This window comes from Proteiniclasticum sp. C24MP (assembly GCF_043951855.1).
Lineage (GTDB): Bacteria > Bacillota > Clostridia > Clostridiales > Clostridiaceae > Proteiniclasticum.
In genome coordinates this window covers 461372-576714 of the sequence record NZ_JBINJW010000001.1, presented here as the reverse complement: position 1 = coordinate 576714, position 115343 = coordinate 461372, and the positions used below count along the sequence as shown (strand labels likewise).

120 protein-coding genes and 1 pseudogene (2 of these 121 running past the window's edge) are annotated in these 115343 nt (G+C 44.4%); 84 read left to right on the top strand and 37 right to left on the bottom strand.

All coding sequences use genetic code 11. The features are described 5' to 3' along the window. The 8 genes from ACHAL6_RS02920 to ACHAL6_RS02885 all read left to right on the top strand — a co-directional run. A protein-coding gene (locus tag ACHAL6_RS02920) for a GNAT family N-acetyltransferase (protein ID WP_395268754.1) crosses the window boundary here: on the top strand, positions 1–171 show its 3' end. 270 nt of this gene lie to the left of the window's left edge; only the last 171 of its 441 coding nucleotides appear in the window; the start codon falls outside the window, past its left edge; its stop codon occupies positions 169–171. 435 nt (positions 172–606) lie between these two features. After that, positions 607–1371, top strand: coding sequence for a nucleoside phosphorylase (locus ACHAL6_RS02915; RefSeq protein WP_395268753.1), 765 nt, complete (start codon positions 607–609; stop codon positions 1369–1371). A gap of 311 nt (positions 1372–1682) precedes the next feature. Next, complete coding sequence (locus ACHAL6_RS02910) at positions 1683–1922, top strand: hypothetical protein (RefSeq protein WP_395268752.1); 240 nt, start codon at positions 1683–1685, stop codon at positions 1920–1922. A gap of 723 nt (positions 1923–2645) precedes the next feature. Continuing rightward, entirely contained in the window at positions 2646–3104 is a 459-nt protein-coding gene (locus ACHAL6_RS02905) for a DUF3788 family protein (protein ID WP_395268751.1), read from the top strand. Between the two features lie 111 nt (positions 3105–3215). After that, the gene (locus tag ACHAL6_RS02900; RefSeq protein WP_395268750.1) at positions 3216–3866 is read left to right on the top strand and encodes a hypothetical protein; all 651 of its coding nucleotides are present in this window, start codon (positions 3216–3218) and stop codon (positions 3864–3866) included. A 74-nt stretch (positions 3867–3940) separates the two neighbouring features. Continuing rightward, the gene (locus tag ACHAL6_RS02895) at positions 3941–4357 is read left to right on the top strand and encodes a hypothetical protein (RefSeq protein WP_395268749.1); all 417 of its coding nucleotides are present in this window, start codon (positions 3941–3943) and stop codon (positions 4355–4357) included. Positions 4358–4436: 79 nt separating this feature from the next. Beyond that, the gene (locus tag ACHAL6_RS02890) at positions 4437–4841 is read left to right on the top strand and encodes a hypothetical protein (protein WP_395268748.1); all 405 of its coding nucleotides are present in this window, start codon (positions 4437–4439) and stop codon (positions 4839–4841) included. Continuing rightward, a complete protein-coding gene (locus ACHAL6_RS02885) occupies positions 4838–5212 on the top strand; it encodes a hypothetical protein (RefSeq protein WP_395268747.1) in 375 nt (124 codons plus the stop codon). Before ACHAL6_RS02890 ends, ACHAL6_RS02885 begins: the two co-directional genes overlap by 4 nt. A gap of 161 nt (positions 5213–5373) precedes the next feature. Here ACHAL6_RS02885 and ACHAL6_RS02880 read toward each other — a convergent pair whose 3' ends face one another. Both ACHAL6_RS02880 and ACHAL6_RS02875 read right to left on the bottom strand, forming a co-directional pair. Next, positions 5374–6138 (bottom strand): hypothetical protein, encoded by a 765-nt coding sequence (locus tag ACHAL6_RS02880; RefSeq protein ID WP_395268746.1) that lies wholly within the window; start codon positions 6136–6138, stop codon positions 5374–5376. Beyond that, the gene (locus ACHAL6_RS02875; protein ID WP_395268745.1) at positions 6123–7097 is read right to left on the bottom strand and encodes a MarR family transcriptional regulator; all 975 of its coding nucleotides are present in this window, start codon (positions 7095–7097) and stop codon (positions 6123–6125) included. The genes ACHAL6_RS02880 and ACHAL6_RS02875 overlap by 16 nt, the downstream gene beginning before the upstream one ends. A gap of 188 nt (positions 7098–7285) precedes the next feature. Here ACHAL6_RS02875 and ACHAL6_RS02870 point away from each other — a divergent pair, with 188 nt between their 5' ends. Next, entirely contained in the window at positions 7286–7441 is a 156-nt protein-coding gene (locus tag ACHAL6_RS02870; RefSeq protein WP_395268744.1) for an ATP-binding protein, read from the top strand. Between the two features lie 374 nt (positions 7442–7815). Here ACHAL6_RS02870 and ACHAL6_RS02865 read toward each other — a convergent pair whose 3' ends face one another. Continuing rightward, complete coding sequence (locus ACHAL6_RS02865) at positions 7816–8316, bottom strand: GNAT family N-acetyltransferase (RefSeq protein WP_395268743.1); 501 nt, start codon at positions 8314–8316, stop codon at positions 7816–7818. A gap of 533 nt (positions 8317–8849) precedes the next feature. On the opposite strand from ACHAL6_RS02865, the gene ACHAL6_RS02860 reads away from it, so the two are divergent. Beyond that, a complete protein-coding gene (locus ACHAL6_RS02860; protein WP_395268742.1) occupies positions 8850–9692 on the top strand; it encodes a hypothetical protein in 843 nt (280 codons plus the stop codon). A gap of 224 nt (positions 9693–9916) precedes the next feature. Here the strand turns inward: ACHAL6_RS02860 and ACHAL6_RS02855 are convergent, their stop codons facing one another. Both ACHAL6_RS02855 and ACHAL6_RS02850 read right to left on the bottom strand, forming a co-directional pair. Then, a complete protein-coding gene (locus ACHAL6_RS02855) occupies positions 9917–10621 on the bottom strand; it encodes a hypothetical protein (protein WP_395268741.1) in 705 nt (234 codons plus the stop codon). Positions 10622–10642: 21 nt separating this feature from the next. Continuing rightward, positions 10643–11230 carry a TetR/AcrR family transcriptional regulator gene (locus ACHAL6_RS02850; protein WP_395268740.1) on the bottom strand — a complete coding sequence of 196 codons (588 nt, stop codon included), beginning with the start codon at positions 11228–11230 and terminating at the stop codon, positions 10643–10645. Positions 11231–11656: 426 nt separating this feature from the next. Between ACHAL6_RS02850 and ACHAL6_RS02845 the strand changes: the two genes are divergently transcribed. The 5 genes from ACHAL6_RS02845 to ACHAL6_RS02825 all read left to right on the top strand — a co-directional run bounded on the left by ACHAL6_RS02845 (position 11657) and on the right by ACHAL6_RS02825 (position 16344). Beyond that, positions 11657–12031: a DUF5655 domain-containing protein gene (locus ACHAL6_RS02845; protein WP_395268739.1), complete on the top strand. Its 375-nt coding sequence runs from the start codon at positions 11657–11659 to the stop codon at positions 12029–12031. Between the two features lie 316 nt (positions 12032–12347). After that, positions 12348–13073, top strand: a complete 726-nt coding sequence (locus ACHAL6_RS02840; protein ID WP_395268738.1) for a helix-turn-helix domain-containing protein — start codon at positions 12348–12350, stop codon at positions 13071–13073. 87 nt (positions 13074–13160) lie between these two features. Next, complete coding sequence (locus ACHAL6_RS02835; protein WP_395268737.1) at positions 13161–14285, top strand: Gfo/Idh/MocA family protein; 1125 nt, start codon at positions 13161–13163, stop codon at positions 14283–14285. Positions 14286–14693: 408 nt separating this feature from the next. Next, on the top strand, positions 14694–15170 hold the full coding sequence (locus ACHAL6_RS02830) for an RNA polymerase sigma factor (protein ID WP_395268736.1): 477 nt from the start codon (positions 14694–14696) through the stop codon (positions 15168–15170). Continuing rightward, a complete protein-coding gene (locus tag ACHAL6_RS02825) occupies positions 15160–16344 on the top strand; it encodes an anti sigma factor C-terminal domain-containing protein (protein ID WP_395268735.1) in 1185 nt (394 codons plus the stop codon). The genes ACHAL6_RS02830 and ACHAL6_RS02825 overlap by 11 nt, the downstream gene beginning before the upstream one ends. A gap of 115 nt (positions 16345–16459) precedes the next feature. Here the strand turns inward: ACHAL6_RS02825 and ACHAL6_RS02820 are convergent, their stop codons facing one another. After that, entirely contained in the window at positions 16460–16783 is a 324-nt protein-coding gene (locus tag ACHAL6_RS02820; protein ID WP_395268734.1) for a helix-turn-helix domain-containing protein, read from the bottom strand. Positions 16784–16984: 201 nt separating this feature from the next. Between ACHAL6_RS02820 and ACHAL6_RS02815 the strand changes: the two genes are divergently transcribed. The 3 genes from ACHAL6_RS02815 to ACHAL6_RS02805 all read left to right on the top strand — a co-directional run bounded on the left by ACHAL6_RS02815 (position 16985) and on the right by ACHAL6_RS02805 (position 21497). Continuing rightward, positions 16985–18403: an MFS transporter gene (locus tag ACHAL6_RS02815; protein WP_395268733.1), complete on the top strand. Its 1419-nt coding sequence runs from the start codon at positions 16985–16987 to the stop codon at positions 18401–18403. Positions 18404–18510: 107 nt separating this feature from the next. Then, entirely contained in the window at positions 18511–20742 is a 2232-nt protein-coding gene (locus ACHAL6_RS02810) for a glycoside hydrolase family 2 TIM barrel-domain containing protein (RefSeq protein ID WP_395268732.1), read from the top strand. A gap of 245 nt (positions 20743–20987) precedes the next feature. Then, positions 20988–21497: a GNAT family N-acetyltransferase gene (locus ACHAL6_RS02805; RefSeq protein WP_395268731.1), complete on the top strand. Its 510-nt coding sequence runs from the start codon at positions 20988–20990 to the stop codon at positions 21495–21497. Positions 21498–21612: 115 nt separating this feature from the next. Here the strand turns inward: ACHAL6_RS02805 and ACHAL6_RS02800 are convergent, their stop codons facing one another. Next, positions 21613–22809 carry an OFA family MFS transporter gene (locus ACHAL6_RS02800; RefSeq protein ID WP_395268730.1) on the bottom strand — a complete coding sequence of 399 codons (1197 nt, stop codon included), beginning with the start codon at positions 22807–22809 and terminating at the stop codon, positions 21613–21615. A gap of 501 nt (positions 22810–23310) precedes the next feature. Between ACHAL6_RS02800 and ACHAL6_RS02795 the strand changes: the two genes are divergently transcribed. The 9 genes from ACHAL6_RS02795 (at position 23311) to ACHAL6_RS02755 (ending at position 32514) form a co-directional block, all read left to right on the top strand. Continuing rightward, entirely contained in the window at positions 23311–24021 is a 711-nt protein-coding gene (locus ACHAL6_RS02795) for a hypothetical protein (RefSeq protein ID WP_395268729.1), read from the top strand. Positions 24022–24743: 722 nt separating this feature from the next. After that, entirely contained in the window at positions 24744–25865 is a 1122-nt protein-coding gene (locus ACHAL6_RS02790) for a GGDEF domain-containing protein (RefSeq protein WP_395268786.1), read from the top strand. Positions 25866–25934: 69 nt separating this feature from the next. Next, the gene (locus ACHAL6_RS02785) at positions 25935–26843 is read left to right on the top strand and encodes a carbon-nitrogen hydrolase family protein (RefSeq protein ID WP_395268728.1); all 909 of its coding nucleotides are present in this window, start codon (positions 25935–25937) and stop codon (positions 26841–26843) included. Positions 26844–26919: 76 nt separating this feature from the next. Then, complete coding sequence (locus ACHAL6_RS02780) at positions 26920–27042, top strand: hypothetical protein (RefSeq protein ID WP_395268727.1); 123 nt, start codon at positions 26920–26922, stop codon at positions 27040–27042. Between the two features lie 91 nt (positions 27043–27133). Further along, the gene (locus ACHAL6_RS02775) at positions 27134–27919 is read left to right on the top strand and encodes a class I SAM-dependent methyltransferase (RefSeq protein ID WP_395268726.1); all 786 of its coding nucleotides are present in this window, start codon (positions 27134–27136) and stop codon (positions 27917–27919) included. A gap of 57 nt (positions 27920–27976) precedes the next feature. Beyond that, positions 27977–28504 (top strand): DUF7010 family protein, encoded by a 528-nt coding sequence (locus tag ACHAL6_RS02770; RefSeq protein WP_395268725.1) that lies wholly within the window; start codon positions 27977–27979, stop codon positions 28502–28504. 15 nt (positions 28505–28519) lie between these two features. After that, positions 28520–29401: an SDR family NAD(P)-dependent oxidoreductase gene (locus ACHAL6_RS02765; RefSeq protein ID WP_395268724.1), complete on the top strand. Its 882-nt coding sequence runs from the start codon at positions 28520–28522 to the stop codon at positions 29399–29401. 275 nt (positions 29402–29676) lie between these two features. Next, positions 29677–31539, top strand: coding sequence for a glutamate synthase-related protein (locus ACHAL6_RS02760; RefSeq protein WP_395268723.1), 1863 nt, complete (start codon positions 29677–29679; stop codon positions 31537–31539). A gap of 129 nt (positions 31540–31668) precedes the next feature. Further along, complete coding sequence (locus ACHAL6_RS02755; protein WP_395268722.1) at positions 31669–32514, top strand: CPBP family intramembrane glutamic endopeptidase; 846 nt, start codon at positions 31669–31671, stop codon at positions 32512–32514. A gap of 115 nt (positions 32515–32629) precedes the next feature. Here the strand turns inward: ACHAL6_RS02755 and ACHAL6_RS02750 are convergent, their stop codons facing one another. Then, positions 32630–33355, bottom strand: a complete 726-nt coding sequence (locus ACHAL6_RS02750; protein WP_395268720.1) for a sugar nucleotide-binding protein — start codon at positions 33353–33355, stop codon at positions 32630–32632. A 286-nt stretch (positions 33356–33641) separates the two neighbouring features. Here ACHAL6_RS02750 and ACHAL6_RS02745 point away from each other — a divergent pair, with 286 nt between their 5' ends. The 11 genes and pseudogenes from ACHAL6_RS02745 (at position 33642) to ACHAL6_RS02695 (ending at position 43720) form a co-directional block, all read left to right on the top strand. Further along, positions 33642–34133, top strand: coding sequence for an RNA polymerase sigma factor (locus ACHAL6_RS02745; RefSeq protein ID WP_395268718.1), 492 nt, complete (start codon positions 33642–33644; stop codon positions 34131–34133). Continuing rightward, entirely contained in the window at positions 34130–35089 is a 960-nt protein-coding gene (locus tag ACHAL6_RS02740; RefSeq protein ID WP_395268716.1) for a zf-HC2 domain-containing protein, read from the top strand. Before ACHAL6_RS02745 ends, ACHAL6_RS02740 begins: the two co-directional genes overlap by 4 nt. Positions 35090–35391: 302 nt before the next feature. Further along, a complete protein-coding gene (locus tag ACHAL6_RS02735) occupies positions 35392–35724 on the top strand; it encodes a hypothetical protein (RefSeq protein WP_395268714.1) in 333 nt (110 codons plus the stop codon). 239 nt (positions 35725–35963) lie between these two features. After that, positions 35964–36401, top strand: coding sequence for a GNAT family N-acetyltransferase (locus ACHAL6_RS02730; RefSeq protein WP_395268712.1), 438 nt, complete (start codon positions 35964–35966; stop codon positions 36399–36401). A gap of 455 nt (positions 36402–36856) precedes the next feature. Further along, positions 36857–38554, top strand: coding sequence for an FAD-dependent oxidoreductase (locus ACHAL6_RS02725; RefSeq protein WP_395268710.1), 1698 nt, complete (start codon positions 36857–36859; stop codon positions 38552–38554). 695 nt (positions 38555–39249) lie between these two features. Continuing rightward, positions 39250–39672: pseudogene (locus ACHAL6_RS02720) on the top strand (cupin domain-containing protein); the annotation flags it as partial. Between the two features lie 235 nt (positions 39673–39907). Continuing rightward, positions 39908–40423, top strand: a complete 516-nt coding sequence (locus ACHAL6_RS02715; protein WP_395268708.1) for a GNAT family N-acetyltransferase — start codon at positions 39908–39910, stop codon at positions 40421–40423. A 342-nt stretch (positions 40424–40765) separates the two neighbouring features. After that, positions 40766–41146 (top strand): metal-dependent transcriptional regulator, encoded by a 381-nt coding sequence (locus ACHAL6_RS02710; protein WP_395268706.1) that lies wholly within the window; start codon positions 40766–40768, stop codon positions 41144–41146. 20 nt (positions 41147–41166) lie between these two features. Next, positions 41167–41451, top strand: a complete 285-nt coding sequence (locus ACHAL6_RS02705; RefSeq protein ID WP_395268704.1) for a ferrous iron transport protein A — start codon at positions 41167–41169, stop codon at positions 41449–41451. 84 nt (positions 41452–41535) lie between these two features. Then, complete coding sequence (locus ACHAL6_RS02700) at positions 41536–43527, top strand: ferrous iron transporter B (protein WP_395268702.1); 1992 nt, start codon at positions 41536–41538, stop codon at positions 43525–43527. Between the two features lies 1 nt (position 43528). Further along, complete coding sequence (locus tag ACHAL6_RS02695; protein ID WP_395268700.1) at positions 43529–43720, top strand: FeoB-associated Cys-rich membrane protein; 192 nt, start codon at positions 43529–43531, stop codon at positions 43718–43720. Positions 43721–43862: 142 nt separating this feature from the next. Here ACHAL6_RS02695 and ACHAL6_RS02690 read toward each other — a convergent pair whose 3' ends face one another. Beyond that, positions 43863–44687 carry a TerB family tellurite resistance protein gene (locus tag ACHAL6_RS02690; protein WP_395268698.1) on the bottom strand — a complete coding sequence of 275 codons (825 nt, stop codon included), beginning with the start codon at positions 44685–44687 and terminating at the stop codon, positions 43863–43865. Between the two features lie 182 nt (positions 44688–44869). On the opposite strand from ACHAL6_RS02690, the gene ACHAL6_RS02685 reads away from it, so the two are divergent. Together ACHAL6_RS02685 and ACHAL6_RS02680 are read left to right on the top strand one after the other, a co-directional pair. Continuing rightward, positions 44870–45418 (top strand): GNAT family N-acetyltransferase, encoded by a 549-nt coding sequence (locus tag ACHAL6_RS02685; RefSeq protein ID WP_395268696.1) that lies wholly within the window; start codon positions 44870–44872, stop codon positions 45416–45418. Between the two features lie 43 nt (positions 45419–45461). After that, positions 45462–45794, top strand: a complete 333-nt coding sequence (locus ACHAL6_RS02680) for a nitrous oxide-stimulated promoter family protein (RefSeq protein ID WP_395268694.1) — start codon at positions 45462–45464, stop codon at positions 45792–45794. Between the two features lie 50 nt (positions 45795–45844). Here the strand turns inward: ACHAL6_RS02680 and ACHAL6_RS02675 are convergent, their stop codons facing one another. After that, positions 45845–46453 (bottom strand): hypothetical protein, encoded by a 609-nt coding sequence (locus tag ACHAL6_RS02675; protein ID WP_395268692.1) that lies wholly within the window; start codon positions 46451–46453, stop codon positions 45845–45847. A 281-nt stretch (positions 46454–46734) separates the two neighbouring features. Here ACHAL6_RS02675 and ACHAL6_RS02670 point away from each other — a divergent pair, with 281 nt between their 5' ends. The 15 genes from ACHAL6_RS02670 (at position 46735) to ACHAL6_RS02600 (ending at position 60733) form a co-directional block, all read left to right on the top strand. After that, entirely contained in the window at positions 46735–47679 is a 945-nt protein-coding gene (locus ACHAL6_RS02670; protein ID WP_395268690.1) for an AAA family ATPase, read from the top strand. Further along, positions 47679–48776, top strand: coding sequence for a DUF58 domain-containing protein (locus ACHAL6_RS02665; RefSeq protein ID WP_395268688.1), 1098 nt, complete (start codon positions 47679–47681; stop codon positions 48774–48776). The genes ACHAL6_RS02670 and ACHAL6_RS02665 overlap by 1 nt, the downstream gene beginning before the upstream one ends. Next, complete coding sequence (locus tag ACHAL6_RS02660; protein ID WP_395268686.1) at positions 48757–49944, top strand: hypothetical protein; 1188 nt, start codon at positions 48757–48759, stop codon at positions 49942–49944. Before ACHAL6_RS02665 ends, ACHAL6_RS02660 begins: the two co-directional genes overlap by 20 nt. A gap of 47 nt (positions 49945–49991) precedes the next feature. Further along, positions 49992–50525: a GNAT family N-acetyltransferase gene (locus ACHAL6_RS02655; RefSeq protein WP_395268785.1), complete on the top strand. Its 534-nt coding sequence runs from the start codon at positions 49992–49994 to the stop codon at positions 50523–50525. A 35-nt stretch (positions 50526–50560) separates the two neighbouring features. Beyond that, entirely contained in the window at positions 50561–51403 is an 843-nt protein-coding gene (locus tag ACHAL6_RS02650; protein ID WP_395268684.1) for a nitroreductase family protein, read from the top strand. Positions 51404–51513: 110 nt separating this feature from the next. After that, positions 51514–52524 (top strand): potassium channel family protein, encoded by a 1011-nt coding sequence (locus tag ACHAL6_RS02645; protein WP_395268682.1) that lies wholly within the window; start codon positions 51514–51516, stop codon positions 52522–52524. A gap of 22 nt (positions 52525–52546) precedes the next feature. Further along, on the top strand, positions 52547–53878 hold the full coding sequence (locus tag ACHAL6_RS02640) for a DUF2254 domain-containing protein (RefSeq protein ID WP_395268680.1): 1332 nt from the start codon (positions 52547–52549) through the stop codon (positions 53876–53878). Between the two features lie 101 nt (positions 53879–53979). After that, on the top strand, positions 53980–54993 hold the full coding sequence (locus tag ACHAL6_RS02635) for a DUF523 domain-containing protein (RefSeq protein WP_395268678.1): 1014 nt from the start codon (positions 53980–53982) through the stop codon (positions 54991–54993). A gap of 274 nt (positions 54994–55267) precedes the next feature. After that, positions 55268–55897 carry an ATP-binding cassette domain-containing protein gene (locus ACHAL6_RS02630; protein ID WP_395268676.1) on the top strand — a complete coding sequence of 210 codons (630 nt, stop codon included), beginning with the start codon at positions 55268–55270 and terminating at the stop codon, positions 55895–55897. Further along, positions 55897–56667: an ABC transporter permease gene (locus ACHAL6_RS02625; RefSeq protein ID WP_395268674.1), complete on the top strand. Its 771-nt coding sequence runs from the start codon at positions 55897–55899 to the stop codon at positions 56665–56667. Before ACHAL6_RS02630 ends, ACHAL6_RS02625 begins: the two co-directional genes overlap by 1 nt. Before the next feature lie 73 nt (positions 56668–56740). Further along, complete coding sequence (locus tag ACHAL6_RS02620; protein WP_395268672.1) at positions 56741–57130, top strand: DUF134 domain-containing protein; 390 nt, start codon at positions 56741–56743, stop codon at positions 57128–57130. Further along, entirely contained in the window at positions 57123–57923 is an 801-nt protein-coding gene (locus ACHAL6_RS02615) for a P-loop NTPase (protein ID WP_395268670.1), read from the top strand. The genes ACHAL6_RS02620 and ACHAL6_RS02615 overlap by 8 nt, the downstream gene beginning before the upstream one ends. Positions 57924–57938: 15 nt before the next feature. Next, positions 57939–58340 (top strand): NifB/NifX family molybdenum-iron cluster-binding protein, encoded by a 402-nt coding sequence (locus ACHAL6_RS02610; RefSeq protein WP_395268668.1) that lies wholly within the window; start codon positions 57939–57941, stop codon positions 58338–58340. Between the two features lie 214 nt (positions 58341–58554). Further along, the gene (locus ACHAL6_RS02605; RefSeq protein ID WP_395268666.1) at positions 58555–59172 is read left to right on the top strand and encodes a class I SAM-dependent methyltransferase; all 618 of its coding nucleotides are present in this window, start codon (positions 58555–58557) and stop codon (positions 59170–59172) included. 262 nt (positions 59173–59434) lie between these two features. Beyond that, positions 59435–60733 carry a DEAD/DEAH box helicase gene (locus ACHAL6_RS02600; protein WP_395268664.1) on the top strand — a complete coding sequence of 433 codons (1299 nt, stop codon included), beginning with the start codon at positions 59435–59437 and terminating at the stop codon, positions 60731–60733. A gap of 55 nt (positions 60734–60788) precedes the next feature. Here the strand turns inward: ACHAL6_RS02600 and ACHAL6_RS02595 are convergent, their stop codons facing one another. Continuing rightward, complete coding sequence (locus tag ACHAL6_RS02595; RefSeq protein WP_395268662.1) at positions 60789–60962, bottom strand: hypothetical protein; 174 nt, start codon at positions 60960–60962, stop codon at positions 60789–60791. A 145-nt stretch (positions 60963–61107) separates the two neighbouring features. Here ACHAL6_RS02595 and ACHAL6_RS02590 point away from each other — a divergent pair, with 145 nt between their 5' ends. Beyond that, positions 61108–61701: a protein-L-isoaspartate(D-aspartate) O-methyltransferase gene (locus ACHAL6_RS02590; protein WP_395268660.1), complete on the top strand. Its 594-nt coding sequence runs from the start codon at positions 61108–61110 to the stop codon at positions 61699–61701. Positions 61702–61794: 93 nt separating this feature from the next. On the opposite strand, the gene ACHAL6_RS02585 is transcribed toward ACHAL6_RS02590, so the two are convergent. Beyond that, entirely contained in the window at positions 61795–62121 is a 327-nt protein-coding gene (locus ACHAL6_RS02585; protein WP_395268658.1) for a cupin domain-containing protein, read from the bottom strand. Positions 62122–62296: 175 nt separating this feature from the next. Here ACHAL6_RS02585 and ACHAL6_RS02580 point away from each other — a divergent pair, with 175 nt between their 5' ends. From ACHAL6_RS02580 to ACHAL6_RS02545, 8 genes are all read left to right on the top strand, one after another. Further along, positions 62297–62851: a GNAT family N-acetyltransferase gene (locus tag ACHAL6_RS02580; RefSeq protein ID WP_395268656.1), complete on the top strand. Its 555-nt coding sequence runs from the start codon at positions 62297–62299 to the stop codon at positions 62849–62851. 121 nt (positions 62852–62972) lie between these two features. Next, positions 62973–63665 carry a molybdopterin-dependent oxidoreductase gene (locus ACHAL6_RS02575; protein WP_395268654.1) on the top strand — a complete coding sequence of 231 codons (693 nt, stop codon included), beginning with the start codon at positions 62973–62975 and terminating at the stop codon, positions 63663–63665. A gap of 5 nt (positions 63666–63670) precedes the next feature. Then, a complete protein-coding gene (locus ACHAL6_RS02570; RefSeq protein WP_395268652.1) occupies positions 63671–66064 on the top strand; it encodes an AAA family ATPase in 2394 nt (797 codons plus the stop codon). 295 nt (positions 66065–66359) lie between these two features. Then, a complete protein-coding gene (locus ACHAL6_RS02565) occupies positions 66360–67487 on the top strand; it encodes a betaine/proline/choline family ABC transporter ATP-binding protein (RefSeq protein ID WP_395268650.1) in 1128 nt (375 codons plus the stop codon). After that, positions 67487–68122 carry an ABC transporter permease gene (locus ACHAL6_RS02560; RefSeq protein ID WP_395268648.1) on the top strand — a complete coding sequence of 212 codons (636 nt, stop codon included), beginning with the start codon at positions 67487–67489 and terminating at the stop codon, positions 68120–68122. The genes ACHAL6_RS02565 and ACHAL6_RS02560 overlap by 1 nt, the downstream gene beginning before the upstream one ends. Position 68123: 1 nt before the next feature. Next, positions 68124–68768 (top strand): ABC transporter permease, encoded by a 645-nt coding sequence (locus ACHAL6_RS02555; protein WP_395268646.1) that lies wholly within the window; start codon positions 68124–68126, stop codon positions 68766–68768. Positions 68769–68816: 48 nt separating this feature from the next. After that, a complete protein-coding gene (locus ACHAL6_RS02550; RefSeq protein ID WP_395268644.1) occupies positions 68817–69737 on the top strand; it encodes a glycine betaine ABC transporter substrate-binding protein in 921 nt (306 codons plus the stop codon). Between the two features lie 9 nt (positions 69738–69746). Beyond that, positions 69747–70718 carry an alpha/beta hydrolase fold domain-containing protein gene (locus ACHAL6_RS02545; RefSeq protein WP_395268642.1) on the top strand — a complete coding sequence of 324 codons (972 nt, stop codon included), beginning with the start codon at positions 69747–69749 and terminating at the stop codon, positions 70716–70718. A 93-nt stretch (positions 70719–70811) separates the two neighbouring features. Here the strand turns inward: ACHAL6_RS02545 and ACHAL6_RS02540 are convergent, their stop codons facing one another. Beyond that, positions 70812–71447, bottom strand: coding sequence for a TrkA C-terminal domain-containing protein (locus tag ACHAL6_RS02540; RefSeq protein ID WP_395268640.1), 636 nt, complete (start codon positions 71445–71447; stop codon positions 70812–70814). A 138-nt stretch (positions 71448–71585) separates the two neighbouring features. Between ACHAL6_RS02540 and ACHAL6_RS02535 the strand changes: the two genes are divergently transcribed. Together ACHAL6_RS02535 and ACHAL6_RS02530 are read left to right on the top strand one after the other, a co-directional pair. Next, a complete protein-coding gene (locus ACHAL6_RS02535; RefSeq protein WP_395268638.1) occupies positions 71586–71969 on the top strand; it encodes an ArsR/SmtB family transcription factor in 384 nt (127 codons plus the stop codon). Beyond that, positions 71970–74321, top strand: coding sequence for a heavy metal translocating P-type ATPase (locus ACHAL6_RS02530; protein ID WP_395268636.1), 2352 nt, complete (start codon positions 71970–71972; stop codon positions 74319–74321). A gap of 76 nt (positions 74322–74397) precedes the next feature. Here ACHAL6_RS02530 and ACHAL6_RS02525 read toward each other — a convergent pair whose 3' ends face one another. Continuing rightward, entirely contained in the window at positions 74398–75612 is a 1215-nt protein-coding gene (locus ACHAL6_RS02525; RefSeq protein WP_395268634.1) for a 6-phosphofructokinase, read from the bottom strand. Between the two features lie 188 nt (positions 75613–75800). Here ACHAL6_RS02525 and ACHAL6_RS02520 point away from each other — a divergent pair, with 188 nt between their 5' ends. Together ACHAL6_RS02520 and ACHAL6_RS02515 are read left to right on the top strand one after the other, a co-directional pair. Further along, a complete protein-coding gene (locus ACHAL6_RS02520; RefSeq protein ID WP_395268632.1) occupies positions 75801–76226 on the top strand; it encodes a hypothetical protein in 426 nt (141 codons plus the stop codon). A 308-nt stretch (positions 76227–76534) separates the two neighbouring features. Then, positions 76535–77803 carry an SLC13 family permease gene (locus ACHAL6_RS02515; protein WP_395268630.1) on the top strand — a complete coding sequence of 423 codons (1269 nt, stop codon included), beginning with the start codon at positions 76535–76537 and terminating at the stop codon, positions 77801–77803. A gap of 110 nt (positions 77804–77913) precedes the next feature. On the opposite strand, the gene ACHAL6_RS02510 is transcribed toward ACHAL6_RS02515, so the two are convergent. Together ACHAL6_RS02510 and ACHAL6_RS02505 are read right to left on the bottom strand one after the other, a co-directional pair. Beyond that, positions 77914–78858 (bottom strand): hypothetical protein, encoded by a 945-nt coding sequence (locus tag ACHAL6_RS02510; RefSeq protein ID WP_395268628.1) that lies wholly within the window; start codon positions 78856–78858, stop codon positions 77914–77916. 3 nt (positions 78859–78861) lie between these two features. Further along, positions 78862–80118: a PQQ-dependent sugar dehydrogenase gene (locus ACHAL6_RS02505; protein WP_395268626.1), complete on the bottom strand. Its 1257-nt coding sequence runs from the start codon at positions 80116–80118 to the stop codon at positions 78862–78864. A gap of 271 nt (positions 80119–80389) precedes the next feature. Here ACHAL6_RS02505 and ACHAL6_RS02500 point away from each other — a divergent pair, with 271 nt between their 5' ends. Together ACHAL6_RS02500 and ACHAL6_RS02495 are read left to right on the top strand one after the other, a co-directional pair. Next, complete coding sequence (locus ACHAL6_RS02500) at positions 80390–81841, top strand: YfcC family protein (protein ID WP_395268624.1); 1452 nt, start codon at positions 80390–80392, stop codon at positions 81839–81841. 11 nt (positions 81842–81852) lie between these two features. Then, complete coding sequence (locus ACHAL6_RS02495) at positions 81853–83196, top strand: M20/M25/M40 family metallo-hydrolase (protein ID WP_395268622.1); 1344 nt, start codon at positions 81853–81855, stop codon at positions 83194–83196. Positions 83197–83300: 104 nt separating this feature from the next. Here the strand turns inward: ACHAL6_RS02495 and ACHAL6_RS02490 are convergent, their stop codons facing one another. Continuing rightward, positions 83301–84251, bottom strand: coding sequence for a DegV family protein (locus tag ACHAL6_RS02490; protein ID WP_395268620.1), 951 nt, complete (start codon positions 84249–84251; stop codon positions 83301–83303). A 210-nt stretch (positions 84252–84461) separates the two neighbouring features. Then, on the bottom strand, positions 84462–85265 hold the full coding sequence (locus ACHAL6_RS02485) for a hypothetical protein (protein ID WP_395268618.1): 804 nt from the start codon (positions 85263–85265) through the stop codon (positions 84462–84464). 256 nt (positions 85266–85521) lie between these two features. Between ACHAL6_RS02485 and ACHAL6_RS02480 the strand changes: the two genes are divergently transcribed. Then, the gene (locus ACHAL6_RS02480; RefSeq protein WP_395268616.1) at positions 85522–86433 is read left to right on the top strand and encodes an SMR family transporter; all 912 of its coding nucleotides are present in this window, start codon (positions 85522–85524) and stop codon (positions 86431–86433) included. 89 nt (positions 86434–86522) lie between these two features. Here ACHAL6_RS02480 and msrA read toward each other — a convergent pair whose 3' ends face one another. Further along, positions 86523–87203 carry a peptide-methionine (S)-S-oxide reductase MsrA gene (gene msrA, locus ACHAL6_RS02475; protein WP_395268614.1) on the bottom strand — a complete coding sequence of 227 codons (681 nt, stop codon included), beginning with the start codon at positions 87201–87203 and terminating at the stop codon, positions 86523–86525. 305 nt (positions 87204–87508) lie between these two features. Between msrA and ACHAL6_RS02470 the strand changes: the two genes are divergently transcribed. Beyond that, on the top strand, positions 87509–87850 hold the full coding sequence (locus ACHAL6_RS02470; protein WP_395268612.1) for an iron chaperone: 342 nt from the start codon (positions 87509–87511) through the stop codon (positions 87848–87850). 177 nt (positions 87851–88027) lie between these two features. Beyond that, positions 88028–88594, top strand: coding sequence for a signal peptidase I (gene lepB, locus ACHAL6_RS02465; protein WP_395268610.1), 567 nt, complete (start codon positions 88028–88030; stop codon positions 88592–88594). A gap of 174 nt (positions 88595–88768) precedes the next feature. Here the strand turns inward: lepB and ACHAL6_RS02460 are convergent, their stop codons facing one another. Continuing rightward, positions 88769–88924, bottom strand: a complete 156-nt coding sequence (locus ACHAL6_RS02460; RefSeq protein WP_395268608.1) for a zinc-ribbon domain-containing protein — start codon at positions 88922–88924, stop codon at positions 88769–88771. Between the two features lie 197 nt (positions 88925–89121). Further along, positions 89122–89280 carry a zinc-ribbon domain-containing protein gene (locus ACHAL6_RS02455; RefSeq protein ID WP_031574354.1) on the bottom strand — a complete coding sequence of 53 codons (159 nt, stop codon included), beginning with the start codon at positions 89278–89280 and terminating at the stop codon, positions 89122–89124. Between the two features lie 428 nt (positions 89281–89708). Between ACHAL6_RS02455 and rsgA the strand changes: the two genes are divergently transcribed. From rsgA to ACHAL6_RS02440, 3 genes are all read left to right on the top strand, one after another. After that, entirely contained in the window at positions 89709–90779 is a 1071-nt protein-coding gene (gene rsgA / locus ACHAL6_RS02450; RefSeq protein ID WP_395268605.1) for a ribosome small subunit-dependent GTPase A, read from the top strand. 226 nt (positions 90780–91005) lie between these two features. Next, complete coding sequence (locus ACHAL6_RS02445; RefSeq protein WP_395268603.1) at positions 91006–93159, top strand: DNA topoisomerase III; 2154 nt, start codon at positions 91006–91008, stop codon at positions 93157–93159. Between the two features lie 116 nt (positions 93160–93275). Further along, positions 93276–93713: a hypothetical protein gene (locus tag ACHAL6_RS02440; RefSeq protein WP_395268601.1), complete on the top strand. Its 438-nt coding sequence runs from the start codon at positions 93276–93278 to the stop codon at positions 93711–93713. Between the two features lie 96 nt (positions 93714–93809). On the opposite strand, the gene ACHAL6_RS02435 is transcribed toward ACHAL6_RS02440, so the two are convergent. Beyond that, positions 93810–94991, bottom strand: a complete 1182-nt coding sequence (locus ACHAL6_RS02435) for an amidohydrolase (RefSeq protein WP_395268599.1) — start codon at positions 94989–94991, stop codon at positions 93810–93812. A gap of 183 nt (positions 94992–95174) precedes the next feature. On the opposite strand from ACHAL6_RS02435, the gene ACHAL6_RS02430 reads away from it, so the two are divergent. Next, positions 95175–95558: a DUF302 domain-containing protein gene (locus ACHAL6_RS02430; RefSeq protein ID WP_207599826.1), complete on the top strand. Its 384-nt coding sequence runs from the start codon at positions 95175–95177 to the stop codon at positions 95556–95558. A 114-nt stretch (positions 95559–95672) separates the two neighbouring features. On the opposite strand, the gene ACHAL6_RS02425 is transcribed toward ACHAL6_RS02430, so the two are convergent. The 6 genes from ACHAL6_RS02425 to ACHAL6_RS02400 all read right to left on the bottom strand — a co-directional run bounded on the left by ACHAL6_RS02425 (position 95673) and on the right by ACHAL6_RS02400 (position 100671). Beyond that, positions 95673–96275, bottom strand: coding sequence for a 4Fe-4S binding protein (locus ACHAL6_RS02425; protein WP_395268597.1), 603 nt, complete (start codon positions 96273–96275; stop codon positions 95673–95675). A 54-nt stretch (positions 96276–96329) separates the two neighbouring features. Beyond that, positions 96330–96533, bottom strand: a complete 204-nt coding sequence (locus ACHAL6_RS02420; RefSeq protein ID WP_395268595.1) for a DUF6132 family protein — start codon at positions 96531–96533, stop codon at positions 96330–96332. A gap of 163 nt (positions 96534–96696) precedes the next feature. Further along, positions 96697–97866, bottom strand: coding sequence for an RNA-guided endonuclease InsQ/TnpB family protein (locus ACHAL6_RS02415; protein ID WP_395268594.1), 1170 nt, complete (start codon positions 97864–97866; stop codon positions 96697–96699). A gap of 313 nt (positions 97867–98179) precedes the next feature. Next, on the bottom strand, positions 98180–98824 hold the full coding sequence (locus ACHAL6_RS02410) for a thioredoxin family protein (protein WP_395268592.1): 645 nt from the start codon (positions 98822–98824) through the stop codon (positions 98180–98182). A gap of 55 nt (positions 98825–98879) precedes the next feature. Continuing rightward, positions 98880–99872, bottom strand: coding sequence for an NAD(P)/FAD-dependent oxidoreductase (locus tag ACHAL6_RS02405; RefSeq protein WP_395268590.1), 993 nt, complete (start codon positions 99870–99872; stop codon positions 98880–98882). A 91-nt stretch (positions 99873–99963) separates the two neighbouring features. Next, the gene (locus tag ACHAL6_RS02400) at positions 99964–100671 is read right to left on the bottom strand and encodes a transposase (protein ID WP_395268588.1); all 708 of its coding nucleotides are present in this window, start codon (positions 100669–100671) and stop codon (positions 99964–99966) included. Positions 100672–100825: 154 nt separating this feature from the next. Here ACHAL6_RS02400 and ACHAL6_RS02395 point away from each other — a divergent pair, with 154 nt between their 5' ends. Then, positions 100826–101572 (top strand): N-acetylmuramoyl-L-alanine amidase, encoded by a 747-nt coding sequence (locus ACHAL6_RS02395; RefSeq protein ID WP_395268586.1) that lies wholly within the window; start codon positions 100826–100828, stop codon positions 101570–101572. A 20-nt stretch (positions 101573–101592) separates the two neighbouring features. On the opposite strand, the gene ACHAL6_RS02390 is transcribed toward ACHAL6_RS02395, so the two are convergent. Both ACHAL6_RS02390 and ACHAL6_RS02385 read right to left on the bottom strand, forming a co-directional pair. After that, a complete protein-coding gene (locus ACHAL6_RS02390; protein WP_207599830.1) occupies positions 101593–101772 on the bottom strand; it encodes a DUF4177 domain-containing protein in 180 nt (59 codons plus the stop codon). An 89-nt stretch (positions 101773–101861) separates the two neighbouring features. Further along, a complete protein-coding gene (locus tag ACHAL6_RS02385; protein ID WP_207599831.1) occupies positions 101862–101999 on the bottom strand; it encodes a hypothetical protein in 138 nt (45 codons plus the stop codon). 488 nt (positions 102000–102487) lie between these two features. Between ACHAL6_RS02385 and ACHAL6_RS02380 the strand changes: the two genes are divergently transcribed. Next, complete coding sequence (locus ACHAL6_RS02380; RefSeq protein WP_395268583.1) at positions 102488–104527, top strand: thioredoxin domain-containing protein; 2040 nt, start codon at positions 102488–102490, stop codon at positions 104525–104527. 117 nt (positions 104528–104644) lie between these two features. Here the strand turns inward: ACHAL6_RS02380 and ACHAL6_RS02375 are convergent, their stop codons facing one another. From ACHAL6_RS02375 to ACHAL6_RS02350, 6 genes are all read right to left on the bottom strand, one after another. Further along, the gene (locus ACHAL6_RS02375; protein ID WP_395268582.1) at positions 104645–105985 is read right to left on the bottom strand and encodes a DUF4179 domain-containing protein; all 1341 of its coding nucleotides are present in this window, start codon (positions 105983–105985) and stop codon (positions 104645–104647) included. Continuing rightward, complete coding sequence (locus tag ACHAL6_RS02370; protein ID WP_395268581.1) at positions 105969–106490, bottom strand: sigma-70 family RNA polymerase sigma factor; 522 nt, start codon at positions 106488–106490, stop codon at positions 105969–105971. Before ACHAL6_RS02370 ends, ACHAL6_RS02375 begins: the two co-directional genes overlap by 17 nt. A 111-nt stretch (positions 106491–106601) precedes the next feature. Beyond that, positions 106602–107165: a hypothetical protein gene (locus ACHAL6_RS02365; RefSeq protein WP_395268580.1), complete on the bottom strand. Its 564-nt coding sequence runs from the start codon at positions 107163–107165 to the stop codon at positions 106602–106604. A gap of 93 nt (positions 107166–107258) precedes the next feature. Beyond that, entirely contained in the window at positions 107259–107504 is a 246-nt protein-coding gene (locus ACHAL6_RS02360; protein WP_395268578.1) for a hypothetical protein, read from the bottom strand. A 22-nt stretch (positions 107505–107526) separates the two neighbouring features. Beyond that, complete coding sequence (locus tag ACHAL6_RS02355) at positions 107527–108900, bottom strand: DUF4179 domain-containing protein (protein ID WP_395268576.1); 1374 nt, start codon at positions 108898–108900, stop codon at positions 107527–107529. After that, entirely contained in the window at positions 108887–109411 is a 525-nt protein-coding gene (locus ACHAL6_RS02350) for a sigma-70 family RNA polymerase sigma factor (protein ID WP_395268574.1), read from the bottom strand. The genes ACHAL6_RS02355 and ACHAL6_RS02350 overlap by 14 nt, the downstream gene beginning before the upstream one ends. A 387-nt stretch (positions 109412–109798) precedes the next feature. On the opposite strand from ACHAL6_RS02350, the gene ACHAL6_RS02345 reads away from it, so the two are divergent. Next, positions 109799–111628 (top strand): LTA synthase family protein, encoded by a 1830-nt coding sequence (locus ACHAL6_RS02345; protein ID WP_395268572.1) that lies wholly within the window; start codon positions 109799–109801, stop codon positions 111626–111628. A gap of 86 nt (positions 111629–111714) precedes the next feature. On the opposite strand, the gene ACHAL6_RS02340 is transcribed toward ACHAL6_RS02345, so the two are convergent. After that, positions 111715–112680: a helix-turn-helix domain-containing protein gene (locus ACHAL6_RS02340; RefSeq protein WP_395268570.1), complete on the bottom strand. Its 966-nt coding sequence runs from the start codon at positions 112678–112680 to the stop codon at positions 111715–111717. Positions 112681–113106: 426 nt separating this feature from the next. On the opposite strand from ACHAL6_RS02340, the gene ACHAL6_RS02335 reads away from it, so the two are divergent. From ACHAL6_RS02335 to kduI, 4 genes are all read left to right on the top strand, one after another. Then, on the top strand, positions 113107–113256 hold the full coding sequence (locus ACHAL6_RS02335) for a hypothetical protein (RefSeq protein ID WP_395268568.1): 150 nt from the start codon (positions 113107–113109) through the stop codon (positions 113254–113256). Positions 113257–113315: 59 nt separating this feature from the next. Beyond that, the gene (locus ACHAL6_RS02330) at positions 113316–114176 is read left to right on the top strand and encodes an ATP-binding cassette domain-containing protein (RefSeq protein WP_395268566.1); all 861 of its coding nucleotides are present in this window, start codon (positions 113316–113318) and stop codon (positions 114174–114176) included. Positions 114177–114524: 348 nt separating this feature from the next. Next, positions 114525–115280, top strand: a complete 756-nt coding sequence (gene kduD / locus ACHAL6_RS02325) for a 2-dehydro-3-deoxy-D-gluconate 5-dehydrogenase KduD (RefSeq protein ID WP_395268564.1) — start codon at positions 114525–114527, stop codon at positions 115278–115280. Positions 115281–115298: 18 nt separating this feature from the next. Further along, positions 115299–115343: the beginning of a 5-dehydro-4-deoxy-D-glucuronate isomerase gene (kduI, locus tag ACHAL6_RS02320; RefSeq protein ID WP_395268562.1), read on the top strand. It continues 792 nt past the right edge of the window; only the first 45 of its 837 coding nucleotides appear in the window; it begins with the start codon at positions 115299–115301; its stop codon lies off the right edge, out of view.

Below are 115343 nucleotides of genomic sequence, written 5' to 3'. Positions count from 1 at the left end.
AGGATGCTTGTCGGAACGGGGGGTGTACCTTCAGTGCTGAGATTTTACAAGGAATGCGGATTTGAAGAATCACATCGAATAGAAAATTTCTTCACGGACAATTATGACCATCCGATGTTCGAGGACGGAACGCAGCTAGTAGATATGGTCTATCTGAAATGGGAGCGATAATTTCTGTCTGCTTGTGAATGCTCAGTAAGGTGGGATTGGCGTGACAGAGAATAAAACAATTCATTGTTTTCTAAGAATAACTGTTGGTCTCCTGGAAACATATTAAGTTAGAATTACCCTGGAATAAGCTATAGTAGCTGTTTCCAGGGTTTATTCATGTAGAGTTTCTCCAATCTTTTGAGATGATTGCTGAGGATTTTGGAATGAATCATATTAAAAAATACTGAAACTAAATAGTAATTGTATCAGAGTTTGTCCAGATATATTATAATGTGAATATATCTACAACATAGTTGAATCTGTTACTTCTGCGGGTTATGATGTGATATTTCAAGACAAATACTGTTTCATCAGAAAGCGATCTGGATTTACCCAAATGAGAACAGCCTATTCTACTGATTCTGCGCGAAGAACACCTAGTTGATGGAGGGAAACATGATAAAACACAGCTCTTTTCCGATATTGGAATTTGATACTGATGAAGATGCAAAACTGAATCCAACTCATTTTGTGAGAGAAAAATTCAAAACAGATCAAATGATCATCACCTTTTTCCCAGAGGTCATTGAACGGCTGATCAGCGAGAAAGTTATTCTGCTTGAAAGGACGATTGGCGGTGAAAATCCGGTATATGTGTATCATTTCGCTGAAGATGCTTCCACTCTGATCACATTGGGGCAGGTGGGGTGTCCTGCCTGTGCAGGAAACCTGGATCTGTTTCATGCAATGGGAATCAATAAGGTAATGTTTTGTGGAGGCGGAGGTGTCCTGGATAAGGATATTGCCGTCGGCGAGCTCCTTGTTGTGGATGGTGCAATCCGGGATGAAGGCTTTTCCTACCACTATATCGAAGCGTCAAGATACATTTATACCGATAGGGTTGTGAAAGAAAAAATAGTCCGGTACCTGAATGATCATAATGTACCTCATATTCAAGGATTGACATGGACCACAGATGCCATATTCCGGGAGACAAGGGATAGAATCGAGCTGAGAAAGAGGGAAGGTGCCAAAATTGTAGAAATGGAGCAGGCAGGATGTATAGCAGTGGCTCAGTTCAGAGGCTTTTCCTATGGTGCGATTATATATGGCGGAGATGATGTGTCGCAGGAGGAATGGTCAAACAGAAACTGGAGAAGCCGCAATGGCATTCGCTATGATCTTGTGATGGTATGTAAGGAACTGGTGAAAAGGATATAAAATGAATTCCTGTTTCTTTGTTTAATTGTCAATCCTCTTTCAGACAGAATAACGTGTAGTATGTCCTTCTTAGGAATGATTTCGTGACGGTAAGCATCGCTGCAACTGGAAATACAACTCAAAATGGAAACAGGATCATTAGAATCTGGAAGAGATGTCCAAATTCTAATGAAGAAATGGAAACAGGAATGGTCAGGAGTCTCGGTGGAAAATGAGCATGTAGAAATGTAAGTAGATAAGGAAATTTGGTGTATTATTTAGTAGATGAAAGTTTTTCAAAGTATTAATAATATTATTAGAGGTAAGTGCATATGAAGATTTATAACAAATCATACTTTTTCATGGGTTTATTCTGTCTAGGTGCAATTCCGCTTTTTGTTTCTGATATTGTGCCAGTTGATTGGTGGCAATATGGCATCACCATTGCATTTTCATCATTATTTCTATATCGAGGGCTTTCCAGAGAAGGAAGTGAACGAGATCGTGTTTTCAGAGAATATTTTAAAGAAACAGCACTTCTATGTATGGTCCATTATATTCTATTAAAGTGAATTTACCTTGGATTCTCATTTTCATCTTCTTCCCTTCTGCGCTCTTTTTGCGCCTAGTATTTCTTATCTGGATTCCAACAGGGGTAGCTCTTGCATTTGTTCTCATACTTGCGATTTCTGCTGTTTATAGTATTGGAATAATAAATGACGTTAAAGGCGAAATTGAGAAATTAAAATGAAGCATGCTGAACAAATAGTCGATGATATCTGGACTATGCAGAAGGATATGTTGAAAGGCAGCTCGAAAAAGGCTTCGTAGTATGCTACGCAGATTATCATTCAAACACCAGAAAATAAGAAGGAGGTAAGTTGTCAAAGAAGGTAATAGTATAAAAATCTGAAATCAGAACTGATCACTTCACAGAAGAACAGCGAACCTATGAAGTAACTATACGCACCAGGCAACGAAAAGGAACATGAAAACCACATCATCAAGACTTGGAGTGAGTGTGTACGTGTAAAACCAAAGCTTCCATTATCGGAAACGATCCATATCTGTGAAGAATGCGATTGTGTACTAGAAAGAAACTTCAATTCTAGCATCTGTCTATCCAGATATGAAGCAGTAGTGTGATCACCAGTAAGATACTGCTCCAATGCGCCATCGTAGTATGGGAATGTAAGCGCTCGGAGGTGAGATCAGATACTTCAAAATCGGACTCGTGGAACAGGAAGGAACAAGGCTGATAGATTTTTATATGTTTTTGACACGATTATTGCAATATGGAATCAAAGTCGGAACAAATGCTCAGAAATCCTGAAATAGAGCCATCCTATGATGTAATTGCAACTGCGCTGGGAGAAGCGAACAACGCCTATATTGAATTTATTAGTACACTTGCCAGTCACGATATTCATATAGACTGGCGATACTACAACGATGGCAAGGCGTGGTTGGCAAAAGGACTTTTCAACTGGATAGGTACCCGAGGCGCTCAACATGAAACAACTGTTTTTTGGTTATCGATCTGGGACGGTTTTTTCAAGGTGACTATTTATGTTCCCGAAAAATTCCGTTCAGATTTGATGAATCTTCCAATTAATCATGAAGTCAAGCTTATGATTGACGGTACACCACAAATGGGGAAACTCAAATACGTTCCTGTCGTTTTCGACATGCGTTCAAATGAACAGTTTGAAGCTGTTTTCCTGCTTGCTGATTTCAGGAAAAACATAAAATGATCGGGAAAGCATTGCTGCGCGAGTAAGGACTCAAGAGATGATTTCTGCATGCAGCTCAATCTACGACTCCAGCATAGAAGCATGATATGAATTTGAAGGAGGGAAAGTATCTTGGATAAAGAAATACTGATGAATCATCTGAAATCAAAATCGGATTTGAATCTGATAATCGATGAAGCCATTAAAGATCCAGCTATCCTCAACTCTTTGATGAGCATTGTTCCAACAGAAACATCCAGTCTCAAGTATGCCTGTACGAAAATTATTCGCAAGGTGAGTGAGCAGAAGCCAGAACTGGTCTATCCATACTTTGAGAATATAGCCAAATGGCTCCATCATAAAAACAGTTTCATCAAATGGGATGGAATCCTGACCTTGTCTAATCTCTCATCAGTCGACCATGAAGATAAGTTTAAGGTGGTCTATGAGGAGTACTTTGCACTGATTCAAGATCCACAGATGATCACAGCAGCCAATGTTGCGGGTAATGCATGGAAAATTGTCCTCGCCAAGCCTGAGTTGGAAGGTGAGATCACCAGGAGATTGCTGGAAGTGCCAAATATTACTTATTATCACAAAGGAGAACCTTCACCTGAGTGCAATCGAATTGTATGTGGTCGGGTACTGGAATGTTTTGACCGTTATTATGACTACTCGAAGAATCAATCTGCCATGCTCCAGTTTGCGGAAGAACAACAATACAGTCATCGAAGGTCTGTAGTAATAATCGCTGAGAAGTTTCTGAAGAAGCATACATGTTGACTTTAGCAATTTTGAGACGATGTGATGGCTGTTGAGTATAGGAAAGGTTGAAATAGATAAAAGGAGAATTCTTAATGGAAAAGCTGCAGATTCATGTAGATAAAGAAGCTACCAAGGCTTATCGTTTAAAGTATGAACAGCAATGCAGCTGTGCATACTGCAGAAACTACTATAAGACCTTCACAATAAAATATCCTCAAACATCAAAGTTGTTGACTGAACTGGGTTTAGATACCGCTTATCCGCTGGAAATCATGCCATTTCAGTTTGAACACCGGAGTAGTGAGATGGAGTATATGTCCTTCTATCCAGTGCAAGGAACCATGGATGAACATGAAATAAACCTCGACAGTGAAGAGCTTGCCATCCATATCTTTAAGGGGTCTCATGAAAAAAATCCTTGCCCGAATCCTAAGATGGAAGAACCCTACATACTGATCGGTATTTCTGGAATCAGGCTGCCATGGGTGCTGGATGAAGATCCGGAATAGAAAGAATGATTCAGATGCAGGGCACCTCATTCTTTTCAGAAAGTGAGATCGGATGACATTACGAGGAGGAAGGAGTCAGATGAAAAAGGATTTAATGAAAACTGAAATTATGGTTCACTGTGGAAACGCACCCAAGATGGAGAGCGTCATTGAACTGACCATTGCCATGGCGAAAATAGATCTTGACTCGGTGAAGCAGCATGTACGTGATGATTTTGTCTGGAAGATTGTTGGCGAGGATGATGTAGTTGCACTAAATGAATTAGCTCATGTGCTGGGGGAGAAACCTGAAATCATGACATTGAATATTGAAAACGCACTTAGTCATGGCAACGGTGCCATGTGCGAAGGGACAGTATCACTCAAAGATGGAAGCCTACTGTATTTCTGCACTGTTGTGAAGTTTGTCAATACCGCAAAAAATGCACTGGTAAAAGAAGCGCATACTTATTTTGTTGAGAACTCAAGGAATCGTGATGAATGATTAAAAAGAAAGTCAAGGTTATTCTTGTTGCTATAATTCTGATTACCGGAATTCTTACGGGAATCTTGGTAACCAGAAATCCTCTTAAACAGGATCCTGTGAAAGTAATGATTAAAAATGGATCCACAGGAGAAGAAACTGTTCTTGAAGGCGAAAATGCAGAAGAAATGATGCAAAGATTATCAGATGTGCATTCAAAACTATCGGGTATTCATCTCTGGACGAGTGGATATGGGTACATAATCCAATTCCAGGATAATGGTGATTCCGATGAAGTTACAGTGCGTGGATCCGATACCTATGTATCTGGATTATTGAAATATAAAACAGATGCTGATCTTTTGAAAATCATTGAAGAATTTGAAGAATGAATCTACTGACTGATCAGGATGAATGAGATTCTATCATGTTTTTAAAGTGAGATTTTCTGGGATTCAGACACAATAATGATTTCAACCCCGGTTCTAATATCTTTGGGCATGAAAAAGACACCTCGATTGAAGTGTCTTCTGATTGCAATTTATGATTTTGTTCAAGCTTCTGCTTTTCCTAAGAATATGGTCCCCAAAATCTCCAGCATTTCATCTAAACTTGTGCTTCTAATATCTAAGTTTTTCAAGTCAGGTTTATCTTCCTTGACTTGTTCAATAAACTGCATGACATCATTTTGAATTCCCGCTGAAAGTTGAATCCTAATTGTAGGAGATACATTAGCTAAAAGTCTGAATACGTCATTTTTATGTTTCTTAATGTTTTTCGAATCGATGTCATACCCAGCTTCTTTTCGTTCTTTCATATCCAGCCATGCTTTAATCTTATACAGGATAATTGTTTCGATTTCGATGAGTGAGTAACCATCCACCGTTAGTTTCCTTTTTAATAACAGGTCGTAATATTCATCGTTTAATAATATTGCAGAGAGACTGACGACGCTTTCATGAATGTGAATGGGAGTCAGCCCCCTATCAAAGCTAATCTCAAACTTAGGAACCTTACTGAACAGTTCGATCATTTTAGGAAAAGATGTATCCTTTGGCTCAGAAAAACGATAGAATTGTTTCTCATCCGACCCCTTCTCACGATGTTCATAACCCCCATCTTCTATAAACTGCCAGAAGGTTTCCGCAAAAGAGGCGTCGAGGGCTTCAATGATCAGCACCATATCCAGATCCTTGGTTGATCGAAATGGTGCTCCAAGTTCATTCAATAGAATATCGCAAGCCGTCCCTCCAATAAATACATATTGATTTGTATGATTTTCAAAATACTCTTTAAATTTCATTAGTCCGTGTACCATGGCTCACCTCGCAGGACTTCTTCTAACGCTTGCTCAACCCTTTCATTCGTGTCATCTTTCAAAGATGCATACAAAGATAGGAGATCTACATGGTGATTATTAGAAAACAGGTGCGGATCGTAGTCCCAAAGTTCTAACGCTACCAGTTTTGTGTCTTTGATTAGGTCCTTGTTTGTGACAAATTCGACCTGTTCTTTATTTAGCTTATTTCTATCTATCGCCATAATTGGATGCTCCGGTGGATTGATCATGGATAGTTCTGCCAATGCATCCATTCCAGCAGTCAAAGCCCCTAAGGGCCTTGTCTTTGTATAAATGATTTTTCCAACTGGAGTCTTTAGATAATCACGTCCCCTGATTAAGTAATCCGGATCTGGAATTCTTTTGTACTCCTTACTTCGACCAGTCATTCCTCCAATTTCATAGGTGATGAGATTTGCATGGTATAGATCATTTAAAGCTCTTGAAGCTGTCATTTTGTTAAAGCCCAGCTTTTTCGCAAACTCAGTCGTGTTAATAACAACCTGTTTATGGTACAAGAAGTACAAATAAGCAGTCTGCGCAGGTGTTGTGAATCGTTTCACTTCTACGACGTGTTCTTTAGTCTTCTTCAAATCAAGCCCCAAAAAGGGCAAATACATCTGTCCATCTTCAATCACAAAGGCAATCCTGTTTTCAATAAGACTTTTTCTTCTATACCTTGTGATATCCTTGTAGAATAGAACAACTTGTCGCTTCGTTAGATCGCTGATTTGCTTAATATGCTTTTGTAGCTGAACAATATTTGGCATCTCATTAACGGCTTCAAGCATGACACACTGTGTTCCAAGTATAGTCATCTCATAGAAGTTGTAACTATCCCTTAAAAAAACCGAAAAGACATTCTTTTCAATCCATGGTTTTATTGAAAGCTGCGCATCAATATTTTCTTTCAGGTAAAGCTCTGCTGTCACAACCAATTAGATCACCCCACAATGTAACATTTAATTATACAAACATAACACCAATTACGTTATATTGCAAGGTTTTTTGTTACATTAAGTCAATTTAGCCTTTTTCCATCAAACAGAACACTTCTAAAGTTGCAGTTTATTAATATAAAGCAATCTGCTCATCAAAGTCCTATCGGACAGAGTGGAAGCAGAGTGTGATTATCTCTGCCAACTTGAAATTCTGCCACTGGACGTCTATGTTAGAAAATCAGATTATTGTTTCTTCCCTGATCTACAGAATGATATTTCGATCCCATGTACTTAACATGAATGACCGTTCCTACAAAGGCGATTATTCAGAGAAGACATAGGGTTACCTTCGGGAGAGGCTTCCGACATCTCCCTTTAGTCCAGCTATCCTGTTCAATAGATTCATGATCAGGTGGTCATCTAATTCATTATCACTGCTGGTCAACTAGTTCATGAGAAAGTAGGGGGAATTCAGTGACGTCTAGTAAAACCTTCTTCAATAAATTTTGCAAGCTTATTACATTTTTATTCTAATAAAAGAGGGACTTACTCCGTGCATTGTCGGACTTCATCATGATATTAAATATCTGTTAAGTGGACTTACTCAAAAGTACAGGTGGACTTTAAAGAGGTTTCAGTGGAATTTAATCTATGGAATAATCACATAAGCGAAGAATCTATGAGAAAGCAAAAAAAGACTCATGACGAGTCTTTTTTAGTCGAGAATTCTATGATAGATCAGATCATCAACGTATGAACCGGTGGAAGGATCCTTGTGATGCCTGAGCACGGTACCGGCATGGATGAAATCCAGTTTCCTGATGGCATTTACGGAAGATTTGTTGTTGCTGTATACATAGATCCGAGCAATGGTGACGCCTTCTTTCTTCATTTCTTCCAGTGCGTACGCTGTCAGTTTCGCAACAAGTCCCAAGCCTCTGACCTTCGGATGGGTTGCAGCAGAAAGAAATGCCGAATGTCTTTTTTCAGTCGTCAGTTCTCTTCGCCCTTTCACAAGGCAAAGCACCTCATTAGGGTTTTCTTCTGAAACAGCCCCATAGGTCAGCTGGGCTGGATTGTCTATAAAATTCCGGATTTCTTCTTTATCTTTCACTTCAGCAAAGGACATGTCAATCTTTTCCTCTTTTAGCCCTTGGAATAAAGTCCAGATGCTTTCCGTATCTTCTTTCTGTATCTTTCTGAAAATATAATTCATCTCATCACCTCAATACTTGCTCTTCTTATTATAGGACAGGAAGGGAGGGATGCAAAGTAGGTGACATCATATAGTGGAAGAACAGAGGGGAATATCTTTTGTTTCAAGACAAGAACTGATTTTAAGAAGTTCCATTGGTTATCCGTGAGATGAATCCTTTTAGTCAGAGAAAGCTCCTATTGGACAGGCAGATTTAAATTGATTGACAAGTATCAAGCTGAAAGATAAGATATAGTTTGATAACACAATTATATGGAGAGTTCATCAACCGAAAAAGCAGAGAATCACAGTGTGAGTTTTCGGAATATTCTTGATGATCCTTCTCTTCAAGGTAGAATAATTAAGGAAGATGGTGGGATAACCAATCAAGTTTCGCGAGGAGATAATCGTTGGGGTTTAAATCAAAATTGAAGAGATTGAGGACTTTAAGCTCGCTCATTATGATGACTGAGTCGCAAATTGATGATGTATAGAATCAGATAGATAAAACAAGTCAATGAAAATGAGAATACAAAAAGATGAGGGGTTTTATAATGATACGCGAAACAAAAACAAGTGCAGACCATGGATCATTTAGAACAATCACTATTTCTGCTCTGCTGATGATGCTACTTTCAGTTCTAGCCTTATTTGCCTCTGTCTATGGCATTTTTAACGAAGCTGTCTATCATGAATTACTGATAACCGGGGCAATCACTGAATCTCTGATTTTGGGTTCAATTGTTCAGGACATGATTTCTATTCCGGCCTCATTGTTCCTCATCGCAGCATCAGTTATCTATATCAGAAAGAATGACAGAAAAATGCTGATTATTATGTTGGGACTTACAGCGTATATTTTTTATGGTTATGCCCTGTATACTATACAGGGTCAATACACCAGTATATATCTGGTGTATCTGGTGATTCTGAGCTTATCTGTATATAGTATGATCTTTGGAATGGTCGAACTGCTGTCTGATATAGAGCACATTTTTTTGCCTAAGCCTGTTCGGTATTTTATTACTGTCTTTACATTCTTAATACTTCTGGTACTAATCCCAGCCTGGATTGGAATCATGACTCCAGACATAATACGAAGATCTCCAGGTGAAATATATGGGGTGTTTGTACTAGACTTGGCTATAATTTTTCCAGCCTTGGCTATTATTGCATTTAAAGTATTGAAAGGTGATGGTAAAGGATACTTGCTTTCTGGTGTGGCAATCGTTAAGATCTTTACTCTTTGCCTATCAGTCGCTTTAGGAGAATGGCTGAAACCGATCTATGGTTTTCCGAAGGATTGGAGCATGATTCTGGTATTTTCAGTTCTTACAGCTGTTAGTGCAATGATAGGTGTTTTGTATTTTGCTAGGATTGATATCAAACGCAGCTGATGGGGTGAATGGGCTAATGATTTCCCAGCTTAGCTGATGCTGAAAAGCCCATATAAACTGGAGATGATTTTGCATACATTTGTAATGAATGAGGGCGAAAACCAGTTGTTTTCATTCATAACATTTTCAGAAAGATGAAAATAAGCGGTCAGTAAAGCAGGGATCAATAAGTGAATCCACGCAATACGAACCGCTCCTTTTATTGAGGATTATAGGGCTGGAAGTTATTTAGTCCTCTCTCTGTAATTCGAAGTCTCCTCTGTAAATCTCTTGAATTTAATAACGAGTAATGCAACGAATACCACCCATGGGATAAGTGAAAGGAACGAGAAGATCATGCCGAGCTTACCTGCTGATGAAGGTATAATCATGAAGAATCCAGAAGCGAGTCCCCACATGCCAATGGACTTATTGAACTGGGGGCTCTTGAAGATTGCATAGGCGAACAGAAGCAGGCATAGGGTGCTTAGAACATAATATGCATCAAAAGAGGTTCCCGTATATCCAGCCATTACAGCTTCTCCGGCAGCCAGATAGATCATATTCTGCTCAGGCAGCGCCTGAAAATACTGTTTACTAAGCGTAAGCATTTCAAACGATGGATTGGAAGGATAGTAGCACGCAACCCCGATTAAGCCAAGTACCAAAGCAGGAAGCACGACAGAAGCTCTTTCCGGGAATAGTCGCACAAAAAGCGCTAAATAGATAAGGACGATTAATAGATTATTGAACAGATAGAGAAAATCCAGACTCAATAATCCTAGAATAGGGCTTTGCTGATAGAGCTCAAAGAATCCCTTTACGGTATCGGGTGGTGGGGATATGACATAGACTAGGATCTGAACTGGAATAAGAAGAAGCATTACGATGGCTGAAAGCTGGCCAATGCGATAAAGAGGCTGAAAGTTCATTTCTGATTCCTGGTTCATGGGGAGACCTCCTAAAATTTACTATTCGCTTTTTTTCAATAAATAGTTGATAAGTTTTATTATTTCCTTATGGACCTCTTCTCTCGTGCGGGGTCCATTGGATGAAAAACGCAGCATGATCATCCCCTGCAAGGCATAAATAATGGATTTTGCTGTGATTTCCACATCTTCGGGTTTTATGATCCCTTCCTGAACTAGTCTGGAGAAGGAAGTCTGCCAGATATTCTGAAACTGTTGCTCCAGCTTCTGATACCTGTTATCTTCCTCCGGCTGAACAAAAGGATAGAAGTAGAAGAAACGAAATACATTCGGATGATTGAGGAAATAGTCCGTATAAGTAAGAAATGCCGCTTGGATTTCATCCAAAGGGTCATCTTTTTTTATAGGTACGGGTGTAAGTTCATTTATCATATCCTCGATCATATTGATACGGAGTGCCCAAAGAAGAGCATTCATGTCTTTGAAATAGTAATACAGATTTGTATGGGCATATCCTGTCACTTTTGCCAGAGAACGAACTGTAATGGCTTCGTGTCCCTTATCATGAATAATATTCTTTGCTGCTTCCATGATTTCGTTATATGTACGTTCTTTCTTTGTACTTTTCATAGATCCTCCAGTGGGATGAATTTAACTTAGGTAAAATAATTTAACTAAGTTAAATTATAGCTGTTGCGAATTGGGATGTCTATAGCATTCCTAGATATTTTGAGATTTCTTATCTTAACTATCGGATTCATGCACATCTTTGCAGGAAGTGTATGAAGAAAAGAATACGATGATGTTTTGCCTCTGTAAAGAGAGTAATCGAAAGTCCTGAAGAAGAAAGAAAGTAGCTGACTTAGGCTTGATCTATGATTAACACCTAGAAGAATCAAATTGAGAAGTAATAGTACTACTAAGTATCGGATCTAAGTTTAGAAAAAAGAAAATGATACCCTGCAGATAAGGATGAGCGAGCAGTATAATGTATAGTAAGAAGAAGTGGATAAAGAGTGAACAGCCTTGGAAGTAGAGGATTAGGAGGTGAAGATATTGGATAAAAGGATAGTTCAGTTTTTTGAAAGAATGCCTCAAGCTCAACCATTGTATGAAAAGCTCAGGGATAATATAATCAAGAAATTTCCAGACGTTGCAGTGAAAATCCAGAAATCGCAGATTTCTTTTTCCAACAGACATCAGTTTGCATTTGTATGGTTACCAGTCAGAAAAATGAAGAATCGACCTGAGCGATACATTGTTGTGTCGTTCGGATTACCTTATCGTATAGAATCTTCAAGAATAATTGAAGCTGTAGAACCATATCCAAGCCGATGGACACATCATCTGATAATCGCCGATCCTCTGGAAATTGATGGAGAGCTCATGAAGTGGATAGAAGAAGCATACAATTTTGCCCTAACTAAGTGATTTAAGTAAGTCGGGTTTCTCCAGACAATCCCAGATATTAGTAAAAGGGTAGTGCAGTTGCATGAAAAGAAAGCATGAGGAATCGTTCTTAAGGAATGCTAAGTGCGTTCAACTGGATACAAAGTTCTCATAACGCCTTTGATCTTTACAATACTGTCATGATGGTCGTATATAAAGAAAAATGAAGTATTTACCATATCTTTAATAAATATTGGAAAATGCAACCACCAGTTGCTAACAATTCAAGGAAAGTTGGTTGGCATATGTTTTGTGAATAGGTATGATTGATGTAAGAAGAATGGAATGGAGGGATCTCATGGAACTAGGAGAAAAGTTGCAGTCAATCAGGAAAAGTCATAATCTGTCACAAAGCGACCTGGCTGAAAAGCTGGATGTTTCCCGCCAGTCTGTGTCCAAATGGGAAACCGGCACTGCCACGCCGGAATTATCAAAGCTGATCCAGATTTCAGAGTTGTTTAATATATCCCTGGATGAGATGACTGGTAGAAAAGAACACACTGACCCAGAAGAGAGAAGAAGTGATGTGGCAGAGAGTTGGCCGCAGACGAAGGTAAGAAGTAATAGTATAGTGGGGCTAATCGGCAAGACTTATAACAGCACACTCCTCAGTTTCATCGATACATCGGTTCTCTTATTTGTTTTTGTTCCAGTCCATGTGTTTCTTTATGAGAATGGATACTACGGTCCGCTGTCCTTCAGTTTCATTGAACAGTTTGATCTTGTGGGAAAAAGCTTACTGCAGGATGTACCGTTTATTCTGCTTCTGCTTGGGTTCTATTTCAGAAGGGTGATCCGGAAAGACTATAAATACAGAAAAGTCACTCGGATGGATTTGGGCTTATCCGTACTGATTTTTAGTCTTTCCATCATATTACCGATTTATTTGTGGCTTCAGAACAGCTTCTGGACATCTTTTGTTATTCTGGCAGGACAAATTGGCTTGCTAGTGGTGATGCTCAATATCAGTCTTCTATTTATCTTCACTGGGAATAGAAAAACGATGGATGAAAGTCTGGAATGAATTGAAAAGGAGCTTATGATGAATTTCGTGAACAATCCATCTCTTCCCGTGATACCATAAGAGTAATAACAAGAGGATGTGAGATATATGATCAGAGTAGGTATAGTGGGAGTCGGACACATTGCAGAAGACTACATCTCCATGTTTTCCAAAGGGCTCATTAGAGATGCAAGGCTTTCAGCACTGACTTCAAGAAACAGAGACAATCTGGAAAGAATCAGTAAGGAATATGGTCTGGGCAAGACGGCGCTATTCTCCAGTCTGGATGAGATGCTCCATGAAGATGTGGTGGATGCGGTGATCATCACGGCACCCAATCTCTATCATCCGGAAATGGCTGTGAAGCTTCTTCGAAGTGGAAAACATGTACTGGTTGAAAAACCAGTGGGCATAAGGATCAGAGAAGTGGAGGAGCTGAAAAGAGAAGCGGATACCATGCCTCACCTTAAAGTGGCTGTCATGTTCAATAACAGAAGCAGCGACATCTACAATTTCGTCAGAAACAGAATCGTGAATGGAGAGATGGGGGAGCTTAGGCGCGTCATCTGGCAGATCACCAATCAGTACAGAACCTATGATTACTACAATCAGACCATCTGGAGAGGAAGCTACAAGTCTGAAGGTGGAGGAGTGCTCATGAATCAGGCCATTCATCAGCTGGATACACTCCTTTGGATGACAGGCATACCGGAAAAGGTCATGGCCTTCACCAAAGAAGGATTCCATAGACCCATCATGGCAGAAAATGATGTGATGATCCAGATGTTCTATGAAAGTGGTGCATCAGGACAGTTTCTCACAAGCACCCATGAAAGTCCGGGAACAAATCGATTTGAACTATCCTTCAGCAAGGGGCAGATTGTCATCGAAAATGACAGCCTTGTGAAGATTACGACCCTTTCCATGGAAGAAGAAGATTTTGCGAAAACCACCAGGGAATCCTTTCCTCAAGTACCCAGTGCGGTGGAAGCGCATAACTTCGAGAGGCTGCCTAACAAGATTCTTCAGGCAAGGCTCATCAATAACTTTGTGCAGTCCATACTGGGAAAAGAAGAAATCATCTGTCCACTGAGTGAAGGAATCAAAAGTGTACGCATGATCAATGCCACCTATCTGTCTGCCTGGGAAGAAATGCCTGTTTCACTGGACTTTGATCCTATGGAGTATGAGAAGGCGTTGCAGGAAAAGGTTCAGAAGGAATTGAGAGAATAAGAAACGAAGTCATTACTAGTAAAATACACAGAGTGTTGAAGCATCTCGAGAGTTTTCTCTTTGAGGTGCTTTTCTTGTGGTGTTTCTGGAACAAAAGTCCAAAAGATTTATACTGAAAATATACTATGATGAAGTATATAGAATAGAATAGATACATGAGGATCAAGCTGGATAGTTCATAGTAATGAGAAGTGGATTTGAATTCTATTTTCACTTCTGATTCGGCATGGACATAATTGATCAAGATAGACCATCAGGAATGGTTTGTTTGTTTATCTTTACCAGCAGATTTCACTAATGGACTCAGCATAGCAATTAAACTGAAAGAAATTTTTACAAGTTCGTGTAACGAAATTCATTTTCATACGTATATATAGTGAAAGGGGTGTTGGAGTGCTTACTAATCAAATGGAAGAATTATACCGAAAGTACCATAAAGAAGTCTACCTCTATGCCTATTCACTGTGTAAAGACCATCATCGTGCACAGGATCTGACCAGTGACACCTTTTTCAAAGCATATCTTTCCATTGATGAGGTCAGTTATATCAAATACTGGCTGTTTAGAGTGTGCAGGAATCTGTATGTGGATTCTATTAGAAAGCAAAGGGAATACAGCAGAGAGGATATTTCAGATAAAGTACAGTCCCCCGAGGTGGATATTTTGGATCAGATTATCGAAACAGAGGAGAAGAGGCAGATCTATGATCTGGTGATCAGGCTTAGTGATTCCTACAGAGAGATTCTGATTCTCTATTATTACTGCGGATTTTCCGTCAAGGATATCAGCAGTAATCACAGTATTTCAGTGAGTTCTGTAAAGACGACACTATATAGAGCCAGAAAGAAACTCAGAAGAGAATTGGAGGAAGGAAATGGATTATAAAGACTTACTAGAACGTTATAGGGAAGGTAATGTAAGCAAAGAAGAAGAGGAGATGATCCGAAAGGATATTGAAAAAGCTCAGGCGATCGAAGCATTTATGGGAGAAGAGCTGGAGAGAGAGCTGGATCTTTCACTCGAAGTGGCCGACAGTGAAAACCATGAGGAGGAAACCAGTAAGCTTAAAAAGAGCGTTAATAAACGACTGAGGAAAGTGGTGCTTAGTTCAGTACTGCTGGTTGTCGCACTGTACATTACGATCTTTTTCGGAATATCTCCATTGGTTGACTCGCTGTACTCTAATCCGATGAAAACTTCTGTAGGGCAATCTGATCATGACATCAGTTTTGATGTGTATGCTATAACGGAGCTGAACAAACCAGGCCTGAGTCCGAGCACAGTCTATGTGGATCAGGAAGGATTCGGGAAGTATAATGTGATGTATTCCTATAGAGATGTGTTCACGGATGAAAACTATGACGTCAATCAGGTTTTGCATCGAGGAGAGATTGAGTATTCTTACAGTGATCCGATATCGCAATCTTCTATGTTCATGGGAATCATGTATCCGAGTAATGACAATGACGCAGCGGTTAGCAAGGAGAAAGTGATTACTCATCTGATGCAGCTGAATCCCATTACTTATGTCTCGATGAGTATTCTATTTGAAAAGGATCTGAGTATGGAGGAACTTTACAGGCTGGAAGAGAGCTATCCGGAGATTGAATTTGAATGGGCTGGAATAAGAACAGCATCCTCTGATCTGAGCAATGAGCTCATCGGGATAAGTCTCTTGAACAGTAAGGTGAGTTCACCACTTCTCGGTGATGAGAAAATATCCGAGAAATATCCTGCATTTTTCATGCTGGATTGGCTGGTTCATCCTGTGAACAGAAAGGAAGATACTCCCCTTATCGCACAGGTTTATGAAGAGCATTATAGAAGCCTTCTGCAGTATGTTGTTGAAAGGAGAGAGGCCATAGGTGTTATGGAATACAGAGAGGAAAAAACTGATTTCTATGAATCTGCATTGGATTATGCTGATCATCATGGCATAGAAACCTATGGTGTCCTTGTTTATGGAGAAGCGGAAGATCTGCTGCTGCTTGTAGAAGATGAATCTGTAAGAAGCCTGGAATTTCATCAGGCATCGGTTTCCAGAAAGAATATAAAATAAATGTTGGAAAATTTGGCAGTGATTCAATAACATGCAGATACCCAGTACTGAGCATAGAGAACTGGGTATCTGCATGTTTATAAGGATAATCCATGTTGTTGATCGGTGAAGTTTCCTAGGAGGGCATCCCGTCTGCATCATGCTGCCGGCTGCGTCTGTATTCAAGAGGTGTGGTGCCGGAATACCGCTTGAAGGTCTTTGTGAAATAGTTTGCGTCGGGAAATCCGCAGAACTGGGCTATGGTCTGAATCTGAAGTGCGGTGCTTCGAAGAAGGTATTCCGCCTGAAGGCTGAAGAATCTTCGCACGCCAAAGTCGATCTGCCGATCTGGAGCTTTGTCTTTTTCGAGTTCCAGGACCTGCAGATTCATTTTTTCCAGTATGGTTCTGCAAAACTTTAATTCCTTTTCATACCACATGCCGATCTCCTTATGATTCATTGAAAGCTTACTCTTCCAGATTATTCTAGTTCCATCTTAACGTAATCGTCTGCATCTCTTCAAGCGATAATATAAAAATCATACTAAAAGACCTTAATATTGTACTCACAGAAATCGTTTACTCTTGGTAGAATGTAAGAGAAGTGCAGATATACCGGTGACATGCTCTAATTAATATTTTGGAGAATTGGGGGAATTATTATGAAAAAGGAAGTCCAGCTCGATGAAAGAGGCCATCGCAGATTCGGAATACGAGACAGCCTGGCATACGCAGCAGGAGATTTCGGCTGCAACATGAGCTTTGCCTTGAAGGGCACCATGGCTCTGTTCTGGACACAGTTCATGCAGATGGATTCCATACTGTATGCCACGCTTCTGATCATTGTGCAGATCTGGGACGCCATCAACGATCCGCTCATCGGGTCCATCATTGATGCGGATCAGCGCAAGTATAAACGGAATAAATTCATGTCCTATATCTTTTTCGGATCCATCGGACTGATAGTGGGAGGCGCACTGGTCTTCATTCCATGGTCAGGGGCACCGAAAGCCGCGAAAATCATCATTTTCGTCTGTGGGTATGTTCTTTGGGATGCGTTTTATACCATTGCCAATGTGCCTTATGGTTCCTTACTTTCCCTTATATCCAAAGAACCCGCGGATCGCGCATCGCTGTCCGCATGGCGCTCTGTGGGATCGCTTCTAGGAAATATGCTGCCAATGGTCATCCTGCCATTTCTGATCTTCGACAGCAGCAACAACATCATCGGCGAGAGAGTTTTCCTTGTTGCACTGTTTATGGGCGTACTTGGATTCGCCGCATTCCAGTTCATGATCAGAAATACCGAAGTGCGAGTGGAAGAAGCCGTTCGCATCAATGAAGAAAAGAAAAAATTCAATGTAGTGAAAGCCATGGGCAACTTTCTTCACAACAGACCTGCAGTGGGTGCCACAGTGGCAGCCATGGGGATGTTCATCGGGATGCAGGGGGCTGTGACAGCTGTTCAGGTACTATTTCAGTCCTACTTTCAGAATGTGCAGTTATTAGGCGTTGTGCAGATGTTTTCACTGCTGCCGATCATACTCTTCACACCACTGGCCAGAAAGATGGTCATGAGATTCGGAAAGAAAGAGATATCTGTAGTGGGATCACTCTTCAGCATTTTTGCAGGCCTGGCTCTTCTGATCCTACCCATCACGCCAGATGGAACTGGTCTGATGATCTATATCGTATGCATGCTGATCTTCAGTCTTGGACTGGGCATCTACTCCACCGTATCCTGGGCTCTTATGGGAGATGCCATAGACTACAATGAGTGGAAAAACGGTGTGCGGGAAGAAGGGGTCACTTATTCACTTCATTCCTTCTTCCGAAAGCTTGCCCAGGGCATCGGGCCGGCTCTGACGCTGGTTATCATGGTCGGACTTGGCTATGTGGAGGCGAACAAGGGGAATCAGACCTTCGATGTGGCCCTTAGAATGCGATATCTGGTGGCCTGGATGTATTTTGCAAGTGCCGCCATGCAGTTTATCGGTCTTGGGCTGATCTATAATCTGGATAAGAAAAGACTGGCCAAGATGAATGAAGAACTGGAAGAAAGAAGGACACAGTCAGCCTAAAATAGAGAAAACGAATCTATGCAGATCAATCAGTGAAAAGGGAATCAGGCCTACATGAGGGCTGCCTCCCTTTTCCCATTATATGAAAACCAAGGAGGACAATTTTTTTGAGAGAAATAGTAAACTTCAACAGCAAATGGGCTTTTACCAAGCAGGCGGATGCAGTGCCGGAAACCCTTCCAATGAACTGGGACTGGGTCAACCTGCCACATACCTGGAACGCCATTGACGGACAGGATGGAGGGAACGATTATTACAGAAACACCTGCTACTATGCCAACTCATTTGATAAGATGGATCTTCCTGAGACCGATCGATACTACCTGGAGATTCAAGGGGCGAACGCTTCCGCCGATGTGTATCTGAATGGCAAGCATCTGGCACATCATGATGGAGGATACTCCACCTTCAGAGTGGACATCACGAAGGAACTTGCAAGAGAGAATCTCATGATCATTGCGGTGGATAATGCTGCCAATGACAGAGTGTATCCTCAGATGGCCGACTTCACCTTCTATGGTGGGCTCTATCGGGATGTGCAGATCATCTGCACCCGTGAATCCCACTTCGATCTGGACTATTTTGGTGGCCCAGGACTGAAGGTGACACCTGAAATAACGGGAAGAAATGCTTCAGTGGAACTGGAGACCTGGGTCACAGGATTTCAAGAGAACCAGAGCGTTGTCTTTACAGTTCATGATGCTGAGGGAAAGGAAGTTGCTCAGACACAAAGCAGAGATCTGAAGAGGACACTGGAGATTGAAGATGTGCATCTCTGGCATGGCAGAAAGGATCCCTATCTGTATACAGCTAAAGTTCAGCTGCTGGAAGGAGAGAGGATCATCGATGAAGTGCATGCGCGTTTCGGATGCAGAACCTTTGAAATCGATCCGGAAAAAGGATTCATCCTCAATGGAGAAGAGTATCCGCTGAGAGGCGTATCCAGACACCAGGACCGTCAGGGGTCTGGCAATGCTCTGCTGAAAGAACATCATGAAGAGGACATGGAGCTGATCTGTGAAGTGGGGGCAACCACCATAAGACTTGCTCATTATCAGCATGATCAGTACTTCTATGATCTCTGTGATGAGAAAGGCATGATTGTCTGGGCGGAAATCCCCTACATTTCACAGCATATGCCAACAGCGAGAGAAAATACCATCACCCAGATGAAGGAGCTCATTGTGCAGAACTACAACCACCCTTCCATTGTGGTCTGGGGACTGTCCAACGAGATCAGCATGAAGGGGGACACGGACCCGGATCTTCTGGAAAACCATCATATTCTCAATGATCTGTGTCACGACATGGACAAGACCCGTCTTACGGTCATTGCCGCGGTTTCTCCATGTCCCATGGACAGTCCCTACGTGAAAATCCCGGATGTGGTTTCCTACAATCATTATTTCGGCTGGTATGGTGGAGAGGTTTCCATGAATGGACCCTGGTTTGATGATTTCCACAGAAAACATCCTGAAATACCCATCGGATGCTCCGAGTATGGATGCGAAGCGCTCAACTGGCATACCTCCGATCCTATGCAGGGAGACTATACCGAAGAATATCAGGCCTACTACCATGAAGAACTCATCAAGCAGCTCTTCACAAGACCCTACATCTGGGCTACCCATGTCTGGAATATGTTCGACTTCGGTGCGGATGCGAGAAGTGAAGGGGGAGAGAACGGTCAGAATCATAAAGGGCTTGTGACCTTTGACAGAAAGTACAAGAAAGATGCCTTCTATGCCTACAAGGCATGGCTCTCCGATGAACCTTTTGTCCACCTCTGCGGAAAGAGATACATCAACCGGGCAGAAGACATCACCAAGGTTACGGTCTATTCCAACCAGCCTGAAGTGGAACTCTTTGCAGATGGAGTTTCTCTTGGCAGGAAAAAGGGGGAACACTTCTTCTACTTCGAGGTACCAAATCAGGGAGAGACTCATCTTACAGCGGTTTCAGGAGAACTGAAGGATGAAAGCAGAATCAGAAAAGTGGCGGTGTTTGACGAGCGCTATCGCATGAAGGAGAAAAATGCCATTCTCAACTGGTTCGATATCACTGCGCCGGAAGGATATTTCTCACTGAATGATAAAATCGGGGATATTCTGAAGACTCCAGAGGGAACTGCACTCTTCATGGGCATGTTTGAATCACTGCTACCGAAGGAAGGCGATAAAGTGGCAGGCGGATTTGAAATGAATGACACCATGATGAGTATGCTGGCAGGATTTACGGTTCTGAGACTGAGTGGGATGATGGGCATGATGGGTGTCAATCTCACCAAGGAAGACCTGCTGAATTTGAACAGTGCACTGAATAAGATCGGAAAAAGCTAGATAGGCTCTTTGGATAAAGGATAAGTTACCATCAGATGAGGTGGATGCTTATCCTTTCCTTTTTGAGCTGGCTTAAATCATGCTGATAGGCGCAGGCGTAGCAAACACTGGTAAGAATCACTCCTGTTTTTGTAGCCGTCCTTCTTTGTGTATGCGATAATGAAGGTACCAGTTGAATATTCTATTCATTGTAGAACAATACAGCATGAATAGGACTTATTCTGAAGGGAAATGGGGGGATTGTTGTGCAGAACATAGAACTGGTAAGAGTTAAAAAAGAAGACCGGGAGATTCTGGCGAATCTTCTGGAGAAGCATCTCTATGAGTTTTCTCAGTGGGACCTGAAAGAGGTGAATCCACTGGGCTTGTATGGGTATCAGTATCTGGATTATTATTTTACAGAAGAGAACAGATGGGCATACTTCATTATGGTGGAGGGAAACCTTGCAGGATTCGTCATGGTCATCACCCTGCCGGAAGTTCATGACCGGGAGACGGATTTTCAGATGGCTGAATTTTTCGTATTGCACAAATATCGGAGAAAGGGGATTGGCTATGAAGCATTCAGGCGCGCTGCGGATATGCATAGAGGGAAATGGCAGCTGAAGCTGCATCCGGGCAATATTCCTTCCGTGCACTTCTGGGAGAAGAGCATATCGCGTCTGACAGAAGGGGACTACGAACTTGTGAAAGCCTATCCTGGAACGGACTATGAGGATGGAACCCCCGGGGATGTCTATTTCTTTGAAAGCTGATTTGGATGAAGAATAACGCAGCCATGAGGTCCACGTAGGAAGAAGATAGCACACATAGAAGCAGCCCTATTCTCCTTAGCAGAAGAATAGGGCTGCTTCTTTTAGGCAAAGTTTCTCAGATGATCTTTCCGATCTTCTCCTTTGCCGCTGCATTTTTTTCGCGGAGCAGAAAGGATAGTCCCAGTCCCGCGGCTGCACATAGGGTGGAAATGATAAAAGTGTTGGTGTAGTTTCCGGCAGCGGATTTCAGGAGTACCCCGGCAAGGGCTGCCAGTCCATAGGCCTGATACATGATACCGTAATTGGATCCGTATCTGAATCTGCCGAAGGCCTGATTGGTGTAGATGGGAAACAGGGTCAGGAAGCCTCCGAATCCAATGGCAACACCCATGACGCCCAGATAGAACATGATTCTGTTCTCAGCCAGAAAACTGAGCAGCAAGAGGGAAACGACGGTAATGGAGAAGATGATTCTCAGCACAGAGAGGGTGCCGATCTTATCGGACAGCGCACCGGAAACCAGCCTGCTTCCTGCATTGGATATGGCCAGGATGGAGATGATGCCTGCGGCGACGCCTGCTTCAAGTCCGGCCACTTCAATGCCGATGTTTTTCGCAGATCCCAGTATCAGAAGCCCGGGAATGCATGCAAGGAAATACATGAGAAACAGGAGCCTAAATCGGGAGGTCCTCACCATTTCAAAGGTGGTGTAATCCCCTTCTTCCTTTTCAGTCTTCTGCTTCTCAAATCCTTCCGGGTTATTTGTAAGGAGAGCACCCATGAGAATCAGTGCGAAGGAGAGGATGCCCAGATTGAAGAATGCGCCCGATACTGTAGAACCCTCAAGAAAGTAGGAAATCACTTCCTTGAAAAGGATGCTTCCCCCGCCGAACATGGAGACGGAAAGCCCTGTGATGGCACCTTTATGCTCCGGAAACCATTTGACCAGTGTGGAGAGGGGACATACATAAACGAAGCCGACTCCTGCTCCAGTGAGTATGCCGTAGGTCAGATAGAGCATTTGCGGAGTCTGGGCAAAAGAGGAAAGAATCAGGCCGCCTCCATAGAGGATCGCCCCGATGAGAAGGGCGGGACGTGGACCTTTACGGTCCACGATTCTACCTGAAAAAATCGTGCTGAAGGCAAAGGTGAATACGGAAATGGAATAGGTGAGCAGAACCTCTTCTTCCCCCCATCCTCTTTCACTCTGAATCGCGATGCCGAAGATGCTCCATGCATAGAGGGCGGCGATGGTCAGTTGAGCAAGAAGTGCTCCGAAAAGCACAAGATATCTGTTTCTGATTGTAATCATGAAGATTTCCTCCCGGATTTCGGTTATTACTTGTAAGGTTCTAAAAAAGCCTGATGGAAGAGTATTTCTTTCAGCTCGGAAGCACATACTCCAGTGTTCATTATAGGATTCTTGTGAGACCGCTTCCTATATTTTTTATGATATTATCATCAAAATTTAAGAAGAGCAATGTTTTTGTGAGGAGTCTCCAGCGGTTCATTTTGACAATGCCGGATCAGCAAATGGATACAGGTGTGACCTGGTGGTGCTTCCAGCCAATGGAGAGCCACAATTTTCTAGAGAATCAGGTGCCACAGAATAGGATGAACTGTGATGAAAATCCGATGTTTCAGGATGAAGACTGGCTTGAATGTCGATAAAGCTGAGAATAGGGAATACAGGATAGGAAAATATTGTTATACTATTCTTACTACGAAGAATTTATTTGGATTGATAAATTAATAATATGAATATATTAAGGTGTAATATAATGGAACAGAGAATCTGAAAGGTGGAGGATCCATGAACAGAACAGGAAATGATGACTATATGAAGAGGCGAATGAACTGGTTAGGTGCTGCAGTCCTACTGCTGCTGTTTCTGAATATCCTGCTGGGATTTCTGGCCTATCGGAAAGACACTTCCTTCAAGGTGGAAGATACCCGGTTTCATCTGGTGTCCAGAGATGCGGGAGATATGGTCTTTAAAGATCAGGATGGAGAACTCCTGACAGTAAGTATTGAGGAGCCAGACAAGAATCAGGTATCCTTCGCGACACAATATACAGTGGAATACGGTGAGAAAGAGCTCAAGGTGGAATCGGATGATTTTTTCGAGAAAGGATACCGCATTTCGGAAAATGGCGAAGAGGTCTATGTGGAAGCCATCTCCGAAAGCCGCTGGTTTCAAAGCGATGAAGGAATCGCTTCAAGAAATCATGGAAGAATGGAAGAGCTGCCCTTTGATGTGCAGATGATTTATGGTTTGGAGGATGCCGTTTCCTACATAGGGGATAATATCGTGGAAGGCAATGTGATCATCGTGTTGATCCTGATGCTACTTTCAGCTTTCGGCGCTTTTCTGATCCTCTTTCCTGAACTGGCATGGAAACTCGAACATTTTCTGTGGGTGGAAGGGGGAGAACCCTCAGAACTTTATCTGAGTGTGCACAGAACTGCAGGCGGACTGATTCTTTTCCTGGTGCTGGTGATGCATTTGGCAAGAGTGCTATAGAACCAGGTGCAGCTGGCCTTATAAGGAGGGATTCATTATGAACATTTTAATTTCACCTTTCACTCAATTTTCATTCATCATCATATGTACAGCGGCGGTCTCTTCTGTTTTACAGAATTAGGTGCCAAAGAAAACATATTGGCTTGTCCACAGTATCACCATGCTACCTTTGATTCCTGCATTTTGGTTAATGACTGATGTACTTAAATCATCGGATAGATTCATACAATACTATTTACCTTTGTTCATAACAGTGTTGCTGCTTTTAATGGTTATATTAAGAATCATTCAGTTCAAGAAAGATTAATGACACGAAACGTTAGCGTCAGCGTAAAATCCTGTTTTTCATGAATGCTGTGGTTACATGTTTCAGGATCACTTTCTGGCAAATCCATAATTCTTAATCGGAGCAATCGAAACCGTATCCGGAAATCTGTAGAGAGGATTTCCGGATTTTTCTGTCAGCAGATAGTTCATGGTACGAGTGCGATTAATTATCTGAATTGACTGAGAATAAAGATGCATATATAATTAGCTTATTATCGCAATGTGGCCCAATACAGAGCAGGCGTTCATCTTCTGAACCATAAGAGCTGACGTCTTCACTGTTCTGATAAATTTTCAACAAAGTAGGTTACTATTGTTTATTCTTTTTGAACTGAATAAACAATAGTAAGAAATCATGGAGAATAAAATTCGAGCGTCAGGAGGATTCTGATTTGATGTATGCTGCCACCTACCTCATAGACATCGCTGCACTGATTTTTCTTATGGGAATGCTTCGTTCCAGTACTGCGGTGAATCCCAGGAGAAAGAAACCTTTTGCGGCGGGAATCATCCTTACAGTCCTCATCCTATCATCGGAAGCGGCAACCATAGCTGCCGGTAAAGGAAATCTGGATCTGCGTCATGTGAATATGATTGCGAATGTCATAGGGTTTGCACTGACTCCTTTGATTCCAGTTATGATTTCCCTTATCTTTGATCGAGGAATCCTTAAAGCCCATAGACTGATTCTGCTTCCGACAATTTTGAATATCATGGCAGTTTTCCTATCGCCACGATACGGTCTGATCTTCCAGATCAATGAAAACAATCAGTACGCCCGGGGAGATTACTTTTTTCTTTTCATCATCGCTTATGTACTTAACTTTCTGATTCTTGTTGTGAGCACTTTGGATATGGGTAAAACCTATAATTATCCCATTGTAAAGAAGCTCATGGCACTTTCCGTCTTCACCATTCTCGGTACAAGCATCCAGCTGGTGGTACCGTCAGCCTATTCTTCATGGCACAGTGTGACACTGGCACTGGGTCTCTATCTTCTGCTGCTTTCTGAATTTGACACCAGTTTTGATACGCTGACGGGCCTTTATAATCGGTCCGCCTTTGATAAAGCGGTAGCAGAACTGGTGAAACCCGTGGCTTTTTCAGTGATCATTCTTGACATCAATGACTTTAAAAATGTCAATGACACTTATGGGCATGATTACGGGGATCAGGTCATAAAAACCGTAGCATCCATTGTGAGAGCATCCTTTACAAGGGAGTTCACCTGCTATCGCTATGGTGGAGATGAGTTTTCCATAATTAGCAGGGAAACGGATGTTGAAAAAATAGAATCTCATCTCAAGGACATGACCACAGCCCTTAAAGAAGTTCGTAAAAACGGAATTGCTCTGCCTACGGTATCCTATGGATACAGCGTGTTTCATGGAGGAGAAGATCTGAATTTCCATAAAACACTTAAGGAAGCCGATGATCAGATGTACCACTATAAGAAAGCGCATAAGGCTGAAGCTGCAGAAGCGAAGTATTATTCCGATGCAGTGAATGAAGCATAGAAAATGACCTGGGTGCAGAACATTCAGCTGAAGCAGAAACACTTCCTGGCAACTGAGAGGAGGGTTCAGATGAGAAAGGAAGAGAAGATAAAAGATGAAAACCTGCTGAAAATCGCATTACTGCAGATTATGCCTACAGGCTCTCAGGAAGGAAATCTTCAGAAAGGCATGGAATACGCAAGAAAAGCGAAGGAGTATGGTGCCGACCTTGCACTATTTCCTGAGATGTGGAGCAGTGGCTATGTGATTCCAGAAGATCCGGATCTTCTGAAAAAGAGCGCCGTTTCCCTTGAAAGTGATTTCACGAAAGCGTTCAGAGAACTTGCCAGAGCGCTTTCCATGGCCATCGGCATCACCTTTCTTGAAGAACATGATCCGCTGCCAAGAAATACCATAGCACTTTATGATCGTTTCGGGGAGATGGTCTACAGTTACGCGAAAGTGCATACCTGTGACTTTGGAGAAGAGTGCAGATTGACTCCAGGAGAAAACTTTCCTGTGGCGGATCTTGACACGGAAAAAGGGAATGTAAAAGTGGGGTCCATGATCTGTTACGATCGGGAGTTTCCTGAAAGTGCGAGGATCCTGATGCTGCAAGGAGCCGAGCTTCTTCTTGTGCCGAATGCCTGCCCTATGGAAATCAATCGCCTGGCACAGCTGCGAGGTCGTGCCTATGAAAACATGCTGGCCATTGCCACCTGCAACTATCCGTCGGGTAAACCAGACTGCAATGGCCATTCCACAGTATTTGACGGAATTGCTTATCTTCCGGAGCTTGAGCACTCCAGAGATACCTGCATCATGGAGGCGGGAGAAGAAGAGGGAATCTATCTTGCACAGCTGAATCTTTCCCAGCTGAGAAAGTACCGTGAGCAGGAAGTTCATGGAAATGCCTATAGAAGACCTTCAAAATATTCACTGATGACCCGTGAAGAAATCAGAGAACCTTTCATAAGAAAGGATTACAGAAAGTACTGATTTCAGTGAAGCATCGGACTTTCCTGGAGGTGATGGGAATTGCTCCGATCAGCAATGAAAGGGGGAGGAGATGTCTATGAAATCACCTGATGCATCGGAAAAGAAAATACTGATCACTGGAGCAGTATTGCTGGTCATAATCAATTTTGCTGTTTTTCTGATTCTGAAGAGAAGTACAGATAATAAGAAGGCAAGTTGATACCATCTATTGGACAGAGTGCCTGATCATAGAAATGCTGAAGCCAATGACTGTTGTAGTGGAATTTGGATGTGCTGATTCAGGAGAAGAGGTGAGAAGTCTGAGCAACTGGAAGAAGACCACAGAAGAAAGTAAAGTGCGCTGGGAGAAGAATGCGGATTTCTGGGATGAAAAGATGGGAGAACACAGCAACAGGTTTCACAGGGAAATCGTAAGACCTTCTACAGAGAAGCTTCTTGCCGTCAGAAGTGGGGAACGGATTCTGGATGTCGCCTGCGGTAATGGAAATTTTTCCGGAAGACTGGCGGAACTGGGCGCAGAAGTAGTCGCCCTTGACTACAGTGAAAATCTGATCAGAAATGCCAGAAAGAGATGCAAAGCCTATGGGGACCAGATTGACTTCAGAGTCATGGACGCCACAGATTACAGTAACCTCATGAAACTGGGTGAAGAGTCCTTTGACAAGGCAGTGGCCAATATGGCCCTGATGGATATTGCGGATATCCAGCCCCTTCTCGAGGCGTTGCATGAGCTTCTGAAACCGGAAGGCATTTTTGTCTTTTCCATTATGCATCCCTGTTTTCAGACGCCCGGAATGAGAAGAATCATGGAAACAGAAGATAGGGGAAGCAGAATCGAGAGAAGAAGCGGCGTTCAGATTTTCAGCTACAGGACGCCGGTATGCTATGAAGGGAATGCCATTGACGGGCAGCCTGTGCCACAGCTCTACTATCACAGGTCTTTGTCGGAAATCCTTCATCAGAGTTTTGCGGCTGGTTTTGTTCTGGATGAAATGGAAGAACCCTGCTTTTCTTCAGACGAGACAGATTGGGTGGAAATTCCTCCTGCAATGGTCCTTAGACTTAGAAAATCATGAGAAAAACAGAAGATGATCAAAATGATGAAAGTATGGAACTGAAAGGAAACAGGTTATATGAATCTTGAAGAAATGCGAAACGACTCCTCAGTAAAACAGAAGAATGGACTACATTTCATTCTGGCATCCGTCATCCTATGGAGTGCAGTACTTGCAGTGCATCTGACAGAACTGCCCATACTCACGAAAAATCTTCTGACGTTCTTTATCACTGCACCGCTGATGCCCCTGGCTTATCTGATTTCCAAAGTGATCAGGGTGGATTTCACCAACAGAAATAACCCGTTGACTTCTTTAGGGGTGCTTTTCTCTGCGAATCAGATGCTGTATCTTCTCATTGCCATGTGGGTATATCCTACGGTGCCTGAGAAAATGGTGATGGTTCTCGCTATGATCTTTGGGGCTCACCTGCTGCCCTATGGGTGGCTGTATAAGTCCAGGAGCTACTATGTGTTTTCTGTTCTGATTCCGATTCTGATTCTCTTCCTGGGCATCTACTTTCCGCCCTATATTGTGGCGGGCTCCATGCTTGTAATTGAGATTCTTTTCAGTCTTTCACTTACCTGTGAAGTGAAGAGAATGTGAAGAGAAACCGTTGTAGTGGAAGTAGAACTGAGAATCAGATACTGGAGTTTATCGGAGGGTGGAAATGGGGTTACGAACTTTAAAACAGAAAGAAGAATAGGGGGGCATATGAAGAATATCGTCATCACGGGAAGCACTCGTGGAATCGGCTATCAGATGGCATTGGAATTTCTTAAGGTGGGTTGCAATGTGACTCTGTCTGGACGGGGAGAAGCGCTCAAGGAAGAGGTGCTGGAAGCGCTGAATGCTTATCAGGGGAAATACATCTTTATTTCCTGCAACGTTCAGAAAAAGGAGGATCTCCAGAATCTCTGGGATGTATCCGCCAGGAAGTGGGGCTCAGTGGATATCTGGATCAATAATGCAGGACAGAATACACCACATGTTTTCTCCTGGGAAACGGATGAAAGCTACACCGAAAGGATCATAGAAACAAATCTTACGGGGATGATCTATGGCTCCCAGGTTGCAGCCAGAGAAATGATCGGGCAGGGGCATGGAAGCATCTACAGCATGGAGGGGCTTGGCTCCAACAACATGATACAGGAGAAGACCATTCTTTATGGCACAACAAAGCATGCCCTGACGTATTTCATGAAGGGGCTGGCCAAAGAACTGGAAGGAACAGGAGTCCTTGCTGGGCGTCTGTCTCCAGGTATGATGCTTACTGATTTCATCACCAGGATGCCAGATGGAGGAACCGCAGAGCTCATGGCCAATGAGAAGTTTCGACGGATCTTCAATATCCTGGCGGATGAGCCGGAAACGGTAGCGAAGTTCTTTGTACCGCGCATGCTGAAGAACAGCAGGAATAATGTGCAGATTGCCTGGCTGACCCGCAGAAAAGCGGCATGGCGCTTCATGACCGCACCACTGAGAAAAGGAAGGCTGGTTTAGCATGAAGACATAATGAGCTTCTTCTTAAGCACTACTTCTGAAAAAATCAGTGCAATGTATGAACAGATATTGATTCAAGAAAAATAAGCCTTCAATTGGTCTTCAGTATATTGAGGTTTTCAGAAATATCATCATTTAGTATGGACCAGACATGATTATTGAGACATTATGTAGAATGCTGGAAAGGACAAGTGAAGAGCGTGCATGGATCCACCGACACATGGAACTTTTAGTCGGCTATTCAATCCGGGAAATAATAAAAGCATGAGGAGAGGATGATCAGAATGAAGAGGGAAGCCATCATGAGGATTGCAGGAAATGGGCCTTTTGTTGCAGAGGAACTCCGTCATATCGTGAAGTCTACAGGACGTCCTGTTAAGATACACAGAAAATCAACTGCACTGTGTCGCTGCGGAAAATCAGACACGAAACCGTTCTGTGATGGAACCCATGGAAGAATCGGATTCGACGATGCGAAAAGTCCGGAACGGGTGAAGAGAAAACTGGAATCCTACGTGGGAAAAGAAATCATCATCCACGATGATCGCGGGATATGTAGTCATGCCGGTTTCTGCACAGATGGTCTTCCAGAAGTTTTCAGAATGAACGAGGAACCTTGGATTGTTCCTGATGCGGAATCAATGGAAAAGATCATTGAGACCATAGAGAAGTGCCCTTCTGGTGCACTGAGTTACACAGTGGACGGTATAAAGCACGATGATTTCTTCACCAAGAAAGAAGTCATGATCACTGAAGATGGTCCTTATCATGTCAGGGGCGGTATAAAACTTATGTCTGAAGATGCACCTCAGACGGAGAATCATTATGCGCTGTGCAGATGTGGCCATTCCAGAAATAAACCTTTCTGCAGTGGTGAACACTGGTATGAAAAATTCAGGGACGAAGGACTGATCAGTGAAAAAGTGAATCAGGAAAGCTTTGAAAGCGAAGCTTTTGATAACAAGATGGATGTAATCCGTAAACTTGCTGAATCAGGAAAAAGTGAAGACTCATCCATGAGAACACTGGAGAGTTTTCCGGATTGGAAGACCATTCTCTTCAGGGGAGCTCAGTTGGAGCCCATGCCTTATAATGCGGATATAGACGTGAACATGAAGACAGTGATTGGAAGAAATGCGCGAAAACCACTTACGCTATCGATTCCATTTTATGTTTCACATATGTCTTTCGGGGCCATATCCCGTGAAGCGAAAATTGCTTTAGCCAAAGGGTCGACGATGGTTGATACAGCCATGTGTTCCGGTGAAGGCGGAATGCTTCCTGAATCCAGAAGCGCAGCGCGGAAGTATATTTACGAACTTGGCACTGCACCGTTCTCTCACAATGAGGAAGCAATCCAAATGGCTGATGCGGTGGAACTGAAAATCGGACAAGCAGTGAAGCCTGGGCTCGGTGGCCATCTTCCTGCCGATAAGATTACGGAAGAAATTGCGAAAATCAGAAATCTAGAAAAAGGAGAAGATTCTGTGTCACCAGGAAGATTCCATGGTGTGGATACCATTCCCGACCTTGTGGAAAAAGTATCCTACATACGGGAAATCACAGGGGGTGTCCCCGTTGGAATCAAGATTGCCGCAGCACATGTGGAGGAGGATCTTGAAATGGCTTTGAAAGCGGAACCTGATTTCATAACCATTGACTGCAGAGGGGGAGCAACAGGTTCTGCTCCAAAATTTCTGAAAGATAATGTTGGGATTCCACCGATTTTCGCCATCAGAAGAGCCAGAAAATATCTCGATCAGAAAGGGTCTACAGTAACACTCTGCGTAACTGGAGGATTCAGAGATTCCTCTGACATCGCCAAAGCATTGGCGCTTGGTGCAGATGCAGTAGCCCTTGCTACAGCATCCCTGATTTCTGTAGGATGTCTGCAGTCAAGAGTCTGTCATACGGGGCTATGTCCAGCTGGGATTGCCACACAGGATATGACCCTGAGGTCTCTCTTTGACGAGGAGAGGGCACTCAAACAGTTCAGAAACTTCTATGAAGGAACAGCAAGAGAACTGGCTGTATTTGCCAGATCCAATGGGAAAAAAGATATTCATGATCTGGGGATGGAAGATGTTTACACCATAAGCAATGAAGTGTCAATGAATACGGATATCAGGCATGTATAGATATTGCTGGAACTGTTTTTGATTATTTCCATATAGTGAATCTACGGTGTTTGATCAGTTATGATCAGAACGTAATATGTTGCTGATGAGAATATAACAATACAGAAATCATAAAGAGGAGTGAATCCTATGTGGAGCATGAACAGAAAAACGAAAATGTATCTCATTATTGCCTTTGCATGGACATGGATCGGATGGGGAGGCGCCTATATGCTCAGTGAGAGAGCGGGTCTGGTGCTTTCTACGGAAAGTACCCTGCTCACCTTGTTCACAAAGTTTCTGGGCACAGAAGCCTTTGCTCCCCAGCTGATCTTTGCACTGGCTGTATATGGTCCTTTCGTGGGATTTCTAACGGTTTCTGGTTTCAGAAGCCTCAATGGAAGAGCGGATAAAAGAAGAAATCTCTGGCCGTATGTTTTTCTCATTCCTGTGATTTCGGTACTGCCGGCAGTGATCCTAAGCCTGTTCACGTCCTTCTATGATCTGAAAGGACAGAGCATCGGCACTGCATTTAGCGCAGTGTGGATGTACTTTCTGTTTAATATCATCACCAGTGGAACGGAAGAATTCGGATGGAGAGGATTTCTCTACCCTGAAATGAAGGCAGAAGGCATGTCCTTCTGGGACATTGCGTGGAAGGGGGGATTTGTCTGGGCGCTGTGGCATTTTCCGCTTCTATTCATTCTGTATCTGCCTGCAGGAGCCGCTGTTCTGATTCCATCACTCATCGGCTTTACAGCATCCATCGTGGCCATGAACTATATCACGAACTTTCTTTATGAAGCAATGGACAGCATCCTGGCCGTGATCCTTCTCCATGGAATGAATAACACCATGAGTTTCCTTCTTGTCCTTCTGTTTCCAGGTACGCCCTTCACCCTTCTGACCAGTCTCATGGCATGGGCTTTTGTGTGGTGGATTGAAAAGAAGCATGGGGATCTCATTCAGGCGGTAAACGGTAAGGCGGGTTCATGAAAAAAGTGTGCAAATAACTGGCTGCATTTCCTGAATACCTGTAAAAGTGAAGAAGACTGGGACACTTGGTCTCAGTCTTCTTCAGGCTATTAGTGTTCATAAGTGATAATAAAGCTTAGAAGAGTTCTGGCATTTCGACTCGTGGGTCAACCATCCGGTCATCTCTCTCGAAGGAATCTGTCTCTCGGATGCTCCAGTGGGCATGGTGCTTCTTCTTCAGAAATTCTGCGATTTCGAAGAAGGAGTATTTTCTGTTTGAATTGACGAGATAGGTTCCAGGCGGATAGGTCAGGGCAGCCTGCGCGATGACTTCAGCTGTGTCTTCCAGAAAGCTGCAGGAAGGATACCATCTGGAGCTTGCTTCAATGAAGCCATGTTCCTTCTGGGCCTTTGCCAGAAAATCCACCATGTGATTGGCCCCTTCCTCAGATCCGATCTGCCAGCCCAGTCTGAGGATGATGGAGTCCGGGTTCCAGGCTCTTGCAGTTTCTTCGCACTGAATCTTGTATCTGCCGTACTCTTCTTCCGCATCGGGCACACTCTCCGGATCATAAGGACCGCTTCCTTTTTCGGAGAAGACGGATACAGAGCTTGTGAAAAGGAGCTTCACACCAAGCTCCTTTGTTGCCTTGGTGATATATTCCAGCCACTTCACCGGTCCTGTGGCGATGTGGAAGAAAAGGTCCGGCTGGACTTTTCTGATAAAATCAGAGACGCTTTTCTGGTTGTCCGTGCTGACTTTACTGCGGTCCCAGATGATGACTTCGATGTTTCTCTTTTCGAGCTCGTTACAAACATAGGGGGCCACAGTTCCGGTCATGCCAGTGATGATTGCTTTCATTTTATGCTCCTCTCCATTCAGATTCAGAATAACGACAGTGTTCTTTGATTATAACAGATTTATAATGAAGAACAGAGGGCAAGAGGGTGAAGGAGGACTGGCTATCAATAGGTTTCAGAATTACAGAATCATATTCATAGTGGAAGACAGATAGAAGAATAGTATGAATCTGTCTGTCTCTACATGTATAATGAAATCAAGTGCGTTTTGTCACCAAAGAAAATTATTTTAGGGTTTTCTGTAACGAAACAGGATTCTGTGACACATATTAGTAGGAGGTGGATCAGTGAAGGATCTGGAAAAACTCTATCGGGACTATTTCGAAACCGTATATAAGTATCTGTTTTCCATTACAAGAAGTAGAGACCTGTCTGAAGAACTGACACAGGAAACCTTCTATCAGGCCATGAAGACCTATGACAGTTTCAGAGGAGACGCTAAAGTGTCCGTATGGCTCTGCCAGATTGCAAAGCACCTCTGGTATAAGGAGTACAAGAGATCAGGCAGTCACACATCGGATTCTCTGGAGGATCTCTCTGATCTCATCCCCTCAGAAAGCACTGTGGAGCAGAAGGTTGTGGAAAGCGATGCGAAGCTGAAGATGTATCAGAAACTGCAGAAGCTAGATGAAAAGACGAGAGAAGTGATGTACCTGAGGCTCACAGGAGAGCTGAGCTTTCGGGAAATTGGGGAGATACTGGAAAAGAATGAGACCTGGGCACGGGTCACCTTCTATCGAGGGAAGCAGAAAATCATGAGGGAGGAGGAAAAAGAATGAAGAAGGATATTACGTGCAGCATCGTGCAGGATCTTTTGCCAAGCTATATAGAGCATCTCACCAGTGAAGAGACCAATCTGGTGGTAAAAGAACACCTGGAAACCTGTGAGGAATGCAGAAGCATTCATGAGGCCATGGTGAAGGAAGTTACTGAAGTGGAGAAAGCCCCCAAGGCGGAGCTGAAATTCTTCAGGAAAATAAGAAAGACGAAGCTCATCGCTGCAGGAATCAGTATCCTTCTGACGCTGATTCTAACCTATGTGGTCTACGCCATGGAATTCAGCTATGCGCTGGATAAAACAGAGCTGTCTTTGGCTGTGACGGAATTTACAGCACCATTTAAGCAGCCTGTGGACGCCTATGCTCTGGAAACCTATTCCATCGGAAGAGATCTTTTCGTTTCCTTCAAGGACCGGGATCAGGAGTCTATCAATGGCATAGCACAGTTCGTGAAAGGATGGAACAACAGATACAGAATCCTGAGGGTGCAGGTACGGCCATCGGAATACTCTTCTGTGGTGCAGCATTACCCCATTGAAAGTGGAAAGGAGAGATACATCGCAGTCAGCGGATACAATCTCTCTGAGGAGATCGCGCAGTATGGACTGGACTACAACGCCTATACAATGCCGGGGGGGCTGTCGGATTACAGGATCCGTATTCCAGTGAAGTTTGAGAAAGACAATCTTCAGTTTCTCCATGTCTACGAAGAAGATGAACTGCTGGAGATTGTGAAGGGTTCTCAGGAAATCACGATCCATAATCCTCATCTTACTGGAAGTTCCTTCTATGATGAGGAAGGAAATGAGATCACCGAAAACTTCAGGCTGGCTGAAGAAGACATTCAGCAGGGCGGATATGGCGGCGGAAAGGCGGAACTGTTCATGCTCTATGTATTCATGGGCATCATAGCAGGATTTGGGGTCATCATGGTAAGATATTTTCTGACAGATTGATCTGTCACACGAACAGATCCATAGACGAGCATGAAGCGCTGCATCGGAAACGGGATTTTCGATGCAGCGCTTTCCTTGAGACTGGAATAGATATGGCTTTATCTTTCTGTCATACAGGAATTCAACAGGATGTTATGGTATGCTGCTTCCACGAAATGTAGTTCAGAATCTCATAAGAACTGATGCAGCATGAGAAGCTTCCATTCAGATTTATTGATCAAAACTGATGATTCATCTCCTGAGAAGATGTTATACTGAAAGAAAAGAGCAGGATCCTATTATGGATCTGAAAGGAAGTCGAAATGACAAAAAGAATGAAAACAGCCTTGGCAGGTGGAGCCCTTCTAGGTATAGTCTGTGTAATTGGAGCTTATATTCGGTCCGGGTCCAGTGCTTCGTCCGATTTTGTCTTTTCCCTCTGGTACAACAGGGTGATCCTAGGACTTGTCGTGGGTGCTCCATGGCCTGACACTACAAAGAGAAAGGCGCTGCTTCGAGGAGCGGTGTTAGGGCTTCTTGTTTCATTCGCTTTCTACAGTTCAACAGGGTTTGAAGATCATGTAAGTTTTCTAGCAGGCATTGTATACGGGGTGATTCTTGAGTGGTGGCTCAGCAGAACAAAGGATACAAAATAGTTTAGAAGTCAAAGCATTTCAGGAAATGTGAAATTTTCATGACCTTTTTTGATGAAAGAGTCAGAAAGTTAAAGAAATATCAAACAAACGGTTTTATTTGTCAGAATAATTGAACTTTCGTTAATGACATATGTTAATAATAGAATATGCATATAATGAATCATTCCGCTACTCATGCTATCCTATAGGTAGTGAAGCGCTTTGCACGATTTGTGAAGATGATGGAGGAATGATACTTAATGAATAAAATCAGAAAGTTTGATGAAAAGATGACGGATGATGTATTGCGGATCTGGCTGGATGTCAACCGGGAAGCTCATGATTTCATTCCTTGCAGTTACTGGGAAAAAAATATCAGGAACATGAAGAAGGAATTATCAGATCTGAATATTTATGTCTATGAAGCCAACGGAGTGGTAAAGGGATTCGTGAAGATGACTGAAGACAATCACATCTTAGGCGTCTATGTGGATAGACCATACAGAAGAGAAGGAATCGGCAGCAAGCTGCTGAAGAAATGCAAGGAAGAACGGGAGAAGCTTACACTCGAAGTTTATCTAAAGAATGAAAATGCATTGGAGTTTTATAAGAAGCATGGATTCCGGCATTACAGACATCAGGTGGACCGTGGAACCATTGAGCGTGAGTTCGTAATGAAATGGGTAAACAACAATTAATAGAATCAGATCTGCCCCTGTAAGAACATATTGTTTTTACAGGGGTATTTTTGGTTTCAATGAATCTTATGTATTCCATTCCTGTTTTCTGCCATTCTATAGCCGTATTCGCATGTTTCCAGTATCTGTTTGAAAAGTTCAAGGGGTATATTTATTGACAAATGTCAGAAATTACCACGGATAATATTGATATTTTTATTTTAAGGGGGTATATACATGCAATTGCTATAATTTCAACAGAATTAATACAATATCGTTAATTTCGTTGAAGTATAGTGCTATAATGTCTATGTTAATTGAATTGGTGTGCTCTGTTTCATCAGGTGTATTCACATGAGACGGTATAGCAGGAGAACTTTCATGGATCCTATTCAGAGATGGCGAGATTCAGAAACGAGTTCATCATCAAAGCAGAGAGGCAAACAGGGATAATCAGAATCAGGAGGGAAAATGTAATGAGTAAAAAAGTATTGATCGTGGGTGGCGTTGCAGGTGGAGCATCTGTTGCAGCAAGAATCAGAAGACTGGATGGACAGGCAGAAGTGATCATGTTTGAAAAAGGACCGAATGTATCCTTTTCCAATTGTTCTCTTCCATATCATTTATCGGGGATTGTGGAGAATGCGGACAGTCTGGTGCTGATGGACCCGGAACAGTTCAGAAATCAGTACGATATTGAAGCGAGAGTGAATTCAGAAGTTCTGAAGATCAACAGAGAAGAGAAGAATGTTCTCATAAGAAATGTCGAAAGCGGAGAAGAGTATACAGAGAGCTATGATAAACTCTTTCTTTCACCAGGAGCCAATGCAATCACACCAAGAAGCATTGAAGGGATCACAAGCAGACATGTCTTCACGGTGAGAAATGTCGTGGATATCCGTAAGCTGCAGAGCTATCTTCTTGAAAATAAAGTGGAAAATGTTGCTGTAGTAGGTGGGGGATTCATCGGTGTGGAAGTAGCAGAGAACCTCAAAATGGCAGGCAGAAATGTGAGCCTCATCGAAGCACTGGATCAGATCATGGCACCCTTCGACTATGACATGGCACAGATTCTCCATAAGGAGATGATGGACAATGGAATCGATCTGATTCTCTCCGATGGTGTCAAGGCGATTCATGACAGTGAAGTGGAGCTTTCATCTGGTGACAGAGTGAAGGCGGAAGCGGTGGTCATGGCCATTGGTGTTTCTCCGGAAACAAGCCTCGCAAGAGAAGCAGGCCTAGAGATCGGTGTGACAGGTGCCATCAAAGTGGATCATAACTACCTGACCAATGATCCGGACATCTATGCTGTGGGAGATGCTATCGAAGTATTCCATAAGCTTACAGGTAAACCGACAAGGCTGGCTCTGGCAGGGCCTGCACAGCGTCAGGCAAGAGCAGCGGCGGATCATATGTATGGGATTCCGCATAACAGCAATGGAGTGATCGGTTCTTCCGTCGTCAGGATTTTTGAAATCAATGCCGCTTCCACAGGACTGAATGAGAAGAACCTTAAGGCGGCTGGAATGAGTTATGATTTCGTCTATGTCATTCCTGGAGACATGGTAGGTCTGATGCCGGAGAGTCAGCCAATGCATTTCAAGCTGATTTATGAAGTGCCAACAGGAAAGATTATTGGTGCACAGGCCATAGGTAAGGGAAATGTGGATAAGAGGATAGATGTCATCGCCACCATGATCACCATGGGCGGAACGCTGGAAGACCTCAAGGAGCTTGAACTCTGCTATGCGCCACCGTTTGGAACAGCGAAGGATGTAGTGAATTTCGCAGCTCTGGTAGGTCTTAATATCCTATATGGAAGATACCGTCAGGTTCCCGTGACGAGAGTGAGAGCTCTGGTGGAAGAAGGAGCTTTCATCGTGGATGTGAGAGAGCCTCATGAGTATTCCAGAGGGCATCTGAAGAGTGCATTGAATATTCCCCTCAGCCAGATCAGAGACAGAATCGACGAAATTCCAAAGGACCAGACAGTGTATCTTCACTGTCGTTCCAGTCAGAGAAGCTATAATGCGCTCCTTGCACTGCAGAATGCAGGATATGACAATGTGGTGAACATATCAGGTTCCTACCTGGGTATTTCACTCTACGAGTACTTCAACGACGTGAAACTGGGCAGAGAAAAGATTGTCACTGCCTATAACTTCAGATAGACCGCTAAGTGAATAGAACTTAGAAGAGGGATGTAACTGCCTGATAAACGACTTTCAGTATTGCTTCTGCCACCTCAGTGCGTTCATTGTGCTGTTTCTTCTATAGGAGCTCCGGCTGATTGTGAGCACCTGGAATGGAAAATCACCATTGTTCTTTATAGAACCTGAAGATCACAGCTGAAACAGGACCTCTTTTTTGACCGAACTTCCAAATCGTTCGTCAGGGGGTATTTCAGTATGACTGCAGACCTGATGTTTACAGCGTCAGCAAAGAATGTTTATAGAAAATTAATCTATATGAACATTGTACAACTCTTGTCCTCACAAGAGAAAATGCGGAGGAGAAGCAGACATGTAAAATGGCTGTAATCTAGTATAATAAGGGCTTCAAAAAGAGTGGGCTACAGAAGAAGATCCTGCGATGAATAGATCTATCACTGGCTTATACCCCCCTGCTGTATCCTTCGGTTTATGCTGATATTGTGTTATAATGAGTATATGTTAATGATGAAGCAATGTTCTAGATACAAGATAAAAAAAGAACGAAGATTCATGAGAATCCTGGAACAGATACATCTCATCACATCTCTGAAACCAGTGTTTCAGGAAACAGAAGAAGACTATGATTAGGATGGTTTATGCAGGAAGCGTCAGACCGGATGAATGATAAGTACAGAACGCAAGGAGGAAATTTTATGGAATTAAAAGACTATGGTGCAAATCCACTAGTGATCAACATCGAGGATGCGACTAAGGACAATAAGAATTACAGAACGGCCTTATGGACTGGGAAGAACCTTCAGGTAACCCTGATGAGTATTGAAGTCGGTGAAGATATCGGGCTGGAAGTCCATCATGACATAGATCAGTTTCTGAGAATCGAAGAAGGAAAAGGTCTGGTTCAGATGGGAGACAGCGAAGACAATCTGGATTTCGAGAAACATGCAGAAGATGATGATGCCATCATGGTGCCAGCGGGTAAATGGCATAATCTTACAAATGAAGGGGATAAACCGCTTAAGGTCTATTCCATCTATGCGCCAGCAGAACATCCGCATGGAACCGTGCATAAGACCAGAGCCGAAGGCATGGCTGCAGAAGAAGAGCATGACCATTAAAATCTGAAATAGGACAATGGAGACGTGACGAGGGAATTCGATGAGAATCTCTCGTCATGTTTTGCGTAGGGCTGATTCCTGCAGAGCGTATTGCATAAGCGGTGCAGGGTAGACACCCTCCTGTGAATCTGCTCCTGCTGAATTGTAAAGGCACACTTTAAACATATTTCTATGCTTAAATCGGTATAGAGACCTGGTAAGGACGAAACTGTGGAATTTGAAGAAGGGGAAAAATATGGAGAATTTCAGCATACGAAAAGCAGTCTGGGAGGACCTGAACAATATTCTGAAGATCAAGAAAGAAGCACATAGACTCTACGTGGAAGAGCGCCCTGATGTGTACAAAGAGAGTGAAACATTATATACAGAGAGATTTCTGAAAAGTTTCTTCAAGAATGATCAGAAGGTGATTCTTGTGGCAATCATAGATGATGAAATCGTAGCATACGGATTTCTGGAATGCATGATGGTAAGTCTACCCATGATGGTAGTAAGACAATATGCATATATCCATGACTTCGCAGTATCCGAAGAATACAGACGTCAGGGTATTGCGACCAGGCTTCTTGACTACATCGAAGATTATGCCATGAGAAACGGTGCTTCCAGGATTGAACTTGCTGTGCACTTGTTCAGCAAAGAAGCCATAAGCCTTTATGAAAAATTCGGCTTCAGCCCTCGAGCCATTCGAATGGAAAAAGAACTGAAATCAAAGAACAGCGATCAGCAGGCTCCAGATGATGAGACCTGAGCATTCGGCTGTAACATTGCATGAGAATCGGTTATTGAATCTAGCTTAAAACTCAGCGTCAGCAGTGCTGCTCACGCTGAGTTTTTAATAGTTCACATTCAGGAAATTCCGTTTTTCGGATTTCAGTTTCATTTAATTTGACCTGATTCAGCATCAGATCATCAATAAGTCAGCAATTTTTGAATAAGATAGTATGAAATACACCGGAAATCTGATTAGATTACTCTGAAATAAAAAAAGACAAAGATGATTTCTGTTGACAAGAATATAACGAAAGTTTACACTGATAGTGTTAGCTTAAGCAAACTTTTATGTTTGAATGAAATCAGGAGAGGGATCAAGATGAAACTTACGGAATCTACAGAAATGTATCTGGCCACCATCATGCTTCTGGAAGAGGAAAATGAATCCGCCAAGGTGGTGGAGATTGCCGACATATTAGGGGTCACGAAGCCCAGTGTCAGCAAAGCCATGAAGCAGCTTCTGGAGGAAGGATACATCGATAAGGAGCTGTATGGTCACATCACCTTGACGGATCTGGGCAGACAGGCTGCGGAAAAGGTGGTCCATAAAAGAAGGCTGATCATCACCTATCTTCAGCGTTCCCTAGGTTTAAGCCGGGAAGAGGCATCCAGAAATGCGTGCCGGATGGAACATGTCATATCAGATGAAATGCTGGAAGGAATCAGAACCTATCTCAATGAGCAGGAGAAGAAGTCGTAAGCAGCATTAGGAGGAAGAAAATGGAATTCACTTTTGTTAACAGACTTTTCAAGGCCAGAAGCCGATCCGTAGATAATACTTCAGCAGAGGAAAAGAACCTTAGCACATCCAAGGTCAATGAAACTTCTGTAATCAGAGGAATCAGAACAGAGGATGAAGAAATGCAGAAATTTCTTTTCACACTGGGGTGTTATGAAGGTGAGGAAATCACGCTCATTTCGCGCCTTGCGGACAACTATGTTGTTCATATCAAGGGAGCCAGGTACAGTATTGATCAGGAACTGGCAAAGTCGATCCTCTTATGAGGAGAAAATGCCTTTATTTTCGGTCAGAAGTTAGTCTTAACTAACTTTAATATATTATATGCATCAATGTGCAAGGGGGATATTATGAGAATCGCACTAGCGGGAAATCCGAACAGTGGTAAGACCACATTATTCAATGCCATCACAGGTAAGATCGAACACGTGGGAAACTGGCCTGGTGTAACGGTGGCCAAAAAAGAGGGAGATGTGAAAAAAGGTCTCTCGAAAGACATCAATGAGAACATACGCGTGGTAGATCTGCCGGGAGCTTATTCTATTTCACCGTTCAATTCGGAAGAAAGCATCACCAGAAGTTTCGTGGTGGAGGAACATCCGGATGTGATCATCAACATTGTGGATACCACAAATCTCAGCAGAGGGCTTCTGTTCTCGACGCAGCTGATTGAAATCGGAATTCCGGTGGTCATTGCGCTGAATAAAAGTGATCTACTGGATAAGAAAGGGATTCACATCAACATAGAGAAACTGAGTGAGAAGCTGAAGTGTCCTGTGGTACGAACTTCTTCCACACAGAATAAAGGGTTAAAGGATCTTCTTTCGGCTGCGGCAGAAGTGAAGGGAAAGGTGCAGAAAGCATCGTGGATCGATGAGAGTCCTGAGAGCAAGGAGACGGGAGAATCTCTGGAGAAGAGAAGATTTCAGTATGTGGAGTCCCTGCTTCAAGAAGTGGAGACCCGTGAAGTGGAGAGCAGCAGGCAAAACAGATCCGATGCCATAGACAGAATCATTGCGCATAAATACTGGGGAATTCCCCTATTCGCCGTTGTAATGTATGCGGTGTTTTCATTATCCCAGAGCACCCTCGGCCCCATGCTGGCAGATATCTTTGTTGGCTGGATCGATGGACTTTATGCGGCGGTGGAAGGCATGCTGGGGGATTCCGTTTCACCACTGCTCAGCACACTGCTTCTGGATGGAATCATCGGAGGGGTAGGTGCTGTGGTAGGATTCCTTCCTCTGATCATGGTTCTGTTTTTCCTTCTTGCACTGCTTGAAGACTGCGGATATATGGCAAGAGTTGCTGTGGTCATGGATCGTTACCTCAAGAAAGTGGGGCTTTCAGGAAAGTCCATCATTCCCATGGTCATTGGTACCGGTTGTGCCATACCAGGAATCATGGCTACAAGAACCATACGAGATGAGCGCCAGAGAAGAACCACAGCGATGCTGACGCCGTTCATGCCCTGCGGAGCGAAGCTCCCCGTCATCGCTTTGTTTTCCGGTGTGTTTTTCGGAAATTCCGCATGGGTCGGAACATCCATGTACTTTGTGGCCATAGGGATTATCATAGTAGGTGCCCTCATTGTAAAAAGAATAACCAGAGACAGCGGAAGAGCTTCCTATTTCATCATGGAGCTTCCAGAATATCGTGTACCTAGTGTGAAAAGAGCAATTGTATCCATGCTTTCCAGAGGGAAGGCCTTTATCATCAAAGCGGCGACCATTATTCTTCTGTGCAACGCCATCATCCACATCATGCAGAGCTTCACCTGGAATCTCACGCTGGTGGAAGAGGGCATGGAAGCAAGCAGTATTCTTGCAGGGATCTCCCATCCCTTTGCCATCATACTGATTCCACTGGGATTCGGGACCTGGCAGCTGGCGGCAGCTGCAGTGACTGGTTTCATCGCCAAGGAAAATGTTGTAGGTACGCTGGCTGTGGTCTACAGCATCACGAATTTCATCAATACGGAAGAACTTGTGCTTGTATCCGGAGCCGGCACCATTGCGGAAATCATGGGTCTGACCTCCGTCAGCGCCCTTGCCTATCTCATGTTCAATCTCTTCACGCCGCCATGCTTTGCTGCCATCGGTGCAATGAATGCGGAAATGGAGAGCAGGAAGTGGCTGTGGGCTGGCATCGGATTCCAGCTGGGTATGGGGTATACCGTGGCATTCTTTGTATATCAGATCGGAACTCTCCTGACCACCGGTGCAGCTGGGGAGGGGTTCCTGCCTGGACTTCTAGCCGTTACCCTCATGATCGGCGTGGTGATGTATCTCATGTATGGAAGAGAAAGTTCTGATTCGAAAAAACTGAAGGAGACTGCGTGATATGATGGAAAATCTGATTGTATTACTTGTCATCGGTATGATTCTTGCAGCTGCAGTAATGAAAATTCTGAAGGACAGGAAAAACGGAGTGAAATGCTCTGGGTGTCCTCAGAGTAAAGTCTGTTCGCAGGTAAGCTGTGAAGTGGATCCAGAGCTTTTAGGAAGGAGCGACATCAGTCTTCTCAAGAAGTGAATAACTGCGTGTAAAAGACAGAAAAACTCCACGTTCCTGATTTTCAGTCAGAAACGTGGAGTTTCTTTTTTCATACGCTGGCTATGCGTCATGGAACAGGGGACCTGTTTCCTTCTTCTGCTGCAATCAGATGGCCGGGCTCCTAGACGAAGTTCCGCTGCTTTCTGATTTCCTTGTAGGCTTCCTGAATTTCCATGAACCTTCTAGAACCGTACTCGACCATGTCTTCAGGCAGGTCCTTGGACTGATACTTATCCGGATGGTATTTCTGAATCAGTCTTCGATAGGACTGCTTCACCACCTGATCAGTATCTTCCGGATCACATTCCAGCACCTCATAGAGTCTTTCTGGAATAGGAGCTGTTTGAGAGGATGCGTGGGAAGTGGAAGCTCCATGGTGGTATTGCTCATAAGTTTTTCCGGTTCTGGGATAAAATGCATGGACTGCATCTTTCAGAATCTCTTCTTCGGAAACCTTACGTCCTCCATCAAGGGCACTGATGGTGAAAAGAGAATGAATGATGAATTCCAGGACATCGATGTGGTCGTTGTAGAACGAGCATAAATCTCCAGCGACCTTTTTCAGGTCATGATGCATTTCCTTGCTTTGGTTGAATATGCTTATGAATTCCTTCCTCTGAACACTGTTCATTTCGAGTTCAATCTTCAATATGTGGTCTATGGCATGAATCTCATTTTCTGTGACCATTCCATCGGCTTTCGCCAGTTTCGCGTAAAGAACAGCCAGCATGGACAGTCCTTCATTTATGGATTCTTCTCCTCTTAGTACCTGTCCATCACTCTTGTAGTGAAACATATTTCTGCAGTGATGGCAGTTATAGGAACCCGGTCCATTGAGATGAAGCCTTTTTCTGCAGTAGGGGCAATTCACTTGATTTCCTGAAGGCTGCTTGAAGTATTTGCTGTAGAAATACCAGATGACAAATCCTATGATGATCAATTCCATTTTCCGTTCTCCCTGTATCTCATTATACGCATCACATTTTTCTGCAAAGCTAGAACAATTCTACAATATTTCTGCTGATTCAGCAAGGAAATGACTGTTTTAGAGGCTTTCGAAAATAATTAGAAAATAATTAATGATAAAATAGAAGAAAATGACAGTCACATTTGCAGGAGGAGAAGGGAATGAATAACAGCGTGCATATTGTAAAGCCCGGACCGGAAGATCTGGATGGAACGAATTGGGTCTTTGAAACAGTGGTAAGAGATGCATTTCAGAAAGAAGGACTCGGACATCTGGAAGATGAGATTTCAGGTGAGATCCTCCACAAGAAGAAGATGCTGAAAGAGGCCGTGGAAGAAGAAGGAGAAGTATTCTTTCTCGTGGCCAGATTAAATGGCAGAATCATCGGAACCATTTCCTTCGGACCCTGCGGAGAAATCATCAGGGAGTGTACAGGTGGCGCACTGGAAGGTGTCGGAGAGCTGGGCAGTCTTCTTATACTGCCGGAGCTGCAGAGTCAGGGCATCGGGTCCCAGCTCATCCATGCCATGATTCATGAGCTTCATAGAAGAGGAATCGAGAAATTCTCTCTGGACAGCGGCTATAAAAGAGCGCAGAAGAGGTGGGTCAGAAAGTTCGGCGAGCCTTACATGATTGTGAAGGATTACTGGGGCACCGGCAGCGATCATATGATCTGGCTGTGCAGTGTGTCCGGTTTTCTGAGCAGATAGCGGAGAAGAAACATCGGCGTTTTCCTATGAGGGAGTGGAGTAGTTGAAGACGAAAAGTGAAATTGGAATAGTAAAAGACATGATCGAGATCTACTGTACTGGAATGAACCACAGGAAGCCCTGCATGGACTGCGATGCGCTTTTTTCCTATGCGGAAAAGAGATCCCTGTCCTGTCCTCATGAAGAGGGGAAAGTTTTCTGCAGTGTCTGCAGAATCCACTGCTATGATGATATCCACCGGGAAAAGATACGAGATGTCATGAGATACAGCAGCAGAAGATATTTTCTGAAGCATCCTGCAACTACGATTTCACATGGAATGGCGGTACTGAAGAAGAAGAGGGAAGAAAAGGCGAAAAGAAGTCCTGGAGCATAGGGGGAAAAAGCTCCAGGACTTTCATATCCAGATTCTGCACTGTGCGTTCTTTAGTAGGTGTATTCCTGAATCACAAGAGAGTTGGAGTCAAAGGCAGTGGTCTTGTTCATTTTCATGTTTTTGTTCCGCAAGAGATGGAAGTACTTCTGGCCATCAGGATGAACCTCAAAACGCGCATCGATGAAATCAAATTCGATTTTCTGGACATTCTCGTCATTGATCCATCCATAATAGAAACAGTACTCCATCTGATCCACTGTAATCATGCTGGTCATCATCCTGAAGGGTGTCTTCTTGTCTTTCAGGGAATGGATTTTCAGTGATTTCACTGTGTCTTCAGGGATGCGAGGATTCTCTGGATTCTCCTGATTCTCATCAAGATAGGTGAGTTGTCCGATGTAGTGATGCGTCTCATCCATAAAGGAAAAGAGGACAAAGCGGATGCGATCCTGTTTCTCTGTCTGAAGCACTTTGATGTGGGAACTGCTGATGGAATAATTCCTGCGGATCTGATCTTTTATGACAAAGTAGTTATGTTCATAGGCTGTTTTATAGGTCACTTCCGAAGGAGGACGTTTCCTGTGATCTTTCAGGAACGTGAAACCTGAAAAGAAAAGAATAAAACAGACAAGCATCAGTATTGATTTTTTCATCTTCATGGTTTGACCTCCTCTTTCCGATTAAAACTGTATCAGTCACTACATTATAACCCGTCTTTTTCACTCCTAACCCCGAACTTCTTCGGGATTCCGGCACTTTTCAGATGAAATTTCATCTCAGTGACCAATGTATCGGAAAAAAAGAAAACTGCAGCAGGAATTGTTAGACCCGAACTCTAAATCAGTGTATATTTATTATATGAAAAGGATTACCTTTTGCGGGGGATCCGAAGAAAAGAAGACGGATATGCAACACTCTTTAATGCTGAAAGCGAGGATATATGAATCAGATTGTTGAACTAAAAAAGAAAGTCCTGGAAAATGTCGGTAAAGTGATCATCGGAAAAGACAGAGAAATCGAGCTGCTGCTCATTGCCTTTTTATCAGAAGGACACATTCTTCTGGAAGACCTTCCTGGAATGGGAAAGACCATGCTGGTTCGTTCCTTCTCAAAGACACTGGATCTCCCTTTCAAAAGAATCCAGTTCACGCCGGACCTGCTTCCTGGAGATGTCACAGGAGTAAGCTTTTATAATCAGAAGACCAGGGACTTTGAATTCAGAGAAGGACCTTTATTCTCCAACATCATTCTGGCTGATGAAATCAACCGTGCAACCCCAAGAACACAGTCTGCTCTTCTGGAAGCCATGGAAGAGAGACAGATTACGGTGGATGGAGAAACAAGAAGACTGAAGAAACCCTTCATGGTTCTGGCCACCCAGAATCCCATCGAATCCTATGGAACATTCCCTCTTCCTGAAGCGCAGATGGACAGATTCCTCATGAGAATCAAGCTCGGGTATCCGAGTAAATCGGAAGAGAAGATCATACTTCTCAATACCTTCGGAAATGTCCTGGAAGGGCTGAGAACTGTGTCTGATATGGAAAGCATCTTTTCCATGATGGAGGAAATCAGGAAAGTCACCATCACGGATGAAGTGATGGAGTATCTTCTGGATATCATTCGTGCTACAAGAACATCGGAAGAGATCAGCTTAGGGGTGAGTCCAAGAGGATCCATCGCCCTCTATAAGGCGGCACAGGTGAAAGCTTCCCTTGAGGGAAGAGACTACATCATGCCCGAAGACATACAGGAGATGGCTCCTCATACCCTTAATCACAGAATTCTTCTGGATGATGCCAGCAGTGTGGAAGAGTGCATAGCAAGAATCAGGATGATCATGGATGAGATTCAGGTACCGCTGGAAAATCTGGAGGAAAGCTGATGCTCTGGATTTTTATTGGGATACTTCTTCTGACATTCATCCTGAACGAAGTGCTGTTTCACTATTCAGGGAAGAAACTTGTATATCATACAAGTGCAGACAAGAAAGTGTATGAGATCGGAGAAGAGATTTTGCTGTCACCTGTGGTGGAGAACAGGAAATTCATTTCAGTACCGTTTCTCAGAGTGGATGAATACTATAATAAAGCCTTATCCGTTGAAGTGAACAGCTACAGTCTTTTTCTTCTTCCTTTCCAGAGGGTGAAGAGAACCTATCATGTGCATGGAAGAAAAAGAGGATTGTGGTACATTGAGGAAGCCTCTATGAAAATAGGAGACTTTCTGGGGTTTCACCAGATCTATAAAGAGGTTCCTCTGAAGATCCCTGTGATCATTTTGCCCGAAAAGAGACCGCTCAAGGAAATCATTCTGCCTTATGCGGGTCTTTATGGACCTTTTTCCGTGAAAAGATGGATCATTGACGATCCGCTAATGATCCGTGGCATCAGGGAATACACAGGCAGTGAGTCCCAGAGACATATTCACTGGCCATCCTCCCTGAAGCATGACAGACTGATGGTGAAACAGTTTGATTTCACTGCGGAAAAAAGTGCTCTTTTATATCTCAATCTGGAAAGCACAAAACCCTTCTGGAAAGATCCTGACAAGGATGCTGTGGAAGAAGCCATTGTTCTCACAAGATCCGTCATGGAGGAGCTGACAAAAGAGAGAATCCCCTACGGATTTTCCAGTAACGGTTATAATCAGACCGGGCGGAAGAGAGGATACTATTTTCCTCCTGGGCTCTCCAAAGAGAATCTGAATAAATACAATGAGATTCTCGGAAAGCTCAGCAGTGTCATCTCCATGACGCTAGAAGATGGACTGAAAGCCCTTTCCAGAAACCGGAATGCGTATCAGACCTTCATTCTGATCACTCCGAAGATTCTGCCGGAATACATCAGACCCTTGAAGGAATTCTCCAGATCCTTCGGTAAAACCGTGGTCATTGTCAGTGACCCGGTGAATCTTGAAAAGCTGCCCAGATCCATTGAAATCTATAAGGGGGTGAATTTCATTGGAAATGCTGATTCTTGAACTGATTTCCATCATAACCCTTACATTTACACTGCTCACGGTGCTTTTCGAGATCGATCAGCTGAGAGGGATTGTACTCTTTCTCTATGTGGTTCTGATATTCAGCTTCTTCCTGTGGAAGAAGCTTGAGGGGAAGTACGCAGCAGGACTCATGGTCATTTTGTTCTCCCTTCCCTGGCTGATGGAAATGACCAGGGATTATGCCTTCTTCACCGCCCTGTATACCACTGTGTTCACCCTCTATTATTACCGGAAGCTCGGAAAGCTTTATCCTGAAGATCTGTCTTTCCGGTTTCGAGTGACTTACGGTGTTCTCTTTGTGATTACGCTTATAGGGACCATGAACAGCTTCATGGGAAGGCTTGTGGGTAGAGCTCTGCCCTATATGCTGCTGTACTTTTTCAGCACCATCATACTTACCACATCCTTACGGCACAGGCAGGCGGGACTGGATGAGAAGAAGACCAGAAGAAACATCATGCTCTATCTGGCCATAACCACTGTTTTATCTCTGGTTGCAACCATCGAGGAGCTGAGAAATGGAGCACTTCATTTGCTGAAATTCCTTTATGGAGCCATACTGGAGATTCTTTATTATGTAATCTATCCTATAGCTTATGCAGGTTTCTGGGTCTTTACGAAAATCATAGCGCTGGTGAAAAGAATCCCACCGAGAGAAGAGGCAGTGGAAGAGCAGGCGCTGGAATCCTTCACCGACGCTTTCCAGGAAAGTGTGCAGGAAATCAGAAGTACACCTCTTCTGGATACACTGATTCCGCTCATTCTGGTTCTTGTCATGATTTTTCTCATCGTGCGATTCATGAAGGGCAGAAAGGGACAAAGAGCAGAGGAGCTTCCATTTGAGGAAGTCCGTGAATTCATCCTGGATGAGAGAGAGAAGGGGAGAAGAAAAAGAAGAGAAAGATTGCCCGAAACCGCCAAGGAACAGATTCGATACTACTACAGAAGATATTTAAGGAACATCGGAAAACATGTGAAAATCGAAAAATCAGATACCACTTTCACAGTGAAGGAGAAAGGAAGCGCATACTTCAGAGAAAACGAAGAGATTCGCAGCCTTTATGCCTCCCTTCGCTACACGGAAAAGGAGGCGGATGGGGAAATGGTGAAGACCTTCCGAACCTATGTGGAGGAGGGAGAGAAGTGAACTTATTGCATGGACCAGCGAAAAGAGAGGAGAATCTCATGGAAGTGATAAGAATAGAGCTGTTCAGAAGAGGATACAAAGTACACGAAGTCCAGGCGGCAGAGCTTCTTAGAGAAGCCTTTCCGGTAGCTTATGGAGAAGACCCGGAAGAGGAAGTCCATAATATTCTTCAGGAGAACAGAATCGCGGCGAAAGCGGTCTTCAATGGAGAGGTTGTGGGACTTGTCGGTGCCATTCCCCAATATGGAGACACCGGATGGGAACTTCATCCTCTGGTGGTGAGAAAGGATTACCGCGGTAAGGGAGTGGGCGCAAAACTGACTGCTTTCCTTGAAGAAGCGGTGGCTGAAAAAGGAGCTGTTACGCTGTATCTTGGAACGGATGATGAAACTGGAGCCACAAGTCTCAGCAATACCGATCTTTTTCAGGATCCTTTCAGAAAGATCGCGGAAATCAGAAACCTCAAAGGACATCCTTATGAATTCTATAAGAAGATGGGCTACAGCATCGTCGGCGTTATTCCAGATACCAACGGCATCGGAAAACCTGACATCTGGATGGCCAAAAGTCTAGTGAGATGAATAAGTTCGATAGGAAAGAAGTGAAGGAGAAAAGAATGAATAGAATTTTCGATAAACCCGTGGAAGAAATCATAGAGAAGAGAAAATCTGTGCGGACTTTTGGGGACAAAGCCTTAAATGATGTGGATAAAAAGGAACTTCAGAACTATATGGACTCCCTATCAAACCCCTTTGGGATAAAGGTGAAGTTCTTCTTTCTGGATGCAGGTGAGAACAGAAAATCTCTCGGAACCTATGGGGTCATAAAAGGGACAGTGGACTACATCGGCGCTCAGGTGAATGACGGACCGTTTGCGCTGGAAGCGCTGGGATATGAGATGGAAAAACTGATTCTTTTTGCCGCTTCCAGAAACGTCGGAACCTGCTGGCTTGGCGGAACATTCAAAAGGGAGGATTTCAGGAAAGCCATGGACATCGAGAATGGAAAGCTTTTTCCTGCCATCACACCCGTGGGATATCCAAGGATAGCAAAAAGCATGACAGACAATCTGGTGCGGTTCATCTCAAAGGGAGACCAGAGAAAACCCTGGGGAGAAATTTTCTTCACAGATGATTTCAGCCACCCTCTTTCCAGGGAAGAAGCCAAGGCGTATAAAGAAGTGCTGGAGATGGTAAGGCTTGCGCCTTCCGCATCCAACAAGCAGCCATGGAGAGTGCTGAGGGTCAATGGATCCTTCCATTTCTACGAAGCCAGGAGCCCCGGATACAGTGATGCATTCAGTTATGACATCCAGAGACTTGATCTGGGCATCGCATTATGTCATTTCCATCTCACTGCATCAGAGAAGAACCTCCAGGGGAGAATCATGATGGAGAGTGCTCCGGATATCGATGTCCCTGCCCATCATGAATACAGATTCAGCTGGATAAGCGATTAAGAAATTCGTTTCAATCAGTACATAGTATGTAAATAACATTATGGTACAATACTATAAGTGAGATTCAGAAATTTCTGAACTCAGCATAATGAAGTGAGGCAGGTGAATGTATGGAGAATCGGAACAGAGTCATGATTCTTGTGATGCTCATAGCTGTTCTTATCCTGACAGGGACCATAGGCTACAGATTCCTACTGGACATCCCATTGGTGGATGCCTTGTATATGACAGTCATAACAGTTTCCACCGTAGGCTACAAAGAAGTGACGGAAATGACACCGGAAGCGAAGCTTTTCTCCATGTTCATCATCATCATGAGCATCGGAACTGTGGGGTACGTCGTATCGAATATCGTTTCCCTCTTCGTAGAAGGGGAAATCAAGGAGGCATGGAAATTAAAGAGGATGGAGAATATAATCAGTAAACTGGAAAATCATTATATTATATGTGGCGCTGGGGAGACGGGGTTTTACACCCTTGCACAGTTCAAAAAGCAGAACATTCCCTTTGTCGTCATCGACAGCGACAGGAAAGTCATAGAAGAGCTGAAAGAGTCGGATATTCTCTATGTGGAAGGAGATGCCACCCACGAGAGTACGCTGAATAAAGCGAGAATCGCCTATGCCAAAGGACTGGTGGCCACTTTGCCCAAAGATGCGGAAAATGTCTATACAGTTCTTACGGCTAGACAGATGAACAGTACGCTTCATATTGTGGCAAGAGCTGTGGAGGAAAACGCCAGCGAAAAACTGAAAAAGGCAGGAGCAGACAATACAGTTTCTCCCAATGAGATCGGAGGAATCCGTATGGCGACCATGATGCTGCGGCCGAAGGTCATCAGCTTTCTGGATGCCATCACCCACGCGGGAGACGTGGTATTGAGTCTGGAGGATGTGAAAATCAGGGAAGGGTCTTCTCTGTGCGATCTTACGCTGAAAGACAGTGCCATTCCGGAAAAGACAGGGCTTATCGTACTGGCTCTGCGGAAAAAAGAGGAAAAGAACATGTTCTTCAATCCAGGTCCCAACGAATCGCTCCATGCGGGAGATGCGATGATTGTTCTTGGCAGAGACGATCAGGTGAAGAAATTAAGAGAAATCGCTCATGATACGGAAGACTGAAGCAGTCTGATGGGGGGAATATATGAATCTGAAGAGAGTAATCTACAAAATTAGAAGAAGCATCTGGCTCTACCCTGTCATGTATACGCTGTTTGCCATTGTACTTGCAAGTCTTGTCATTGTGGTGGACTCCCGGATCTTTTTTGACATATCGGAGTATATCCCTCGAATTCTCACCACCAGCACGGATCTCGCGAAAACTGTGCTGTCCATCATTGCCAGTGCATTCATCACCATCATGACCTTCACTTTTTCAACCACCATGGTGGTGCTGACCATGTATACATCGCAGTACTCTCCAAGAGTGGTGGAAAATTTTCTGACCCAGAAGAGCACCATGAAATCTTTCGGAATCTTTGTCAGCGGATTCATGTATTCCATTCTTTCTCTTCTTTTCATCAGAGAGATTCTTTCTGATTTCAAGATTCTCGCTGGCACATTCGGTGTGATCTACATTCTGGTCGGACTGATCAGTTTCATACTTTACATCAATAATGTGGGAACATATATCCAGGCGAGCAATCTGATTGATCGTCTGTTTGATAAGGCTTTTGATGACATTCTCACATATAAGGAAGAAATAAAAAAATACGATTCCATCGGCAAAGAGGAAATCGACAATTTTGAGGCAAAACTGGGCATCCGGAGTCCAAGAAACGGATATATTGCAGAAATCTATTACAAAAGACTCTTTGAAATTGCAGCAGAGAATAAAGTGATGATCATTTTCGATAAACTTCCAGGCCAGTTCGTGACGGATCAGGATATCATCGCCAAGATCTACTATGATCGGAACAGCGATCTCAGGGACAATCTGTCTGATGAAATCGGAAGAAGTCTGGATATAGGGGACAGGCGTACGGAAGTCCAGGATTTCAGCTTTTCCATTCAGAAGCTGGTGGAGGTGGCCCTGAAAGCGCTTTCTCCTGGAATCAATGACCCCAATACGGCAATTCACTGCATCAGAGATCTGGGACTTCTTCTGCGGGAACTGGCTGAGCTGAAAGCGGGATATGTGGTCATACGGGATGAAGACAACGGAAACAGAGCATCTCTGTACAGAGAAAGCTATGATCTGGACAAGCTTCTGTCCGATACCTTCAATCAGATGATTCATTACGGTAAAGAGGACATCTTTGTAGTACTCTCCATCATCAAGGCGCACAGACATATTCTGGAGAAATCCAATGAGAAGAACAAGGCGATTATTCGGAAGCATACAGATTATCTCAAGGAGATTCTTGAACGTCAGAGCTTTGCGGAACTTGATCGAGGCATGATCCAGCAGGAACTCCATGAAATTGATGTTCTTTTCCGCAAAGGTGGTGTGGGCATCGGTCATATGGAATCGTAAGCGTACATCGGAAAAGGCTTCTGAAATTAACGTGTGTTTCCGTTGACGGGGAACTATAATGAGGTAAACAGGAAAATAGAATACTCGGGGGGGAAGAAAAAATGGAGAAGAAAAATATTGTCATCCATGAGAAAATCAACATCGGAATCAGCGCCTGCTGTATGGGAAGTCCTGTCCGATATAACAATAAAGGCTGGGATATGCTGAAGAATCTTGGGCGAGAAAAGCAGGATTTCAACTGGTGTCCTGTCTGTCCTGAAACCATGTCCGGACTGGGTGTGCCAAGAGACCCCATTCATCTATCCGGAGGGGACGGTTCCATGGTCTGGACCGGAGAAGCCATCATCAAGAACCGCAGAGGAAGAGATGTCACAGAAGAGGTGAAGCTGGGTTCCATCGCGTGTCTTGAGACCTTGAAGAGAGCGGAAGTATCCGCTTATGTCTATATGGATGGGAGTCCTACCTGCGGAGTCTACAGAACTTCTCTGAAAAAACAGAAACGAGGGAATCCCCCGGGGATTTTCGGTTCGGTTCTTCTGGATGAGGAGCTCTTTCTCATTCCCGCTTCGGATCTTCAAAGCCCCATCAAGTGGTGGGACTGGAGAAGAAGGCTTCTGGCATTTCACTGGTTCAGATCCCTTGAAATGAAAAACAAGGATGATCTCTACAAGGCGTGGTATGCGCTGAAATTCCTCTGTCAGGAAATCGACAACGAGTGGGCTCGGGATATGGGGCGAAAGCTGGCGGATCTTGGGAAGATCAGTGAGGATGAAATTCTGTCCATCAGAAAAGAGATTCTGGAAGTTCTGAGAAAACCTTCCACTGTGAAGAAAATCACCCATAGCCTATGGAAGAATTATTCCTACTATAGAAAGACCAGGGGTGAGACTGTGGAGGGAATCCAGTCACCGGATTTCAGGCGTAATGTCACCACCATTGCAAAGGAGCTTCTCACCATGGAAAGAGCGGCTTTTGAGGGAGGCGTGTTCTTTGCCACTTCTCCTGTTATCTACAGAGACAAGAGAAGAATGCCGAAGGTGGAGCCGGAGGATATAGAAATGGATGAGGAAATTGAAGCAACCCTACGAGGTGAACTTCCTGAAGAAGAGGATTAGAATTTCTCTGGAAAAGGATAAGAGAAGAATTGGAAGGTTAAGTATCAGAAAAGTCCAGATCAGCATTTTAAGGCTGATCTGGACTTTTCTCTCTGCACAGGGTGAGTCTATAGCTCATGATCCGGAAAACAGGTTCACAAGCAGGATCAGAGCCAGTATTTTCACTACAGGTTCTGATCTGCTGTGCAAAATAAATCTGAGATGTATTAATCTTTCCTAACTATGTTAAAATAAGTTAATATATAGAAATATCAGAAGAAAGAGTGAGGGAAGTATGGAAAAAATATTTACAATTGAAGAACCGAAATTCGGGGGAATTCTGGAATATCCGCATATGGAAATCAGTTCCGGAAACACCACATTCATTCAGGGTGCCAGTGGTGCGGGGAAGAGTACCCTTCTGAAACTGCTCAACGCAAGCCTGACTCCGGAAGAAGGAAGAATCTTCTACCAGGGCAAGGATATCAGGGAAATGGATACCATAGAGCTTAGGAAGGAAGTCATTTTAATTGGTCAGAATGTCTATCTGTTTGATGAATCCATCAGAGAGAATTTCAGGATGTATTATGAATACCGCGATCTTCCTGCTCCTGATGATGAGACCATGAAGAAATATCTCAGACTCTGTCATGCGGATTTCAGACTGGAGGAGTCCTGTGTAAGCATGTCAGGAGGAGAAAGGCAGAGAATCTATATCGCCATCTGCATTTCGTTCCTTCCAAAGGTCATCATGATGGATGAACCTACCTCTGCACTGGATGCCACCACTGCAGGAAAGGTACTGGATAATCTGAAGAAATTCTGCAGAGAAAACGGAATCACCATGATAGTTGTGAGTCACGATGAAAAGCTTTCTGAAGTCTATGCTGATGAAGTACTTACCATAACAAGGAGGGATAACTGATGGGTGTTGTGGAAATCAATATTGCTCAATTCGCACTGATCTACCTGCTTCTGCTTGTGGTTCTCTTCATCATGAAGAAATCCAAGATCAACCAGTCCAAGCTGCTGCTTATTGCCAGTTTCAGAATGACTGTGCAGCTGGTTCTGGCCGGACTTGTTCTGACCTATATACTGGAGAATCCGCATCCGCTGTTTACAGTGGCCTATATCATCGCCATGACCGGTTTTGCCACCATCAGAGTGTTGAATCAGAACAAAGAGCTCAACAAGAAGTTCAAACTGGCCATCGGACTGTCCCTGGCTGGGGCGGGTACGCTTATTGTGTTCTTCTTTGTACAGATCGTAGTGGGTATGGACTTCTTCAATCCTCAGTACACGATTCCGTTAAGCGGAATGATATTCGGAAATGCCATGACCGGACTGTCACTGGCACTGAAATCATTCAATGAGAATCTGAAAGCTCAGAGAAATCGGGTGGAATCTCTTCTTTATCTCGGGGTCACTCCAAAGAAGATCCTGATTCCTTTTGTGAACAATGCGCTGGAAACAGCACTTCTCCCAACTATGAACAGAATGATGGGTATGGGGATCATTTCGCTGCCTGGTATGATGACAGGGCAGATTCTATCAGGAACGCTTCCCATGACTGCAATCCTTTATCAGATCGCCATTATGATCGCCATTACTGCAGTTGTCTGTCTGGCCGTTTTCTCCGCACTGATTTTCGGCTACAAGACACTCTACAATGACAGAAATCAGATTACAATCTAGAAAATTAATTATTGACATATGTCAATAATGGAGTAGAATGGAAACAGAAGCTTGAAAGGAAGGCGAGAAGGAAATGCCAAGACCAGTGAAATGGAGAAAAGTCTGCTGCATGCCTGAATATAACAGATTCGGGCCAAAGGGAGTCAGAAACCCGGACGCTGACATCATTGAAATGACGGTGGACGAATATGAAACCATCAGACTCATGGATCAGGAAGGCATGACGCAGGAAGAATGCGCCAGTGCCATGGGGGTTGCAAGAACAACAGTGCAGAGCATCTATGTTTCTGCTAGAAGAAAGATTGCACAGGTGCTGGTCTTTGGGCTGGACCTGCATATTCAGGGGGGAGAAATCCGCCTTTCGGATGATGAAAACAGAATGTGCAGCTGCAGAAGAGATTCTGATGACTGTGTCGGTGGAAGAAGAAAAGGCGTTCAGAGGGAGAAGATGGAAAATGATTGAGATCTCAAATGAGAAGCGGGAAGAAAAGTATGATTTTAGTATCAAGACCAATGCCATGAGCAGTTTCAAGCATGTCATTGGTGTGGTCAGCGGAAAAGGTGGAGTGGGAAAATCTTCGGTGACAGCCATGATGGCTGTGGAGATGAACAGAAAAGGCTATCGAACTGCGGTGCTGGATGCGGATATTACAGGCCCATCCATTCCCAAAGCCTATGGCATAAAAGGCAAGGCGGTAGCCACAGAACACGGAGTGATGCCTGTGGAAACACGGACCGGCATAGAGCTCATGTCCATCAACCTGCTTCTTGAGAATGAAACGGACCCTGTGGTCTGGAGAGGACCGATCCTTGCCAACACGGTGAAGCAGTTCTTCTCTGATGTGGTATGGGGAGAGAATGACTTTCTTTTCATCGACATGCCTCCTGGTACAGGAGATGTGCCTCTGACGGTATTTCAGTCCATTACGATGGATGGCATCATCATCGTGACCAGTCCTCAGGAGCTGGTATCCATGGTAGTATCCAAAGCCGTGAAGATGGCCGAAATGATGAATATCAGAGTACTGGGCGTTGTGGAAAACTACTCCCATTTCACCTGTCCTGATACAGGAAAAGAGTACAAGATCTTCGGAGAAAGTCACCTGGATGAGATTTCCAGGGAATATGATCTGGAGATTCTCGGAAAAATATCCATCGATCCTAAACTTGCCGAAGCCTGCGACAAAGGTGAGATCGAGCGCCATATAAGCGGGGAGTTTACATCCGTAGCGGATAAGCTGGAAGAATTGCTATAAGCAAGGGGGATAAAAATGAGAATTGCAGTTGCTAAAACAGGAGAACTGATCTCTGAACATTTCGGTCACAGTGAAGGATTTGATGTTTTCGAAGTGAAAGACAGAGAAGTTCTGTCCACAGAATTCATCAGCAGTCCTGAACACACGCATGGAGCCATGCCGGGATTTCTTGGGCAGCAGAACATCGATATACTCATAGCAGGGGGATTGGGACAGGGTGCTGTAACTAAACTCTCTGAAAGAGGAATAAAGGTCATATCCGGTATAAAAGGACAGCCGATGGAAGCGGTGAAGAAATATATGAAGGGTGAACTGTCCTCTTCGGGAGTACCCTGTAGCGGACATGAGAATCACCATCATGATCTCAATCACGATCATCACGGAGGTGGCGGCTGCGGCGGCCATCACGGTAGATAGAGTAGGAAGATCTGCGAAAACCGTTGTGTTTTCGCAGATCTTTTATTGCGTTATCTTAAATTCAAGGATATTTAAATTGGAAAGAACATCGTGTAATCTATATAAGAATAGGTCATAGATCTTGTTCAGATTTTTCTCTTTACTTCCTTTCTCTCTCGTCCTATAATGGCAGAAAATGGCGTGTGATCCTATGAATGAAATGGAGGATGGAGTCATGGAGAAATCGAAGAAAAAGCTGTTTGATAAAATCGCCCCGGTCTATGGCATGTTTTATGAGATTCAGAGAAAGAACTATGCCTTTGTGCCGGAAATGATGGAGAAAGAAGGCATCTTTCCACCCATGCAGATACTGGACCTGGGGTGTGGAACCGGAGCGCTTTTGTCGGTTCTTGAGCATGCAGGCTATAAGGTCACGGGATTGGACCCTGCCAAGGAAATGCTGAAAGTGGCCATGTGGAAGACCAGAAAGCAGAACATAAGATACTATCACCTGAAGAATCAGGACAGGCTTCCATTTAACGACAACAGTTTTGATGCGGTGATCAGTTCCTATGTGCTTCATGGAATGCCGGAAAAAGAACGGATGCACCTCTATCGTGAAATGAAGAGGGTTTCCCGAAGAAAAGTGATCATTCATGACTATAACGACAAACGCGCGCTGCACACAAGTTTCATCGAATATCTCGAAAAGGGAGATTATTTCAGATTCATCAAGGTGGCGGAAAAGGAAATGAGTGAAGTATTCGGTGAGGTGAAGACGACCCATGTGGGCAAGCGTGCAGCATGGTATGTGATGCATGTGGAAGGACCAAGAATTCATGCGGATAAGTAGATGAAAAAACCACATCTGAAAGAAAAGAAAGCTATTTTCAGGAAAGTGTGATATAGTAATCAAAGCGACTTTTTTAGGTAGTGACCATCCATGTGCTTTTTATGAAGCATTCTGCAGCTGGTCATCAGAAATAAATGAGATTCAATGTATGGGAACGCATTGCGCGTTCCTCTTTTTATTCATTTCTGAGCATACCGGTGAGATAGAAAAGGCTGAATAAAAAAGACATGACAGGATTGTCATGCTGAAGGAGTATATAATATTGTTATTTACAGAAATGAATCTGACCCTACCCATACAGAAAGCCCTCAAGGATGAAGGGTACAGTGAAGCCACACCCATACAGGAGAAATCCATTCCGAAGCTTCTGGAAGGAAGAGACCTTCTAGGATGTGCCCAGACGGGAACAGGAAAGACTGCGGCCTTTGCGCTCCCCATACTGGAAGATCTGTCTAAAAATCAGACCTTTAACGGAAAAAGAAAGATCAAAACACTGGTGCTTGCACCTACAAGAGAACTGGCCATACAGATCGGTGAGAGCTTTAAAAGCTACAGCAAGTATCTGAATCTGAAGACCACGGTGATCTTCGGCGGGGTTTCTCAGAATCCTCAGACGGCGATTCTGACGAAAGGCATCGATATTCTCGTTGCCACACCAGGAAGACTGCTGGATCTCATTCAGCAGAAATTCATCAATCTGTCACAGGTGGAGCATTTTGTGCTGGACGAAGCGGATATGATGCTGGACATGGGAATGCTTCATGATGTGAAGAAGATCATTTCCTATCTTCCTCAGAAAAGACAGACACTCTTCTTTTCGGCAACCATGCCAAAGGAAATTGAAGTGCTGGCAAACACCATCCTGCACAGACCGGAGAAAGTCACCATCACACCAGTGGCATCCACAGTGGATACCATCAAACAGTCAGTCTATCATGTGAACAAGAAGAACAAGATCCATCTTCTGACGGATCTTCTAGAATCCATAGACATGGACAGAGTCCTTGTATTTTCAAGAACGAAACATGGTGCGGACAAGATCGTGAAAGCTCTGGAAAAGAAGAAATTCAAAGCCCAGGCCATTCACGGAAACAAGTCACAGAATGCAAGACAATTGGCGCTGAAGAACTTCAAGGACCGTGAAACAAGAATTCTTGTGGCTACGGATATCGCTGCCAGAGGCATCGATGTGGAAGAACTTTCTCATGTGATCATCTTTGATCTTCCAGAAGTGGCGGAGACCTATGTGCATCGAATCGGCCGTACAGGCAGAGCCGGTCTAGGTGGGGTAGCCCTGTCTTTCTGTGATACTTCCGAGCAGCATCTTCTAAGAGACATCGAGAAGCTTATTGAAAAGAAGATCGGGGTCGTCGCTGAGCATAGCTATCCTCTTATGGATCTCCCTGAAGAGGAGATCAAGGAAAAGAGATATGTACCAGCCAATAAGAGCAGTAACAGCCGAGGTGGGTCTGGAAAGAACTATAACGCCAAGAATTCATCTAGAAGAGACAGCAGCAGAGGTCAGAAAAATCAGTATGCGAAAAAGAATAAGGCAGTATAATTGAAAGCTGCATGAAAAAAAGGCGTTCCGTATGGAATGCCTTTTTTCATGCAGTCTATTTCTCTCTCATGGTCCCGGACTCAGGCGCTTCCGATGGTGCATTCTTGGCATCATCTTTGGAGGCACCCTCAGGATGGGAAGGATCATTTTTCTGTCTTATCGTTCCGGATTCCGGTGCTTCGTAGAATTTCGGTTCTTGTTTTTTGTCTTCTTTCTTTTCCACTGACATGATATTCCTCCCGTGGTTTCTTATTTAAGTCTTATTATAGGTAGAGAGTTGAAATCGGATGTGTAGATTGTTTGAACATTGAGTGAAAGATGTTGAGGTTCTTCTGAATTGGGATTATATTGAAGGTGAAAAAGGAGAGGTTTGTATGGATTATGAAAAACTGGAAGCCTATTTTCTTTCACTTGATCGGTCGATGTTTCTTGAAGGGGAATACAGAAAGCTGTCTGAGATGAATCATCCGCTACCCATCGGATTCGGACAGACCATTTCTCAGCCAAGTCTGGTGCTCATGATGACCTATATGCTAGACCCCGATGAAGCGTGCAGAGTACTTGAAATCGGAACAGGTTCAGGATATCAGACAGCCCTACTTTCAGCCTTTTCCAAGGAAGTTTATACCGTGGAGAGAATACCGGAGCTTTCCCGGAAAGCCAGAGAGAGGCTGGATGCCATGGGATACGAGAACATCTGTTACAAAGTCGGAGATGGAAGCCTTGGATGGAAAGCTCATGCTCCCTATGACCGGATCATGGTCACAGCTGCAGCCTCGAAAATTCCGGATGAGCTTCTTCACCAGCTCAGCAAGGGTGGCAAGATGCTGATACCAGTCGGACCGGAGAATCTTCAGGAACTGATGCTGGTGAGAAAGAATCAGGATGAAACGGTGGAAGTGGAGACGGTGGAATGGGTAAGATTTGTGGAAATGAAAGGGAAATATGGATGGAACAGGAAAGACTGAAAAAGAACCCTCCCTGGATGAAAGAAGCATGGAGATTCTCATCATCTCGGGAGGGTTTTCTATGAGGGGAGAGCTGGAACAGATACCTGATTTTTAGTCTTCCTTGTACTCTACGGGTGTAGGTGCCTTGATGACGAACATCTCCAGCAATTCATCATGGCTGTTGCCCACATTCATTTTCACCCTGTAAGGAATGTTCAGCATCTGGCCTTTGGAATAATCGTGGGGCTCCTGATCATCCAGCTGGATGGTCAGTGTGCCTCGGACAATGATCATATAGACGTTGGAGTTGGAGAAATGCTCAGGTAGCCCCTGGCCTTTAGGAAATACCATGTGGTTGATCATAGCCACAGGATGGTCCAGAAGTTTTTCCACTTTCTTGTCGTCAGCTAAAGAATAATCATATACAGTTTCAATCATAATTGTACGCTCCTTTTTAAACACATTTTTTTCAGTATACCGCATCTGGAAAGAAAGTGTAGTTACCATAGTAACTACTTGGGTTTCGTGGAATGTTAATGAATCGTATCTATGATTCTAGTCGTCATTGAGGTAAGATAAAGATAAGAAGATATGGAAATGAGGTGGAGAAGATATGGTCCTGGAAACAAAAAGACTGTACATCAGAAGGTTTGAAGAGAAGGATCTAGCAGATTTCAATCAGTATGCAAGTGACCCGGAGGTTGGACCTTCTGCCGGATGGAAACCCCATGAAAGCATGAAGGAGTCCGAAGAGATTCTTGAAGGCTTCATGAAAAGCGCGGATATCTTCGCCATGGAGCATAAAAAAGACGGCAGAGTCATCGGCTCGCTGGGGCTGCATGAAGACAGGAAGAGAGACTACAAGGGGGCGCTCATGCTGGGCTATGCCATGGGGAAGGATTACTGGGGACAGGGGCTCATGACCGAAGCGGTAGATCGTCTTCTTCAGTATGCGTTTTCTGAACTGGACATGAAGATCATCTCAGCCTACCATTATCCATTCAATCAGCGTTCAAAAAGAGTTCTGGTAAAAGCGGGATTTTCTCTGGAGGGAACACTGAAGATGGCATCGGCTCTCTATGACGGTCAGGTGGTCGATGATGTGTGTTATGCTATAACCAGAGAAGAGTATGAGAAAAGCAGAGAAAAAAGTGAAGATCAGATATAAGGATGTATGAAAGCAGAACACTGTCTAGGCAGTAAGCAGCGACATCATGAAGTATGCAGTCACCCTGGACAGAGGAATAGCTTGTCTCAGGGTGATTTCTGTTTTGAAGGAGGAGAAGAGGATGAAAGGAAAGAAGGGGCTGCTTTTTGCGATGGTATCATTTCTTGTAATCGCCGCGGCAGGTTGCGGGGAGCAGGCTGAAATCAACCGAGAATACTCTGAAATCATGTCCAGAGCCACAGAAGACCGCTTTTCAGCCACGGAAATCAGAGATTACAAGGGAGTGAGACTGGATCCTTCCATCGGGCCGAGGGATAATTCCATAACAGGCATCCAGAGTGTGAATATGGAGGAATATACGCTTTCCATCACTGGTCTTGTGAAGACAGTCACGGAATATACCTATGAGGAGGTCCTCGAGTATCCTTCCGTGGAGAAGCTCATCACGCTTTACTGTGTGGAAGGATGGGATGCGACCATTTTATGGGAAGGTGTACGGATTACGGATCTTCTGGAAAAGGCGGGTCCTCTGGAAGATGGGAAGATCCTCGTTTTCAGGTGTCATGATGGATACACTACCTCCATGCCGCTTTCTGAAATTCAGGAGAAGGATATGATCCTTGCCTATCACTCCAATGGAGCGCCACTGCCGGAGCCTATGGGCTTTCCGTTTATTGTGGTGGCGGAGGACAAGCTGGGTTATAAGTGGGCAAGATGGGTTGTGGAGATCGAAGTTTCAGATGACGTGGATTATGAAGGAACCTGGGAAAGAAGAGGATATGACAATGAAGCGGACGTTCCATTTGAGGAGTGATTGAAATGGAGAAATATACAGTACCAGTACATCGTCTGAGAAAAATATGCCATGTGGAAAAAGAAATCGGGCAGTTTGGAAACACCAGCGAGCTGGATGCTACAGAAGGTGTCATCGGTCAGGACAGAGCGGTTCTTGCCATGGAGTTCGGCCTTGCCATGGATGCACCAGGATACAATATCTTTGTGGTGGGTCCCCACGGAACAGGGAAAAGCACCTACACGGAAGCCATAGTGGAAAAGGCTTCTAAGCGCATGAAGAATCTGCCCAAAGACTGGTGTTATATTCATAATTTCAAGGATGAGGACAGACCGAGAATCGCAGCTTTTCCTGCAGGAACGGGAAAGGCTTTCCAGACGGATATGCACGATCTGGTGGAAGATCTCAAGGAGCTGGTATCCAAGGCCTTTGAAGATGGTGAATATGAGGAGAAGAGAGACCGTATCATTTTATCTCTTCAGGAAAAGCTGGACCAGCAGTTCAACAGTATGAAGGAGGAAGCGGCAAAAGAAGGTTTCGATATGAAGCCGGTTCCGCCGAGATTCGTCTTCATTCCCCTGAAAGACGGGAAACAGATGCTTCCAGAAGTCTTCGAAAAGCTTTCACCGGAAGAAAAGAAGAAGCTGGACGAGAAGGGAAGAAGACTTACAAAATCCCTGGATGAGACGCTGAAAGAAAGCCAGAGATATGAGGAGCAGGCAAAAGAGGACATGAGAGAGCTTGAGCAGAGCATAGCGCTGTCTGTAATCCGTCCCAGAGTGGAGATTGTCAAAGAGAGATATAAGGATTATGGCAAAGTGCTCACGTATCTGGAGGAGCTGATAGAAGATGCGGCATACAATCATAAGGCTTTCCTTCAGATCGAGCAGCCGGAAAAGGAGAAGGAGACCAGCCTGTTCAGTCAGGAGGAAAAGAATCCTCTTCTGAAGTATGCGGTGAATGTCTTCGTGAACAATGAGACCTGCGAAAGCGCACCGGTGGTCATTGAGCCGAATCCCAACTACTATAATCTTTTCGGAAAGCTGGAGTACAAGAGCCATATGCTTTCCATGAGTACGGATTTCACCATGCTGAGACCGGGTGCCATACATCGGGCCAATGGAGGGTTTCTCATTCTCCAGATCAAGGATGTGCTGAGAGATGCCTATGCATGGGAAACGCTGAAGAAAGCCATTGAACATCAGAAGGCTGTGGTGGAGAACATCGGCGAGGAGTATCGCCTGGTGCCTGCCGGCACCATAAGGCCTGAACCTGTCCCGCTGGATCTTAAGGTCATCATTATTTCTGATCCTGAGATCTACTATCTTCTTTACGCCTACGACGATGATCTGCAGAGGCTTTTCAAAGTACGGGTGGATTTTGATGTGGACATGCCCAGAACCTCGGAGAATCTGAAGGCATATGCTTCCTTTGTGACAACCCTCACCCAAAAAGAGAATCTGCTTCCGTTTAACGGATATGCTCTGGGCAAGGTCGTTGAATACGGATCCCGTATTGCGGGAGATCAGAACAGATTGTCCACCAGATTCAATAAAGTCACAGAGGTGCTTTATGAATCTGAAGCTCTTGCAAAGAGTCAGGGAAAGAATGAGGTGGAGCAGTCTCATGTCATGGAAGCGGTGAAGGAGAGAATCCGGCGTGAAAACAGACTGGAAGAAAGAATCAGAGAACAGATCCTGGAAGGGAAAGTGATCATTCATACGGAAGGAAAAGAAGTGGGTCAGATCAACGGCCTTTCTGTTCTTGATACGGGCGGCTATGCCTTTGGTATGCCCACCCGAATCACAGCAAGAACCTATGCCGGAGACCAGGGAGTCATCAACATAGAGCGGGAAACCAGGATGAGTGGAAGCATTCATACAAAAGGCGTCCTGACGCTGTCCGGTTTCCTCGGTGGCGTGTTTGCCCAGAAGTTCCCTCTCGGACTCACAGCTCAGGTCACCTTCGAGCAGTCCTATGGTGGGGTGGAAGGAGACAGCGCATCCAGCGCTGAGCTTTATGCCATCTTATCCAGTCTTTCCGATGTGCCCCTGAGCCAGGCCATCGCCGTGACTGGGTCCGTGGACCAGAGAGGAGAGATTCAGCCCATTGGAGGTGTCACGGAGAAGATTGAGGGATTCTTTGATGTGTGCAGGGCCAAAGGGCTTACTGGAGAGCAGGGTGTTATGATTCCTGTTCAGAACATAGACAATCTCATGCTGAAAGATGAGGTCATTGCTGCTGTGGAGGAAGGCGTTTTCAGAATCTACGCAGTGAAAACCATAGATGAAGGCATTGAAGTGCTCACGGGAATCCCATCGGGCAGAATCAGTGAAGGCGGATTTACCGAAGGCAGTGTCTTTGATCTGGCAGCCAGAAAGCTCCAGGGTTTTGCGGAAGCCATAAAAAGATCAAAGTAGCATGGAACAATTAAGGACCTGACAGAGAAAAGAAAATGGAAAAACAGATAAGAAGCATGAAAAAATTGCTTCTTATCTGTTTTTTTCATGTCTGGGCGTCATCTCCATGGGACTCTAGGGATGAATATTCAATGCATAAGAATGAATAAAAGAAAGTGACGGATGCTTGCCTGGATGTAAACCTATACAGAACTAAAGAGACAACTTAGTTCGATGTATTAAGTTGCATCAGTGGGATTTAGATACTATAATGAGTTAAGAAATCATTAATTTTAATAATAATGGAGGTGGCACATTGATAATTTATGAAAATGTAACCAAGAAATATAATGATGTTACTGTAGTGGATGGTCTGGATCTGACCATCAATGATGGAGAGTTTGTCGTTTTCATCGGTCCTTCAGGCTGTGGAAAGACCACATCGCTTAAAATGATCAACAGACTGATCAAAATGAATAGCGGGAATATTTATATCGATGGCAAGAACGTTAATGAAATGGATGCGGTGGAGCTGAGAAGAAACATCGGCTATGTCATTCAGCAGATTGCACTGTTTCCCAATATGACCATAGGAGAAAACATCACAGTAGTTCCGAAACTGCTTAAATGGAGCAAGGAGAAAAGGAACAAGAGAGCCAGGGAGCTTCTGGAAATGGTGGGTATGCCTTATGCGGAAAACATCAATAAATATCCCAATGAGCTAAGTGGAGGACAGCAGCAGAGAATCGGTGTACTGCGCGCTCTGGCAGCTGAACCACCAGTGATTCTCATGGATGAGCCCTTCGGCGCCCTTGATCCCATGACCAGAGAAAATCTGCAGGATGAACTGAAAGTGCTCCAGAAGAAGCTGAAGAAGACCATCATCTTTGTGACTCATGATATGGATGAAGCGGTAAAGCTTGCTGACAAGATCGTGTTCATGAGAGACGGCAGGATTCTTCAGGCCGCAAGTCCTGAAGAAATGCTGAGAAACCCTGCTGATCCGATGATCTCCAACTTCATGGGTAAGCTTTCCTATACAGTTTCAGGAGATGATCTGACCTGCAAGGATGTCATGAAGAAGAGAGTGCTTACTGTCTATGAAAACAGAAAGATGCTGGAGTCCGTGGAACTGATGAAACAGAGAGAGCTGGATTCTGCGGTGGTTGTAGGTGAAGAGGACAACAAGTATAAAGGTGTTGTCACCATAGAAAAGTTGGCCACAAAGGGAAAACCTGGGGAAAGCATAAAAGATCTTGTGGATAGAAATGTCCCCTCAGTAAGAACCACAACCAACGCCAAGGAAGCCTTCGAGATTCTTGTGGCATCGAAATACAACTACATCGTAGTGCTGAACAGAGATTCCACGGTTGCCGGCATCATCACGAGAACCAGTATGACCAAGGCTCTGGCCAGTGTCATATGGGGAGGTGAAAACAGCTGATGGCAGATTTTTTTGAAAGATATGGAGAGAAGCTTCTTGAAGCGATCTTTGTGCATCTCCAGTACGTTTTCGTATCTGTCGGAATCGGTTTTGTGGTGGCGCTTGTTCTTGGAATTCTGCTTTCCAGAATTCCAAGACTATCAAAGATCATCATTCCCATAGTCAGTATTTTTCAGACCATCCCCGGACTGGTGTTCATAGGTGTGCTGTTCATCTATATAGGCATTCAGCCTGCCACGGTCATCATCGCACTTTCCATCTATGCGCTTTTTCCCATTCTCAAGAATACCTACACAGGGATTCTCAATGTGGATGAAGGTCTGAAGGAAGCGGCAAGAGGATGCGGTATGAGCAACTGGCAGATTCTGTACAAACTGGAACTTCCACTGGCCATGTCATCGATCTTCAGCGGACTGAGAATGTCCACCATCTATACGGTGTCCTGGGCGGTTTTAGCCGCCATGATCGGATTAGGCGGTTTAGGAGAATTCATCTATCGAGGCATTGATACAAACAACAATACACTGATCATAGGTGGCGCCATACCGGCAGCCATCCTGGCTATTCTTTTAGGGTTCCTCATCGACTTCATACAGGCGAAGGTAACCCCAAGAGGGCTGAAAGGAGGTCGTTAGCATGAGTGTGGAGAGAGTACTTCAGCATCTGTATCTGGTCGGTATGGCTGCAGGATTTACAATCGTCATCGGGCTTCTTCTAGGCGTACTGACTTACATGTACAGACCACTTAGACCGTTTATTCTATGGACTGTGGATATTCTGCAGACCATTCCGGTGCTGGCGCTGCTTGGTGTCATTATGCTGGTGGCTGGGGCTTCCAGCACCACGGTCATCATCGGTATTGTGCTGTACTCCCTGCTTCCTGTGGTGCGAAACACCTATGTGGGTCTTACAAGCATAGATCCTGCGCTGAAAGAGGCGGCCACAGGTATGGGCATGACGAAGGTGCAGAGACTTCTCAGTGTTGAAATTCAGCTGGCCTTCCCCATGATCTTCACAGGAATCCGGATCGCCATCGTGACGTCCATCGGTACGGCTGTATTCGGAGCTGTTGTAGGCGGAGGAGGACTGGGGTCTGTCATCAACAGAGCCATTCTGATTCAGGATATGAGCACGCTTATGGAAGCTACGCTGGTACTGATGGCCATGGCCATTGTCTTTGACTTTGGCATGGGATATATCGAGAAGAGACTGAAGGAAAGAAGAACCCAGACCCTGGATTTTGACGAAGACAAGTCAATGAGCACAAAAGAGGTTCTATAGTAATAAAATGAAACTTTAAAATATATGATTGAAAAGAAGGAGATTTGAATGAAAAAGAAAATTATCGCAACAATTGCTGCAGCATTTATGACCATGGGTATCCTGGCGGGATGCGGAAGTTCCGCTGCAGAAGGTGAAAGCATCACCATTCTGAAAGGACAGTTTGCCGAAATCGACATCATCGCCGAGATGGCGGCCATGCTTATTGAAGAGAACACGGATCTGTCTGTGGAGTTTCATGATTCCATGAACACGGTGGCTGCGGGAAACGCCATGGTGGCAGAGGAGATTGATCTTTATGTGAGCTACGACGGAACACTTCTGACAACGATTCTAGGTTATGACCCAAGTGATGTGCCAGAAGGGGAAGACCTTTATGACTGGACCATTGCAAGGGGTAAAGAAGACAAGGGGCTTATGCTTTCATCCAAATTCGGGTTTGAGAATACCTATGCCTTGGGTGTGAAGAACGACTATGCACAGACCAATGGCATTGAATCCATCAGCGACCTGAAGCCATTCACACAAGACCTGGTCTTCGGTGCAGAGCATGAATTCTTTGATGAAGAAGGAACCATGAGATTCAATCCGTTCAACGAGCATTACGGCATAGAATGGAAAGACGGAGTCTCTCTTGATATCGGTCTGAAGTATGCTGCTATGGACAACAACAATATTGATGTGACCATGGTATATTCCACAGATGGACTGAATCAGAAATCAGATCTGAAGATTCTTGAGGATGACCTGAGATTCTTCCCTCAGTACTACGCCGCTTTCTTCCACAGAGACAGTCTGTTTAAAGAATATGGGGAAACTGCGCCAAACCTTGAGGAAGTGCTTCTGATGCTGGAAGGTCAGATCAGCAATGAAGAGATGATCGAAATGAACTATCAGGTGGATGCGGAAGGTGCAGAGCCTGAAGACGTGGCCAGAACGTTCCTTGAGAGCAAGGGCCTATTGGATTAGGGATAGAAAATGGAAAAGAATAAAGTAGACATACTGAAAAGAATTTCTCCATCCATGAGAGAAGTCATAGCATTCGAGAAGCTCGAATCCGAAAAAAGAAACGGGGAAAAGACGGTTTCCCTCATAGACAGAGATGCCTATGAGGCATCCAGAAGCTTTTTCAACGAAGGAGGACCGGAGATGGTCCGTACGATTCGAGCCCATGTGGACAACGAGAATAAAAGAATTCCGTTTACAGTCCATTATCCGATTGAAAAGGAAAGAAACAGACTGATTCTCTTTATCCACGGAGGTGGTTTTGTGGTGGGAAGTCCCGACAGTCATGATGGAATCATGAGAAGACTGGCTGATGAAACCGGTGCTGTGGTCATGGGTATTGATTATTCGCTGGCACCGGAAGTGAAGTTCCCCATGCAGATCCATGAGTGTGCGGAGCTTATCCGACATGTGAGACTCAATGAAGGACTTTATGATATAGACAAGAACGATATCACGCTTGCAGGGGATTCGGCTGGGGCTTATCTCAGTCTCGCAACGACACTCTATCTGAGAGACAAGGAGAAAGACATCAGCTATATCACATCTCTTCTTCTGTATTATGGCAGCTACGGACTGGAAGACTCTATGTCCATGCGCCTTTATGGCAATGAATATGACGGGCTGACTCTGGAAGCGCTGAAGAGCTATGGTGCTCTTTTTGCAAGAGAAGAGGATCGGGAGAATCCATACAGGAATCTATTCCATAACGACCTGACCTATGGGATTCCACCAACATATATCATGGGGTGCACACTGGATCCCCTGGTCGATGATTCCAGACTCCTCCATGAAATCCTGAAAGAGCATGGCATGGTTACAAAATACAAGGAGTTTGACGGTGTGCTGCACGGTTTTCTTCATTATTCAAACATGATGGAAGAATCCATGGAAGCCATCAGAGATTCAGCCAGGTTCTATGAAGAGAGGAAAAACCAGGTCTGATTTCCGAGAATCAGCAGTATCCGAGCATATTCTGCATAGTTTACATGAGACATGAGAAAAGAGAAGGTTTCTACCTTCTCTTTTCTCATGTCCTTAGATTTCTTCGTTTACCATATAATCTTTCGCTTTTTCAATGATATCAGGTGCGCCCACCACAAGGATCTTATCATCTTTGATGAAGTAAAGCTGTGGTCCAGGAGTGAGGATCAGTTCCTTCCCTCTTCGGATGCCGATGATGGTGGCCCCGGTCTTCTGCCAAAATTTGCTGTCCGATATGGTTTTTCCGATGAGATGGGAATCATCACTGAGCGGAATCTCCACAGGATTCATGGGATTGGTGTTTTTGAGTCTTTCGGAATAATCGATGATTTTATCGATGATTTCCATGATCTCTTTTTCGATGTCGTTCTTTTTGGAAAGAAGTTCCAGAACCTCTTCTCGAAGAGAGGAGATGCTCTCCTTGCTCTGGTTGCTCTCCATGTATTTATGCGCATTCTTTCTGGATCTGATCAGTACACCGCTGCCAAGGGTAGCCTGCACCACTTCCATATCTTCCAGAAGAATGATGGCTCTTCGAATGGTTTCAGGAGATACATTGTATTCTCCTGCCATGGAGCTTCTACCGAAGATTTTGGAACCTTCCTTGAATTCTCCGTTAGCGATTCTGGAGGCGATGTCCAGTGCAATCTGTTTATATCTTGGGATTTTAACGCGTGGGTCTTTATCCATATTCAACACTCCCGATTATACTTATTATCACTATTATATCATAGGGACCGTTGACAGTGAGAAAGAAATCAGGATATAATCTGTATAACGATTGAATGATTGTTCAATCGTTTAATCGAAATGAACGAGGTGTGTTCTATGAGTACAATCAAAACACCCATCGAGAGATGTGACTGTGATGTGATCCATGAAGACGTCATGGAACTGGTGAAAGAGAAAATGCCCGATGAGGAGCATCTTCTGGAGCTTTCGGAGCTCTTCAAGGTGTTTGGCGATTCTACCAGAGTGAAGATCCTCTGGGCGCTGGATACGCATGAGATGTGCACCTGCGATATCGCATTTGCACTGAATATGACCCAGTCGGCCATATCCCATCAGCTTAGAGTATTAAAGCAGGCAAAGCTTGTGAAGAATAGAAGAGAAGGAAAAATCGTATACTACAGCCTTGCGGATGATCATGTGAGAACCATCTTTGATCAGGGCATGGAGCATGTGAGTGAATATAGTAGGAGTGAAATATAGATGGAATTTAAGAAAAAGGAGCTGGTGCTGGAAGGGCTTTCCTGTGCCAACTGCTCTGCTAAGATAGAAACAGAGGCCAGCGCCATTGAAGGCGTCACCGCCAGAGTGAATTTCGTGACGAAAACCCTGACACTGGAGTATGATGCGGCTCATAGAGAAGAAGAGCTTCTGGGAAAAGTCACAGGCATCATTCACAGCCATGAACCCGATATCGAAATAAGAGACAAAGAGAACTTCTCATCGGAGGCATTTCTTCTGGAAGGGCTGGGATGCGCAAACTGCGCCATGAAGATGGAGGATCGCATCGGCAGAATCCAGGGGATCGAGGAAGTATCCATTGATTTTGTGACGAAAAAGCTGAAGGTGAAGTCCAGAGAAGGACAGCTCACCGCTTCTGAGATTGAGAAGATCCGAGGCATCGTCACAGAGATAGAAGCGGACACGAAGCTTGTGGCCATGAAAAGCGGGAACACAGAGAAGAAGATCACTGCAGTATCCTTATGGGAGAATCATAAGGAAGACATCACAAAGATCGGGGTCAGTGCGGCGCTTCTTCTGATCGCTCTCTTCATGCCTGACGGCGGACTGCTTCAGACCCTGTTTTTCGTAAGCTCCTATTTGCTTGTGGGAGGAGAGATTCTTCTGCGTGCAGGAAGAAACATACGAAGAGGACAGATCTTTGATGAGAATTTTCTCATGTCCATTGCCACCATCGGTGCCATTTTGGTGGGAGAGTTTCCCGAAGGCGTGGCAGTGATGCTCTTCTACCAGGTAGGAGAACTCTTTCAGGATGTAGCAGTGGAAAAGTCAAGAAAGAGCATCAGCGAACTCATGGATATCAGGCCTGACTTTGCCAATCTCATCCGCGGAGAAGAGACGGTGAAGGTCTCTCCTATGGAAGTGAGAATAGATGATGTGATTCTTGTAAGACCCGGAGAAAAGATGCCTCTGGATGGAATCGTTCTGGAAGGTTCTTCCGCCATGGATACCTCCGCACTTACAGGAGAGTCTATGCCAAGAGATGTCATGAAAGACAGTGAAGTGCTGGCGGGATTCATCAACAGAAACGGCCTGCTGAAGGTCCGCGTGCGTAAATCCTATGGAGAATCCACGGTCTCTAAGATTCTAGAGCTGGTGGAAAACGCTTCCTCTAAAAAAGCGCCGACGGAGAACTTCATCACCAAGTTTGCACGCTACTATACGCCTTTTGTGGTGGTATCGGCCCTTCTCATCGCCCTGATTCCACCTCTTGTGACTGGAGGAGCTTTTTCGGATTGGATCTATCGTGCGCTGGTGTTTCTTGTAATCAGCTGCCCCTGTGCTCTGGTGGTTTCCATTCCGCTTGGATTCTTCGGCGGTATCGGCGGTGCCTCGCGAAAAGGGATTCTCATCAAAGGCGGGAACTATCTGGAAGCCCTGAACGAAGTGGACACTGTGGTCTTCGATAAGACCGGTACCCTTACAAAGGGCAGATTTGAGCTTACGGAGCTGAAAGCTGCAGAAGGATTCACTGAAGATGCGCTTCTTGAGTCGGCTGCCTATGCGGAGAGTTTCTCGAGTCATCCCATAGCGGAATCCGTCCTGAAGGCCTATGGAAAAGGCATTCAGGGAAAAAGAGTCGGAAACTATGAGGAGATCGCAGGACATGGCGTTTCTTGTGAGCTGGATGGTAAAGTCATCCTTGCCGGTAACCGCAGACTGATGGAAAGAGAAAACATTGTGTATGAAGAAGTGGACTCCATCGGAACCATCATCTATGTGGCGGTGAACGGCAAATCTGCGGGACATCTGGTCATAGCTGATGAGATCAAGAGCGATGCCGGAGAAGCCATTGCTGTGCTGAAAGCTCAGGGCATAAGAAAGATCATCATGCTCACCGGTGACCTGAAGGCGGTAGGGGATAAAATCGGCGAAATTCTGGGTGTGGATGAAGTATATTCAGAACTGCTGCCTCAGGATAAGGTGACAAAGCTCGAAGCTCTTCAGGAAGAAGCGGGCAGTAAAGGGAAAATCGTCTTTGTGGGCGACGGAATCAATGATGCACCGGTTCTTGCCAGAGCAGACATCGGCATCGCCATGGGTGCTCTGGGCTCAGACGCAGCCATAGAGGCAGCGGATGTGGTGCTCATGACCGATGAGCCGAAGAGGATCGGGACAGCGCTGAAGATTGCTAAACGTACCAGAGCAATCGTCTGGCAGAACATCGTTTTTGCTCTGGGCGTGAAAGGCATCTTCCTTCTTCTAGGCGCCTTCGGTATTGCGACCATGTGGGAAGCCGTCTTTGCGGATGTTGGCGTCACGGTTATTGCAGTGATCAATGCCATGAGGGTGATGAACACAGATCATCTATAATATCAATAAGAAGGACCAGTAGCACTTCAATATTATGAAGCAGCAGCTGGTCCTTTTCCTTTACTATGGATATTTTCTACTTCTGAAGCAGTTTTTCAGCTCTTGGTGCTCTCAGCATGGAGGCGGAAGGCATATTGGAGCCGAGAAGCGGCGTGAGGTAATACTTGAAGGCTTCCGTGACATTATTGGCATCGGCGCTTATGAATTCATCCGGCATGAGCTTGGTCTTGGCGGCTACTTCCTTGAGGCTGCTCAGCTTGTAGTCCACGGAATAGTATCCGGTGCGGTGAATGGTGATGGAGCCGTCCACGTTCTGCCAGATGGCGAACTGTGCGGCCTTTTCACCAACTTCCCTTGCTTCTCTCTGATCCACATCGGATACGCAGCCAAGGAAAGATCGCTGAAGATAGCCGAAGGTATCGGTACGGACTCTTCCGATCTTCAGTTTGTCCTTGACTTCTTTGGTCAGAAGATCGCCCAGTGCTCCGGTTCCGGAGAGAGAAACATTGCCATGGGAATCCTTTTCTCTGCTCCCGAGTCTCTCGATGATAGGCACACCCTGTTCGTCTCTTATGCCTTCGGAAAGAGCGACAACGCATCTTCCATGCTGATCATAGATTCTCTTCACATCACTGAGAAAGGTGTCCACCTTGAAGGAGCGTTCCGGCAGATAAATAAGGTGCGGTCCATCATCAGGATATTTCTGGGCGATGGAGGAGGCGGCGGTGAGAAATCCCGAATTTCTTCCCATGACGACGCCTATGTGCACACCGGGCAGTGCCCTGTTATCCAGATTAAGACCAATGAAGCTCTGAGCCACAAACTTGGCAGCAGACCCGTATCCTGGAGTATGGTCGTTCAGCATCAGATCGTTGTCGATGGTTTTGGGAATATGGATGGCTCTGAATTCGTAGTTGGAGCGCTCTGCCTGTTCATTGACGATTCTTACAGTATCGGCGGAATCATTTCCCCCGATGTAGAAGAAGTATCTGACATCATGGGCTTTGAAAACCTTGAAGATTTCCTGACAGTAGGCTTCGTCGGGCTTGTCTCTTGTGGAAAAAAGGGCGGAGGAAGGAGTCACAGCGACTCTTTCCAGATTGTTGGTGGTTTCCTGGGTCAGATCAAGGAAGTCTTCATTGATGATTCCCCGAACACCGTTAATGGCTCCATAGACCTTGGTGATCTGCGGGAATTTACGTGACTCCAGAACGACGCCTACCAGTGATTCATTGATCACAGCTGTGGGTCCGCCACCCTGGGCGACCACCACTTTACCTTCCAGTTTCATAGTAATCCCTTCTTTCTAAGCAAATATTTTGAATTTTCTTATATCATAACATATTCAATCCATTAAAAAGAATAGATAATTTCCAAAGAAAGACTTTTTTGTTAATTTTGAGCTGCTGAATATTGCTGTTCACGGATAGATGGTATGATGAATATAAGTAAAATATTTGGAGAAAGGAGGGGTAATATATGAATGCAACTGTGGGTGCGTTTTTCGGATGGGTCATCGTCATCGCGTATGTGCTGACTATCCTGAACTACATCTTGAAAGCCGTGAACAAGAAATGGGGCAAGTCCATACGAAAGAATGAGAAGCTGAAAGGACCCTGGCAGGCGCTTCTGTCTTTCATCGTGAAGTATCATAAGTTATTCGGAATCATAACCATCATCGGAATCCTGGTTCACTTCTACATCCAGTTCAGCCGATGGGGATTTGTGGTGAGCGGAGCCATTGCAGCAGGGCTCATGATTCTGCAGGCTTTTCTTGGAGGCTACGGCGCCTACAAGAAGACGAGAAAAGGGCTGTGGATCAAAGCGCACAGGACCATCGCGGTTCTGCTTTTCCTGGCCATCGCCTATCATCTCATCTATGTCTATCAGAACTATAATTTCTAGAAGAAATCAGTGTGCTGCACTGGCTTCTATCTGAATGAACAGGGGAGCAGGCATTGTCATGAAAATAACAATGCTTGTTTTTCAGTCTGAATTCAAGTAAAATGGGTGAGTATTAGGGAGTAGCTTCTCTTTGTCTTAAATGATGAAGAGTGTGGACGGTCGTCATTACGATGAAAATCCGGTTGTCCAATCAAGTTTATGAAAGCGAGACTTTTACCAGAGTTTTTTTGGTGAAGAGTCTTTTTTTATGTCTTTAAATCAGGAAAACAATGGCCATATTAAAATACAGTACTGACAAGGAGAACAAAATGAAAATTGCAGCCATCATCATCTTCATTCTTACTTATGTATTGCTTCTGACGCTGCCAAAGCACAGAGCGAAAATCGCGGTGACTTCCGCTACACTGTTTGTGGTTCTGGGCATCATTCCGGTTCGGGAAGTGCTTACCACCATCGACTGGAACGTCATCTTCATGATTGCGGGAACCATGGGTCTGGTATCTCTTTTCATCGATTCGAAGATGCCGTCGCTTCTTGCAGACATCATCATTGAAAAGACACCCAATGTCATGTGGGCCATCGTTTCACTTTCTCTTTTTGCTGGAATCATTTCGGCATTTGTGGACAATGTAGCCACCGTGCTCATGGTGGCGCCTGTGGCACTGACCATCTGCAGAAAGCTGGGTGTTTCACCGATCTCAAGCATCATCGCCATTTCCGTGGCGTCGAACCTTCAGGGCGCAGCGACCTTAGTAGGAGATACCACATCCATCCTCCTTGCTGGACACCTGGATATGAACTTCTTCGACTTCTTCATCTATAACGGAAAGATGGGGCTGTTCTTCATCGTGCAGATCGGAGCAGTCATGTCCACTCTGGTGCTTTTCTGGATCTTCAGAAAAGAGAAGCAGCCTGTGGCGGCGTTGGACAAGACCGTGGTGACAGATTATTTTCCATCCTTCCTTCTTATTGCCATGGTACTGCTTCTGATCATCGCATCCTTCATTCCGAACACACCAAGAACCATCAACGGACTCATCTGTATGGCGCTTCTTCTAGTGGGACTTGTGAAGAGCTATGTGATCAACAGAGACAAGAAACTCATCAAAAACGCAGTGCGAGAAATAGACTATGTGACGCTTTTGCTTCTTTCAGGCCTCTTCATCGTTGTGGGCGGTATTTCCGCAGTGGGTGTCATTGAAGACATTGCCGCACTTTTCGTGAAGATCTCAGGGGATAATCTGTTCCTTGTGTATACACTGATTGTATGGTTCTCGGTGCTGATCTCGGCATTCATCGACAACATCATCTATACAGCCACCATGCTTCCCGTCATAGGAGGCATCGCTTCTCTTCTTGGAGGAGACCCTACGGTGCTCTATTTCGGACTGATCATTGGTGCAACCCTTGGAGGAAACCTTACACCCATCGGTGCTTCCGCCAATATTGCCGGTATCGGCATCCTGACCAAGCAGGGCTTCACGGTGACGACAAAGGACTTCACAAGAATCGGTGTGCCCTTCACGCTCATCGCCGTACTCACGGGTTACATCCTTACATGGTTATTGTTCGCGTAGGAACTTTTCAGTGAAGTAGTGTAAGCGTGAAACAGAAAAAGCAGGATAGTAAACACAATGCAGGAAGAGCTTTTCCGATGATCGGTCGGAAAAGCTCTTCTTGCATTGTGTTAGAGTTTATCGCCGTAGGCTTTCAGTATGCGCAGGCACCTTAGGGTATTGAATCGACCTCGTCTTCCTTCTTCCAGTGGGAAATGCACATTTCCTGAATAGGAAGATCCTCTGGGGAAGGTGCCGTCCTTCCGCCTTTTTTCCTTAAGAAGGAGAAGCGCTTCCTGCATCCTTTCATCATAGGGAAGAGCTGCATCGGCAAAATAATAGAGTGCCCGGTGGATATCATATTTCCATCGGGTGGGGAAGGCGAGGAGGAGAAACTTCGGATCGATGATCTCACCGGTCCGGTCAGACCGGAACAGGTGGTGCATCAGAAGAAATTCGGAGGCTTTTTCCATGGCTGTTTCCACTTCTTTCAGTCTATGGGTGTAGCCTCTTCGACTGTATTCCAGAAAGCCCTCCAGCACACAGAGAGTGGTATGCATGGAGCTGTGTTGCACCTTTTTCCGATTGTACCTGCAGTTGAATCCTCCGTCAGGAAGGATGGATAAGAGTAGCTGATCCACGAGCGGAATCAGGAGCCGCTCCTCCACACCGAAATAGCAGGCATAGTTGAGATACATGCCGTTGACGCACAGATCGCTCCTTTTATCGCTGCTGATGGCGATGCCGCCGTCCAGTGCCGGATGCTGCAGGATCACGTTCCTGGAAGGAATCTGTGCTTTTTCCGTTTCTTCTGGAATCTCCAGATAGCGAAGATCCAGCAGGGTGTAATGGGTACTGGTCCATTTTCCCGAATAATGACTCTGTCCGAAGCTTCCGTCTTCATGCTGCGCTTCAAAAAATCTCTTTCCGAAGCCGGTCAGGAGCGTCTCTTTCTGAAGATGCCTAAGATCTTCAGCCTTTTCCTCCAGAAGATACTTTCTTGTCTGATAAGCGATGGAAGGGTCTCCGCTCAGCAGGAAATCCAATACATGCTCATTCATCTGAAATTCATTCATGTTCTATTCCTCTTCTTTCAGGGTATAAATCTTACCCTGGAAATCCACGATATATAGTTCTCCCTGATTGTCCAGTCCGAAAGAGGATATCATGAGATCCGTATCAAGAAGCGTATGATTCTCCGCCTGATCCTCATCATCCAGCCAGAGTGCCCAGATGGTTCCTGATATGAAATCTCCATAGATATAAGCGCCCTGAAGGCTCTCAAGGGCTTCGCCGTAATAGGTGAACCCGCCGGTGATGGATCTGCCTTCTGAATGGGGATACTCATAGACCGGAAGAATATGATTTTCCAGTGTTTCACCTTCTCTATAGGTTCTGGTTCCTTCGAAGCGGTTCCATCCGTAATTGCCTCCGGAAACGATGAGGTCGATCTCTTCGATTTCTCCCTGCCCCACATCCGCAGCAATAAGAAGATCTCGTCCTTCATCGAAACTGAACTTCCATGGATTTCTGAGACCGTAGGCATAGATTTCGGCTCTGGCTTCCTCGGAATAGAGGAACGGATTGTCTTCTGGAATCAGATAGGGATGATCTTCCGTATCCACATCGATTCTTAGCATTTTACCAAGGTAACTTGTGAGATTCTGTGCTTCGTCATTGGGATCTCCGCTGGAGCCGCCATCTCCTGAGGAGATGTAGAGGTACCCGTCCGGGCCGAAGAGTAGGCTGCCGCCATTGTGGTTGCTGTAGGGTTGGCTGTAGGTAAGCAGAATCTTTTCTGAAGTGAGATCTACGGTTTCCCTGTCACTGCTGCTGAATCTCGAAATCACCGTCTCTCCGCTTCTCGTGTAATTGACGAAAAGGTAGCCGTTCTCATCATAGTCAGGGTGAAATGCCAGGCCTAACAGCCCCATTTCCAGACCGCTGGTATCCACTGCTTCCGTCAGATCCAGAAACGGAATTTTCTGGGATGAAGCATCACTTTTATGAAGCTGATAGACCGTTCCGCCTCTTTCCACCACATAAATTCTGTCGTCATCAACACCATCACTGACCAGTGCCAGCGGCTCTTTGAAAGAAAGGGAAGAGAAGGGGTCCTCCACTTCATAGCGAGCAGGCTGAAATTCGTCCGGCACGGTATAAGGATTCTCCTGGGAAGGGTCCTCTTCCTTCGGCTGATCCACCACAGGGGGTTTTTCTGCAGGTGCTTCCTGGGGTTCTTCCAACACAGGGTCTGAAGGTTCCGGTTCTTCCACGGAGTCTACACTACAGGCAGTCAGAATCAGAGCCAGCAGTAAGATCAGCAGTTTTTTCATGGTCCTCAACTCCTTACAAAAGAAAAGAATTTTCTGATAACTAGTGTGTAGTCTGATTGTAGCAAAGGAGAAAGAAGATGTAAAATGAAGAAACTGAATCTGATTTCTATATACGATTGCATCTGGTGACAAAGAGGTGCAGAGTAGATGGCGGGGAATCACAAGTGGATATATACATGGTCATTCATCACTGATTATGCTAAAATTCTGAATATAGAGTATAAAGATGCAAGATCAGAATAGAACTGAATACGAAGTGAGGTGCAGCATCATGAATGAAAAATCCGGAATCACAATTTCAAAGAAATCATTTTTCTCATCCGTTACGATCCTTGGCGTGCTTATGGTCCTAGCGGGGATTCTTACAAGAATCATACCTGCGGGTGTCTATGAACGGATGTCAGTGGATGGCAGAGAATCCGTAGTTCCGGGGTCTTTCCGGTTCATAGGTGAGGCGGATTATCCCATCTACAGGTGGTTTACCGCTCCTGTCGAAGTGCTTTTCGGATCCGATGCGGTGACCATCATCGTCATCATTCTCTTCATTCTCTTCATAGGATCCTCTTTCCGGGTACTGGATCGAAGCGGTATATTGAGATATATCATGGAATCCATCGTGAAGCGTTTTGAAAAGAGAAAGTATCTTCTCATGGGCATCCTCATTCTTTTCTTCATGCTCTTCGGTTCCCTCTTCGGCATATTCGAGGAGCTCATTGTTCTTGTGCCCATGGCAGTGACTTTATCCTATTCCTTTGGATGGGATTCTCTGGTGGGACTAGGCATCAGTGCCATGGCTTCGGGCTTCGGCTTTGCGGCTGCGATCTTCAATCCCTTCACCCTGGGTGTCGCCCAGACCCTTGCAGATCTTCCGGCTTATTCAGGGACCGGGTATCGTGTACTGATTTTTGTGACCATCTATCTGATTCTATATGGATTTCTCTATTTCTATGCAAGGAAAATAGAAAAAAGGCCTTCAGCATCTCTGGTCTATCAGGAAGACCGTGCCGTGAAAAGCAGGTTTACTTTTGATGAAAAGGAATCTCTTCTGGGAAATGAGAAACTGAAGAAAGCGGTGAAAGTCTACGTAGCGTTCATGGGCCTTATGGTTTTGACCATTCTCCTGGGATTCTTCATTCCAGAGCTCTCTCTCATCACACTGCCGCTTGTGGCTGTGATTTTTCTTGTGGCTGGAATCCTTGGTGGCATCATGAGCGAATATGGGACCTTCGGTGATCTTCTGAAAGATCTCTACAAAGGTCTTCTCTCCATGCTTCCTGCAGTGGTTCTGATACTCATGGCTATGAGCATCAAGCACATCATGACAAAAGGGCTCGTCATGGACAGCATTCTTTATTATGCATCAGGTTATATGGAAGGACTCAGTCCGAACCTTGCGGTTCTTGGGCTGTATCTTCTGATTCTCGTACTGGATTTCTTCATCGGGTCCGGTTCAGCCAAAGCGTTTCTTGTGATGCCCATTGTGCTTCCATTGACCGATTTGATAGGCATCACAAGGCAGACCACCATACTGGCATTCTGCTTCGGAGACGGATTCAGCAATCTTCTGTTTCCTACGAACCCTACACTGATGATTGCCCTCGGGCTCACTGTGGTGAGTTATCCGAAATGGATCAGGTGGTCCATAAAGATTCAGCTTGTGGTATTTCTTGTGACGTTAGGGTTTCTCTTTCTGGCGAATAATTTCGGCTACGGACCGTTTTAGGAGGATATGGCATGACACAAGAAGACAGAACTCTTGCAGTAGAGCATCTTAAGGAGGCGCTGACGTATCGCACCATCTCCAGCATAGAAGAGGATTCTGTGGATTTCAGGGAATATGATGCGTTTCTTGCTTTTCTGAAAAGAACCTACCCCATGGTTCATGAAAAAATGGAGCTTACCATGATCAATACATATAGTCCGGTGTATCATCTGAAAGGAATAGAGAAGGTTCATCTTCCCGTTCTTCTTCTGGGGCACTATGATGTGGTGCCCGTGGAAGAAAATACGATGATGGATTGGGAGAGAGATCCCTTCGGTGGAGAAGTGCATGCGCATCATATTTACGGAAGAGGCGCCATGGACGACAAGAATCAGGTGATCTCCATCATGGAATCTCTGGAAGCGCTTCTTCACGAAGGGTATGAACCGGGCAGGGATATTTATGTGGCCATAGGCTTTGATGAGGAAATCGGCGGTGAAAGGGGAGCCAGGGCCATAGCGGAACATTTCAGAGAAAAAGGACTCCGCTTTGATCTGGTTCTGGATGAAGGCGGCGCAGTGGTTCTGAACACGGTGGAAGGAGTCAAGACGCCTTTGGCCCTCATAGGCGTGGCCGAAAAAGGCTCTTCCATGATCAGAATCACCGCCTATGGCGATGGAGGACACTCCTCCATGCCCCAAAAGGGTTCGTCTATAGAGGTTCTTTCCCAGGCGGTGCGAAATCTCATGAAAAACCCCATGAGACCCAGACTCACTGCACCGGTGAGGGGAATGCTTCATGGTATGGCACCATTTTTAGGCGTCAAAGGTATTCTTTTAAGGCATGCGGATCTGACTTTCCCGGTGCTTGCGAAAATACTCTCGTCGAGTGGTGTCATGAACTCCATGGTGAGAACCACCATGGCCATGACCATGGCAAAGGCAGGGTCCGCCATGAATGTGATGCCTCAGGAGGCATCAGTCTATGTCAATGTGCGTATTCTTCCAGGGGATACCTTTCAGGATGTGCTCAGTCACATGAAGAAGGTGAACAGGGATCTGGATCTGTCCTATGAAGTGCTTGTGAAGGAAGAGGCGTCTTCCATCTCTCCCCATGATTCGGAGGCTTTCAAGACCATCGAGCGCAATGCCCTGAAGGTCCATCCGGATGCGAAGGTGCTTCCGTATCTCATGGCTGGTGGGAGTGATTCGAGAAAATATGAATGTGTGTCTGAAAACATCCTGCGCTTTTCCTGCGTCAGAATGACGAAGGAAGATCTGGATTCCATTCATTCCACCAATGAAAGAATTCATGTGGATAATCTTTTCAGTATGATCCGGTTCTATGTGGAGCTGCTCAGGGAATATGAAACATGATCCCAATTAGTCTGTCCTGATTACGTATGAAGTCCTGAGGAAAAAAACAGACCTGGGAAAGTTCAAAGTCTTATCTTGAACTTTCCCAGGTCTTATTTCATGGATTACTTGTTGGAGAATTTCTTCAGGAACTGATTCTTTCTTTCCATGAGGGCTTCCACTTCATTGATCAGCAGATTGTCCTTATGGTGACCGGTCTCCATGAAGAAGAGGGAGAGTCCGCCGGGACCCACATGGGTTCCTACTGCGACGCCCATCTGCATCATGTAGATATCGCCTTTGAAAGAAGTCTCTTCCAGAAATTTCGATTTAAGGTTGTCGGCATAGCTCTTATCGGTGGTATAGCCGATGATGATGAAATCCGTCAGCGCTTCATCGTTTCTCTTTTTGAATTCATTGATGTAGTGTGCCAGGACTTTTCTTCTTCCTCTTTCCTTTGCCACGATGGAGCCTTTTCCTTCCTTCATGGACATGATGGGCTTCAGCTTCAGCATCTTGCCGATGATGGCGCTGGCACCGGAAAGTCTTCCGCTACGGATGAGATGGTTGAGATCGTCCACTGTGAGAAAGTGCTTCACGTTGATCTTATAGGTTTCGTTGAAGTCGATAAGCTCCTGAAAACTTGCACCTTTTTCACGAAGCCTTGCGCTTTTCATAAGAAGCCATCCACTGCCGTGGCTCATGGACTTTGAATCCACCACATGAATCTTCACTTTGGAATCCGGGAACTCCTCATAGAAATAATCCTTGGCAAGGACCGCGGACTGATAGGCACCACTAGTGCCGCTGGACATGCAGATGCACAGGATCTCATCATGTCCTGTCGTAACGGCTTCCTTCATGATGTCCAGATAGGATGCAGGACTTGGCATGCCGGTGGTCGGTGGATTCTCCAGGTTTTCCATCATGCTGTAGAATTCATCCGCGGTGATGTCTACCCGGTCCAGGTAGGTCTTTCCATCCATGGTGACGGTGAGGGGCGCAATACTGATATCATATTGTTCTAGAATATCATCTGAAAGGTCGCAGGTTGAGTCTGCCATTATTTTAATCATTTTTCCTCCAATGAGGGCATAGATGGAGTAGTGTATTCCATTGAGTGCCCTGATGTTAATCTTTTACATTATACGTCAATGTCCTTAATTATCCTATAACTTTTTTCAAGCATCTAGCCCTGTGGAAAAAGATCTGTTCGGGTGTCACGCACTTGAGAGTATGTGGATCCTGGTTCAACTTGTGAGAAGGTATGAAAGAACAGGAAGAAATCATTGACTCTGAACGGTCTTTCTGCCGATCAGAGGGTATACTGCAACAGCTGCGAGTATGGAATAATAGATGATGAGGTTATTCAGTCCTATACCCGGAAACAGATAAAGCAGCAGAACAATAAATGAGAAAATCCTCTGGGAGAAGTTCATTCTCTTCACATGTACAGGGGTTCCTCTGTCATCCAGAACACCGGCAATCCTGCTGGAAGGGGTAAAGGCCGGAAACAGAATGAGCACCAACCTCAGCAGGAGATCAATCCTGGGGGAAACAAAAGGCTCTGAAATGGAAAGAAAATTGAAGTGAAAGCTTTCCATGAGAAAGACTGCTGCGGTAAGGACAGAAAAAACCAGTGATGTGCGGGGTTTTTCTTTATAGAATAGGAGAGAAACCGAAGCGATGAGAAAGGGAATCAGGTAAACGCTGTTTTCGCTGCGGACAGATAAGTATACGCTGAATCCGAATACCACGATAAAATCGACTAGTGTGAGGCTTTTACCGCACACGCCACTGATCATTCTCAGAAGAAGAATAATCCAGAAGAGGACGAGCAGATTCAGACTTTCAAAGTAGAACAGGTTCACAAGGCTGAGTGCAGCACTTAAAAAAGCAGCGTATTCATATTTCGGGTCCACTTCTCTGGTGAGCGCCCATGTGAGAAATGTGCCACCCGCTATGGACAGACCTGATGAAAAAGAGTCCGTCATCAGATAGCCTAGAACTCCTGTGATCAGCGAAAATAATACGATGATTCTATTGGTGGTATAATTCAGATCCACTTTTCTGACTAAAGTAAACATCATTTCACTCCTGACTTGTACTATTATGTATAAGTATAACATCAGTTTCTTGTGGAACCTATGGTTTTCATTGTAAGCCTCGGTCCATCCCCCCCTATGAGATGGGGCTGAAAGGCCATCTTCTGCACTGAAGAGAGGAGCCGTCGGTAGGGTGGCTTAGAACTCAGTGAACAATATCTGACTGGAAGAAGCAGACTGGATCGGATAAAATGGTATAATCAGCTCATAGATCAAATTAGACGTTCACTTTGGAGGAAACATGGTTTATTTAGCTTTGGCAATCATCTGCAGCGCATCCATCGCACTGATTTTCAAGTATTCGGAAAGCAGCAATACCAACAGATACGCAATCACCAGCACCAATTACTTCACAGCATTCATGGTGAGTCTTCTCATGATTCTCCTGAGAGGCTTACTGACAGGCATAGATAAGGAAATCTCCTTCCTGGAGGATTTCAGTCTGGTCTTCTCGGGAAAACAGGATCTACTGACTCCCTATGGAAGCCTTCTGTGGGGACTTATCATCGGTTCGGTGGCAGGAGCGTTCTTTTTCCTGTCCTTCATCTACTATCAGAAAAGCGTGAAGGAATATGGAGTGGGCATATCGGGTACCATTGCAAAGCTGGGTATTCTGATTCCCATGCTGTTTTCTGTTCTTGTCTGGAAAGAATTTCCCACGGCCATTCAGGTGGTGGGCATCGCATTGTCCCTGGTGTCCATCCTCATTGTGAATCTCTCTCCGAAATCCCTGGAGAAATTGGATTTCAAACCGATCATCATGCTGCTCTTCGTTTTCGGCGGGCTGGCGGAATTTTCAACGAAGATCTACCAGAAGTATGGACTGAATGAGTATAAGGATCTGTTTCTTTTTGCGGTGTTCTTCGTGGCTTTTTCCATCAGTGCATATTATACGGTGAGAGAAAAAAGAAAAGTAACGAGGAAGGATCTCCTAACGGGAATTGCTGTGGGTATCCCGAATCTGTTTTCCTCCTATTTTCTGATTCTCTCCCTGGACACGATCAACACCTCAGTGGCGTTTCCTGTATACAGTGCGGGGAGTATTGTGCTGATCAATATAGGTGGATTTCTGCTGTTTAAGGAGAAAGTATCGAGAAAAAACCAGGTGGCCATCCTCCTGACTGTCATAGCCCTTATTCTGATCAATATATAGTCCCATAGGTTCTCAAAGCTAAAAGGCCGATGAATGCGTTTCATCGGCCTTTGATTCGTCTCTATGTCTTTCAGGGTTCATTTCTTAATTTATTCATTATCAGCAGGTTCTGGTTGAAGCGTTCTTTCGCCCAAGGATTCATCTCTTTCCACTTCAGTTTCCGCTTCATAAAGGTCAATATGGCAGTAACCATTCACATTCTTCTGAAGATAGTCCTGATGATATTCTTCAGCTACATAGAAATTCTTTAGGGAAGTCACTTCAACTACGATGTCTTCTTCGTATTTCTTCTGTTCCACGGCGATGACTTTTTCAATCTCTTCGATCTGAGTGTCATCCACATAGTAGATACCGGTTCGGTACTGATTTCCTATATCATTACCCTGCCTGTCTACGGAGGTCGGGTCTACCACTTTGAAGTAATAGAGAAGCAGATCGGTTAAGTCTATTTTACTCGGGTCATACTTCACCTCTACAGTTTCAGCAAACCCCGTATCCTTACTGACGACATCTTCATAGGAGGGGTTCTCTGTATTTCCGTTGGCATAGCCTGAAACTGCATCCACAACACCGTTGATTCTCTGGAAATACTCCTCAACACCCCAGAAGCATCCGCCAGCCAGATAGATGGTCTCTACGTCCTCTTCGTTATAGTCTTTCGTAAGACTTGCATTTACAGCTGCCGGAGCTGTGCTGTTTAAATCAATAGTGGCAAGTAGTAGAACCGCTGCAAAAACAAGAATCATCAGTATAATATATTTCGCTTTCATCTTACACCTCTTTCATCATGGATAAGGAATCCTTCTTCAAATATGCTGCGTCTGGTAAGTTCAGTGCAATACTGCTAAAATGAATGAAAAACCTGATTCAATATCAATGATACTTTTGAGAAAGGGGACCGGAACACGTATCGTTAAGGGTATTATAGCATGATAAACAATTGTGACGGATGCGCTAACACGATATGCCATATAAAGCATAGAGGCAGCGTTTCGTGATTGCGGAAAGTGCCTAGCTGCCTGTAAGTGTATCTGAGAGTGAAAATCAGGAAGACAAGAAAAGGAGCGTAGCGGATATGAATGAAGTGGAAAAGTATATCGAGAACTTTCCGGAAGAAGTTCAGCAGAGGCTGACTAAAATGAGAGAAATCATCAAAGAGCTGGCACCGGAAGCCAGTGAACGAATCTGTATGGGCATCCCCACCTATGATCTTCATGGAAAGTGGCTGGTCCATTTTGCCGGATTCAGGAAACACATCGGATTTTATCCACAGCCGGAAGGGATCACAGCCTTCAAAGAGAAACTCACGCAGTACAAGACGTCTAAAGGTACCATACAGTTTCCGCTGAATAAACCTCTTCCGGAGGAGCTCATCCGTGAGATTGTGAATTACAGGGTAGAGCATCAGAACGGATAGAATATTCAGGGATCATAAGAAGGTCTTATCCCTTAGATACCTGTACATGTTTTAAGAATTAAACTGGAATAGTTAAGCCAATGGTGTAGATCCGATCTGTGAGTGTAGTATACTATATATAACAAGAAAAGTGGTAATGTATGTTTTAGAATGGAACCATTGGGATAGGAGGATGAGATGAAAACTGAATCAGAACAATCCGATGCGAAATTTAGAAGTATCGTCACTGAGTGGATGAAATCAATGATCGTCGGTCTTCTGACAGCGCTGTTTGTCACAACATTTCTTTTCAGCTCTGCAGTGGTGAAAGGCAGCTCCATGTATCCGACACTTCATGAAAATGACAGGCTCATCGTGAAGAAATATGAAACAATACTGAAAACTGAAGAGTACAGGAGAGGGGATATCATTGTGTTTGAATCCCCGCTTGAAAATGAGGATAAGTATTTCATCAAAAGAGTCATAGGTCTGCCAGGAGATAAGATTACCATTTCAGATGGCAAGGTCCATGTAAATGATGAAATCATCGAAGAACCTTATATTGATCAGCATGCATTTACGGAAACTCTGTTTTTCGGGGACGATTATATTGTTTCAGAAAATGAGCTGTTTGTGATGGGCGATAATAGACTTCCCGGAAAAAGCAATGACAGCAGAAGTTTCGGGAGTATATCCATAGATCGGATTGAAGGGAAGATTGTGCTGAGAGTGCTTCCTCTTGATAGAATCGACAGTGATCTTTAAGTGCGTCATCCTTATCGGGATATGAACTTATTTCAGATCGTACTGACATGTTGCAGTATCAATGGAGTGTTCCGGAATAACAAGAAGGCAGCTTCCCATATAGGAAACTGCCTTCTTGTGCTTTAGCACATAAAAATAAAGCAGCTGCTTGCGCAACTGCTTTGTCTTTTAAGATTATCTGTTAAATCTTTCTGCTTTTCTTGCTCTTCTGCAATCTGGGCATCTAACAGGATCGTTTTCGAATCCCTTTTCCTTGTAGAATTCCTGCTCACCTACTGTGAATATGAATTCGTTGTTGCAGTCTCTGCATGTGATCTTCTTGTCTTCCATTGATTTTTTCCTCCTTAGAAACAGACATACATAATTCTCTGACGCTAAGGCGAAATTGAAATCTTTGTAATGTGCTGTATAATTTTTTGTTCCGTTTACCGGACTATGTCAGTATAACATACTCTCAAAGATAACGCAAATGCGATTCCTTTGAGAAAATAAAAAGCAGCTGCCTAAGCAACTGCTGATTTACCAGATTATCTTCTGTTGAACTTTTCGTTCTTTCTTGCTCTTCTGCAATCAGGACATCTTACTGGTTCGTTTTCGAATCCCTTTTCCTTGTAGAATTCCTGCTCACCTACTGTGAATATGAATTCGTTGTTGCAGTCTCTGCAAATGATCTTCTTGTCTTCCATTGATTTTTTCCTCCTTAGAACAGCTATCCTTGAAATTTCCTGCCCCCTAAGGTGAAAGTAAATCTTCTCGTTTAGTACTGTTATTTATGTCCCTTTGTTAGGACTAGTTCAGTATAACAGATTGCTTCAGAAATAGATACAAGGATGGAGAGATATGCAACTATGACTTTTAAAAGGGATAAATGATGCCATTTCAATTGATAAAGTCATGTTTATTTACGAAGTAAGATGATATTTCATAAATTTTCTATGCAGAGAACTGAAAATGTATTATGATTTGAGTGGATCGAAAAATAGAAGTGATCCAAATAATAGGCAAAGGAGTGGTACTTTATGAAAAAGGATATTGCAGCAGGAAAAGGAAAGCCAGCGGGAGGATCTGCCTATTAAAAAGCAGCCTCCAAGTAAACACATGGAGGAAAAAAGTATTGAACACAAGAATGGAAAATTTAGGATTTACGGAAAGGATTCTCATGGAAGCGACGCTTCATGAGGGCCTATGCCTTGGAAGAGTCATCTCACAGTCCAAAGATCTCTACCGGGTTGCACTGACAGAAGGAGAACTCTACGCGGAGGTTTCGGGAAAGATGCGCCATCAGGCATCATCGATCCTGGAATTTCCTGTGGTGGGGGACTATGTCATGGTGGACAGGGAAAGTGACGAGAAGGGCAATGGCATCATCCATGAGATTCTGCATCGAAGGAGCCTCTTCGTCAGAAAGTCTGCAGGGAAGACGCAGAAGCCTCAGGCGGTAGGTGCGAACATCGACACGGTATTTCTCTGCATGGCATTGAATAATGACTATAACCTGAGAAGACTGGAAAGATATTTCGCGGTAGCCCTGGACAGCGGCGCAGTGCCGGTCATTGTCCTGACGAAATCTGATCTCTGCGGGAATCTGGAAGAAAAGAAGAGGGAAGTGGAAAAAACCGTACTGGGATATGATGTGCTGGTTACCTCCGCTTATGTGGAAAACGGTCACGAGATTCTGAAGCCCTATCTTTCTGCCGGAAAGACCGTGGCTTTCATCGGCTCGTCAGGCGTGGGAAAATCCACCCTCATCAACAGACTGCTGGGAGAAGAGGCCATGGAGACCCAGGGGCTTCGAAATGATGACAAAGGAAGACATACCACAACGTCAAGGGAACTCTTTCTTCTGCCAGAAGGCGGTGCTGTCATTGATACACCGGGCATGAGAGAGCTGGGCATTGACCATGCAAACATCGAGGAGTCCTTTGAGGATATCTCGGATCTTTCGCTTCAGTGCAGGTTCCATGACTGCCGTCATGACAAGGAGCCAGGATGCGCCATCAAGCATGCGCTGGAAGAAGGCACCCTGGACCGGGCACGGTATGAGAACTATCTGAAACTCAAGGCGGAGAATAAATACGAAGGTCTGAGTGCGAGGCAGATCGAAGACCGGAAAATCAAGGAAATGTTCGGCGGAAAGAAGGAAATGAAGAAGGCATTCAAAGAGATCAAGGCCAGAAAAAGGTAGAGATCGTTGTCTTTGAATACTTCTGCATATGCTATCAGTAGACAGGAAGAAGAGATGGATGGGAAGGCCCGTTCACCTCTTCTTTTCAGTTGTGCGCAGGAAGTCCACAGACAGGCGTTAAAGGAAAGCATTCATTTCGGCGGCATATGATATAATCATAGTGATAATGAACAAAATGCATAGTAATGAGAAGAGACCATGTAAGTGATGGTAAGAAGGAGAGAAAATGAGTAAAGTTTTAGTGCTTGCTGAGAAACCCTCAGTAGGAAAAGATATCGGGAAAGCTCTGGGCATCCATGGCGGGAAAGACGGATTCATGGAAGGGAAGGATTATGTCATCACCTGGGCCATGGGTCATCTGGTGACCCTGGCTGCGCCGGAGGAATACAGACCGGAGTACAAGGAGTGGAAGATGGAGCTTCTGCCCATGCTTCCTGAGAAGATGAAGCTTTCGGTCATCGGAAGAAGTGCGAAGCAGTATAGTACGGTGAAGCATCTCATGAACAGAAGCGACATCAGAGAGATCGTCATCGCCACGGATGCAGGACGAGAAGGAGAACTGGTGGCCAGATGGATCATCTACAAGGCAGGGGTCAGAAAGCCCATGAAGAGGCTCTGGATCTCTTCTGTCACAGAAAAGGCGATCAAGGACGGCTTCCGGAACCTGAAGGATGCGAATAACTACGAGAATCTCTATAAGTCCGCAGAAGCAAGAAGCAAAGCGGACTGGATTGTAGGCATCAATGCCACCCGCGCCCTGACGGTGAAGCATAATGCGCAGCTTTCACTGGGACGTGTGCAGACACCGACCCTCGGCATTGTAAAGACCAGGGAAGAGGAAATCCGATCCTTCAATCCCGTTTCCTATCACACCATCAAGGTGAAGGCTGGTGGCGTCTATTTCCACCATGAAGGAGGAAGAATCTTCAAAGAAGAGGAAGCCAGAAAGAAGCATAAGTCTCTGGAGGGAAAGAAGCTTCTCATCACCGATGTGAAGACCGTGGAGAAGAGAAAGGATGCACCGCTTCTGTACGACCTTACAGAGCTTCAGAGAGACGCCAGCAATCTATACGGCCTGAGTCCCAAAGAGACCTTAAACACCATGCAGGCCCTCTATGAAAGGCATAAGGTGCTGACCTATCCGAGAACGGATTCCAGATACCTAACGAAAGACATGACGGCAACTTTAGCAGACCGCGTAAAGGCATCGGCCAAGGGGGACCTGACCAACATCGGCAGAGAGATCCTGAGAAAAGGAATCAAAGAGAAGAAGAGCTTCGTCAATGATCAGAAAGTGTCCGACCATCATGCCATCATTCCGACGGAAGAATCCGTGGTTTTAAGTACCCTGACGGATAAGGAAAGGAAGATCTATCTTCTGGTTGTGAAGAGATTCCTCAGTGTGCTCATGGACCCTTATGTCTATAAGGAAATGGTAGTAACGGGGACCATAGGAGAGGAAATCTTCAGGAATAAATCCAAGGTCACCGTCAGTCAGGGCTACAGAGCTCTATTAAAGGAGCAGGACGAGGAAGAAATCGAAGAAAGAGAATCGCTCTTCAAAAAGGGAGACCAGCTCTCCCTGGAAAAGACCTATCTGGAAGAAGGAAAGACCAAGCCACCGGCCTACTTCACCGATGCGACGCTTCTCTCCGCCATGGAGAATCCCGTGAAGTACATGGAATCAGATGACAAGAAGCTGGAAGCGATACTGAAGGAAACCAGTGGGTTGGGGACCGTTGCGACAAGAGCCGACATCATCGAAAAGCTCTTTTCCTCCTTTGTGCTGGAAAAAAGAGGAAAGGAAATCCATATCACGGAAAAAGGAAGACAGCTTCTTGATCTCGCACCGGAAGAGCTGACTTCTCCTGAAATGACCGCCAGATGGGAATCCAAACTGGAGAAGATCAAAAACGGACAGCTGAAAGAGGAAGCCTTCATCAGGGAAATGGAGGAGTACACGAAGAAGATCATCACGGAGATCAAGACCTCCAAGAAGACCTTCCGTCATGACAATATGACCGGGCAGAAGTGTCCGACCTGCGGAAAGAATCTGCTGGAAGTGAAGGGGAAAAAGTCCACCATGCTGGTCTGTCAGGACAGAGAGTGCGGCTTCAGAAAAACCTTAAGCAGCCAGTCCAATGCCCGATGTCCTGAATGCAAGAAGAAGATGGAGCTTGTGGGTGAAGGAGAAGGAAAGTACTTCAAATGCAAGTGCGGCTACAGAGAAAAGCTCACCGCCTTCCAGGCAAGAAGAGAAAAGGAAGGCACAGCTATGAGAAAGGGTGAAGTGAAGCAGTATCTGAGTAAGATCAATAAGGAAAATGATGAACCACTGAACTCCGCCTTAAGTGATGCGCTGAAGGATCTGTTCAAATAGGTTCTGTAGTAAAGTGAATTTCTACAGATGTATTGCGAAAATATTGCATATAATATAATATGAGTATGTAAATAATTATATGTTGCATAGATGAAGGGTGCTGTAGGAGGATGAAGTTGGAAAAGAAAAGAATACTGCTGATGCGTTTACTGATAGTATTACTGGTGGGTTCTGTAGGTTTTTCCATCTATCAGGGCTATAAGTTAAGGGTATATGAAAGAGAACTGACACGCGTTGTAGAAAACCACCTGCAGATCTTTGCTGCCAATGCAGGACAGGTGGAAGATAAGAGAATTTATGCGGAGCAGTTTGCGAATCTCACTGCTGCCCAGGAAGCCTATATCGTATTAAGTGAAAAGAGCGCTTATGACGAAGGGGAGTGGGAAGAGAGCCTGCCCGGACTGATCATAAGACTGAAACAGGTCATGGAATTTGATGAAGAGAAGTATAGGGAAGTGTTTTCTGATATGGACGTAAGCAGGCTGATGTTTGATATTTCAGAGGACTTTGAAGATCATGAATCCATCAGAAAAGTGTATGAACTTCTGAACTGATGAATCGGAACAGTAACAAAATAGTGATATACGAAAAAAGGAGCTTATCAGATGATAGGCTCCTTTTTCGTATAAGCAGATGATGAAACTGATGTGCTAGAGCAATCTGCTTTTTTCTAGATAACTTACGGCATACTCGGCATAAAGCAGCGCACCGTTTATGAGCGCATCCTCATCGATGTCGAAGTGGTCATTGTGATGGGCAAGATCCGTCTTCTTCTCTTTGTTTCCGGATCCGATGAAGGCGAAGCAGCCAGGCTTCTTTTCCAGGTAGAAGGCAAAGTCTTCTCCACCAGTGGTCTTTTCCATAAGGACGACGTTTTCTTCCCCCATGATCTTTTCTGCAGCTTCCCGGGCAATCTCTGAGGAGGTTTCCTCATTATGCACCGGAGGCAGATTATGAATGTAGGTCAGCTCGGCTTCCGCCCCGTAGAGAGAGGCGGTATGCTCCATGACTCTTCTCACGGAACCTTCAATGGTGTCTCCGATCTCTTTTCGGAAATACCTGACCGTGCCTTCCAGCTCTGCTTCGCCGGAAATGACGTTGAAGGCTGTGCCGCTGTGAATGGAACCCACAGAGACCACAAGGGGGTCCAGAGGGCTGTATTCCCGGCTCACAATGGTCTGGAAGTTCATGACCATGGCAGAAGCCACCACCACGGCATCCACCGTCTGATGGGGCATGGAGCCGTGTCCTGAGAGCCCTTTGATGCGGATTCTGAACCGGTCCGTGGCGGCCATTCGCTCACCGGATTCCACGGAGACCTTTCCTGTGGGCAGGCCAGACCAGATATGGGCACCGAAGACGTTGTCGGTTTGTTCGTACCAGTCGCCAGTCTCAATCAGAATCTTTGCACCCAGTCCGATCTCTTCGGCAGGCTGAAAAAGAAGATGGACGGTGCCGTGAATCTCATCTTTTGAATCCATAAGCATCTTTGCTGCCGTAAGTAGAATGGACATATGGGCGTCATGGCCGCAGGCATGCATTTTTCCTTCTGTCAGGGACTTATAGGGCACATCATTTTTCTGGGTGATCTTCAGGGCATCCATATCGCTTCGAAGGGCGACGGTTTTTCCCGGATGTTTCCCTTCTATGGTGGCGATGAGCCCCGTGGGATTCGCCTTGATGTAGGGGATTCCCAGCTTATCCAGTTCTTGTGCGATGAATGCTGTAGTCTCCACCTCTTCCATACTCAGTTCAGGATGCTGATGAAGATATCTGCGCAGGGATACGATGTCGTCTTTGTAGCGTTCTTTCAGGGCTTTTCTATCCAGCATGTTGTGCCTCCAATATACTCTATTTTCTGACTATTCTAAAGGAAGCTGGATAGCCTGTCAATGAACTTCTAAACAGATTATGAAGACATGTATACAAAACATGAATTTACAGCCTTTCCCCTTGAAGAACATACCCCCTAGTGGTATATTGAGGCTAAGAAAATAAACCTTGGAGGAAATGAAATGATTGTATATGAAAAGAAGACAGAGAAAAGTTTCGATGTGGCACTGGAGGATCTCAAGAAGGCACTGGCGGAGCGTAAGTTCGGCGTCCTGTGGGAAATGAACTTCAAGGATAAGCTTCAGGAAAAGGGACTGGATTTCAATAAGAATTTCAAAGTCATGGAAGTATGTAATCCACCTAAAGCAAAGGTGGTTCTGGATCGGCATCTGGAAGCAGGTTATATGCTCCCCTGCAAGATGGTGGTTTACGAGAAGGAAGATGGTGTGCGGATCGGCATGATGAAGCCTACAAGCCTTGCCGGAATCATGGAAGGTATGGAGCTGGATGATGTGGCAATGGAAGTGGAAGAGATTCTTACGGAAGCCATTGAAGCTGCTATATAGGAAAGCGTTCTTCTCCTCAAAATGAACTGTAAAGAGAAAAAAAGGAAGTCAGAAGCGATTAATCAGCTTCTGACTTCCTTTTTATCGGGGAAATATATATAAATGTGTGGAAAACTAGGATGCTTTCCTCTGGATGGAAGGGCCGGGTGAGCGCTTCCTGTTTTCCATGATATAGATGTCGGAAATGGTGTTCACCGGACAAATGGTGCACCATGTTCTCGGTTTATATAGATAGGACAGGGAAAGCCCTATAAGTGTAGTTGTCATCATCATGGAAAACATGCGGAAAGCAAAATGAGTGATCCACACAGGTATACCACTTAGGGTAATGAGCTGCGGGAATGCAACCGGGATGGGCAGTATGATCAGAAATCTCGGAATGAGCATGGGTGCCATATTGCCCAGAGCCACCTGAAGGGTGGACATAAGTGATATGAACAGGCTGATGCCGAAATAGATCAGGACCACATTCTTGACATTCCCTTTGATGAAGGACATGGGGGTAACCTTGCCTTTCTTCTTTCTCTTTTTCCCTAAGGTCATGTACAGATTCGATCTTGGACAGTATCCCTGACACCATGTTTTCTTCTTATCTCTTTGAAGAAGAACCATGGGAATCACCATGCAGATGACACCAAGAATCGCAAAATGAATGTTTACAAAGGACAGGCCGAAGAAGGCCAGGGTGATCAGGTATAAATATTTATGATTTTTCACGTGTTACCTCTCTGATGCATTTTTCTTTTGTTTTTTCTTTCGTGTTATTATATTTTAAAAAGTTGAACCAAGCAGGGTACCCACTACGGATCCGTATAGAATGGAACGCCATGGGTTAGAGGATATGGGGCAGGTTCCATCGCAACCGATGAAATAATAGTAGAGATAACCTGCAAGTCCTCCGATGACGATGCCAAGGGCAATCTTCATGATTCTCTTTCTCCTTCTGGTTTCTTTTGAAACGGTTGTATTTTCCATAAGCTCTGCTACTCAAAATATGGACAAATCTATCCATATCGAGACTTTTACTGCTTCTTCCTGTATGCTTTCGCCTCAGTTTCCTGAGCTGCTACTCACAAGTTCTTGTACAGTCCACAGTCGTAAATTCCCGACTAGCCATCGGTACACATCTACAATAGCGTTACAGTGCTACCGTGTAGACTTTGGCATTCACAAGATTGATGCTGGCGTTCCTGTCCCTGTCTATGACAAAGCTGCACGCATCGCATCTGTATGTTCTATCAGATAACTTCAGATCCTTTCTGATAGAACCACATTCCGAGCACAGCCTGCTTGAAGGATACCATCTGTCAGCAATTCTTAACTCTATCCCATTCTTCCTGCACTTGTCAGCAAGTTTCAGCCTGAAGGAATAGAAGTTCTGGCCTTGTACAGCCTTCGCTAAATGCCTGTTCTTCATCATCCCTTTCACGTTCAGGTCTTCCATGGTGATGAAACGTGGTTTTTGCCTGATCACCTGACTGATTACCTGATTGATGTGATTTTCCCTTATGCAGGAAAGTCTCTGATGAAGTTTCTGTACCTTTATGGTCTGCTTATGGATATTCTGTCTAGTAGCTCCTCCTTTCGTTTCTTTATTTCTGACTTTCAGGCTTTCGTATTTTCTCGAAAGCCTTCTTTGTTCGCGTTTCAGCCTTTTTTCCAGGTCACGCACGGATTTGGTCTTGTTGATGTTTGCGAATGGATTCTCCATGGTGCTTACCACCGCAAAATCCTTGATGCCCAGATCGATGCCGATGCCATTTCCTTCGGGCACATCATAGGGCTTCTCCTCTGCTTCAATCAGCACAGACACGTAATATCTGCCTGCCTTCATGGATACGGTCCCGCTTTTCACCATGGAATCCATCGGGATGTATCCTTTCTCTTTCAGCCTGACAAATCCCAGCGTGGGTATTTTAAGGCGATGCCTTTCAATGGTCCAGTCCGTTCTGTTGTTCCTGGGGAAGTATGCCTTCACATCCGACCTGTTCTTCTTCTTGAATCTCGGAAATCCGGACTGTTTCCTGAAAAACTTCCTGAAAGCCTTCTCCCCATTCATGATGCTCTGCTTCACAGCTTTGCTGCTGACTTCTCTGATCCAAAGGTATTCCGGATTCTCTGGCAGGAACTCATTGTTCAGCCATTTCGAGAAATCCATTCCGGACATGAAGCTTTTTTCCGCTTTGTAGATCTCTTTGTTTTCAGCAATGTAGAAATTGTAGATGAACCTGCAGACACCGATGGTTCTGTTTATTTTATGTTTCTGCTTATCAGTCGGATGTATTTCCGTCTTGCAACTTTTCAGCACCCTGATCATCACCTTTATGCACTATTTTTCTGGACCTTGTTTAAGAAAATTATAGCACATATGTTCTTTTATGGCGATTGAATATGAAAGAGATATTATTTTATCTGAATTGCACCAAAGCTGAACTGTCCTAGCAGAAACAGGTATGAACTCAGAAAGTCCATGAATCATGGGTATATTGCTTCACTTTTGTCCATGATTGTAGATATTTTTAAGAATCATTTGCTACTCCTTCTCTGTAGATGAAGAAAAGGATGGCTTATTGTCATCCTTGTTTCCTCATGTATTTAAGGGAAGTGTATCTGTTATCGTATTAAGCGATGCTTTCTATGGTGTTCAGGAATTCCTGGATTGGCTGGTTTCCAAGTAGATCATGTTCATCGTTGATGACGATCTTTGGCACACCGGATACGTTGTGCTTCATGGACAGTTCGCCGAAGGTTTCCGCTTCGATCATTTCCGCCTCGATGAATGGATTCATCAGGGCAAGCTTATGGGCCTTCTGCACTGCACCTGGGCAATGAGGACAGCTCAGTGTGATGAACACCTTGATGTTGATGGGCTTACTGATCTTCTTGATTCTTTCTTCCAGTTCTGCAGGCATTTCGCTTTCATTTCCTGATACTTCAAGTATTGCAGGGATGAAGGAGTTGATCTCGTGACCAGCAGGAATTCCGTTGAACTTCACGCCTTTGTACTGCTTGTCTGCGTCCAGCATGACGATGGATGGTACCATGGCTACGTTGTACTTCTTCGCAAGTTCGGCATCCTTGTTGATGTCATACTGCTCCAGATGAATCTTGTCGCTGAGCTCTTCCACTTCCTGCATGTAGGCCAGTGTCTCCGCACATGTTGGGCATTCGCCTTCCTTGGTGAACAGTGCGATGGTCACATCGCCCTTCATTTCCTGGAATATTTCCTTTAACTGTCCCTGGATTTCTTCATTAAACATTTTCATTATTTCTTTACCTCCATAAAGTGTGTTGTGTGAGTGTATATTTTAATTTTAATAATTAACTGATTTTCTGTGCATTCAGGTATTCGCTGACGGCAAGAGCCGCCTTGGCTCCATCGCTGGCTGCGATGACGATCTGTTTGTAGGGAAGCGTCGTCACATCGCCTGCGGCGAAAACGCCGTCGAGGTTTGTGTGATTCTTCTCGTCCACAATGATTTCATTGAAGTCATTCAGCTTCAGATGATCTCTAAAGGGTCCAAGATTCGGTACATGACCGATTTCTATGAATAGACCGTCTGCGAAAAGTTCATGTTCGCTGTTCTTCTTCTTATCGAGTACGCGGATGCCTTTCATGGCGTCCTCCCCGAAGATTTCGAGAATCTGTGTTTCCAGATGCACGGTGATATTGGGATTGGCATAGAGCTTCTCCACTAGAATATTGTCTGCTCTTAACTGGCTTCTGTGTACTAAGGTCACAGACTTTACAACTTTTGCAACATCTATTGCCGCTTCAACAGCGGAGTTTCCTCCACCAGCTATGAGTACATCTTTTCCTTTGAACAGGGGCGCATCACATATGGCGCAGTAGGCCACGCCTTTCCCTGCATAGGTATCTTCACCTTTGACATCCAGATGTCTGGGGTTGGAACCTGTTGCCACAAGAATGGTCTTTGCCCTGAAGATTTCACCGGAATAAAGTGTCAGAAGATGGGTATCACCGTCTTTGCCGTACTTCACGACTTCGCTGTCGTCTTTGATGGGCACTTCCAGTGTTTCCACATGGGCCAGAAACTCTTCGGCCATGGCTTCTCCGCTCAGTTCTTTGGTTCCGAGATAGTTTTCCACCGTTGAGGTGTCAAGGAGAAGGCCTCCTTTTCTCTTGGTGATGATTCCGACTTCCAGTCCTTTACGTTTCGCGTAAAGCGCTGCATTAAGGCCTGCAGGTCCGCCGCCTACCACAAGCAGATCATAGGTCTTGTCCATATCCAGCTGATTTTCATCTTTTGTACCGAGTCCTTTTTTCAGATCTACCTGAAAAGAAAATGACATGTTTTACCTCCTGTCGTACTGTGCTCTCCTTGGAATAGAAGGGGACAGAACTTGAATTGATGGTTTAAATAAAATGCATGTTGCCATGCGTTTATTTTACACATTCCGTGTTTAAGATTTTACAGATGCTTGATTCGGAGAGTCCTCCAAACAAGACACCCAGTTCCTTTAGTGAGAGGGAAGAGTTCTTTCTGAATTTCAGAATCAGATCGTTTCGAAGATCTTTCTGTCTGAAGAGTTCCTTCAGTGAAAGTCCCGCTTCTTCTGAAACCTGGAAAAGTCTTTTCTGTGCTTCATCGATGCTGTCGATGCAGTCTCTGCACTCCTCAGGATCCTTTTCGTCCTTCAGACCTGCGATGGGGGAAACCCAATCCAGTCTCAGGGGCGTATCAGGATCGTAGATGCAGTAACTGTTCCACTGGGTTTCCTGAGCGGCTCCCTTATCGTGAAGCTTCGCAACCACTTCCAGTGTGCTTTCCGCACTTTGTAAAAGAGTGCTTTTGTATCGGTCTTTGAAAACCGGTTCATCTATATCCAGATACATGGCGTATCCGATGTTGATGCTTTTCATGACCTTACTCATGTCTGCACCGTTCAGGTCCATGACCAGGTGATAGGCATTATCTGACAGAAGACAGTAGGCATACAGCTTGAACTGATATTTTGCCTGGGCACGTCTTATGATTTCCAGAAAGTGCTCGCGATCTTCATCTTTTTCAAACAAATCTCTTTTCGCCCCACCGGCCTGTGTAATATGAAATGTCCCGTATGGATCTTTTATTCGAGCTTGCCTTGCCACTTGTTTCACCGTCCTTACAAAAAGTATGATAACATAGCTCCAGATAAAATTCAAGTACCGTCCCCAAAATTTTTCATGCTTTTTCAGAAACTGCAGCATAAGTACCTAGTAGAAGGGCTTAGCGCGCTTTTGAAGAAGAAGGAGTGTGGTTATTATGAGAAAACCGGGGATTTATCTTTCACCAAGCAGGCAGCCTAAAAACATGTATGCAGTGGGAAATACCAATGAGGAGAAGGAAATGGTGGCCGTTTCGGAAATCATCCGGGACATCATGGCCAGGGAGTACAGTTATCCGGTGCATCAGGCAACCCTTTCCCTAGACATCGGAAAAGAAGGAAGACCCAGAGAAGCTGAAAGAAAAGGGTGCAGCATCTATCTGGCCATCCATTCCAATGCGGGCGGAAAGGGGAAGGCCAGAGGGGCTGTGGCTCTTTATCATCCGAAGAGTGAAGAGTCGAAGATGCTCGGGACCTATCTTGCCGAGGAGCTCAACAGAATCTGTCCTTACAAGAGCAACCGTGCACAGACCCTTGTGAACGGGATGGAGGCTTTTAACGGGAAAGGATACGGAGAGATCCGTGCGCCCTATGAACTGGGCATGATTCCTGTACTCATGGAGACGAATTTTCATGATCATCCGGACATCGCCAGATGGATCATCGGTCATAAACAGGAGATCGCCAGAGCCTATGTGAAGGGAATTGCCAGGTTTCTATCATTAAAGCCTGTGGAGGAGAGAGCGGAAGAGAAGAAGGTAGTGGAGAATCATAAGGCTCTGCAGGAAGAAGGGGATAAGCTCTACAGAGTTCAGGTAGGGGCCTTCAGAAAAAAAGAAAACGCGGAGATTCTTCTCGCGCGTTTATATAATGAAGGGTTTGATGGATTCATCCATTTTTCGTGAGATGGATTTCGCTTTTCCGGTTATTCCTCTTTTTCGAAAACCAGATCCACTTCCTTGATGACACCATAGCCGACGAACTTGGCGGGAATTGCCGTTACAAACCGCCAGCCCTCTTTGCTGTGCTGATCAATAAGCTGCTTGTAGTCTGATTCACTGAAGAGACCTCCGGTGGTTGCTCTGACATACATATACTTATACATTGTTAGATCCTCCTGTTTGGATTTTGTTATCTTTTCCATGTCTTTTCAGGTGTTTTCCTCTGCGTGTCATTTCTGTGCGCTAACCTATATCAGCTGTTTCTCCTGATGTAGGTTTTCAATGCGTTCGCGAGAATCACCAGGGTGTAGATGGCGACAATTCTCAGCGTGACTTCCAGAAACATGAGTAGGAGACTGAGATAACCGGCATTGACAAGTCCTAAGTTCATAGTATACTCCTCCTTTTGCATATATTAAACAATCTTTTGTGTATTTTAACAGAATAACATAAGGTGATAAATTATACTATGGAACAGGAATAATATGATTTTTGGCAATAAAAAAGCCTCTTCTGGTGTAGGGAAGAGGTTTTTTTATAAATGTGTTAGGGAGATACACTTATGAAAAATAGGTTTGTTGGCACCTATTTGTTAATAGTTTAACATTATTATGGTGTGAAGTAAACCTCTATTTTGAAAATATTTTTTCAAATTATGAGTAGATGCACTGATAAAGCCAATCATAGAGAAAAAAAGCGTAGAAAATACAACAATATTCTGATAATATTTTAACGAGATAACCCGTGAAAACCTATGAGTTTCTAAGTCTATGGTTATTTCTTCAAAGGGAAACATTCTGGTCAAGATCTTCTCATAATTTGTACAAATTCATAGGGTATGATGAAAGATAAGAATAAAGATAAGGAAGGAAGCAGAATATGGATGATGGAATGAACAGATTGAAAAGTGAGCAGTCTCCCTATCTTATTCAGCATGCAGAAAATCCTGTGGACTGGTATCCCTTTGGAGAAGAAGCCTTTGAAGAGGCGAAGCGAAAAGACAGACCCCTATTTCTTTCCATCGGGTATTCCAGCTGCCACTGGTGTCATGTGATGCGGGAAGAGTCCTTCGAAGATGAAGAAGTGGCAGAGATTCTGAATCGCTATTTCATCTCTGTGAAGGTGGACCGGGAAGAAAGACCGGACGTGGACCATGTCTACATGAGTTTCTGTCAGGCCATGACGGGGCATGGCGGATGGCCCATGACCATTCTCATGATAGGAGAAGGAAAACCCTTCTATGCGGCCACCTATCTGCCGAAGGAGTCCAGGCAAGGGCAGCTGGGTCTGAAGGAGCTGCTGCTTGAAATTCATCGATTGTGGGTGGAGGAAAGAGAGAAGATTGTCTCTTCTTCCGAGTATGCTGTAAAGGCAGTGAAGGAGGCTCTAAGCGAGAAAAAAGACGGAGCGCTTTCTTCGGATGTTTTCAGGAAGGGATATCTCTCCTTGAAGAATGCATATGATGAAGTTCATGGGGGATTCTACACCGCCCCCAAATTTCCAGTTCCCCATCATCTTCTGTATCTTCTGAGATACTGGCATAAGGAGAAGGAACCGGATGCCCTGGAGATGGTGGAGAAAAGTCTTCTGGGTATGTATCAGGGAGGCATCTTTGATCATCTGGGCTATGGATTTTCAAGATATACGGTAGATGAAAGATGGCTGGTGCCCCATTTCGAGAAGATGCTCTATGACAACGCGATGCTTCTTCGCGTCTATACGGAAATGTATCAGGCTTCGGGAAAGAAAATCTACAAAGAAATCGCGGAGAAGATCATAGCCTACATAGATCGCGTCATGACGGCGCCTGAAGGAGCCTTCTACTCGGCGGAAGATGCGGACAGTGAAGCAGAGGAAGGGAAGTTCTATCTCTTCACCAGGGAAGAAGTCCTGGAGGTGCTGGGGGAAGAGGATGGCGCATGGTTTTCAGAGGTCTACGGCATCACCTCCTCCGGCAATTTCGAAGGAAAGAACATCCTAAATCTTCTTCATCACAGTCTGGAGGCGCTGGAGAAAGAGGAGGATGAAAAGCTCGTCAGACTGCGAAGGAAACTCTTTGCCTACAGGGAGAAAAGAGTAAAACCGGGTAAAGATGATAAGATCCTCTCTTCCTGGAACGGACTGATGATTTCCGCTCTGGCCTATGCCGGTAAAGTATTTGAGAAGGAAGAATATGTGCTTCGCGCAGAGAAAGCCCTTCAGTTCATCCTGGACCATATGATAGATGAGGAAGGACATCTTTATGCTTCCTACAGGGAAAGAAGAAGCATGCATAAGGGGTTTCTGGACAGCTACGCTTTCCTTCTTTATGGTATCCTGTCTCTTCAGGAAGCGACCCTTCAGAACCGTTACCTCCATCAGGCAGAAAAGCTGGCAGGAGATATGTTGGAGGAATTCTATGACAAAGAGAGTGGGCTCTTCAGGCTCAATGGAAAAGGACATGAGAAGCTGGTGATGGAAGCAGAGGATATTCATGATTCTGCTCTGCCTTCAGGAAATTCCATGGCAGCGGTTTCCATGGCAAAGCTCTCGAGCCTCACGGGAAAGGAAAAATACAAAGCGATACTCGAAAAGACTTTCAATGTCCTGGGCGGAGAAATCATGGAAGACCCTATGGGATTCAGTTTTCTTCTTACTGCCTACCGAACACTATCAGATGGGTCCAAGGAAGTGGTCCTTTCAGGAAAGCTGGAAGAGCAGCCGCTTCGTGAGATGAACCGCAGCCTTGCAGCAATATATCTTCCGGAATACACCGTGGTGAATCATGATCCGAAGAGGAAGGATAGAGACGGTGAACTGTTTTCCTTCTGGAGAGAACCGGAAGAGGAAAAAGGCACGGCCTATGTCTGCAGGGACTTCACCTGCAGTCTGGGGATTCATGATGCGAAAGTCCTTCTTAAGCATCTGAGAGAAGGGTGATTTCAAAGAAAGGAATCAGAACCCTGCAAAAAAAGACTGTAAAAATTATTATGACATAAAGGAAAGGCTCATGATCCGGTGAATTCCGGTTCATGAGCCTTTTAGGTTATCTGTACACTAGTTACCAACTGGTATTGGAATGAGAATGGGTTCTTCTAGGATATACTCAGGGCCTATACTTTGGATAATCTCCAGAGTTTCATATTCTTTATCTTCAATATAATAAAGATAAGTATAATCACTTCGTCTTACTTCTTTCACGATATCAATAAATTGACCATCACCGAGAAAGAATGAAATCAGAGAATAGGGATACTGTTCAGTAGCGTTAAATATGAAGACAAGCAAGCCATCTTCATGAGATATGTCTGCGAGTTTGATTCCATCAATTTCGGGACTCATCGTCTTTTTTTCAAGATCGATCTGATAAAGACTGTTTTCATTCTTCGGTTTGATGGTGTAACTATCTATACTGATGCTTCTAGACTTAGGTGGATTGAAGTAGTCACTTCGAATATGGATGGTTTGTCTTGCAGCACCATCATGATGTCTTTGTATCTGTGCATAGCCGCTTAATGAAGTCATTCCTCCGTCCTCAAGAAGGGAGAGTCGAAGATTTATGTCCGAATCATTTGCTTCTGGATATTCAAATATGATTTCAGAACGAACCGGATAGCTCACCATTTCCTTGAAGAGGATCTTCTGTCCTTCGATGACGACTTCCTCATTGAGTGGGTAAATGACTGGCTCCTTGAAAGGATCCAGAGAAAGTTCGAATTTGAAGGCATCTACGGATAGAAGACCTTCTTCAGGATCAGTTCCTCTTTTATACTTCTGTAAAGACAATGAGAGTTCAAAATTCTGTGGAAGTCCTTCCTGAATGGAATAGCGATGCAGATCTTCCTCCACAAATTCAATATTGACCTGCATGAGGGGGTTCTGACCTGTTATATAGCTTCCAGAATTGCTGAAAAAACCATCGGAGATAAAATTATCATTTGATAGATCTCTTAGGTAATCGATGTTGACAACATAGACTTCGTCTCCGGATAGCTCCAGATTCTCAGGCATTTCAAGAAATAGTACAAGGTTTTTGGAATCGGCGATGACGTAGGGGAGCTTCAGCTCCAAATCTCCGTTTTCAGCTTTGAGGTTCACATACTGGATGTTTCTGTTTTCCACTGCGCTTTTCAGGGGTTCATTGTACATGACCAGTTCCGAAATCCTGGAAAGGATGGGAATGTCTGCCATGGTGCGAGCGAATACAACGCTGGTGTTCATGAGAATCACAAAGAGAAGCGCTGCTGCCGTGGTGGGTATGCTTGAATAAAGTAGTCTTTTCTTTCTCTTTTCTTTTCTCACTCTCTGTTCCAGTCTGTCTGTGGTCTCATAGAGTGCATCGGGATAGTCTTCTGATTCTTTATGGAAATCATTCCAGTTTTCATGACTTTTTTTCATGGATTTTTTCTCCTTCCTCCTCCATCAGCTCAATTCTCAGGATGGACAACGCTTTTCTGGCCCTGGAGGATACCGTTCCGTCGGGAATGCCCAGAAACTCCGCTGTTTCCCGGATGGTCATGTCCGCAAAATAGCGTAGAATGATGACCTGGCGAAGATCCTCTGGAAGGGACTGAAGCGCGAGCTTCGTACTTAGGGAAATGGGTTCTTCTCTTTCATCGACCACATCCGGTGGAATTTCATAAAAGGAAAGATGGCCTCTTTTTCTGAGCATCCGGTAGCATTCGTTGATGAGTATCCTGGTGAGCCAGGTCTTCGCATAGTCCGGCTCTTTCACGGTCTTTCTTTTGGCATAACCAAGATAGATGGCTTCGTCGATGGCTTCCAGAGCTTCTCCTTCGTTTCCAAGATATCCATAGGCTATGCGATACATGGTTTCTCTGTACTGCTCAATCAGTCTGATGTAGGCATCCTTGTCGATGCCTTTTCTGTTAAAGTAACCCATTTTTCGCCTCCTTTACCTATTAGAGTATCCAGGTACGGTTTTTCATTACGGAATCTGAAAAAATTCATGAAATACTGAAATTATTTTATAGTAGATGACAGGGCTCTAATATTAGTTGTTCTGAGTTGGGAGCGGGTCATAGACCTTGATGCTGTTTTTTCTCAGATACAGATTGATTGCTTGATAATCTTTATTTTTATAAGCCTCTCTGTTATCTTGCAGTACTTTTTCAAGTGTCGCTGATACCACCTGACGTTTTCCATCAAAAAGAGCATCAATTTCCTTTTCGATGGTGGTCACTCTGTAGGCGTCTTTACTTACCACCAGATATCCGTTCTCCTTGATTTTTGTGATCATTTCTCTCATTTCATTATGGGAAGGAGATTTTTCCACAAGAAATTCATCGGTGAGATCCTCTCCCTCATGATTCACAATGACATAGTCTATGCTCCCTGGAAGGTTTGCCAGGGTTTCATTGAGTATCGTATAGAGCTTGGTTCTGATCTCTTCTTCCGGCTCTGCATTATAGGTCAGGCTGCTCTCATAAAAGGGCAGCACTTGGGTATCCACCACGATGCTGCGGTTGTAGATGGTTTCTTCTTCCCTGGTGCAGCCGGAAATGCTCATGACGCTTAGGATCAGCAGGAGCAGCAGGGTAATGGGTCTCTTATTCATAGTGTTTTCCTCCTTGATATTTCATCTGTAAGCATGGAAGGACAGGTGATGCATGGGCTCTAAGCGCCTTCATCACCTGTCCTTCTCATTTTTCTACAGGAACAGTCTGGTTGCAAACCAGTAGATCACATAGAAGATGGCTAGAATGGCAAGGATACCTGTGAGGTTTCGAAGAAGCCTCTTTCTCTTCTGCGCTTTATAGGAAAAATTCTCCTTGTCTCTTTTTTCCTCATCTGGTATCTCCATCCGGTTCTTCTCTTTTCTGGCCTGTTCCTTGATTTCCACTTCCTGACCCACTCGATTGGCCACGTGTCTGTTCTGATCAAAGTTAAAACTCATATGCTCACTTCCTTTCAGGATGTTAAGGTGCAGGTTCAAATTCTTCAGGGACATCAATAGGTATTCTTATGGGCTGTTCCAGTTTCTGGAGGGGCATTTCACTGCCGGTTCTTCTTAGTGTGATTGTATCATTGATGTCCTCTTCGAAGATATAGGAAATATTTCTATATTCACCGAGATTCTGAAAGCTGCCCATAGGCATGCGTTTTTTCTCGCCGCTTCCTGTTTCATACTCGTAGTGGAAAATACCATCAAACCCTTCAGGATCCTCTATGGTCACTTTGAAACCAAGCAGCGTTTTGTATCCTGTAGAATAGGTGGTCAGTTCAATGTTCGTCATGCTCTTGTCGACGGTTTTCTCTGCTGGTGTGAAGGTGATGTACTCCTCTTCCTTGTCCAGAAGCTTCACGCCATCGATGACCAGTTCCAGTCTGCCCGGCTGTGAAGACAGTCGGGATAGATCAAGAAAGATGCCGTATTGAGGGTGTGCTTTACTGAAGACCTGGTAGTCCAGGTTATCTCTTATGACCTTTCCTGTTTCAGCGTCCAGAACCTTTCCTCTGATGCTTACGATACGGTCTTTGTTATCAGGTTCTTCTTCAAAGAGAAGGATGGTGGATAGGGAACTGGTTTCCAGAGACTTCACAATGAGGTTGTTTCCGAGAAGGTCAAGGGAGACGTTGATGTCATTTCTTGGTCTTTCTATCATGTTTTCCAGCTTCAATTCAAAGGAGAATTCTCCCAAAGCTTCTGAGCCAATCACTTTGTAGTATTCCTTCGTACCGGCCTCCCCCCGTAAGATCACTGCGCTGAATTCGATGCCCAGCTCCTCCGGGAAAGAAAGATCGCTTCCTGGTGGAAGCATCCCCATAAGGCTGAAATAGTGATCGTTGAAATTTCCGGAGGTGACCGCTTCACCGAGATAGAAATACTGTCCATACTCTTCTTTTGTTTTCAGATCATAGACTTTGAAGTGCTCAATCTTCAGACGGTCGTAGTCATCCAGGTTGATGTTCTCAGAGGTTTCAAAATAGAATCTGATATTCTTATCATCGGATAAAGCATACTGGAGATACATCTGATAATCTCCACTCTCGGACAGGAGCCCTAGTTCATCCAGATCATCTTCATAAGGAGTGAGAAAGGACATGGCGGATAAAAAATCCTTCAACACGGGAATCTTTCTGATGTTTTCCGCCCAGGCGGTATCGGTGTTGGCGGTGATGAACATGAAAATGAGAAGAAGACTAGTCACGGCGGAGCTGATCTTGATTCTTTTCTTTCTTCTTTCTTTCCTGAATCGCTTTTCAAAGCGCTCTTCCACGCCGGAAAGGGCAGAGGGCTCGGTGATATTCTCTTCAATGAGATTTTTCAGGCTGTCTTCATAGGGATTCATGGCGCAAACCTCCTTCCATGGAGATGAGATCTTCTTTCAGAAGCTCCAGTGCCTTCCTTGAGCGGGTGGCTACGGTTCCCTGGGGAAGATCCAGAAAAACAGCGGTGTCTCTGACGCTGTAATCGGCAAAATACCGCAGGATGATGATTTCCTTCAGCTCTTCCGGAAGATTCTCCACGGCGCTTTTCACAGTCATGGACGTCTCGGTTTCCACTGCCTCGATTTCAGGCAGATGCTCAGCGGGGATTTCCTTTTTCCGGTCTCTAAGGATTCTGTGGCATTCATTGATGAGAATCCTGGTGACCCAGGACTTCAAAGCGTCCGGGTCCTTCAGCTGTTTGAGCTTCGCATAGCCTAAATAGACGGCTTCATCCACAGCTTCCAGTGCATCCGCCTCACTGGACAGGTAACCATAAGCGATCTTAAACATGATGCTTTTATAGGATGTGATGAATGAAAGATAGGAGTCCTTTGTCAGTGGTTTTTTCGTGAAAAGTCCCAATGGTTTCATCCCCCCTTTACTTATTAGAGTGACCAGATGGCAGTTTTTATTTCAATTTAAGAAAGTTTTTCATTTTATTTTCATCAAACTATGGTACTATAATAAAAGTCTAAAGATATGCTTAGATAAAAATGCGTTATCTCTATTATAGATTCAATTCCAAAGAAGAAGAAGGGTCTATAGAATCATTTTGAGAAAAGAGAATAGACGGAGCCTGATTATGTATAAAGAATCACAAAAAAATCGGAATGTTATAGTTTCGGTTAAATATGTTTCCGAATACTTAAGGAAGGATGAAGCTTATCTTAAACAAATGTCGAAACTATAGTATTATAAATGGTTTTTGGTATGATAGATTCAAAGAATTGTGCACGGAAGGTGCAAGAGGTGAAATGTATGGACAGGATGATCAAAAGACTGACAAAAAACAAATGGACACTACCACTGATTCTGGTCGTGGTTTTATATTTAAAATCCCTATTTCTTCTGGTGACGCTCTATGAGGCAAGTCCCAGAATATTTCTCATGAGTCTTCTGAGTTTTGCGCCCATCAGCGTCATCGTTTCCTTCTCCTTCCTCTTTGAAGGAAGAAAGAAACTGATCTACCTGTTTCTGGTCAACGCATTCTACTCCATCACATTCTATGCGGACATGACCTATTTTGACGGGCTCAACAGACTCTTCAGTCTCTATGTGCTGTACCTCAAGAACATCAGTCCTGAGTTTGCAGCCAGCACCGGGGAATACTTCATGAATCTGAACTTCCTTGTATTCACCGATCTTCCTTTTGCCCTGTACTTTGTGCTAAAGAGCAAGGGCATCGTGAAAAGGGAGACGGAAGCGGTGAAGAGAAACAGAGAGGCGACACTGAAGAAGATCAGTCTTTTCGGTACGGCTTTCGCCATGAGCTTCATCGTCATGCTGACACAGTTTTTCACTGTGGCAAAGACTGCGGGCATCGAAAACTACGAAAACCATGCACTGATGCTTTCTCCGGTGGGTAATCATATGATCAATATGGCAGCCTATGTAAGAGACAGTGTGAAGAGACTGAGTGAAGAAGAAGTAAGCGAAGTGGATGCCTGGTTCAATAAAAACAGCACCCATTTCAGCATAGATCAGCAGTATGAAGACCTGAAAGGAATTCTGGCAGGAAAGAACCTTATTGTGGTTCACTTTGAATCGCTGGAAAGCTTCGTGCTGGATTACGAGTTCGAAGGACAGGAGATCACACCGAACATCAACAAGCTGATGGAAAACAGCATCAGCTTCCCGAACGTATACGAGCAGATCCAGGAAGGGGTCAGTTCAGACTCAGAGCTCATGTTCAATACAGGACTCTACCCTGCACAGAAGGGCAGTGCCTTCATGAGCTATGGAGAAAATACGTACTTCGCCCTGCCAAGACTTCTTCAGCGAAGCGGATACCATACCATGGCGGTGCATGGGGACAAGGACACATTCTGGAACCGAGACATCGTTTATCCGAATATCGGCATCGACGACTATATCCATGAGGATCTCTTTGAAGACAAAAGGTACAGCGGTCTGGGTATTCTGGATGAATCCCTGTTCAAACAGTCCGTAAAGGAAATTGAAAAGACCTCAAGACCATACTATTCCTATGTGATGACCGTCACCTCCCATACGCCGTTCACCATTGAAGAAGAGCATCGTTATCTTGGGGTACCGGGAGAAGATCATGACGCAGGATACCTGGAAAGCATCCATTATACGGATTATCATCTAGGAAAGTTCTATGAGGAGCTGGAAGAAAAGGGTGAGCTGGATAATACCGCCATCATCGTTTTCGGCGATCATGAAGGAGTCCACAAGTATCATGAATCCAATCTTCCTGCAAACAACAAAAAGGTGCCATTCTTCATCCACATACCAGGTATGGAAGGGATCGAAGTAGACACCATTGGAGGACAGGTGGATATGCTGCCTACACTTCTTTATCTACTAGGTGCAGAGGAAGAAACCTACAGCGATAAACTCATGGGAAGCAATCTTTTAAGAGAAGGAACAGGCTCCGTGATCCTTTCAACCGGAGAAGTCATAGGAGTGCCTCATGACATGGAGCATCTCATAGCAGCACCCTATATTTCGAATCTGATCCTTACAGGAGATTACTTTGCGGTTTCTGAAACAGACATTGATCTGGATGATATCATAGAAGTAGTGAACAGTGGAGAAAGAAAGAAGGATACGTATCTGGATTAAAAACTGAAATGAAGCTGTATCCGTGTAAGCAGAATAAGGTGCAAAGAAAAACAATAAAGATGAAAAATGACGTCCCGTTGGGGGCGTCATTTGCTTTTCAGAAATTCAGTGGGAATCTCGATGCCGTACTGTTCTTCCGTGACTTCAAGATAGATATCCAGAAGCTCCTGATTTCCCGTTATCTTCAGAATGAAGAAGGAGGAGAACAGAGAGGATTTATAGGTTTTGTGATGTAGCTTGAATTCTGCGATCCCTTTTCTGTAGTAAAGTGAGCTCAATGCGTGGGTCAGCTCTCGACTGAGACAGTATGCGATTCCCTCATTGGCAGCCCTGATTACACGTTTGTGATTGTCTTCCAGATGATAGTTATATGAAATATTTGCGTAAATCTTGATGATCAGGAAATCCTGATATTTTGAAGTGGTACTGGCTTTCAGTCTGTCGAGAATAAAATATAGAATCTTTGTGCTCATGGCCACTTCCTGGTCTTCTGCTATGAGGATGGAAAGCAGGAGAAGTATTCGTAATTCTATGTAGCTGTATTTATATCCCTTATAGTCTTCCAGTTTGAATTTCGGGATGGTGAGTTTCAGGGCATCCTGCAGAATATTTCTTGCATCCTTGTGGTCACTTGAAAATCGAGAATGATAGAGCGATGCGCCTCTTATGAGAAGGAGAAACTGGATCACTTCATTGGGATTGACGATGGACGATTCATTCTTGCCAGTGAATCCAAGTCTGATATCCTCTTCAAGCTTTTTCATTTTCTGATCATCATAACAGGTGATGATATCATCCAGTTCATCATGATATTCTGTAAGGAGCTTGTTGGACCTGGCGTTTTTAAGGAGTTCCAGAAGATCTTCCTTATAGATGGAAGAGAGCAGTTCCAGTGTCTCGTACCTTGGAATCACTTCACCTTTTTCTATACGACGAAGGGCATCGGAACTGACACCGGCCAGTTTCTGGATCTCCACCTGACTGAAACCGAGACTTTTTCTCAGTTCCTTCAGCTTTTCTCCGAATTCCAATAGATTGTAACTGATAAACATGTATATACCTCATTTAAGTGTTTCTTACTCTCATTGTAAAACATCTGTTTCTTCATGTATATCCTATCCATGTGAAATAGTCTTAAAATTTACTGACGTTTCACAAGATATCTTCTACTTTAAGAATAACACATAAGAATAAAGTGATATGGAACATTCGGAAAGGAATCTTCTCTCAGCTGAATTGTGAATAGTAAGACGAATTCATATTTTTGCTTATTATGTATAAATATACCTGCCATGAAATGAAATCAAATTTGCTGTCTGAAGACGGAAATGTTTTCAAATCATGGCAATTATTTTGAGATTTAAGCATTTTTGTTCAAAATACCCCCAAAATCCCGAAGAAGTTCGGGGTTTGTCCTCCAAAATAACTCGTATAATAAAGGCATAAAATACAATTATGTCTTTAAGGAGGAAAAAATCATGGCCAAAAAGTTTATCGCAAAAATGCTAGTTGCTGTTTTACTGTTCAGTACGGTGTTATCCGTACGAGCCTATGCCGGTGAGAACGATATTCCTCGTGTATTCCAGAGAAGTTCAATCATTGAGCCTTTTGAATCAGGGGATAACTAATCCCAGACATCTGAAAGGGGTATTACATCTGCACAAGTAAGCGAATAAGGAGGTTTCCCATGAGCATGTTGCATGTAAAAGAGAAAATAGTGAATGTAGTGACGTCCATAAGGAACCCTGTCTTATTGGAAGAGAGATACCTGGAGCAGAGTTTAACTTATCCCATGGCACTGGTCAGGAGGAACTTCAGTTACGAAGAAGCTGCTGGTACTGGCCGCCAGAAAGAACTTTCCATTTCGGAATTATGCTTCAGAAGAGGGCAGGAGAAGGTCCTAGACAGAGTCAGCATGAGTTTTCTGCCAAGGAAGAAGTATCTGATTCTGGGAAATGAAGATTCTGGTGTGGATGCCCTTCTTGGCATACTGACAAAAAGAATTCAGTCCTATGAAGGAACAGTCACTGTAAAAGAGAAAAATCTGAAAAGAATAAGCAGAAGCAGATTATCAGGGGAGCTTTCACTGATCAGTAAAGACATCCCTGTTCTGGAAGGCGATTATTACCGCAACGTGGTTCTTTCCCAAAACTGTGACAAAGAGACAGTTAGAGAGAATCTGGGGAGAGTAGGCCTTCTTACAAAAGAAGAAGGAGATCACAGGATGGAAAGAAACGAGTTTACTGAAGATGACAGAAAAAGAATCTCAGTGGCAAGAGCTCTGATGAATCATTCCTCTATACTGATTCTTGACGAAACAGCAGGTTCAGAAAAGAATGAATCTGACTATGAGCTGGAAGAGCTGATTCTCAACATGAGAGAAATGACGGTCCTATCCATCAGTCATAAACTGACGAAATCTCTCATGGAAAAATATGACAGGATCTTTATCATGGATAAGGGATCCATCGTGGAAGAAGGCAGTTTCAGTGAGCTGCTGCTGAACAATGATCATTTCTACAAATCCTATGTTTCCAGCGAAACATAGATTGTATAAAGGGCACAGAAATAAAAAATGTCACTCTCCTTGGTGAATAAAGATTTACTGCTGAACCTGTGCCCCTATAAAATGCAAATAGCGGAAACACCCACCCGATCCGAAGATTCTTCAAGTACGCTTCCGAAATTGGAAGAAAGACTTGAAGAATCTTTTTTTTGTTTTCCGGCAATTTCAATGACCTGCCTTTGGAAAGCATTGGATACCATGATATATCATCAAATTGTGAAAAGATTAATTAAATTTAGGGTAGCTGTTGACGTTTACAGATTTTGTGATTATAATGGTCGTATACATTGTATACATCGTATACGATGAATACAATTTGAGGAGGATGAAATGATAAATTTTTCATTAGAAGGTAAAGTTGCCATTGTAACAGGAGCAGGAACAGGACTGGGGCAGGGCATTGCACTGGCTATGGCTGAAGCAGGCGCTGATGTTGTTGGAGTGGCGCACATCGCCATGCCTGAAACGGAAAAGATGATTACGGATATGGGAAGAAAGTTTGTTGGTATTGAAGCCAATCTGCTAAGCATAGAGCCTGTAGATAGAATCGTTTCTGAAGCAGTAGCAGCCATGGGGCATGTGGATATTCTTGTGAACAATGCAGGAATCATCAAGAGACAGGATGCACTGGATTTCACAGAGGAGAACTGGGATTCCGTCATGGACATCAATCTGAAGACTGTATTCTTCCTGTCCCAGGCAGTGGCAAAGCAGTATGTGAAGCAGGGAACCGGTGGCAAGATCGTAAACATCGCATCGATGCTTTCCTATCAGGGTGGAATCAGAGTACCTTCCTACACAGCAAGCAAGTCCGGCGTAAAGGGCATCACCATGAGCATGGCCAATGAATGGGCGAAATACAACATCAACATCAATGCCATCGCACCTGGGTACATGGCTACAGACAATACAGCAGCACTGAGATCCGATGAAGAAAGAAGCAGCGAGATTCTTGCCAGAATTCCAGCGGAAAGATGGGGAACCAAGGAAGACATCGGTGGACCTGCGGTATTCCTGGCATCTGAAGCATCCAGCTATATGAACGGATTCACAGTAGCTGTTGACGGCGGATGGCTTGCAAGATAGACATAGAAGGAGAACCATATGAGATTAGAAACAAGATACTCGACTCATCCCGAAGATTCAAAA

Coding starts and splice junctions, on each gene's coding strand:
- ACHAL6_RS02525 (WP_395268634.1), bottom strand. CDS start 75,612: ATGAAACTGGAAGGTAAAGTGGTGGTCGCCCAGGGTGGCGGACCCACA.
- ACHAL6_RS02645 (WP_395268682.1), top strand. CDS start 51,514: ATGGAGAATCGGAACAGAGTCATGATTCTTGTGATGCTCATAGCTGTT.
- ACHAL6_RS02740 (WP_395268716.1), top strand. CDS start 34,130: ATGAAGAAGGATATTACGTGCAGCATCGTGCAGGATCTTTTGCCAAGC.
- ACHAL6_RS02670 (WP_395268690.1), top strand. CDS start 46,735: ATGAATCAGATTGTTGAACTAAAAAAGAAAGTCCTGGAAAATGTCGGT.
- ACHAL6_RS02715 (WP_395268708.1), top strand. CDS start 39,908: ATGGAGAATTTCAGCATACGAAAAGCAGTCTGGGAGGACCTGAACAAT.
- ACHAL6_RS02750 (WP_395268720.1), bottom strand. CDS start 33,355: ATGAAAGCAATCATCACTGGCATGACCGGAACTGTGGCCCCCTATGTT.
- ACHAL6_RS02505 (WP_395268626.1), bottom strand. CDS start 80,118: ATGAAAAAACTGCTGATCTTACTGCTGGCTCTGATTCTGACTGCCTGT.
- ACHAL6_RS02335 (WP_395268568.1), top strand. CDS start 113,107: ATGGCCAAAAAGTTTATCGCAAAAATGCTAGTTGCTGTTTTACTGTTC.
- ACHAL6_RS02390 (WP_207599830.1), bottom strand. CDS start 101,772: ATGTATAAGTATATGTATGTCAGAGCAACCACCGGAGGTCTCTTCAGT.
- ACHAL6_RS02755 (WP_395268722.1), top strand. CDS start 31,669: ATGTGGAGCATGAACAGAAAAACGAAAATGTATCTCATTATTGCCTTT.
- ACHAL6_RS02650 (WP_395268684.1), top strand. CDS start 50,561: ATGAATAGAATTTTCGATAAACCCGTGGAAGAAATCATAGAGAAGAGA.
- ACHAL6_RS02455 (WP_031574354.1), bottom strand. CDS start 89,280: ATGGAAGACAAGAAGATCATTTGCAGAGACTGCAACAACGAATTCATA.
- ACHAL6_RS02840 (WP_395268738.1), top strand. CDS start 12,348: ATGGAACTAGGAGAAAAGTTGCAGTCAATCAGGAAAAGTCATAATCTG.
- ACHAL6_RS02880 (WP_395268746.1), bottom strand. CDS start 6,138: ATGGTACACGGACTAATGAAATTTAAAGAGTATTTTGAAAATCATACA.
- ACHAL6_RS02825 (WP_395268735.1), top strand. CDS start 15,160: ATGGATTATAAAGACTTACTAGAACGTTATAGGGAAGGTAATGTAAGC.
- ACHAL6_RS02405 (WP_395268590.1), bottom strand. CDS start 99,872: ATGTCATTTTCTTTTCAGGTAGATCTGAAAAAAGGACTCGGTACAAAA.
- ACHAL6_RS02895 (WP_395268749.1), top strand. CDS start 3,941: ATGGAAAAGCTGCAGATTCATGTAGATAAAGAAGCTACCAAGGCTTAT.
- ACHAL6_RS02470 (WP_395268612.1), top strand. CDS start 87,509: ATGAATGAAGTGGAAAAGTATATCGAGAACTTTCCGGAAGAAGTTCAG.
- ACHAL6_RS02620 (WP_395268672.1), top strand. CDS start 56,741: ATGCCAAGACCAGTGAAATGGAGAAAAGTCTGCTGCATGCCTGAATAT.
- ACHAL6_RS02545 (WP_395268642.1), top strand. CDS start 69,747: ATGGAAAAGAATAAAGTAGACATACTGAAAAGAATTTCTCCATCCATG.
- ACHAL6_RS02555 (WP_395268646.1), top strand. CDS start 68,124: ATGAGTGTGGAGAGAGTACTTCAGCATCTGTATCTGGTCGGTATGGCT.
- ACHAL6_RS02485 (WP_395268618.1), bottom strand. CDS start 85,265: ATGATGTTTACTTTAGTCAGAAAAGTGGATCTGAATTATACCACCAAT.
- ACHAL6_RS02375 (WP_395268582.1), bottom strand. CDS start 105,985: ATGAAAAAAAGTCATGAAAACTGGAATGATTTCCATAAAGAATCAGAA.
- ACHAL6_RS02705 (WP_395268704.1), top strand. CDS start 41,167: ATGGAATTCACTTTTGTTAACAGACTTTTCAAGGCCAGAAGCCGATCC.
- ACHAL6_RS02690 (WP_395268698.1), bottom strand. CDS start 44,687: ATGGAATTGATCATCATAGGATTTGTCATCTGGTATTTCTACAGCAAA.
- ACHAL6_RS02915 (WP_395268753.1), top strand. CDS start 607: ATGATAAAACACAGCTCTTTTCCGATATTGGAATTTGATACTGATGAA.
- ACHAL6_RS02780 (WP_395268727.1), top strand. CDS start 26,920: ATGAAATCACCTGATGCATCGGAAAAGAAAATACTGATCACTGGAGCA.
- ACHAL6_RS02385 (WP_207599831.1), bottom strand. CDS start 101,999: ATGAACTTAGGACTTGTCAATGCCGGTTATCTCAGTCTCCTACTCATG.
- ACHAL6_RS02625 (WP_395268674.1), top strand. CDS start 55,897: ATGGGTGTTGTGGAAATCAATATTGCTCAATTCGCACTGATCTACCTG.
- ACHAL6_RS02585 (WP_395268658.1), bottom strand. CDS start 62,121: ATGATTGAAACTGTATATGATTATTCTTTAGCTGACGACAAGAAAGTG.
- ACHAL6_RS02665 (WP_395268688.1), top strand. CDS start 47,679: ATGCTCTGGATTTTTATTGGGATACTTCTTCTGACATTCATCCTGAAC.
- ACHAL6_RS02605 (WP_395268666.1), top strand. CDS start 58,555: ATGGAGAAATCGAAGAAAAAGCTGTTTGATAAAATCGCCCCGGTCTAT.
- ACHAL6_RS02535 (WP_395268638.1), top strand. CDS start 71,586: ATGAGTACAATCAAAACACCCATCGAGAGATGTGACTGTGATGTGATC.
- ACHAL6_RS02685 (WP_395268696.1), top strand. CDS start 44,870: ATGAATAACAGCGTGCATATTGTAAAGCCCGGACCGGAAGATCTGGAT.
- ACHAL6_RS02570 (WP_395268652.1), top strand. CDS start 63,671: ATGGAGAAATATACAGTACCAGTACATCGTCTGAGAAAAATATGCCAT.
- ACHAL6_RS02435 (WP_395268599.1), bottom strand. CDS start 94,991: ATGCTGGATAGAAAAGCCCTGAAAGAACGCTACAAAGACGACATCGTA.
- ACHAL6_RS02910 (WP_395268752.1), top strand. CDS start 1,683: ATGAAGATTTATAACAAATCATACTTTTTCATGGGTTTATTCTGTCTA.
- ACHAL6_RS02580 (WP_395268656.1), top strand. CDS start 62,297: ATGGTCCTGGAAACAAAAAGACTGTACATCAGAAGGTTTGAAGAGAAG.
- ACHAL6_RS02370 (WP_395268581.1), bottom strand. CDS start 106,490: ATGGGTTACTTTAACAGAAAAGGCATCGACAAGGATGCCTACATCAGA.
- ACHAL6_RS02710 (WP_395268706.1), top strand. CDS start 40,766: ATGAAACTTACGGAATCTACAGAAATGTATCTGGCCACCATCATGCTT.
- ACHAL6_RS02510 (WP_395268628.1), bottom strand. CDS start 78,858: ATGAATGAATTTCAGATGAATGAGCATGTATTGGATTTCCTGCTGAGC.
- ACHAL6_RS02395 (WP_395268586.1), top strand. CDS start 100,826: ATGAGAAAACCGGGGATTTATCTTTCACCAAGCAGGCAGCCTAAAAAC.
- ACHAL6_RS02590 (WP_395268660.1), top strand. CDS start 61,108: ATGGATTATGAAAAACTGGAAGCCTATTTTCTTTCACTTGATCGGTCG.
- ACHAL6_RS02420 (WP_395268595.1), bottom strand. CDS start 96,533: ATGGAAAATACAACCGTTTCAAAAGAAACCAGAAGGAGAAAGAGAATC.
- ACHAL6_RS02610 (WP_395268668.1), top strand. CDS start 57,939: ATGAGAATTGCAGTTGCTAAAACAGGAGAACTGATCTCTGAACATTTC.
- ACHAL6_RS02760 (WP_395268723.1), top strand. CDS start 29,677: ATGATCAGAATGAAGAGGGAAGCCATCATGAGGATTGCAGGAAATGGG.
- ACHAL6_RS02380 (WP_395268583.1), top strand. CDS start 102,488: ATGGATGATGGAATGAACAGATTGAAAAGTGAGCAGTCTCCCTATCTT.
- ACHAL6_RS02615 (WP_395268670.1), top strand. CDS start 57,123: ATGATTGAGATCTCAAATGAGAAGCGGGAAGAAAAGTATGATTTTAGT.
- ACHAL6_RS02540 (WP_395268640.1), bottom strand. CDS start 71,447: ATGGATAAAGACCCACGCGTTAAAATCCCAAGATATAAACAGATTGCA.
- ACHAL6_RS02445 (WP_395268603.1), top strand. CDS start 91,006: ATGAGTAAAGTTTTAGTGCTTGCTGAGAAACCCTCAGTAGGAAAAGAT.
- ACHAL6_RS02850 (WP_395268740.1), bottom strand. CDS start 11,230: ATGAAAAGTACAAAGAAAGAACGTACATATAACGAAATCATGGAAGCA.
- ACHAL6_RS02700 (WP_395268702.1), top strand. CDS start 41,536: ATGAGAATCGCACTAGCGGGAAATCCGAACAGTGGTAAGACCACATTA.
- ACHAL6_RS02905 (WP_395268751.1), top strand. CDS start 2,646: ATGGAATCAAAGTCGGAACAAATGCTCAGAAATCCTGAAATAGAGCCA.
- ACHAL6_RS02410 (WP_395268592.1), bottom strand. CDS start 98,824: ATGAAAATGTTTAATGAAGAAATCCAGGGACAGTTAAAGGAAATATTC.
- msrA (WP_395268614.1), bottom strand. CDS start 87,203: ATGAAAGCGAAATATATTATACTGATGATTCTTGTTTTTGCAGCGGTT.
- ACHAL6_RS02530 (WP_395268636.1), top strand. CDS start 71,970: ATGGAATTTAAGAAAAAGGAGCTGGTGCTGGAAGGGCTTTCCTGTGCC.
- kduD (WP_395268564.1), top strand. CDS start 114,525: ATGATAAATTTTTCATTAGAAGGTAAAGTTGCCATTGTAACAGGAGCA.
- ACHAL6_RS02635 (WP_395268678.1), top strand. CDS start 53,980: ATGGAGAAGAAAAATATTGTCATCCATGAGAAAATCAACATCGGAATC.
- ACHAL6_RS02770 (WP_395268725.1), top strand. CDS start 27,977: ATGAATCTTGAAGAAATGCGAAACGACTCCTCAGTAAAACAGAAGAAT.
- ACHAL6_RS02480 (WP_395268616.1), top strand. CDS start 85,522: ATGGTTTATTTAGCTTTGGCAATCATCTGCAGCGCATCCATCGCACTG.
- ACHAL6_RS02885 (WP_395268747.1), top strand. CDS start 4,838: ATGATTAAAAAGAAAGTCAAGGTTATTCTTGTTGCTATAATTCTGATT.
- ACHAL6_RS02595 (WP_395268662.1), bottom strand. CDS start 60,962: ATGTCAGTGGAAAAGAAAGAAGACAAAAAACAAGAACCGAAATTCTAC.
- ACHAL6_RS02865 (WP_395268743.1), bottom strand. CDS start 8,316: ATGAATTATATTTTCAGAAAGATACAGAAAGAAGATACGGAAAGCATC.
- ACHAL6_RS02365 (WP_395268580.1), bottom strand. CDS start 107,165: ATGAATAAGAGACCCATTACCCTGCTGCTCCTGCTGATCCTAAGCGTC.
- ACHAL6_RS02890 (WP_395268748.1), top strand. CDS start 4,437: ATGAAAAAGGATTTAATGAAAACTGAAATTATGGTTCACTGTGGAAAC.
- ACHAL6_RS02795 (WP_395268729.1), top strand. CDS start 23,311: ATGAACAGAACAGGAAATGATGACTATATGAAGAGGCGAATGAACTGG.
- ACHAL6_RS02640 (WP_395268680.1), top strand. CDS start 52,547: ATGAATCTGAAGAGAGTAATCTACAAAATTAGAAGAAGCATCTGGCTC.
- ACHAL6_RS02495 (WP_395268622.1), top strand. CDS start 81,853: ATGACACAAGAAGACAGAACTCTTGCAGTAGAGCATCTTAAGGAGGCG.
- ACHAL6_RS02515 (WP_395268630.1), top strand. CDS start 76,535: ATGAAAATTGCAGCCATCATCATCTTCATTCTTACTTATGTATTGCTT.
- ACHAL6_RS02800 (WP_395268730.1), bottom strand. CDS start 22,809: ATGATTACAATCAGAAACAGATATCTTGTGCTTTTCGGAGCACTTCTT.
- ACHAL6_RS02735 (WP_395268714.1), top strand. CDS start 35,392: ATGACAAAAAGAATGAAAACAGCCTTGGCAGGTGGAGCCCTTCTAGGT.
- ACHAL6_RS02815 (WP_395268733.1), top strand. CDS start 16,985: ATGAAAAAGGAAGTCCAGCTCGATGAAAGAGGCCATCGCAGATTCGGA.
- ACHAL6_RS02725 (WP_395268710.1), top strand. CDS start 36,857: ATGAGTAAAAAAGTATTGATCGTGGGTGGCGTTGCAGGTGGAGCATCT.
- ACHAL6_RS02695 (WP_395268700.1), top strand. CDS start 43,529: ATGATGGAAAATCTGATTGTATTACTTGTCATCGGTATGATTCTTGCA.
- ACHAL6_RS02730 (WP_395268712.1), top strand. CDS start 35,964: ATGAATAAAATCAGAAAGTTTGATGAAAAGATGACGGATGATGTATTG.
- ACHAL6_RS02560 (WP_395268648.1), top strand. CDS start 67,487: ATGGCAGATTTTTTTGAAAGATATGGAGAGAAGCTTCTTGAAGCGATC.
- ACHAL6_RS02675 (WP_395268692.1), bottom strand. CDS start 46,453: ATGAAGATGAAAAAATCAATACTGATGCTTGTCTGTTTTATTCTTTTC.
- ACHAL6_RS02490 (WP_395268620.1), bottom strand. CDS start 84,251: ATGATTAAAATAATGGCAGACTCAACCTGCGACCTTTCAGATGATATT.
- ACHAL6_RS02860 (WP_395268742.1), top strand. CDS start 8,850: ATGATACGCGAAACAAAAACAAGTGCAGACCATGGATCATTTAGAACA.
- ACHAL6_RS02830 (WP_395268736.1), top strand. CDS start 14,694: ATGGAAGAATTATACCGAAAGTACCATAAAGAAGTCTACCTCTATGCC.
- ACHAL6_RS02520 (WP_395268632.1), top strand. CDS start 75,801: ATGAATGCAACTGTGGGTGCGTTTTTCGGATGGGTCATCGTCATCGCG.
- ACHAL6_RS02575 (WP_395268654.1), top strand. CDS start 62,973: ATGAAAGGAAAGAAGGGGCTGCTTTTTGCGATGGTATCATTTCTTGTA.
- ACHAL6_RS02630 (WP_395268676.1), top strand. CDS start 55,268: ATGGAAAAAATATTTACAATTGAAGAACCGAAATTCGGGGGAATTCTG.
- ACHAL6_RS02500 (WP_395268624.1), top strand. CDS start 80,390: ATGAATGAAAAATCCGGAATCACAATTTCAAAGAAATCATTTTTCTCA.
- ACHAL6_RS02355 (WP_395268576.1), bottom strand. CDS start 108,900: ATGAATCCCTATGAAGACAGCCTGAAAAATCTCATTGAAGAGAATATC.
- lepB (WP_395268610.1), top strand. CDS start 88,028: ATGAAAACTGAATCAGAACAATCCGATGCGAAATTTAGAAGTATCGTC.
- ACHAL6_RS02330 (WP_395268566.1), top strand. CDS start 113,316: ATGAGCATGTTGCATGTAAAAGAGAAAATAGTGAATGTAGTGACGTCC.
- ACHAL6_RS02785 (WP_395268728.1), top strand. CDS start 25,935: ATGAGAAAGGAAGAGAAGATAAAAGATGAAAACCTGCTGAAAATCGCA.
- ACHAL6_RS02550 (WP_395268644.1), top strand. CDS start 68,817: ATGAAAAAGAAAATTATCGCAACAATTGCTGCAGCATTTATGACCATG.
- ACHAL6_RS02790 (WP_395268786.1), top strand. CDS start 24,744: ATGTATGCTGCCACCTACCTCATAGACATCGCTGCACTGATTTTTCTT.
- ACHAL6_RS02835 (WP_395268737.1), top strand. CDS start 13,161: ATGATCAGAGTAGGTATAGTGGGAGTCGGACACATTGCAGAAGACTAC.
- ACHAL6_RS02340 (WP_395268570.1), bottom strand. CDS start 112,680: ATGTTTATCAGTTACAATCTATTGGAATTCGGAGAAAAGCTGAAGGAA.
- ACHAL6_RS02430 (WP_207599826.1), top strand. CDS start 95,175: ATGATTGTATATGAAAAGAAGACAGAGAAAAGTTTCGATGTGGCACTG.
- ACHAL6_RS02345 (WP_395268572.1), top strand. CDS start 109,799: ATGGACAGGATGATCAAAAGACTGACAAAAAACAAATGGACACTACCA.
- ACHAL6_RS02460 (WP_395268608.1), bottom strand. CDS start 88,924: ATGGAAGACAAGAAGATCACATGCAGAGACTGCAACAACGAATTCATA.
- ACHAL6_RS02350 (WP_395268574.1), bottom strand. CDS start 109,411: ATGAAACCATTGGGACTTTTCACGAAAAAACCACTGACAAAGGACTCC.
- ACHAL6_RS02855 (WP_395268741.1), bottom strand. CDS start 10,621: ATGAACCAGGAATCAGAAATGAACTTTCAGCCTCTTTATCGCATTGGC.
- ACHAL6_RS02820 (WP_395268734.1), bottom strand. CDS start 16,783: ATGAATCATAAGGAGATCGGCATGTGGTATGAAAAGGAATTAAAGTTT.
- ACHAL6_RS02360 (WP_395268578.1), bottom strand. CDS start 107,504: ATGAGTTTTAACTTTGATCAGAACAGACACGTGGCCAATCGAGTGGGT.